Below are 115,343 nucleotides of genomic sequence, written 5' to 3' on the forward strand. Positions count from 1 at the left end.
CTTTTAGCTTAAAAATAAATTCAAATTTCGCCTTCACATATTCAGAAGCATTTCTTGTCATTTTAGATTTACTCTCTAAAAAAACAACATTAGTAATATTTCCTCTTTTATAGTTTTCTTGAACAATATTAAAAGCCTCTTTTTGTGTTAAATAAGCAATTTCTGAAGCTTTTAAGCTTGCTTTAGCTGTATTTAAATCATTTAATGCAATTATAATTTTGTTTCTTAATAAAAACTTGTTGTTTTTCAATTCTATTTCTGCAATCTTTAATTCTTCTTTACTTTTTTTATAATTTTCTCTTGTAGAAAATCTATTGAAAATTGGAATAGAGGCAGAAAATCCTAAATAATGAGTTCTATTACTATTTAATTGTGTCCAAAAACCATTATCTATCAACTGATTTGTTTGTTGATTTAATACCTCGTCTTTTCTTCCTTGAATATGATAATAATTACTCCCATATGAATAATTAAAATTGATACTTGGATAGAAATTAGACTTAGCCAATTGAATGTCTTTCTTTTTAAGTTCTAAAGAAAATTGTGCGGTTTTTATTGTTGGGTTATTTTCAATTATCAAGTTCGTAATATCATAAAACTCATTACTCTTTTGCTCAAAATTATCATCAATTAATTCATCTATATCAAAGTTCTCTATTTCATTAATTCCTAATAGTTCTTTTAATTCTATTAAACTTGTGTTTACTTTATTTTTTATAACAATTACTTCTTTTCTATCCGAAGCTAATGTTGCTTCAATTTCCAGTAAATCTCGCTTACTAATTAAGATTTCCTCATACAACAGTTTCAACCTATCGAAATTATTTTTACTTATTACAACTTGATCTTCTGCAATTTTTAGCAATTCTTTTTGAAATAATACTTGTAAAAATTTATTTGTTACATTAAGCCTTAAATCAAATCGAATTTTATCAATCTCTGAAGCAGCTTTTAGCTTATTCAATTTAGATTTTTGTAACGTGTATTTATTTGAAAACCCTTTGAAAATAAGAGTTGAAGATGACAAACTAAAACTATTAGATCTACTTTCACTTTTACCAACTCCAGTAGATACATCGAAGGAATTTCCAAGTGAAAAATTCTGAGAAGCATTAAAACTTGCGTTTGGTAAATAATTCCCCTTCGCAATAACAACATCGCTATTTGAAATTTCAGATTGAATCTTTTGCTTTAACACATTTATATTATGTTCTTTAGCGTAAAGAATACAATCTTTTAATGACCATTTTTTTTGGGCAGAAACAGACAATACACTAAAAAAAACAACTGCTATACTTATACTATTTATAAATTTTTTCATTACCTACTTTTTACTAAATATATAATACATCAGTGGAATAAAATACAAACTAATAAAAGTACCAATAAGCAGACCTCCTATAACTGTTAATGCCAAGGGTTTTTGTAATTCCGCTCCTAAACCATCCATAAATAAAAAGGGCATTAATGCTAAAATAGTTGTTAGAGACGTCATTAAAATTGGTTTTAGACGCAATTTCCCACCTAACTTAATTGCTTCTTTAACCTTATGTCCTTTTTTCCTCAATAAATTGATTGTGTGGAGTTTTAAAATACTATCGTTAATTACTACTCCACTCATTACGACTATTCCAATAGCAGCCATTACGTTAATTGTCCCTCCGAAGAGCCAAAGAAGCAATAAAGCTCCACCTATATCAATTGGTATTTCTAATAAAATAATAATTGGTTGCCACAAAGATTCAAACTGAGCAGCCATTATCAAATACAATAACAAAACTGCGACTAAAACAACAATAAGTAACTCATTTCCTAGTGCTTTAAGTTCTAGAAAACTTCCATTAAAACTAATATTAAATTTTTCTTGATTACTAAAAGCATTTTGGATTTCATTTATTTTATCTTCCGTATTGCTATTTCCTAAAACAATAGGAAATGACAAATATTCTCCTTTTCTATCTGATTTAATCGTTTTATATTGGTTAACAGGATGAATTTTTATTAAATTTTTAATCGCGATTAACTGCCTGTCTTTGTTCTTAACAAACAAATGATTGATCATTTTTTCAAATGACAATCTATCATATTGCAATTTAATTGGAATAAATTTTTGAGAGGTCTTTAAATTATCTACAAAGTTCTGATTAAATGTAGTTTTTAACTCATTAATAACATCAGTATAAATCACATTATATAACAACACTTTTTCATTAAGTATTTCTATAAAGGCTGTTTTCTTCAAAGAAATAGAAATAATTGAGTGTCCATTTAATAGATTTTGTATTTCTCCCAAATCATTTTCTTTTGGCAACTCTAACGAGTTCTTTCTAGTAGTAATTTGAGCAATCAGTTTTTCTTTTTTACCTCCAAATAAGTATTCAAAAATATTTTTGGGTGGATTGATTTCAATTTTAGCTTTTGGAAATTTTTCAGATAAAGAATCCTTTATCTGTAATTCGATACTTTTCAGTTTTTCAATCGTGTTTGTTTGAATATAGATTGTTGCTTCTGAAAAACTTTTAGCATTTTCTTTCTGTAATAAATATTGTTGCTCTCCTGCTTGTGAAAAAACAGTTTTTACATCTTGATTTTCTGAAAATAATTGATTAATTCTTCGTTGATTCTCATGTACATGAATATTTTCGTTCCAATCTATTTGTACAATCGCTTCATTTTGATTTATGATTGGTAATTGTGAATAAGGCATCGATTTAAACAAAATAACAGCAATTGCTATACTTACAAATGCAATACAAAAAACCAACCACTTTCTTTCAAAGAAAAAATGGTATCCTTTTTCATACCATGAATCTATATGTTGAGTTTTAACATTGAGTTTTAACCATTTTTCAATCTTAAAATTTTTATTCTTCAATTGTTTATAAACAACCGGTATTAACACTATAGAAACCACCAATGAAGAACCCAAACCTATTGTTATGGCTATTGCTTGATCATAAAATAAAGCACCCGTAATTCCACTTAAAAACAATAATGGTAAAAACACCGAACACGTTGTCAGTACAGAACTTATTAATGGAGAAATAATCTCGTTTGTTCCTTCAATACAGGCTTTTGAAAGTGATAATCCAGATTCAATTTTTTGAGTAATATTATCTATTACTATAATAGCATTGTCAATCATCATTCCAACGCCTAAAATTAATCCAGATAAAGAAATTATATTAATTGACAAACCAAACAAGAACATCAATAACATGCTTATTATTAAAGATACGGGTATGCTTATCGCAATAATTAATGGCGATTTTATATCTTTTAAAAAGAAAAACATAATTAAAATTGCCAACAAACTTCCTATCCACAAACTAGATTTTAAATTATCTATAGAAAGTTTTAACAACTTTGTTTGATCTTGATTTGATGTAAATTTTAAATTAGGGTAATCTGTAACAAAAGAAGTGGTTAATTGATCTAACGCTTCTTTTAACTCATAAACTCTTGCATCTGCTTGCTTTATAATAGACAAGACAATTGCTCTTTTACCATTTGAATATACTAAGCCCCTATCTTCTTCTGCAGATAATTTTACTGAAGCCAAATCTTTAAGTTGAAATAATTTATCATGAATTTTAAGATAAATCTCTTCTAAATCTTCTTTACTTTTTAAAGGGTTTGCAAACTTAAAATTGTATTGATAAATTCCGTTTTGAACCAATAAATTACCAAGCTCAAAGTTGTTTTGTTTTATGGCGTTAATTAATTCATTATTAGAAATCCCTAAACTCTGTAGAATTTCTTTTTTAGGGCTAACTAAAATTTCTGGCTTACTTAAACCGCTAATATCTGCCAATGCAATATCTGGTAATTGCTCTATTCGCTTTTTTAATACAGTCTCTGTAAACTCACTTAATTCTAAAAAGCCTTCATCTGTAAAATCTTCTTTTAAAGCTACGGTTAAATTTAAAATAGGAATGTCTGTAGCCGATGCTTTAATTACTTTAGGTCTATCAAGATCTCTTGGCAAATAATTTAAAGATGCATCTACTTTTTCATTGGTTTCTATAAAAGCATAATTGGTATTGGTTCCATATTCAAATTGTAAACGCAAAGTTGCAAAACCATCTCTAGTTTCAGAAGTAATTTCTTTTAGATTTCCTACTTGTAATAATTGATTCCTCAATGAGCGAACTACATTGGTTTCTAACTCTCTTGCTGTATTATTAGGATAACTTAATTGAACCGTTATTTCTGGAATAGGAATATCGGGCATTAAAGAAGTAGGTATTTTACCAGATGCAACAATGCCTAGCAAAATAAAAGCTAAGGTTGCCATAAAAACAGCAACCGGTCTATTGATTAGAAACTTAACCATTTTTACTTGTTTTGCTTCTTATTAATAAAAGCTGCATTCACCTTTGCATCATGAGAAAGGTTCATATTCCCTGATACAATAATGGTGTCTGTCTTTTTTAAGTTTTCTCCTTTTTTAATGGCATAATGTGTACTGTTTTCATACAGTTCTGTTACGTAATTCCATTTTGCCAAGCCGTTTTCGAGTGTAAAAACTACTTTTCTATTTGATCGTAATACTAATGCTTCTTTCGGAACAACAATAACATCTTTAATTGGTTTATTTATCAGTACTTTTACATGCATTCCATCAAATAAACTTAGATCTTTTGTATTGATACTCGCTTTAATTTCTATCAGCCCATTTTCATCTACTAAAGGATTTATCTGAGAAATAATTCCTTTAAAAGTTTTCTCTACATTAGAAAATGACTGCAATGTTATTTTTTGCCCTTTTTTCACAAAAGAATATTCACTTTCTAGTATAGAAAAAACAACTTCTAATTTAGTTGGGTTTATAATAGTACAGAAGACCTCAGATGCTGAAACATAAAAACCTTCTTTTACTTTTACATTGGCAATTACTCCATCAAAAGGTGCTTTTAAAATAGTTTGCTTGTATAAAAGTTGCGCATTAGCTAATGCATTTTCGGCCTCAAAATAGCCGCTTTTAATTTTTAAAGATTTTAAAACAGCTGGCTTCATATCCTTTTCTGAGACATTTGCCAAACCATAATTAATTTTCTCTTCTATAAATTTATTTTTTGCTTTTGCTACATCTATTGTAGCTTTTTCTAAATTGTTCGCTAATAAACTATTTTCTAAACTAGCAATTTCTTGACCTTTAGTCACCAAATCTCCATTAGATACATTAAGCCTTACCAATTGCTCATTGGTTTTAAAACGCAACTCACTTTTTTGTACAGCTTCTACTATACCATTGGCAATTAACTGTATTTGAAAAGGTTGGTTTTGTATTGTAATAGTGCTAACATTAACACCATTACTAATTGATGTAGCGGTAAGAATATCATCTTCTGCTTGCTTCTTCTTTTCTTTTTGACAAGAAAATAGCAATACAACTATGAAAATATAAAGGGAGATTTTTTTCATAAGCTTTTTTCAAATATAAAAAAATTTATTCAACCACAGTACCTCTCATAATTAATAAAGGAACAATATCTGTATCTTTTATATATATAGAAACAGTTTGCTCAAAAAAACCCAATTTATGATTATCATATGTTACGTTCAGAACATAAGTTTCACCTTGCAATATTGGCTCAGAAGACCAATCAGGAATTGTACAATGACAATCACTTAATACATTTTTTATTATAATGTCTTTTTTTCCTGTGTTTTTAATTCGAAAAACAGCTTCTGATTTATCATTTTTCTTCACCTTACCTATATTAATCATATCTTTTTCTACAGTAAAGGTGATTTTACTATTATTTTCTAAGATAATAAAAAGTCCTAAAGAAAAAATTCCTAATGCAATAATTAAGATTAATAACCTATTTCTCATCTAAATTCAATTTATAAATTAACAAATATTGATTTGATTCATCTTTCTTTTCTGATAATATTTTGTGAAATTCTTTATTTAATTTCTTTATTTCACTTTCAAATCCTTTAAAATATTTCTTTATAGGATTATAATATTGAGGGTTAAAAACTGAATAAAATAAATTTCTTTCAGATAAACCGACAACATTATCAAAAACCCTTAAAATTCCATCATTATTAAATGAATCACTTGTATATAATAATTCATTCTTTATATTGTAAAACCCCTTTTTCTCTTTATTCTTATCTGTAAAATCAAAAAGAAAAATATTTTCATTTTCAAAATATGAATTTCCTAAATATGAAAGATTCATTTTTTTTGTTTCCCTACTAAATTTGAATAATTCAAATTTTTTATCTTCACTCCATGTTTTGTTTACGAATTCCACCTGGTATTTAACGTAAGCTTTTAAATTAACATCAAGTTCATAAATTTTTGAAGATGCTACTTGTGTATAAAAAGTTTTATCATTAATACTTTTTATGCCTCCAGAGAAATTAAATGCCATTTGATCAATACCTTCTGGATAGTCAAATTTTTTATCAACAATCTTTCCGTTTAAATTTGTAAAAATCAAATCTTTATTATAATTACTAGCATAACTTGTATACATTACATAAGTATCATCATTTATTAACCCAATTCTCTTTGGATAAAAATTTGAGAATCTTGCTTTTTTTATGTATTCTCCTTTTGTATTAAATATAAAGTACCCTATATTATTGCTTGACAATAACGTTACAGTCTTTTTCTTTTTATTGATAACAAAATCACTAATATTCTTATATTCTCCAGGTCCATTCCCTCTTTTTCCAATTTTTCTTACATAATTTCCCTTTAAATCGAAAACTAAAAGATTTGACTTACTTTTATCTAAAACAAAATATTCACTATCAAGATATTCTATTTTATCTACTTTATTTATAAAATCAATAGAATTCATTCCTTTAAGTTCTATAAACCTAAAACTTGAAACATATTTCCTAAACGAATCTTTAGTTCGTTTTTGTTTACTTATATCAAGAATTTTAGAAGGTTTATTTAATAAAACATCTTTTTCTTTACAACTAATAATCAAAATAAAGAATAAACAAAAAATTATTTTTTTCATTTTTTTTAAATTTTAAAAATAGAGGAACTGAATCAGTTCCTCTAAATGTTAATTAACAGAAATTAATATTACAGCCTGTACCACCAGTGTCACATTTAGTTGCCTGACCTGTGTATTCACCTGCTTCATTGTAACATTTTTCTGCAGTTGGAAGGTTTTCCTCTCTTTCGATTGCTTCTGAACTATCTATTGTTAAAACAATAGAAAACATAAAAAGCAATGCGCCAAATCCTAAAATTAATTTTCTTTTTTTCATTATTATACGTTTTAAAATTATTATATCACTATCTTAACAGAACCTGTCAATACATGCTCCTTCACCAGGACCACAATCATTAGCATAGCCAACAACTTGACCTGTAGCTTTAATTACACATTTAGTATCAACAACTACGCCGAAATCCTCATTTACATTTGCTTCAGCTGTAGTAGGATTAAAACTTAATAACCCAACTAACATAAACGTAGCGCCTAATAATGCGCCAAAAATCTTTTTTCTCATTTTAATAGATTTTACAATCTACATTTTTATGTAGATCTAGTTAAACATTAACACACTCAAAACTATTTTGATTATGCTTTTAATAATTGTAAAAAAGAATGTGCGCAATTTTTAAAACATTCTTTTTCTTTTTTTTGCTAGCAATTTTTAAATATAAGTGATCTGCTTCTATTTAAAAATAGTGTAAACCTAGAAAATTATTTCTACTTTTTAGCATTAATTACGTTAAGTAAGTCGACATTTATAAATATCGTGTGTTAAATAAATGCTTACTTTACCTAATGAATCCTTTAATCTAAAATCTATTAGTTTTCAATCACTAATAATATATATTAAGAATTAACTGTTCTCCAAAAAGTTGATTTTGCTTTATAGTTGTGGTAACATTAAGACCTTTACTAACAGATGTAGAAGTAAGAGTACTGTCTTCTATTTGCTCCTTTTTTTCTTGTTGACAAGAAAAGAGCAATACAGATGTGAAAATATAAAGGGAGATCTTTTTCATTAGCTTTTTTCAAATATACAGATTAACTGTTGTGTTACAAAATTTACTCTAAAACCATTCCTTCAATTCGTAAAACATCTAGTTTAATTTGACTATTTGAAGTGACATATATGCTTTTAATGAACTTTCCTGTTTCTTTTGAATCATAAGTTACTAAAATACTATCTTTCATGCTTGGAGCCAATTCTTTCCTTGACCAAACAGGAATTGTACAACCGCAAGTACTAACTATATTTTTTATTTTTAGAGGGTGTTGACCTGTGTTCTTATAGACAAAATAGATAGAAGCTTCAATGTTTTTTCTTATTTTAAAAAAATTATGTTTTTTAAAATCATACGATATACTAGTCTTTTTCATATTTTCTTTTTCCTTTCCTTTCCTGAAATAATTTGAAATAAGAAAGGATATAATAAATATTATTATTAAATAACTAATTTTTTTAAATTTCATTTTCTTAAATTTTAATATAATCATGAAATACTATACTCATTCTTTACTTTTCGCTTTTCTAATGTTAAAAATTATATTGTCCAAAAACTAGCACATCTAGATTTTTAGCTTTAGCTTTTTTTAACTCAACATTTAATTTACTATCATCTTCAATTTCAGATAATAATTCGAAAGGAAGAAGATAAACAAAACTATTTTCATCAAGTAAATCTCCAAAAAAGAAAAGACCATCTAAGGATAAATTGGTAAAAACATCATCTTTGATTTCTTGATAACTTATAACATCTCCTGTCTTAAAATTAAATAATGTACTAATAAAAAAACCTTCTTTTTCAAATATAAAACTCAAATAATTTGTATTTGATTTAAAGTCAAAATGCCTAAAAGCATAAGATTTTTTTCTTGTTTTACTCAAAAAATCAAATGCATTTTTAAAAGTAGAGGTTTCATAAAAATCATTCGGAAGTCCTGAGTTTGCATAATTAATATAAAATTTATTTTTGATTCCATTCTTTAACGAATACTCATAAATATAATTCTTAGTACTGTCCCATAAATAAAAATAATCTAATGAGCTTGTTTTCAATATATGGTTAGATGTTAAAAAATTAAAATAGCCAGTTGTATTTTTATCAATTGGTAATAAGTCATCTATTATTTCATTATTTTTACTATTGTAGACAACAAATAAACCTTTATTATTTTCAGCAATAGTATGCCCCATATATAAAATAAAAGTGTTATGATTAATTATCTCAAAAGATTGGCAATAAAAATTTAAATTAATCGAAGACTTTAAGTTTAAGTTTCCATCTAGTATATATATTTTAAAAACTTCTCTATCTAATACATAAATCACTCCATCAAACACCTTCATTTCATTCATCCCTTTGAGGGGGCTAATAACTTCTTCGCTTTCAACACTTAATTGTTTAATTATATTACCGTTAGAATCTATTACAGAAATCATTGATGGGGATTGAACAATCAAATTATTATTTAATTTTTGAACTCTTTTTACTTTACCTATCATTTGAAAATCATGGTTTTTTATAACCATAATCCTTTGATTTTCTGAAATCTGTGAAAGATTTATTGTTTTTTTAACGCCTTTAAGAACTTCTATAGTTGGTGTTATAGAGTTGTCTTTTTTACAATTAGTAAAAACAGACATTATTAATATAAGAATAAATATATTTTTCATTTTTTTAGATAAGAGGTTATAACTTGATAGTTTATGTTAGTATAAGGGTATACTTTACATGTGTTAATAAGTTTTGGCAAAGATGATTCTAAACTTGAATTTATATAGAATATCTTGTTAACAAAGATTATTTGGATATTGGATTTGTAAAAAAATCATAGCAAATACAAAACCTACTACCCAAATAATCTTAATAATAATAATAATTAAAATGGACAAGTAGCAGCCCCACAATCAGAAGCAAAATCGCCTTTACAGCAATATTTTGTGCCTTCAGCATTTCCATACAATTCTCCCTTACCTGGATCAATTTCTGAAGCTCTAGCATTTTGAGGAACAAAACTGAATCCAACACCTAACATCATAGAGAATGCTAACCCTATAGTAAACAAATTTTTCTTTAAGTTTTTCATTTTAATAAATTTTACAATCTACATTTTTGTGTAGATCTAGTTAAACAATACAAACTCAAAACTATTTTGAGTATGTTTTTAATAAATTGTAAAAAAGAATGTGCGCAATTTTTAAAACATTCTTTCTTTTTTTGCTAGCAATTCTTAAATACAAGTGATCTGCTTCTATTTAAAAACAGCGTAAACCTAAAAAATTATTTCTCAGTATTTAGTATAAATTCTTCTAAGTAAGTCGATATTTATAAATATCATGTGTTAAATTGATTATTCACTTTAATAATATTTATTTATAATATTATAATATTTTTGGTAGTCACCACTTGATTCAATCTCATGTATTGTTATCTTTTTTTCAATCTCTATAAAAAGAGGCTTATAATAGTTATCGCTTTTAACTAATAAACCAGTTTTAATAAAGTCATCAAGTTCTTTATTTTTTACTTTTATTTTTGCTTTTAACTCCTCTAGTGTATCTTTATCTAACATTGTAAGTACTTTTGATTCTAAAAAAAGTAAAATGATTTTTTCTGTTGTATTTTTTTCATTTAAATAACCAATAATTCTATTCACGCAAAATGAACAGGAATTATTTGGCAATATAATTACCAATGAAGGTTTAGTTACTGTTATCTCATTCTCTTTCAGAAAATTAAGTACAGTTTCTTCCTTGTTTGATGTAACACTACACGAAAACATAAGTAAAGAGAGTAATATTACTATATATCTTTTAATCATAACTTACTTGTATAAATTTCAGCATATCCTCATTTTCCTTAACATCTATATACTGAGACTTGAGAGACAAAAACAATCCCTTTTCTGTAATAAAACAGAAATAACCACTTACTTCTTTTGGTAAATCTACCTCTCCAATATATTTGAAATCATAATCTAAAACTATCATTGACATTTTCATGTCAGACATTTTAATCTTATCATATTCAGCTGTTAAAGGAAGGTGATATGCGAACCTATAATATCTTTTATTATAGGTGTCATCTAACAAATAAGTATAATAACCATTCTTATAATAGTTTAACTTTGCTCTTACTGAGTTTTCAGTACCTGGTTTTAAACTTGGAATTTCATTTAAATATTTACTTTTTGCTAAATACTTATTATTATAATTTCCATTTATATCACTAGAATAAATATATTGTGACTTATTAAAGCTAGAGTAGATTGAGTCGTTTTTAACTATAAAAGACACATTTAATAATTCTTTTTTCCATGATTTATTTAAATATTCTTCAGGGTAATTTAAAATTTTCTGAAATTTTTCAGTAACTAAATCTAACTTTAATAATAATCTAGCATTTGAAGTAAAATCATTATTACTTTTTAAAAACTCTGTTCCAGGAAAAAACACACTCTTTTTATAAGAAACCGCTTTGCGAGTAGTAAACAGATTTAAATTATAATCTTCTGGTGTGTTATATTTTTTAATTAAATTCTCTTTATTAAACAGAAATAATTTGTGTTTATAACTACTTGCTATAAATAATGAGTCTTGGTTATAAAAATGAAACCCTGTTCCAATACCGATTCCTTTAGGACCTACTCTTTCAAACTTTAACTTAGCTCTCCAAGTATTATCAACTGTATTATATTGGTAAATTTCTGACAACGGAAAATCAGAATTATTAAAAAAATCATCAACATTATTATATGACCAATAAACTTCTTGAATACTTGTACCAACTGGTATTTTAATGTTTAAAGTATCAATTATTTTAAAGTTTAATTCTTTATGATTAAAATGTTTCTCTTTTTTACAAGAAGAGAGTATAAAGGCTAATAAACATAATATTGATAAAATTCTATATTTCTTCATCTTATAAAAAATTAAAAGCGGTAGAAAAAATTAATAACTCTACCGCTGAATTATATTACTTAAAATCTCAATTTACGAATGAGAGATTTATAATTATTTAGAAATCATAAGAGTCCTAGGCCCATCTCCTTCCATACAATCTGTACCAGAACCATCACAAACCCAGATTGTATGAGATTGTGTTTCAAATTCAGAAAACACATAAATTGGTTCTCCTTGTGATACATTTGCATTAGCTATATTTGGAATAAAGCTAAACGCTGCTACGATTAAAAGCGGTGCGCCTAATAAAGCGCCAAAAATCTTTTTTTTCATTTTAATAAATTTTACAATCTACCTTTTTGTGTAGATCTAGTTAAACAATAGCATACTCAAAACTATTTTGAGGATGCTTTTCATTAATTGTAAAAAAGAATGGCATGCAATTTTTAAAACATTCTTTTTTTTGCTAGCAATTTTTAAATACAAGTGATCTGCTTATTTTTAAAAACATGGTAAACCTAAAAAATTATTTCTCAGTTTTAGCATAAATTTATCTGAGTAAGTCGATATTTATAAATATCGAGTACTAAAGCACTTGTTTATATTGATAATAGAACAAAGCTGTTTTTTTTCTGAAAAGGAAGTAGTAAGTTCGTGTATTATTAAATTGGCTGTAAAAAAATGAAATTCTCCCCTTTTAAGGTTTTTATCCTATTTATTGTACTTAGTTTTTTAGGGCTTAGTATTGTTTCTAAGCTATCTGTTCGTTTAAACCCCAGTGCTACGCTGCCAAGTATTACAGTGAGTTACAGCTGGTCAAGTGCATCTCCATATAGTTTAGAAAAAGAAATTACTGCAAAATTAGAAGGTAGTTTTGGTATTATTAAAGGGGTTACCAATATCAACTCCAAGTCTTCTAAAGGAAATGGATACATTACGTTAGAATTTGATAAGTTTACGAACATTAGTGCCGCACGATTTGAAGTTGCTACTAAAATTCGTCAATTATATAAAAAATTACCAGAAAAGGCGAGTTATCCAACAATTAGTGTAAACTCTCCTGAAGATAGTGAGAATGAGCGTGCGTTCTTGTCGTATAGTATTAACGCTCCTTATACTTCATTTGCAATTCAAGAGACCGTAAAAAACAGTATTGAGCCTCAAATTAGCACATTGGTTGGAGTTGATAAGATTAACACATATGGAGCTAAGCCAAAAGAATATGTTATTTCGTACGAAAATTCACAATTGCAGAAATTATTTATTAGCAAGAATGAAATTATTACTGCCATACAACAACAATTCTCTAAAGAAAGTTTAGGCGAAATTAATTATCAAAGTGCTTTTATCACATTGTCATTAAGTGCTGCTACAAAACTAAGCTGGCATATCCCTATAAAAAAAGTTAAGAATAGAATTGTGTATTTAGATGACATTGCCACCATTGAAATTACAGAGCAAGAAGCTTCAAATTACTACAGAGTTAATGGAAAAAATGCCATTACTTTTTCTGTATATGCAACTAAAAATGCCAATACTATTGTTTTAGCAAAACAAGTAGCAAAAAAGCTACAGGAAATTAAATTACTAATACCTAAAGACTATACAATAACAGAAACTTATAATGCTACTGAGTATTTAGAAAAAGAACTGAGTAAAATTTACGAACGTGCTAGTTATACCGTAATAATTCTTTTACTTTTTATTTTATTAGTAAGTAAGAGTATTCGTTATTTAACCATTACTGTGCTTAGTTTAATTGCCAATTTAAGTATTGCTTTCTTATGCTATTACCTTTTAGAGGTAGAGATTCAGTTATACTCTTTAGCTGGTATTACAATTTCTTTAGGGTTGATTATTGATAATAGTATTGTTATGATTGACCACATAAAAAAATTAGGAAATACAAATGTAATTATTCCTATTCTAGCTTCTACATTGACTACTGTTGGTGCGCTGTCAATTATTTATTTTTTAGATGACAAATACAAAGTAAATTTGATTGATTTTGCATTGGTAATTATTATCAATCTTTCAGTTTCTTTACTAGTTGCGTTGTTTTTAATCCCTGCATTGTTAAAGAAAATTCCTTTAAAAGAAACAAAGCCTAAAAAATGGGGAATCGTTTTACAAGAAAAATTCTATACAACTTACTCAAGCATTCTTTCCTTTTTAATTCGTTTTAAAAAATCATCGATCACAATTATTATTTTAGGTTTTGGAATTCCTTTTTTTCTACTTCCACAAAAAATGGAGAAAAACAACACCTTTTTTGAAAAAACATACAATACAACCTTAGGAAATGAGTGGTATCGAGAAAATGTAAGACCATATTTAGACACCTATTTAGGTGGAAGTTTTAGATTGTTTAATGCTTATGTTTTTGGCGATGCATATTATGGCAGAAATGAAGAGACTAAATTATATGTAACTGCATCTATGGAAAAAGGTGCAACAGTGCATCAAATGAATGAAGCATTTTTAGTAATAGAAAATTATTTGAATCAATTTTCTGAAATAAAACAATTTATAAGTTCTATAAATAGTGGTAATTATGCACGAATGGAAATTGCATTTAAAGAGGAATTCAAAGAATCTTCTTTTCCATTTGTTTTAAAAGCTAGATTGGTTAGAAAGGCATTAGATTTAGGAGGAATTGATTGGCGTGTGTATGGTGTTGGAAACGGTTTTAGTAATGGAGGAGGTTCAAATGATCCTATTAATTTTTCTGTAGAAGCCAAAGGTTATAATTATAATAATTTAAACGCTTGGGCAGATACTTTAAAAGTAGCTTTAGAGAAACATCCAAGGATTCAAAATGTTTTAGTAAAAGAGAATACCTATTACACGAGAAAGCCTTCCTATGAATATCAATTCACATTAGATAAAGAAAAATTAGCAATGGCTAATAGCAATCCATCAAAAGTTTTTAATGAGTTAAAAGAGTTAACGCTTTCAAAAAGCGCTAGTATTTCATTAAATATTGATGGAACATATATGCCAATTCGTTTTGTTTCTAACAATTCTAACAACTATGATATTTGGGCAATCAAGCAGACACCTATTGACAGCATAAACAACCCAATCATATTAAATGATATTGCTGAAGTAACACAACTAAGAGAAGAAGAAAATATTTACAAAGAAAATCAAGAGTATATACGATTGGTACAATTTCAATATACAGGATCTGCAAAATTTGGTGCAAAATTTTTAGATGAAAAATTAAAAGAATTACACGTTAAGTTACCTTTAGGCTATCAGTTTGAAAAAGCAGGTAATAGATGGTTTTTAAGCGACGATAAAAACAATAATTATTTATTTTTATTAACTCTAGTCTTAGTAATCATTTACTTTATTTGTGCGATTTTATTTGAAAGTTTTAAACAACCATTTATTATATTAAGTGTAATTCCGATTTCGTTTATAGGTGTCTTTTTAACATTTTATTTGTTTGATTTTAATTTCGACCAAGGAGGTTTAGCCAGTTTTGTATTGTTAAGTGGAATTACGGTAAATGCTTCAATCTTTATTATAAATGGATTTAATAAACTAAAAAAAGAACATCCAAATCAAAATTATTCAGCACTTTATTTAGAAGCTTTTAAGCAAAAGATATTTCCAATTATCTTAACCATAGTTTCTACAATTTTAGGTTTTATCCCTTTTGTAAAAGACGGACAGAATGAAGTGTTTTGGTTTGCATTAGGTGCAGGAACTATTGGCGGGTTGCTATTTTCTTTATTAGGGATTTTATTTTATTTACCCATTTTTACTTTAAAAAAGAATTTATTTGGGATTACCCTAATTGCTGTAATAGCGATTGGGTCTTCATTTGGTTTTAGCATCCAAAATGCTAACGCTAACGCTTCAGAAACTGACACATATTGTTATTCAGAACAAGTAGTTAAAATTGGTGCGGGATACTGGAAATGTCAACCTTCCGCTCCTTGTGTTTGGATAGAAAACAGGAAAGGTAAAGGCACACAGTCTTTATGTACTTCTTAAAAGTAATTTTACCCAATGGATATTAACTTCTCCATTGGGTTTTTATATAATATAGCTTTATGAAAAAAATTTTAAAAATTTCTATTATACTACTTCTTTTTTCTTGTAAAGAAAGAGTTAATAATCAACAACAGACTAAAGTTACATCTTTTGAAAAAGTTGTTGATTTAAAAGGCGAAACCATTCTTAAAGGTAATTTTTCAGATTTGATTGGGATCAATGTTATTGATACCCTATTAATGTTTAAAAAAATTTCAAAAGAAACAGTTTATGAAATCTACAATATAAACTCTTTAAAATATTTAGGAGATTTAGGAGTGAGAGGAGACAAACCAAATGCTTGGTTACATCCTGTTTATTCTGGACAATATAGTAAGTCCGAAAAAGATATTAGTTTGTGGGTAAATGATGGTATTAAAGGTCAAATGTCATTAGTTAATATTACAGAAGTATTAAAGAAAAAGGATCCAACTCCTATTTTAAAGAAAATAATAAATGTACATCCAAAAGCATATCTTCAACAGCATGCTTTGTTTATTAATGACTCTGTTTTAATAGGTGATTCAGGCTATACAGACCCAAAAAGAACAAGAGTTAAATCATTTAACTTTAATTCAAATGAAATTATAAATAGCTCAGGTCTTTTTCCTGAAGTAAAAAACAGAAACAAGCTAAATTCTACAGATTTATTTTATCTATACCTCAATAATATCAAATTAAAAAATAATTACATCGTAAGTGCAATGAGCTCATTAGATAGGATAGACATTTTTGATTTGGATTTAAATTTAACTAAAACTATTATTGGAAAAGATTCTCCAGAATTTCTTGACGAGAAAACCCTAATCAAAGACGATGATAATACAGGCGGTACATTTATCTACAACAAAGAATTTTTCTTAAGTGAAAAATATATTTTTACATTATATATAAATTCTCTTGAAAGTGATTTCTATGAAAAATCTAGCCCTGTAGAAATTAGAGTATACGATTGGAATGGAAACGGAAAATTTAAGCTAAAAATACCTGATCATCTTTCTTCATTTTCTATTGACTTAAAAAATAAATGGATTTATGGCTTGGACAAGTTAAATGAAAAAATATTAAGATACAACATAAATAATTTTTTAAATGAGTAGGAATAAAATTACCATATTAGTAATCATCTTTTTAGCTACAATAATTTTTGGCTATTATTTTTCAAAAATGAATAATAATACCTCTCAAATTTTTACGTTTAAAACCAACATAAGTTTTAATTCAGATCTTAATAATTTTGGAGAGATAAAACAAGATTCAAAAGCTAATTATTATTTTGTATATGAAAATATTGGAGCAAAAAACTTTATAATCAATGATGTAAAAAGCAGTTGTGGGTGTACAATTCCAATATGGTCAAAAAAAGAATTGCTCCCAGGTAATAAAGATAGTATTCTTGTCAGTTATAACACTTCAAAACCTGGTTATTTCTCAAAAGAAGTTTTAATATTTTCTAACAGTGTAAATAGCCCAAGTACACTTTATGTTAAAGGAACTGTTATCCCGAAAAAAAACTAGTTGAAAGCTCTTTTTTTAGAAAACACTTTAATCATTTTACCTTGAATGTATGATTCTGGAACAAAACCAAAACTTCTAGAGTCTAAAGAATTGTGTCTGTTATCTCCAAGCATAAAATAATAGTTATTCTTAAAGTGGTATGTAATTGTTTCGTTATTTTTTAAATTAATTGTATCTCCTTCAAACTTATAGATAAGTACTTTATAAAAAAAGATGTTTTCTATGGATAACTGAATTGACATTCCTTTTTTAGGAATCACAATTTCTCCATAATTATCTCTAGTCCAAACTTCTTGTTTTTCTATTGGAAATAATGGGTAATTGAAGTTAGGTTTTTCATAAATATTTCTTTGATACTTGCTTTTTTCTAATGAAGATAGCTCTAAAAATTCTTGATTAGAAAACTCCTTAAAAACACGAACTCTATTTTTGTTTTTCCAAACATATTTGTGTGTGTATGTTTTCTTCTCTTGTAATACCTTTCCATTAATAAAAACTTTTGAGTCTATTATTTTAAAAGTATCTCCTGGCATTCCAATAATACGTTTTATTAAAAGTTTATCAGAATCACCTACAGCCTTAAAAACTACAATATCTTCCCTTATAAATTTCTTAAAAGAAGGTAATTCTTTATACAAATTATATTCTTTTTGAGGTTGCTTAAATAAAGATCCAATAACAGGAGTATTTCTAAAATGGTTGGGCACTTTAACACCATAGCTAATTTTATTAACTAATACATAATTACTAGGAAACAGCGTTCTTTCCATCGAACTTGATGGAACAAAATAAATATCGAATAAAAACGTACGTAATAATATTGCTATTAGAATAGGAAGAGAAATTATATAAAAATATTTTATAATTATAAATACCCTTTTTCTAAGTTTATTCTTAAGAGTTATAGCAATAGAGTTCGTAGAAAAACTATCTAGAATGATAAACAATAATACAGAAAAAAAAAATAATTTTGACCAAATAAAAAATAGCACGACAAATATGCTATTTATAACAAAAAAACTATTTTTTATTTTTCTTTTCATAAGGACAAATGTACCTCTCTATTGTGTAAAATAAGTAAAAAAATCAATTTAGATAATTTACACTCTTTATTGATTCGCAATTTTTTCTGCCATTAATAATGCATTAAATGCATTTACGATGCTCCCTGATTTTGACAAACTCGAAAAAGGAACTAACTTCTTCTCCCGACCAACCCGAATCTCAACATCAACATCATATTTCACTCCTGAGTTTATAATAATATTTTTTATTTGAGAAACTGTTAAATTTGGATAATACGAATATAATAAAGCGGCTACACCAGCTACTGTTGCAGAGGATAGTGATGTGCCAGAATCATACTCGTACTTGTTATTCGGAAATGCTACGTATAAATTTTCTCCAGGAGCAAAAATATCAACATGTTTATTGCCATAATTTGAGTAATAATAGACTAAGTTTTTAGTTAACTTTTGTGAAGTTCCTCCAATCAATAAAAAATTATCTGAAACTTCTTTCCCATTTTTACCAATATCAGTAGGATAATTTTTTGATATCTCATTTAAATTCAAGTACTCATTCCCTGCTGAAGACATCAGTAATACATTATGCTTTTCTGCGTATTTAAAAGCTTCCTGTACCCAATCTTCATGTAACGATAAACTCTTGCCAAAACTCATATTAATTACCTTGGCTCCATTATCAACTGCATACCTTATTGCCAATGCCAAATCTTTGTCGGTAACTTCTCCGTTGGTAAAAACAGTAATTGGCATAATTTTAATATTATCTAATTTAAAGCTCGTAATTACACTTGATACTTCTGTTGCATGAACAAACAAATCTAAATAATCATTTACAATATTATTTCCATAGTTTGTATCATTAATATCTTCTAAATCATCACCAATTAATTTTCTTTCATTATATGATAAGCTTAACAGCTTATCAATTCTTTCTTGAGCTTTTAACTTTCCTAACTCCATGCTTTTTTGACTGTACTTAGATTGCATGAAATTTGTGTAAATTAAAGTATACCTATGCAACTCTTTATCATTTGGATAAATTTTCTGTAAGCTGTCTAAATCTTTTTTAGTATAATTATTGTTTGGAAAGTACTTTAATAAGCCTTTTTCAAGGTTTTTCCTATTTTTCAAAAGCATATTTGCATATCGCAATTGCGATTTTGCATATTTCATCCTTTTATCATATGTGTTTTTAGCTCTAGTGTATAAATTAAACAATAGTGAATCTTTAGGTGCGATATCTACCTCTTCTTTATCCTTAAATAAGTGAGCGTATTTTTTTAATATTCTAGTATACTCATAGCTAGTGTAATTGGTGTTTTCTCCTTTTTTATTTCCTAAAAAATTCCATCCATTTACATCATCTATATAACTATTCTTATCATCGTCTATTCCATTATTAGGGGTTTCTTTTGAATTTTTCCAGATATAGTCTTTTAAACGCTCATGATTGGTGTCGATTTTAGAATCTAAAACAGCAATAATGACTTTCTGACCTTTCTTATCTATTAACAAACTGTCTTTAGCTCTTCGGAGGCTTATTCCTGGTATAGTATCTATTACAATATCTTTTAAATACCAAGCCTGCTTCTCTTCAACAGATAAATTCGTTTTCTTTTTTTGACTAAATGATTGTTTGGAAATAGAAATAAAATCTTGCTTTTTTTCACAACTAATATTTAACAAAAAACATATTGAAATAAGTGTTATGAAAGACTTATCTTGCATAAAAAATTATTTATTAAAAATAAATACTAAAAAATCTTTAGACACACTGTGTTGTAGGGTAATTTACTGTTTGTTCAGCTGGAACATCTCTTGCACTACCACTTACACATTTCATAGCATCATCTGTTACTGTTTCTCCACCATCAGTTTCATAACCTCCTTTAATTTTTGAAAGGCTATTTAAATTCATAATTCTAAATTTGTTTAAAGATAGTTTTTTCATAATTCTAAAATTTAAGTTATTAATGAAAACAAACATAACTATCTCATTGATTTAAATGCATAAATAATTAAGCATAGTAGTCGATATTTATAAATATCGACTACTTTCTATGTGTATTTTAGCTATTTTTCTTTCTTTTCTCCAGTTCTTTTATAAAATACGACGGTTGAATTCCATTTATTTTATAAAAAGCTTTCGAAAAAGATTCCGAATTATTAAAACCAACTTCTTCAGCAATTGCTTTTATTGTGTATTTCCTAAAAATATCGTTGGTTTTTAACTGATTTGTTGCAAACTCTATCCTTAAATTATTGATATATTTTGCAAATGACATCTTTTTATATTCATTAACAACTTTTGAAAGATAACTTGTATTAGAGTCAAACTCCTTAGCTAAATTTTGCAAGGTTATTTTTGTAGAAATATATTTACTCTCTTTCTCAAACTCATTTAATTGAAACAAAATCTTTTCAACAATCTCACCAGGGATATTTATCTTTTTAAGATTTACGTTAACATTCAATAATGGGTTCCTATTTCCTACGGGCTTTACACTCTCATTTATCAAATTATTAAATCTCTTTTTATATAATATTCTTTTTTTATTTTGATAAAAGAGAGAAATTAAGCTTAATAATAAAACTATTAATAAAGCATAAAAATAATTCCAATACTTTTTTTCGTTAACTGTAAGATTTTTAATTATTTCCTCTTTTTCTTTCATTAATCTAGGAATTTCAAATTCTTTGATTATATTTTTATTCAAATACAACTCATTCAAATGCAATATACTATCTAACTTCATTAATTGGTTTATATAAATCAGTTGATTTTTTAAATCTTTTTTTTCTTTGTAATAATTAATTAAATATTCATAACTATCACGCATTACAGGTAGAAGATCTCTTTTTTTTATAAAAATAGTATCAACGATTTTAAAACTAGATATTGCCTGATTTTCTAAATTGATTTTAGCATACGATTTTCCTAAATAGTAATTTGCTTCTGCATAATTAACTTTATCATTAACTGACTTAAATAATTTTGATGCTAATTTCAAACTATCAATTGCATGTTGATATTCTCTAGCTAAATAATGGGTAGTCCCTTGATTTAACACAAAAAAAATATATTTTCTTTTTTCATTAAATAATAAGGACTCTTTAGTTCCTAATTTATTATAAAAACTAGCAGAATCTAACTGTTCCAAATAATTAAATGTATTTGCTAAAGCATAAATTGAATTCAAATAATACTTATTTGAACGACCTCTATGATATTTTTTTGAAAAATAGAAATTTTCTTTATTTATTTTCAATGCTCCATAATGATCTCCCGTTCTATCTTTTAAGACACCAATGCTGTAATTTGCTTTGTACTTTAGAAACTTATTTTCTGTATGCTTCAATACCAATAAATAATTATCTAATGATCTTTTAAAATCTCTTAATGAATAGAGCAAACCTCCCTTCTCTAAATAAACGGATGCAGTAAAAAAATCATATTCCTTTTTATCTTTACTAATACGAATTATACTATCCAAGTATTTAATTTTTGTTTCCTTACTTGACTTAAACAAGGTTGAAATAAGCTGATAACCTACAATTAACTCCTTTAAATTATTTTCTTTTCTTGCCTTTTCTATCAACTTATTTGCATAAAAATATTTTTTACTCTGCTCTTTACTCTTTCTAAATAATTGATGAAATTCATTATACGTTTTAACAAGCATAGTATCTTTTTGTTGCTGCCCAGAAACACTTAATGAAAAAACAGAGAATACCGTTAATGTAAATAAGAGTGTTTTAGTTTTTAGCATAACGAGATCTATTGTTCTTATATAAAAAGTCGTAAATAATCATTTCTTGTAATCTTTGTTGAGATTTAAAACTTCGATTAATTGTCATATGAATAAAACTTCCAAGCACATCTTCAATATTAACCTCTTTGTGGTTTTGCTTCTGTAATGACATATATTTATAAAAGCAGTTAAATTTTTCTTTACTGTTTAAAATTTTTTTTTCTTCAACTTTATAGTTTTCAATATCATCTAAAAATTTTCTATATTTTTGACCTAATATTTTTTTGTTAGCTCCATCTATTCTAAACTCATTTTTAAATGCTAATTGCCTCTCATTTAAAAAATTTAACCTTTTAACATCTTCAAATTCAATTGAATTTATTAAATCTGTTAACAAATTAAATACTTTTATAAACAATTGTTTGTTGTTCCCTTTTGATTGTTCAATTATTTTTAACACATCTTGACTATCATAGAAAAAATATGATTCTGCGATTTGAATAGTACTTGAACCATATCTACTCAATTCTCTTTTATAAGTAGCAATTTGAAAATCCCAAATTTGATTACTATTAAGTAACGGTAATAATTCCTCTTTTACTTTTAATATTAAATCCCCTAAGTATTTTTGTTCAGTTAAATGAAATCGAATACGCAAATGTGATTCTGGGTCTGAATATCGAATAAAAAACCATTTATCTATAATATCACCTTCTAATAACTTAATAACTAAAGGATTAATTATGTTTAATAAAATATCATCCGCCGTTTTTTCTCCGCAATATAACTTATAGTACAACCATTCACTTCCTGGTATAAATGTTCTTTCAATTTTCTTTCCAACCACTTTTATTCGCTTTTAATTTTGCTTCATTATAGAATGAAATCACAAATTGATTACAAAATGACTCTTGATTGTTACAGTTAACTATTTCTTTTTCACCAAACAAAAATTCCTCAAGTACAAACCTCTTTTTCTTTTTAACGCTCTCCTTTAGCATACGTAAAGAAGACTGGTTATTTAAATTTATCAAAAGCTTATTATCCCCTTCAACTAACTCAACAAATTGAGGAATTTTATTTTCACCTCTCCATCGCACAACTTCTGACATTGTTATTGTAGGCTCAAAAATTATTCCAATATCAGAAACCTTAATATTCCATCGAGCTTTAGAAAATATTAAATCTTCATATTCAACTCTAGGTAAAAAGGTGTTATTTAAAAAAATAGAATTCCAACGAAACCCTATACTTCCTCTTTTATTATCCGTTTGTAATTCACACAAAAAATGATATAAAGGCAATGAATTCCCTTTATAATTATGAGCATTCCCTAACCTAGGAAGTATCTCTTTTTTGAAACTTTTAGATTTCAAAATAATTTGATTCCCTCTCATAGAGATAAGAATATCCTCTATTGAAATTTGACAATCTTTATGAACACTTGAGTTTCCTAAATATGGAATTTCATGTTTTCTTATTGTAGGTCTTTGCAAAACATTGCCCGTTCTAGCCTCTGGTAAATGTATAATTTCTGCAAGAATTTTATTCGGATTTAGTTCTTCTTCTACTTGAACAATTTCATTTAAATGATTACGCAATTCCTTATTACCATGACCAAACCTACCTAATAAATTTGTAGCAGTACTTCCTGAAACTCCATTAATAAAAATTTTATTGCATTCTTGATTTGAATAAATTTCTGCTATTCCAGAAAAAGTATCAGGTAAATCGTTCCAATTTTCAGGAAAACCTTTAAAATCATCATCTATTAATAAAACAGAGTAATCATCATTTTTTATCGCTTCAGTATATTTATCAAAAAGTAAAATATCAATACTAGACCATGTAATGTCTTTACTATTTTTTCTTGCTTCTTCTGTATTTAAATCATCAATCAAATAACCACCTATAGTTTGTTTTTTTCCAAATCCAATACCGATTTCAGCATCTAAAACAAAATTTAAAGACATCTCGTTTTCCTCATACCTACTTCTAAAATTTCTTTTAAATTCATCTAAATTTGAATTTGTGGGAGAGTTCGTAATTTTATTAAAAATTGTAAACGCTTTTTTTAACTGTTTTTTAATCTTAAAACCTAAAGTGTTCTCTTTAAAAGAACTAAAACTATCTGTTTGCAAAAGATGTTTACTCTTTAATTCTGGGATTTTGTTTTTTGCTTTTTCAATTATTTCTTTATAATGATCAATTGAATTCCCAAATTTGTCATCCAATCTATTTAAATGTAATTGTAAGTCTAATAATTCATTTTTTATCTTACTGTTTTTAGGCAATTTGTGCACCAAATCACTAAAAAAATCTTCTCCTGTTATTTTCAATCCTAACTCAGAAACTAAAATTTGATTTATTATTAATTCATTTATAAAAGAATTCGCTTCTTTAATTGTAATTTCCTTTTTAGAAAGAAACATTGTAAGCTCAAGAATTGTTTTTCCGTCTGCTACCTTTTTTAGAACTTCTTCTAAATATGTAGTTAGAACAATACCTTCAACTGTATAACTCCTTTTATTATCTTTTAGGGTATACTCAATATATCTATAATGATCTCCTACTTTATATAAACTTGTATTGGGGTAAAATTTTAATCGTTCTTTAACTTGGTTATCTTTTAGTAATTCATTCACTAAAAGTGATAAAAAACTCATGTCAAATCGAGTTATTCTTTGATAATCTTGAATAGGATTTAATTCAATTTTTATTTCTTTTGAAAATTCACCAACACTACAGGTTGCAAATAGACCAAAAGGTGTACAACGAGTTGAAATTCTAGTTGCATATTTTAAAATAGATATTTTGAGTTTTTCTGTTTTTTTAAAATCTTTTAATGCTCCTGTTTTCCATTTTTTTATTTGAAAATATAAATCAGGTGAAGCAAGAAAAATGGCTTCAACAAATAGTTTGTTTTTTAATAATTCAAAATAGTCTTCATCTTCAATACTATTTTTTTTATAAATATTTTGAATAAAAGAAATTGAAAACAACGGAGTTCTCAAACAATAACTATTAAATATATTATAGGGGATTAACATTTAATTAAGCATATTTTTTACCTCAAATATACTTTTTTTAGTAGAATGGGATATTTTAACTATTATTTAATCGACATTTATAAATATCGACTACCATTGTTTGTCTAAAACTAATAATAACAGTTGATTTGTATAAATTCTATGAAAAAGGAAAATTCTATTAAAAAAATTTGCTGTGAAAATAGAATAAAACTATTCCTCTCTATAGTTACAGCAATGTATATAGAGAGGAACTTTTATTTAACCCTTTTTTATTAAACAAATTTTGAAAAAATTTCCTAACTATAAACAACCAGAATCTAAAGATTGCGGCTCCACGTGTATTAAAATGATTGCCAAATATTATGGTAAAATTATAAATACACAGCAATTACGTTCTTTAAGTGAAACCACAAGAGAAGGAAGTAGTTTAATGGGGTTAAGTGATGCTGTAGAATCTTTAGGACTTAAATCATTAGGTGTAAAACTGACTTATGAAAAATTACTAGAAGTTCCATTACCATGTATTGTTCATTGGAATAAAAACCACTTTGTAGTTGTTTATAAAATAAAAAAAAACAGTTTATGTTTCTGACCCAGCACATGGATTAATTACTTATACAAAAGATGAGTTTATAATTCGTTGGATTGGAAATAACGCAACAGATAAAACAGAAGAAGGAATTGTATTGTTGGTTGAACCAACACCATTATTTTATCAATCAGATTTTGATAATGATGAAAAATTTGGTTTTCGCTTTATTTTTAAATACCTATTTAAGTACAAAAGGTTTATTGTTCAACTAATAATCGGTTTACTTGCTGGTAGTTTATTACAATTAATTCTTCCATTTTTAACTCAAAGCATTGTTGATGTTGGTATAAAAAATCAGGATTTAAACTTTGTGTATTTAGTACTTTTTGCGCAATTATTTTTATTTGTAGGAAAAGCTTCTTTAGAGATTATAGGAAGTTTCCAACATGCATTTTAGCTTCTTTAAACTTATGGAATGTAGACTTTGTATATTCCTTATCAATAAGCTTTTCCATCTTATTATTATGCAGTATAAAGACCTCTAAGAGGCTTTTGTTATCTTTAGTACTTTCACCTTTAAACTGCAAATACACACCCCCTACATCAAAGCTTTCACTGTTGACTTGTAGACATAAAAAAGCCTGATTAATTTCTTGTTTAATCAGGCTTAGTTGGTTGTTTATAAAATTTTTATCATCTGGAATAAAAGCTTTTTGTTTCTTACTACTCCAGTAATCTGGGTTAATAAATAACCCAGTAGAAAATTGCTTTCTCTTTTCATTAAATGTTAATCTACAATAAATCGGAGAAAGATTTTTTTTGTTCTTCCTACTTATTGCTATTACGAATAGTAATTTCATTATTTTGTTCATTGTCTTTTTTTTGTCTTTTAAATTCAGGGATAAGTTCAGAAACATTATACTTTTTTAAGGAGTCTTGGGTGTTTTCAAAACCTAAATTTTCTAGCAATGTTTTTTCTTTGTTAATATTATAAGAATTCTCTATTGAAAATATTATTCTTTTCAGAAAACGATTATTTATGCCTAAGCTAATAAACTTAACTTTCCTTTCCATTTCTTTTTCTATTACGAGTCTAAATTCTCTTTCATGTTTGTAAGATGAATCTTTTAAAAACATATACTCATCGGATAACTTTTCAGAATAGTCGACAAATCCTGCTTTAAAATCAATATTAGAATGTATTAATGCTTCTTTTAGTTCAACCCATTTAACTGACACCTTCATTCCTAATTCTCCATCTATGTGAGAATAATTATTCCACATAAACCTACTTTCTTCTGTTTCATTTGTAGAAGCAAACCAGCAGGATACAAAATGTCTTCTCCTTTCTTTTATGTTTTCCTCCACTAAATTTTTATCAAATTCTGAATCTGAATAACCTTTAATAATAGATGATCTTGCACAATCATTTTCAACTATTTCTCCTCCAGAATCTATAACCCTATTATTATACTGAGCCATTAAATTTACAGCTTGTTTTAAGTTTTCAATTTTGTAATTCCATCCTTCTAAACCATCAGAAAAAGTATCTACTCTACTGAACCTAATAATCATTTCTTCCTCGCTAATAGTGTTTACTAAAAACTTTGAAGAAAAATACCTGTGCAACCAAATTGATTCTTCTTTTTCAATTTTACCATTAATAATTTTTACTGACATATATTTATTTCTAAAATAGTTTATTATCTGCAACCTAAATATAAAAAATGCAACCCTAATTGTAGCCCTTTTTTACCAAAAAAGTTGGCAAGTTGACTATTAGTAATTTGAAGAATTGAAGTATCGCTGGATTTACTGCATAAAAAAAGAGCAATCATTTCTGATTACTCTTGTTTTGTAGCGGGAATTGGACTCGAACCAATGACCTTCGGGTTATGAGCCCGACGAGCTACCTACTGCTCTATCCCGCGATTTGGACTGCAAAGATACAACCATTTTCTATTTCTTTCAAAAAAAATCATCTTTTATTTTAAAAAAATCTTAATATACTCAACGACAATATCCTATCTTTTAAAGGCTAAAAATTAAAAAACAAACTATCTTTGCCGCATGATACATAAAGCAGGTTTTGTAAATATAATTGGAAATCCTAATGTTGGTAAATCAACATTAATGAATGCCTTGGTTGGAGAAAAATTATCGATAATCACTTCTAAAGCACAAACAACAAGACATCGTATTTTAGGAATTGTAAACAGTGATGATTACCAAATTATTTTTTCTGATACGCCAGGAATTATTCAGCCTGCATATCAATTACAAGAATCTATGATGGATTTTGTAAAATCTGCTTTTGATGATGCCGATGTGTTAATTTATATGGTAGAAATGGGCGAAAAAGAGCTAAAAAACGAAGCTTTTTTTAACAAAATTATCCATAGTAAAATTCCTGTTATTTTATTGTTGAATAAAATAGACACTTCTAATCAAGATGAAGTTGAAGAAAAACTTTCGTATTGGACAGAAAAAGTTCCGAATGCTTCTGTTTTTATCATTTCTGCTTTAGAAAAATTTAATATTGATGTTGTTCTAAATAAAATTATTGAATGCTTACCAGAAAGTCCAGCTTTTTATCCAAAAGATCAATTAACAGACAAGCCTGAACGCTTTTTTGTCAATGAAGAAATTAGAGAAAAAATTCTAATGCATTACAAAAAGGAAATTCCGTATTCTGTAGAAGTAGAAACCGAAGAATTTGTTGAAGAAGAAAAAATTATCAGAATTAGATCTGTAATTATGGTTGAGCGTGATACTCAAAAAGGAATTATTATTGGGCACAAAGGAGCTGCAATAAAGCGCGTTGGTACTGAGGCCCGAAAAGATTTAGAGCTCTTTTTTGAGAAAAAAGTTTTTATGGAACTGTATGTAAAAGTCAATAAAAACTGGCGAAACGACAAAAGTCAGTTGAAACGCTTTGGGTATAAAGACTAATTCTTCTTTTTAATCTGCCTTATACGTTAGCTTCATAGTAATAGAAGCTGTTTTTAATTTTGATGCAGTGTTAAAAGTTCCACCCCAAGAATAATCTTCTTTAGAATTTTGACCTGTAATTTGAAAGATTCCCATTTTTGCAGAGATTAAGTTCCCTAATTTTCCACCAGAATTGGTTGCAATATTATCGGCTCTTAATTTTGCGTCAGATGTTGCTTTAGAAATCATTTCTAATTTTAAATCTGCTAATTTGGTATAATAATACCTTGGTGGTTGCGAGTAAAATTCGATTCCTTTATTTAACAATTCCGTAATTTCTCTAGAAATTTTTTCTACTTTTTCTACATCATTAGAATCAACTTGTAGCGATTGTGTTAAAATATACCCCAAAAACTGTTCGCCAATATATTTTCCTTCGTTGTTATATTTTGCTTTGGTGTTTTTTCTGCTTGTTACCGCTTTAAAAACCAATTCATTTGGCTTAATTCCTTTAGAAAACAAATAATCAGAAATTATTTTCTTTGCTTTCTCTAAATTGTTATACGCTAATTTCAAATTTGTACTTTCGTTAGAAAAAGAACCTTCCCAAACGATTAAATCTGATGTAAAATCAGCTTTTCCTAATCCAGTAACAGAAATAATTCCGTCTGTATTATTTCTATTTATAATAGAATTTCCTAATAAAAATGCCGCAATTACAATCGCAATTGAAAAAATAATGGCTGTAAAGTTGTTTTTCATCATTGTAAAATTTATAACTCTCTAAATTTAAACAAAAATCATTCCCTAATTAGTATCTTTGCAAAAATATTTTTTTTGATGAATAATAGTATTGTTGCCATTGTAGGAAGACCAAATGTAGGGAAATCGACTTTATTTAATCGATTGGTTCAACGTAGAGAAGCAATTGTAGATTCTGTGAGTGGTGTAACTAGAGATAGACACTACGGAAAATCTGATTGGAACGGAAAAGAATTTTCTGTAATTGATACTGGTGGATATGTGGTGGGTTCTGATGATATTTTTGAAGATGAAATCCGTAAGCAAGTTCAATTAGCTTTAGACGAAGCAGATATTATTGTTTTTGTGGTTGATGTTGAGCAAGGAATTACGCCGATGGATTCTGAAGTTGCAAAATTATTGAGAAAAGTAAAAAAACCTATTTTTACTGCAGTTAATAAAGTTGATAACGCAATGCGTGATGCAGATGCCGTTGAATTTTACAATTTAGGGTTGGGAGATTATCATACCATTTCATCCATTAACGGAAGTGGAACTGGAGAATTATTAGACGCTTTGGTCGAGGAAATGCCAGAACCAGAAGAAGTAGACTTAGAAAAAGAAGAATTACCAAGATTTGCTGTTGTTGGACGACCAAATGCAGGGAAATCATCATTTATAAATGCTTTAATTGGAGAAGAAAGAAATATTGTAACCGATATTGCAGGAACGACAAGAGATTCTATCGACACAAAATACAATCGTTTTGGATTTGATTTTAATTTGGTTGATACAGCCGGAATTAGAAAAAAATCAAAAGTAAAAGAAGATTTAGAATTTTATTCTGTAATGAGAGCCGTTAGAACTATTGAATATTCTGACGTTATTATTTTAATGATTGATGCAACTCGAGGTTTTGAAGGTCAAGATCAAAACATCTTTTGGTTGGCAGAAAAAAACAAAAAAGGAGTTGTCATCTTAGTCAATAAATGGGATTTAGTTGATAAAGAAACAAACACGGTAAGAGATTATGAAGCTGCCATTAGAAAAGAAATTGCGCCGTTTACAGATGTGCCAATCATCTTTGTTTCTGTACTTACAAAACAACGTATTTTTAAAGCGATAGAAACTGCGGTGCAAGTATTTCAGAATAGAAAAAACAGAATTCCTACTAGCAAACTAAATGAAACAATGCTAGAAGTTATTAAAAGTTACGGGCCACCAGCAATAAAAGGAAAGTTTGTAAAAATAAAATACTGTATGCAATTGCCAACTCCAACGCCGCAATTTGCCTTTTTTGCAAATTTACCTCAGTATGTAAAGGACCCGTATAAAAGGTTTTTAGAAAATAAAATGAGAGAGATTTACGATTTCTCTGGCGTTCCAATTATTATTTACTTTAGACAGAAATAAAATTCTAATTCAAAAAACGTGTTTCTCTAATTATAAAAATAATTAAAGAAATAAATATTCCTACCGTAAAAACTATATAAGAATATCGTAGTATTTTACTTTTAAAACTTATCTTTTGATTTAAAAAATCTTGTTTTATCTCTTTTTTTAAATCAAAAGGTAAAGCTACAAATAGTGATGATAGAGCAGTGACTCCATTAAAAAACAAAAGAATAATTACAGGAAATAATGCTTTATAACTTCTTACATTTCCATTGACAAAATAATAGACAACTAACGATGAAAAAATTATCAGCCCATTTACTGCTAGTAAAATAGTTGCTTTTAATGTTAAAGATTGATGAATTTTTAAAGCAACTTCTAACTTATTTTCAGATGATTTATCTTTTAGTAGTTTTTTTTTAATTTTAACCAGCTTTGCCAAGTTTTTATCTTTTCCTTGCTGCCAAGTTTCTTGAGCATATTTTGTGTAAAATCGGTGTTCTTTTACAAATGCTTTGATATTTTTCTGATTCCATTCTAATTCAGTAAGCTTTTTGTTAAAAAGTAAATTTATTTCTTCCTTTAGCAACTTACTTTTATCAATAAAACTATTTTCTGCATAATAAGATGAAACTGCATCTTTCAGTATTTTACCAAGAAAATCATTTGCTTCGACATCTGGTTTTGTAACTCTAATTAACCGAACAACTGCATCAATAATACTATTGTCAATATTATACTCCTCTAAAAATGTAGTAGCAATATTTACACTAGCCTCAATATGATTTTCTTTTCTGTTGATATAACCAATATCATGAAACCAAGATGCAAACAACAAAATATTTGCATCAACTTCAGAAATTTTTTCACCGTCAATTAACTCTTTAATAGAATTTACAACACGCTGAGTATTGCTCACATTATGAAACAAATACTCTTTATACAACTTTTTAGTTAATAAAGACAGCACATAATTTTCAGCGCTCAGCAAAAATTTCTTCATAAAAGAATTATTTCCACTAATATAAAAAATTTGAAATGAAATCTTAACCGTAAAACTATTACAATTAAAAAAAAGATTTAGAATTTAACTTACCAACCTCCCGAAGAACCTCCGCCTCCAAATCCGCCACCGCCAAATCCGCCGCCAAAACCACCACCACCAAAACTTCCGCCTGATGATCCTCCAAAACTTCCTCCGCCGCCAAAACCTCTTCCGGCACTGCTTAAAATGATCGCATCTAAAATAGAAAAACCACTTCTGCGCTTTCCTCCTTTTCCGCCACGATTATTTTTATTAGAAAGGATGATGAATAAAATAATAAAAAAGATAATTGGGATGATTCTAAAAAAACTTGAATTGGTTTTCTTTTTCAATTTTTTGCCTCCTTTAAACTCTCCTTTTAAAACTTTAAAGATTGCATCAGATCCTTTGTCTAAACCAGTATAATAATCACCTTTTTTAAACTCTGGAGTGATAATGTTAACGCGAATGTCTGTAGTTGTATAATCTGTCAACAAATGTTCAACACCGTAACCAGTTTGAATACTTAACCTTCTATCGTCTTTGGCTACTAAAATAAAAACTCCATTGTCTTTACCTTTTTGTCCAATTCCCCATTTATGAGCCCAATTTGTTGCTAAAAAACCTACATCTTCTCCTTCGGTTCTAGAAATAATGGCAACAACAATTTGTGTTGAAGTTGAATCTGAATAGCGAATTAATTTTTGTTCAAGAGCACTTTTTTGACTCGGAGAAAGTAAATTTACGTAATCGTAAACACTGGTTTGTAATTTAGGTTTCTCCGGAATTGTATATTGTCCAAACACAGACTGGATCAATAAAAATCCAATAAAAAACAATAGAAGCTTACTTCTTTTTAACAACCAACTTCTATGTTTACTTCTTACTGAAAACTGAAAACTGACAACTGATAACTGTTGATCTATCATCCTTTAGAAATTTCGTTAGACAATTCGTTTTCATCATCAGTTTGCCAAGGAAAAAACTGTTTTAATTGTATTCCAGCACTTAAAATCCCGGCGACAATTCCGTTTTTAAAATTTCCCTTTTTAAAATGTTCTGCAATTACATCTCTTGTAGAATCCCAGAAATCATCAGCAACCACATTATTAATCCCTTCATCACCACAAATTACAAATTTTTGATCTTCTGTTGCCACATAAATCAACACACCATTTCTTTGTTCTGTTTGATGCATTTTTAATTCATTAAAAACATCTAAAGCTCTTTCGTAAGGGTCTTTATTCGCTTTTTCTTCTATGTGGATTCTAATCTCACCAGAAGTATTCAACTCCGCTTTTTGAATCGCGTTAATGATTTCTTTCTCGTCAGATTCAGATAAAAATACGTGTGCTTTTGGCATTATTCTTTTTTGTTAAAATCAAAATTTACATCTGGGGCATTTTCTGCTCCTTTATCTGAAGCGTATAAACTCATTCCTTCAAAACCTGCAATGCTAGCAATAAAATTACGAGGAATTTTTTTGATGTAGATATTATAAGCTCCCGCAGAAGTATTAAATCTATTTCTTTCTACATTTATTCTGTTTTCAGTTCCTTCTAATTGATTTTGCAATTGCAAAAAGTTCTGATTTGCTTTTAAATCTGGATACCGTTCTACAACAACCATCAATTTAGACAATGCGCTACTTAAACCAGCTTGTGCTTGTTGAAAAGCTGCCATTTTCTGAGGCGTTAAATTCCCTGCATCAATAGTTGTAGAAGTTGCTTTTGCTCTTGCATTGATTACTTCTGTTAGCGTACTTTTTTCAAAATCTGCTGCACCTTGAACTGTTTTAACTAAATTCCCGATTAAATCATTTCTACGTTGATACGAACTCTCTACATTTGCCCAAGAAATCTCAGCTTTTCCTTTCATATCAATCATTGTATTGTTCATTCCAATTCCCCATCTTACTAATGCAAAAATTAAAACTCCAATAATTATAAGTGGTAACCATTTTTTCATAATTGTATTTTTTAAAATTTATAATTGATTTTTTATCTTATTTAATTCCGCCTTTACTGACTCTAATCTACTAATTATTTCGTGATTATTAATGGTGCTTTCCGGGTTATTTTTTAGTTTTTGTTTTGCACCATCCAATGTAAAACCACGCTCTTTTACTAAGTTAAATATAAGTTTAAAATTAGCAATATCTTCTTGTGTAAAAAGCCGATTTCCTTTGGCGTTTTTTTTAGGTTTGATAACATCAAACTCTTTTTCCCAAAAACGAACTAATGACGTATTTACATCAAAAGCTTTGGCAACTTCGCCAATTTTATAATACCTTTTTTCTGGTAAATTAATGTGCATTAATCTAATGATTGATTTTCTCTTGACGCTAATTCTAACATTCTATTGTATTCTTCTGGCGTTAAATCGTTAAAATAATAATACACAGGATTCATTTTTTTATTCCCTTTATGAACTTCGTAATGCAAATGTGGCGCTGTAGAAATTCCTGATGTACCAACATACCCTATTAAATCGCCTCTTTTTACTTTTTGATTTTTACGAACAACATATCTTTCCATATGTCCATAAACGGTTACATATCCAAATCCATGGTTTATCTTAACATAATTTCCCAATCCATTTCTAGTTCTAATTGCTTTGATAACAGTTCCGTTTCCGGTTGCATAAACAGGCGTTCCTTTTGGAGCAGAAAAATCCATACCCCAATGATATTTTCTCGTCTTATAAATTGGATGTACTCGATAACCATAGCCAGAAGCCATTCTTTTTAAGTCTTTATTTGCAACGGGTTGTATTGCCGGAATTGACGCCAACATTTCTTCTTTATTTTTAGCCAATCTTACAATTTCATCCAACGATTTAGATTGCACAACTAGTTGTTTGGATAAAATATCGATGTCTTTTGTTGCTTTTTGTATCATCAAAGAATTATCAAATCCTTCTAAATATTGATATCTATTTACACCTCCAAAACCAGCTTTTCGTTGTTCTTCAGGAATTGGATTTGCCTCAAAATAGACTCTATAAATCGCGTTATCTCTTTCTTGTAATTCTGTCAATACCTTACTACTTTCTTCAATTCGTTTACTAAGTAGTTCGTAATGTAATTTTAAGTTGTCGAATTCTCTTTTTTGAGCTCTTTCGTTTGGAGACATTAAAAATTGACTAAATCCAATAAAACCAAAAAACGCTACCAAAACAACAGCCAACGAAATAAAACTAACCTTTTTATAAATGCTGCTTTTATCTCGCTCAATCTTTCTGTACGATAAAGTATCTGCGTCGTAATAATATTTTACCTTTGCCATAATCTTAAATGTACTATTTTTGTGTTCTCTTATTGTAAAATTAACAGTTAGAAAACATACAAATTTACAAAATGTTTTACAACTGCCTTTTTTATAGTAAATATTTAAAGGTAAATTAACTTTTAAGAGCAAAACATGATGCATTGTTATCTATAAGTAGATAGATTTTACAAAATGTTACATATTTATTATTGATTGAAATTATTATAGATGAAATCGCAAGACGTTAGAGCTACTTTTTTAAATTTTTTTAAAGACAAACAACACAGCATTGTGCCTTCTGCGCCAATGGTTTTAAAGAACGATCCAACATTGATGTTTACCAATTCTGGAATGGCACCATTTAAAGAATATTTCTTAGGAAATAGTGTTCCAAAAAACAATCGTATTTCTGATACTCAAAAATGTTTGCGTGTTTCTGGAAAACACAACGATTTAGAAGAAGTTGGTTACGACACCTATCATCATACCATGTTTGAAATGTTAGGAAACTGGTCTTTTGGTGATTACTTTAAAAAAGAAGCAATTGCTTGGGCTTGGGAATTGTTGACCGAAGTATATAAGATTGATAAAAACATTTTATATGTAACTGTTTTTGAGGGAAGTGACGATGCAGACAACTTAAGTTTAGATCAAGAAGCATACGATTATTGGAAACAAATTATTCCAGAAGATCGTATTTTGATGGGAAATAAAAAAGATAACTTTTGGGAAATGGGAGAACAAGGTCCGTGTGGTCCGTGTTCAGAAATTCACGTAGATATTAGAACTCCAGAAGAAAAAGCCAAAGTTGACGGAAAAACCTTGATCAATATGGATCATCCGCAGGTTGTAGAAATCTGGAATTTGGTTTTTATGCAATACAACCGAAGAGCTTCAGGCAATTTGGTAGAATTACCATCAAAACATATTGATACCGGAATGGGTTTTGAGCGTTTGTGTATGGTTTTACAAGATGTAAAATCGAATTACGACACCGATGTTTTTACACCATTAATTAGAGAAGTAGAAGCAACTACAAATGCCGATTACGGTAAAGATGAAAAAACAGACATTGCAATTCGTGTTATTATAGATCACGTAAGAGCTGTTGCTTTTTCTATCGCAGACGGACAATTACCAAGTAATACTGGGGCTGGTTATGTGATTCGAAGAATTTTAAGAAGAGCTGTTCGTTACGGATTTACTTTTTTAGACAAAAAGGAGCCTTTTATTTATAGATTGGTTGATGTTTTAAGTAAAAGAATGGGAACTGCTTTTCCTGAATTAAAATCTCAAAAACAACTAATCGAAAACGTAATTAAAGAAGAAGAAGGTTCTTTTTTAAGAACTTTAGATCAAGGTTTAGTGTTGTTAGACGGAATTATATCAGCATCAAAATCAACAAAAATTTCTGGAGAGAAAGCTTTTGAATTGTACGACACTTTTGGGTTTCCTGTAGATTTAACTGCATTAATTTTATCTGAAAAAGGATTTACTTTAGACGAAAAAGGATTTAACGAAGAATTACAAAAACAAAAAACCCGTTCTAGAGCAGCTAGTGAAACTTCTACCGAAGATTGGTCAATTATTTTAGACAATTCCAATGAAGAATTTATTGGTTACGATACTTTAGATGCATTCGTAAAAATAACGAGATACAGAAAAGTAGTTTCTAAAAAAGACGGAGAAATGTATCAATTGGTTTTTGATAAAACTCCTTTTTATCCAGAAGGCGGCGGACAAGTTGGTGATAAAGGTTATTTAGAAGATATTCATGGTGATGTGGTTTATATTTTAGACACTAAAAAAGAAAATAATGTAATCATCCATTTCACAAAAAACCTTCCCAATCACTTAAACGAAAATTTTAAAGCTGTTGTAGATAAAATACAACGTTACAGAACAGAATGCAATCATACCGCAACACATTTGTTGCATCAAGCATTAAGAGAAATTTTAGGAACACATGTAGAACAAAAAGGTTCTGCGGTTCACTCAAAATATTTACGTTTCGATTTTTCTCATTTTTCTAAAATGACTCCAGAGCAAATACAAGATGTAGAAAGCTTTGTAAACAGAAGAATTGCTGGTAAATTACCTTTAGAAGAAAAGAGAAACATTCCAATGCAACAAGCGATTGACGAAGGCGCAATGGCATTGTTTGGCGAAAAATATGGCGATGAAGTTAGAGCAATAAAATTTGGTCAATCTATAGAATTGTGTGGTGGAACACACGTAAAAAACACGTCAGATATTTGGCATTTTAAAATTAAATCTGAAGGTGCTGTTGCAGCCGGAATCAGAAGAATTGAAGCGATTACAAATGATGCTGTTAAAGATTTTTACTCAGAAAACAGTCAAACTTTATCGCAAATAAAAGAGGTGTTAAACAACGCAAAAGAGCCTGTAAAAGCAGTTCGAAAATTGCAAGAGGAAAACACCCTTTTGCAAAAACAAATTGAACAACTATTAAAAGACAAAGCGAAAAATTTAATGGGTGATTTAGAAAATCATTTAGAAGAAATAAACGGTGTTCAGTTTTTAGCTACAGAAGTTGATTTAGATGCAAACGGAATTAAAAATTTAGCCTTTGATTTAGGGAAAAAACACCAAAACTTATTTTTAGTTTTTGGTTCTAAAAACAATGGAAAAGCGATTTTAACCTGTTATGTTTCTAAAGAAATTGTAGAAAGTAAAAATTTAAATGCAGGCACAATTGTTCGAGAATTAGGAAAATACATTCAAGGTGGCGGTGGCGGACAACCTTTCTTTGCTACTGCTGGGGGGAAAAACCCTAACGGAATTGCAGAAGCTATTGAAAAAGCGAAAGACTATCTTGCTTAAAAAGCAATTAAAAAATTATAAATGAAGGTTCAGAGTTTTACTTTGAGCCTTTTGTTTTTATATTTATCCTTTGAAATAGAAATTTATGATTTTACAAACTCAAATTCCGGTTGCCAAAGAAAAGTACCATCCGATAACTTACGATTCAAAAATCTTGTTATTAGGTTCTTGTTTTTCAGAAAATATCGGCAACAAGTTAGCCTATTTTAAGTTTCAATCAACTCAAAATCCGTTCGGAATTTTATTTCATCCAAAAGCGATTGAAAACTTAATTACAAATGCCATCAACGAAAAAGAATATACAGAAAATGATATTTTCTTTGCAAATGAACGCTGGCATTCTTTTGATGTGCATTCTAATTTAAGTTCTTCTGATAAAAATGAATTGCTTACCAATTTAAATCAACAAATAACAGCAACAAATCAGCACTTAAAAAATGCTTCACACATTATAATTACCTTAGGAACTTCGTGGATTTACAGATTCATAGAAGCCGATACAATTGTTGCAAATTGTCATAAAATTCCGCAAAAAAAATTCTTAAAGAAACTGCTTTCTGTCAATGAAATTACAGAAAGTTTAGATGCAATTATTGCACTTATTAAGTCGATCAATCAGAAAATAACTATTCTTTTTACCGTTTCTCCCGTTCGTCATTTAAAAGACGGATTTACACAAAATCAGCAAAGCAAATCACATTTAATTTCGGCAATTCATCAAGTTGTTGAACCAAAAAAGCACACACATTATTTTCCGAGTTATGAAATTATGATGGACGAATTACGCGATTATCGTTTTTATGCAGAAGACATGATTCATCCAAATAAAACAGCAATTAATTATATCTGGAAAAAGTTTACAGATTCATGGATTTCAAATGATTCCAAAGGAACCATGAAAGAAGTTTCTACAATTCAAAACGGAATACATCATAGACCTTTTAATCCGAATTCTGAGGAACATCAGCAGTTTCTAGAAGACTTACAAGTAAAAGTTAAAAGCTTACAAGAAAAATATCCTTTTATAGATTTGTGAAAGATTTACTCTTTTTTTAATCCTGTTTACATTCTTTTTTTTCACCTTCTAGAAACAACAGTAATTAATTTAAAGAAATTAAAAAATAATCACTAAATTTATCAAGTATTAATTTCCCCGATTAAAAAATGATTAAAAAAATAATAATAGGCATTGTATTAGGAACCTTAATAGGATTGTTTACAACTTCGTTCTTTAAGTCTCAAAAGGCAGAATTATTAGAGCTCTTTTTAACAAAAATCACTGCAACTTCAATTGTTACCGGGTTTTTTTGCGGAATTTACGCCCACTTATCTAAATCAAAACTTCAAATTTTCTTAGTTTCTATACTTATTGGAATGGCAGTTTTTTTTCTAAAATACCTTATTACTGGCCATAATTTTGACCCTTTAACAATGGGCGCTTTTACAGGAGCTTTAATTGGTGCTGCTTTTTCAATCATCAAAAAAATAGAAATATCGCTAAAAATCATGGCGCGTTTAAAAAGACGTCGCCAATCTGGTTTTAATATAGGAGACTATTAAAGATGTTGATCTACATTTTGCCAAGGCCCTCCATTAATAACGTCGACTCCATTCTTTTTTAAAAATTGAGCTGCTTGTCCACTTCTTCCTCCACTTAAACAAACTGCAATTACAGGTTTATTCCAAGATTTAATTTCTTCTATTTGTAACGGAATTAAATTAAGAACAATATGTTTAGCACTGTTAGAATGTCCTTGATCCCATTCCATTTTTGTTCTAACATCTAAAACAACTGCGCCCTTTTCTAAATATTCTTTAATTTCTAATCCCATATCTTTTCTTTTAAACATGTCAAAAAAACCCATGTAAATTTATTTTATTTGTTAATTTTTACACAAAACTATGCCTTTTTCTATAAGTGTTCTGTAGCTTTTGTTACATTTCAATTCTTCTAACTTCTTTAATATTCTTTTTTGAATAGAAAAATCATTTTTCACAGAAAGTTCGTAAAGCTCTAGCACTAGCAACCAATCGTTTGGGAACTTATTTGTTAATTCGCCAAACACCTCTTCTATATATTCTTCTGAAATGTTATTTTGTTCTCTAAAATCTCTCACTTTTTGATATAAAGCATATAACTCTTTATCAGAATTTGAGTAGTTAATTTTATGTGTTTTTATTTCTGAAACCTTATTTACATCTAAAAAAGAAAGGACTGAAGCTGGCCCTGCGTATGCAGACACAATTTCTTTTCCAACTGCCATGTCATAAATTCCCCAAGAAGGATCAAACAACACAGTGTTTTGATATGTAACTGTACAATCTTTAAAGGAAATTAATTGAATTTTTCCGCGTAAATCTCTCGTTCCTGTAATTACTTTTCCAACTACTTTTATACCTCCTTCAAATTCTAAAGTTGTTTGTTTTCCTTCGTAAATTCCGTATGCTTCTAAATCTCTCGGGCTCATGTTTTCAATCGGAATATTAATCCCTTTTAGTTTCCCTATCGGACTTCCAAATCCTTCGGCGTGATATTCAATTCCGTGCCCAATTAATTCTTTATCTCTATTAGACAAAGCGGTTTTTCCAATTGTTTGAATATAAATTGGCTTGTTCTCAAATGCTATCACATTAGAAAAACGACCAGAAATTTGCAATCCTGTACTCAATTCAACAGTTCCTAAATTTTTAGAATTTATCAGTTTATTTACACCACTTAATCCGCCTTTTCTTAATGCCATTGTATTTGCAAATTGCTCTAACACTAAACTTAGTTTGGCAAAATTTGGAGTTACAAATAATTGCGGTTGTGGTTTGGTAATATCAAAACTAACATTGGCTGCTTCTAAAGAATACGGAATCTTTTTTACCTCATCTGTTAAACACCAAGCACTTTCTCCTATTGATGACAACAAACCTGCCCCATAAATTTTTGGTTCGTCAAGTGTTCCAATCAAACCATATTCAACGGTCCACCAATGTAAATTTCTAATTTGTGCCATTTCAGACAATTCCCCCATTGTATTCTGTAATTCTTCTACAGCATTTTGAGCTGCTTCAATTTCTTCTTTATAACTACTTGGATTTTCTTTTAATATTGATAACAACCGAATCGCTTCATACATTTCATAATCTTTTGATGATGAAATTGCTTTGCTTCCAATTTCTCCAAATCGCCTTAAATATTCTGCATATTCGGGATTTGCAATGATGGGTGCATGACCAGCAGCTTCGTGAATAATATCTGGCGCTGGTGTATACTCAATATGATTTATAGTCCTCATATCTGATGCAATAACTAACACATTATAGGCTTGAAATTCCATAAAAGCATTGGGCGGAATAAAACCATCAACAGAAACAGCAGCCCAACCAATCTCCTTTAAAATCCTGTTCATTCCTTCCATATACGGAATTGAATCAACAGAAATTCCTGTTTTTTTTAAGCCTTTACTATACGATTTATGTGCAACACGTTTTAAATAATCTACATTCAATCGCATTACATAACGCCAAACTGCTTGGTTTTGCGAGGTGTATTCTTCGTACGGCTGTTTTACCATAAACTTATGTAAATGCTTTGGTAGTTTTTTGGTGACTTCATTCAATTCTAAATGATTTTCCATTGTGACTATTTATATGAGTAATAAAGACTCTTTTTTGTGATTTTTACAGATGTAAAGTTACATATTTTGTGATTGATTTACATAATATTATTATTTAAAAGCACCTATTTATTATCTTAGCTGCTATCAAAATAAAACTCAACTTGAAAAATCATTTTTCTAAATATATCTGTACCCTTTTTTTAGCATTTTTAATTTCTAATTGTAATACACAAAAAACGATTGCAATTAATTTAGATGCTGATATTGTAAATCCAAAAACATATGTTGTTTACAAAACAACTAAAGCATTAATTATTGATGGAAAAGCAGATGAACAAGATTGGAAACAGGCAAAATTTACATCAAATTTTATTGATATTAAAGGCGTTAAAATTCCTAATCAACAAACAAATGTAAAAATGCTTTGGGATGAAAATTTTTTATATGTCTATGCAAAGTTGCACGAAAAACATATTTGGGGAGACATCACAAAAAGAGATCAAGTCATTTTTTACAACAACGATTTTGAGGTTTTTATCAGTCCGTCTAACGACACACATAATTATGGAGAAATTGAAATCAATGCGTTAAACACTGTTTGGGATTTGGTTTTAAACAAACCGTATAATGTGGGCGGAAAACCAAAAAACAACTGGAATTTAAACACCTTAAAAACGGCTGTTTTTATCAAAGGAACAGTAAACAATGCTGATGATATTGATGCCTTTTGGTCTGTAGAAATGGCTATTCCGTTAAGTGCTTTTGCTGAGTTAAAAAACAGACCAAAAATAAAACCAAAAGATAGTGAGCAGTGGCGAATTAATTTTTCTAGAGTTCAATGGAGTCATGATATTACAAACGGGAAATACTCAAGAAAAAAAGTAAATAATAAATTCTTACCAGAATACAATTGGGTTTGGTCTAATCAAGGAGCCATTAATATGCATTTGCCAGAAAACTGGGGATATATTCATTTTTCTGATAATAATCCCACAAAACAAATAGAATTCAAACATCAAACAGATGTGTTAACAGAACAAGTAACGTATGCGTTGTTTAGAAACATTTCTTTTAAAAAATTAACCTATTTGAAAAAAGAAAAAACTGGATTTCAAATTCAGTTTGAACCTATAAAAATCGACAAAGAAATTATCAATGCCTCCTTTTTAAAAACCCACACAGGTTTTACAATTCAAACTCAAAATACACAAAAAAACATCCTATATTCAATCAGTGAGAACGGATTAATTCATCGTAAAAAAATCAATAACACTAAAAAATAATCAATTGAAGAAAATCGTTTTATTAGCAATACTAACTCTTGTCATTTCTTGTCATCAAAAAGAAAAAAAACAAGAAAAATCAGCCAAATTTATTTTTAGCTCTTGGGTGCATGCTGGAAAAGAATTTAAAAAAGAAACCTGGATCAAAAAACTCGATTTTTATGATTCATTAGGAATTAGCGAAATTTTAATTGGAGGATCACCTAAAATTTTAGAAAAAATTATTCCACTTGCAAACAAAAAAAACATCAAAATTCATGGTTGGATGTGGACCTTAAACAGACCTGGAGACACTATCGCTCAAAAACATCCAGAATGGTATGCAGTAAATAGAAATGGACAAAATTCTTTAGAATACAACGCTTATGTAAATTATTATCAATGGTTAAGTCCGTTTCATCCAGACGCAAGAAAATACATCATTAACAATGCTAAAAAAATGATGGCTGTTAAAGGATTGGCTTCTGTTCATTTAGATTATGTTCGGTATCCAGACGTGATTTTAGGAGCAAATTTACAGCCGAAATACAATTTGGTACAAGAAACCGAAATGCCAGAATACGATTACGATTACCATCCAATTGCAAGAGCTGGATTTAAAAAGATTTTTGATAAAGACCCAATGGGTTTTAAACATCCAGAATTATCTACAGAATGGCGTCAATACAGATTAAATGCCATTACAAGTTTGGTCAATGAAATTATTGAAATTGCACATTCTAAAGACAAAAAAGTTACTGCAGCCGTTTTTCCTTTTCCAGAAATGTCTCGACAAATGGTTCGACAAGCTTGGAACGATTGGAGTTTAGATGCGGCATACCCGATGTTGTATCAGAATTTTTACAGAGAAAACATCAATTGGATTGGTTTTGCTACCAAACAAGGGGTTTCTGATGTAGCTTTTCCTATTATTTCTGGATTGTATGCTCCGGCTTTAAAAGATCCAAAAGATTTAGAAAAAGCAATAAAGATAGCTAAAGAAAATGGCGCAAAAGGAATTTCTATTTTTACTGCTGATGGATTGACAAAAAAGCAACAAGCTGTCTTTGTGAAGCTAAAAAAATGGATTCAAAATAACTAACCGAATTCTATTTGTTTTGTACCTTTGCTCTTTAAATGTCTTATGAATAAAAAAGTAATTTTACTTATTTTAGATGGCTGGGGAATTACACAAGACCCTAAAGTTTCTGCAATTTACAACGCAAAAACACCTTTTATCAATTCGTTATACAACGATTTTCCGCATGCAAGTTTACGTACTGATGGGGAGCATGTTGGTTTACCTGAAGGACAAATGGGAAACTCAGAAGTTGGTCATATGAATTTAGGCGCTGGAAGAATTGTCTATCAAAATTTAGCGCGAATTAATAAAGCTGTAAAAGAAGATACTTTATCACAAGAAAAAACATTGGTAGACGCTCTTAATTACGCGAAGAAAAACAATAAAAATGTTCATTTTTTAGGATTGGTTTCTAATGGTGGAATTCATTCTCACATCAATCATTTAAAAGGATTGCTAAAAGCAGCAAAAGAAAATAATGTAGAAAATGTGTTTTTACATGCTTTTACAGATGGGCGAGATTGCGATCCAAAATCTGGAAAATTCTTTATCGATGACATTCAAAAAACCATGAAAGAAACTACTGGAACTTTGGCGTCAATTACGGGTAGATATTATGCAATGGACAGAGATAATCGTTGGGAAAGAGTACAATTAGCCTACGATGGATTGGTAAACGGAAATGGAGAGAAGTCCAACAACGCACTAGAAAGTATTCAAAAAAATTATGATAATGGCGTAACGGATGAGTTTATCAAGCCAATTATTATGGCTGATAAAGACAACAATCTAACAGCAACAATTCAAAAAGACGATGTAGTTATTTTCTTTAATTACAGAACCGACAGAGGAAGGCAATTAACCAATGCGTTAACTCAAAAAGATTTTGTTGAATACGGCATGAAAAAGTTACCGTTGTATTTTGTAACCATGACAAGTTATGACGATACCTTTAAAAATGTACACATCATTTATCACAATAGCAACCTTAAAAACACCTTAGGCGAAGTTTTAGAGACTGCCAACAAAAAACAAATTAGAATTGCAGAAACTGAGAAATATCCGCATGTAACATTTTTCTTTTCTGGTGGAAGAGAAAAAGAATTTAATGGAGAAAAACGATTGTTATGTCAGTCTCCAAAAGTAGCAACTTACGACTTAAAACCAGAAATGAGTGCCTACGAAATTAGAGATACCATCGTTCCTGAATTAGAAAAAGGCGATGTAGATTTTGTGTGTTTAAACTTTGCAAACGGAGATATGGTTGGTCATACTGGCGTTTTTGAAGCTGCAATTAAAGCATGTGAAACTGTTGATGTTTGCACAAAAGATGTGGTAACGGCTGCTTTAAATAATGATTATACAACAATCTTAATTGCAGATCACGGAAATTGTGAAACGATGATGAATCCGGACGGAAGCCCACATACATCACATACTACAAATCCAGTACCCATTATCTTAATAGACAAAGAAATGAAATCAATAAAAAATGGTATCTTAGGCGATATTTCTCCCACCATTTTAAAGTTAATGGGCATAGATCAGCCCAAGGAAATGACTCAAAAACCTTTAATTTAGTTTTTAAATGAAAAAAATACTCTTTTTATTTATAGTAACATATACAATTACTAGTTACGCACAAGAAAAGGCAACAGCAACCAAGAATATTTCTGGGGATTTAGTTGGCATTGCTCATAAAAAAGATTTTAAACAACAACCCTATTCTAACTGGTTTATTAAAAATTACGACACATACAAACCTGATAAAAAAAGTATTTCTAAACTTAAAAGAAAACTTAAAAATGTAAAAATAAAAGCATTTGTAGCTACTTGGTGTAAACTAAGCAAAAAAGACATCCCTCATTCATATAAAATTTTAGAACAAGCTGATTTTGACTTTAATAATATTGAGTTTATCACCTTAAATAGGGGAAAAAAAACACCTGATAATTTGCAAAAAAATTTTAATATTAAAAGTGTTCCAACATTCATCTTTTATAAAAAAGGCAAAGAAATTGGCAGGTACATTGAATTCCCTCATCAGAACTTAGAAAAAGATTTTTTAACAATTGTGAGTGGTAAAAAACACAAGCAAAATAAAAAAAAATAAAAAAATGGTGCAAAAAAATCATTTAATTTTAGCTATCGATTTTGACGGAACCATCGTAGAAGATGCGTTTCCAAAAATTGGTAAACCTTTAATTTTTGCTTTTGAAACATTACATAAATTACAATCCGAAGGACATCGTCTAATTTTATGGACTTACAGAAGTGGCAAACCACTACAAGAGGCTGTTACTTTTTGTAAAGAAAATGGTATCGAATTTTATGCGATAAATAAAAGTTATCCTGAAGAAAAATTTGATAAAAAAATAAGTCGAAAAATTCACGCAGATTTATTTATTGACGATAGAAATGTTGGTGGTTTTGCTGGCTGGACAGAGATTTACAAAAAGATATTTAACTCAGAACCAATAATTAATAAAAAAAGCTGGCCTTTATCTATATTTTCAAAATAATAGATCCGTTGAATTAGTTAAAATCGCAATAATCTCCCACTATATTTTCTTTAAAACAAGAATGGGTAATCACTACCGAATCAACCTAGTAACCACTCTGTTTTTCAACTACTTATACCTTACAGACATCGTACGGGTTAATATAGCGTAATTACAAAACAGACTGAATATAAGGTTCTTTGTCTGACTTTATTTGTTTTTTAAACCTTCTACAATGCAGATTTACACATTTTGTATATTTACTGTTAAGCTGTCAAAAGGCATTTTTTATTAGTTGTTTTTTAAAGTATCTTTGCGGATAATTTTACCTTAATGATTCAAATAAAAACCTTAGAAGAAATTGAAATCATGCGAGAAAGTGCATTGATTGTTTCTAAAACTTTAGGAATTCTTGCCAAAGAAGTAAAACCTGGTGTTACGACGCTTCAATTAGATAAATTGGCAGAAGATTTTATACGCTCAGAAGGTGCAATTCCTGGTTTTTTAGGATTGTATGATTTTCCGAATACATTATGTATGAGTCCGAATGCACAAGTTGTACATGGCTTCCCTACCAATGACCCTTTGATAGAAGGTGATATTATTTCTATTGATTGTGGCGCTTTAAAAAATGGTTTTTATGGCGATCATGCATATACTTTTGAGGTTGGAGAAGTTGCTCCAGAAACCAAAAAATTACTAGAAGTAACTAAACAAAGTTTATACGAAGGAATTCGTGAATTAAAAGCTGGAAATAGAGTTGGAGATGTCGGATTTGCAATTCAGCATTATGCAGAAAAACATGGTTATGGAGTTGTTAGAGAATTGGTTGGACATGGTTTAGGAAGAAAAATGCACGAAGATCCAGAAATGCCAAATTACGGAAAACGAGGAAGAGGAAAAAAGTTTGTAAACGGAATGGTAGTTGCGATTGAGCCGATGATAAACATGGGAACGCATCAAATAAATCAATTAAAAGATGGTTGGACCATTTTAACTAGAGATGGAAAACCTTCTGCGCATTTTGAACACGATGTTGCCATTGTAAACGGAAAACCAGAATTGCTTTCTACTTTTCAATATATTTATGATGCATTAGGAATTACTTCTGATGAAGAAAAAGAGTTTAGAGCTTAAAGCTATCGTATGAAATTAAAATATATCATTTTCATTTTTATTACAGGTGTTATTTTAATATGTGCTGGAGCTTTATTTAAAATACTTCATTGGATGTTAGGACCAGAATTACTTATCAGTGGAATAATGCTACAAATAATTGCCTTCCTTTTATTTATTATAAAACTGTTTACTAATAAAAAATTTAAAGCCATTTTAAATCAGTAATTGAAAATCTTTAAAACCATATTAAACACTTTTCCAAGACCAATGCTTATTAAACTAAGTTATTTGGCTAAACCATTTATTACCTTATGGTTAAAAGGAAACAACTTTACAGATCCAATTGATGGAAAAAGTTTTCGTAAATTTTTACCGTACGGATATGAAAATCAACGAGAAAATGCTTTATCTCCAAGTACACTTTCTTTAGAAAGACATCGTTTACTTTGGCTGTATTTACAAAATGAAACAGATTTTTTTACGGCACAAAAATCTGTACTTCACATGGCACCAGAACAGTGTTTTTTATCCATTTTTAAAAAACAAAAAAACTTAGATTATACTACTGCAGATTTGTATTCTCCGATTGCAGATATAAAAGCAGATATTCTTAACTTACCTTTTGATGACAATTCGTTTGATGTTGTTTTTTGCAACCATGTATTAGAACATATTTCTGACGATACAAAAGCAATGCAAGAATTGTATCGCGTTTTAAAACCAAACGGAATGGGAATTTTTCAAATTCCGCAAGACTTATCAAGAGACAAAACTTTTGAAGACGACTCTATTACTGATCAAAAGGAACGCACAAAAATTTTCGGACAATACGATCATGTACGCGTTTATGGGAAAGATTATTTTGACAAGCTACGCTCTATTGGCTTTAAAGTTGACGAAGTAGATTACACAAAAAAAATCGCTCCAGAAATGGTAGATCGATTTTGTTTGTCTAAAGGCGAAATTTTGCCTATTTGTTTTAAATAACTATGGATATTTCCTTAAAAAATCTTCTAATGGAGCTAATTTCTCATCCCCTAAAACAATAAGTTTACCGCCATCAATTTCTTGATAAATTTGAAAGCCACCACTCTCTAATCGTGTTAATTTAGATTTTCCTGAATAAACCCTTGCTTCATTAAAAGCTACAGTTACTTTTTTTCGATTTTGATTTACAACTAGTGCTTTATTGTTGTAAAAAGGACCTAAATTATTAATAAAAAAAATATAGCAAAAAATTAAAAAAGTAGCTCTCTTAAAAAAAAGATATTAAAAATTTCTAAATTCTTTTATCGAAGCGTCTTTCTTTAAATGAATCAAAATAACTTTAATGTTGTTGTGTTTTTTTAAGAATGTTTTTGTTTTTTCGAATCCCATTGCCATAAAAGCAGTTGCATACGCATCTACATCAGCACAATCTGAGTTTGCAATTACAGAAGCACTTAACAAATTACTTTCTTTTGCAAAACCTGTTTTTGGATTTACCGTATGGACATATTTTTTGCCTTCTTTGGTAATTCTAAATTTTCTGTAATTTCCAGAAGTTGCCATGGAAGCATTTTCTAGCCGAATTGTAGTTTGAAATGATTGTGTCCCGTCTGTATTTGGTTTTTCTATCGCTACATTCCAAAAGTTTCCTTTTTTGTTTTTTCCTCTAGCCCTAATTTCTCCGCCAATTTCTACCAAATAATCATGAACGTTCTTACTTTCTAAAAAACGACCAACTACATCAATTCCAAAACCTTTGGCAATCGAATTAAAATCTAAATAGGTTTCTTGAAATTTTTTTTCGATTTTATTTTTTTTCAATTGCACTTTGTCTAAACCAACAAATTGCATCATTTTATGAATAGACAAACTATCTATTTCTTTTTTAGATTTGTTAGGTCCAAAACCCCAAGCATTTACCAAGTTACCAACTGTTGGATCAAAATAACCATCGGTTTCTTTAAAAATTCGTTTAGATTTTCGGAAAACCTCAGTAAATAATGCATCAACAATTACGGTAGAATCGCCAGAATTAATTTTAGAAAGATCTGAAGTTGAAATGTAGGTTGAAAGTGATCTATTTACCAAAAAAAACAAACTATCAATAGCCTTTTGATACTTGACATTCTCTTTATGTAAAATTGTAATATGATAAGTTGTCCCGAAAACAAATCCCTCAAAATTAATTATTTGCATTTCTTTTTTTGAAGTACACGAAAATAAAATTGCTAAAAAAAACAGTAAAAAAAACTTTTTCATTCCTAAAAATTAAATAAAAACAAAGATACATTATAAAATACTCATAAAGTCATCATAAAATATCATTAATAGTCCTGTTATTAGAATCTATTTTATAAATTTGCTTAACAAATAATTTTTAAGAAAAAAATGAAAAAAATACTACTTTCCCTAGCCGTTGTTTTTCTACTTGGTTCTTGTGTCTCTAAAAAAGATTATGTAACCTTAGAAGCAACACATCAAAAAACAAAAGACGAATTACTTGCTGTAAAAACCAATTTAACAAAATGTTTAATTGAAACAGAAAAAAATCAAGCGACAGCTTCTTCATATAAATCTAAAATTACAGATTTAGAAACTACTGTTAAAGACTTGCAAAAAGACAAAAGAAAAACATTAGAGTTTGTTGATAACTTAACGGTACTTACTAAAGGAGCAAATGATAACATTAAAGAAACATTGATCCAATTAAGTAAAAAAGACCAGTACATTAAGTATATTAGAAAAGCAATGACAAAGAAAGATTCTTTGAATTTAGCAGTTGCTTTTAACTTAAAGAAAGAATTAAAAGAAGGTTTAGACGATCAAGATATTAAAATTAACGTTGAAAAAACGGTTGTTTTCATTTCTATTTCTGATAAGTTATTATTTAAAAGCGGAAGTTACAATGTAACTGATAAAGCGTATAAAGTATTAGAAAAAGTTGCAACTGTTATCAACGGACAACCTAATATGGATGTTATGGTTGAAGGTCATACAGATTCTAAAACTATTAAAACAGAATTCTTAGAAGACAACTGGGATTTATCTGCAAAAAGAGCAACTTCTATCGTTAGAATTTTACAAAATAAATTTAAAGTTACTCCAGGTAGATTAATTGCTGCTGGTAGATCTAGTTACGTGCCTTTAGCACCAAACGATACTGAAGCAAATATGGCTAAAAACAGAAGAACAAAAATTATTATCATGCCAAGATTAGATCAATTCTTTGATTTATTAGAAGAAAAAGCTGAGTAATTTTTTACCACATATTTTAAAAAACCTGTTTCGTTGAAACAGGTTTTTTTTGTTTGTAAAATAATTAGGTTTGTTTTTAAACTCCTTTTTATATAACTTCGCTACATATGCTGAACTTGTTTCAGCTACACTGAATATAGTTCATTACAACGAATCCATATTCGTTAATTAGAAAACATACAAAACCAACCTTTATGAAAAAACGTGATTTCCTAAAAAACATATCACTGGCTGTATTAGGCGCTCCATTTTATGGTAGCACTTTAGCTTCTTGTGCAGACGAAGCTGCTAAAACACCAGTAAATAAATTAGCTTCTAGTGAAGATTTCTGGTTAAAAGTCCGAGAAGATTACAAACTCAAACCAGAATATATCAATTTAGAAAGTGGATATTATAATATCATTCCTAATCCAACTCTAAATGCGCTTCACAAAAACATCGACATGGTTAATTATGAAGGTTCATATTATATGCGAACAGTGCAATGGGATAACAAAAAACGTATGTCAGAAAAATTAGCAAATATTGTTGGGGCCAAAGCAAAAAATATAATCATTACTCGAAACACAACCGAATCTTTAAATATGATTATTAAAGGGATGGATTGGAAAGCGGGAGATGAAGCAGTATATGCAATTCAAGATTATGGTGCTATGAAACTAATGTTTGAGCAAGTTGCAAAACGATTTGGAGTGGTTAATAAAGAAATTTCAGTACCTAATCACCCAAAATCCGATGAAGAAATTGTGAGTGTATACGAAAAAGCAATTACAGCAAAAACCAAATTGCTTATGGTTTGTCATATGATTAATGTTACTGGACAAATCTTACCAGTTAAAAAGATCTGCCAAATGGCACATAGCAAAGGTGTAAAAGTGATGGTAGATGGAGCACATTGCGTTGGTCATTTTGAATTTGAAATTAATGACCTAGAATGTGATTTTTACGGCTCTAGTTTACACAAATGGTTAGCTGTTCCTTTGGGTACAGGTCTTTTGTATGTTGCTGATGAACATATAGATGAACTTTGGCCAATTTTTGCAGAAAATAAAAGAAAACCAGGCGATATATCTAGGTTAAATCATACCGGAACAATTCCCGTATATCATGACTTAACTATAGAAAACGCCATAGATTATTATACATTACTTGGCGGTGCAAGAAAAGAAGCCAGACTGCGCTATCTACAAGAATACTGGACTAAAAAAGTAAGAAATGTTCCTGGAATTAAAGTAAATACACCTAAAGAGTCTCATAGAGCCTGTGGAATTGCCAATGTTGGAATTGAAGGTATAGAACCTGCAGATTTAGCAAAAAAATTACTGGATGATTATAACGTTTTTACAGTTGCTATAAAATATGCAAATGTACATGGATGTAGAATTACACCAAATGTATTTACCACGACTAAAGAGTTGGATATCTTTGTAAAATCCTTAAAAGAAATGGTGGTATAAATTATGAGTTATTGATTAAAATATGTAACAAAACCTATTCCAAAATCTTAATAAAATCTTCAAAAGCTACATAATATGGTTGGTCTTTAAAAACCGGATTTTCTGTACTTTCTGCATTGGCAATTCCTACGCCAGCAAACCAAACTTTAGCATTTTGCTTTTTTGCGTGTTCTTTAAAAGTCTCCATCCAAAGCACATCATATTCTTCTGGAGTTTGAATATTATTGGTGGTTTTTACCAATACAAAAATGGTGGGTTCTCCTTTTTTAAACAATACAAATTGCGGATGTTTTTTTAATTCACTATTTACTGCAACAAACTCATAACCCATTTCTTGGAGTTTTTTTCCAATGATGTTCATTCCTAAATTATGCAATTCTTGAGCTGATAAAACTTGCATTCTTATTTCTTTTTATTGTGCTTGTTGTAGTTTTTGTCGCCACGAGTTTTTGGCTTTTTGTATTTCTTTGCAATTTCTCTTCGGTAAGAACCACCTTGGTTGGTTTTACTGTTCTTTTCGCTTTTTTCATGAAATGCTTCACCAGGAACATATTCTTTCTTTGTTCTATTCTTAGAGCGTTCTATGTCTTCTCTTGGCCGTTCATCTTCTGTTAACAATTCAGAAATTGCAACTTCGGCAGGAAATGCTACTTTCGGAATTTTATAATTCATTAATTCCTCTAAGGCAGTTTTATCTTCTTGTTCTTTTGGCGTAGAAAATAAAATGGTTTTTCCTTCGTGTTCTGCTCTACCAGTTCTCCCAATTCTGTGCATGTAATTTTCAGGAAAATTAGGCGTATCAAAATTGATCACATGACTAATTTCTTCTAAATCTAATCCACGCGCCATAACATCTGTAGCCACCATAATTCTGTTCATTCCGTCATCAAACTGACGAATAGAACGAATTCTGTAATTCTGAGTTTTGTTAGAATGTATCACACAAATTTCATCAGCAAACGATTCGTCTAAAGATTCAAACAATCTATCTGCTCCTCTTTTATTTGCAACAAAAACCAACACTTTGGTAAAGGTCTTTGTATCTTTTAATAAGTGATTTAATAAATTTACTTTGGTGTAAAAGTTAGGAACATCATAACATTCTTGTGCAATATTATCTAACGGCGTTCCGCTTACTGCAATAGAAACCTTTTCTGGCGATTTAAAAAAGTCTGTAATCAATCCGTCAACATCTTCTGTCATTGTTGCAGAAAACATAATGTTTTGTCTGCGTTCTGGTAAAATATCAAAAATGTTTAAGAGTTGAAAACGAAAACCCAAATCTAACATTACATCCACTTCATCAATCACCAATTTTTGGATAGACTTCATGTTTAATGTTTTGCTCAAGGCTAAATCGTACAATCTTCCTGGAGTTGCAACAATAATATCTTGACCTTGTAAAATGGCTCTTTTTTGCACGTTGATATTTGCGCCACCATAAACTCCCAACACACGTAACGTAATATATTTTGCTAGTTTTTCTATTTCTTCTACAACTTGCAACACCAATTCTCTTGTTGGAACCAACACTAAAATCCGTGGATGCTTTTGTTCTGTAAATTTTAAATCTCTTAAAAGAGGCATCATGTACGCAAAAGTTTTCCCGGTACCTGTTTGCGCAATTCCAACTACATCTTTACCTGATCTTACTACAGAAAATGCTTGTTCTTGAACTGGAGTTGGATGTGTAAATCCTAAGTCTTCAACAGCGTTTAGAAGTTGTGTAGATAAATTTAAATCTTGAAAAGTAGTTTGCATAAAAAAATTAATTATGCGGCAAAGATACCATTTCTAAAAATGTTAATTCTCTAAAATTGTTTTTAAAGTAGCTGTATATTTTTCAAACCTTCTTACGTTGTGATGCGTTCCATTTTTAAGCGGAATAAACTCTTTCTTAGATGTAGAAATGAGCTTAAATAATTGTTTACTTCCTTCCATCGGAGTAGTTTTATCTTCTGTGCCATGAAAAATGGTAATCGGGCTTTTAATTTTTGAAATGTATTTGTTGGATGTAAATTTAAAGTTCAATAAAAACTTCGGAATTACTTTGTATTTAAAGTTTGCCGCGTGATGCAAATCATAAAATGGGGCCTCTAAAACAACGTGCTTTGGATTGTTTTCTGATGCAACTTTTGTGGCAAATGTGGTTCCTAAAGAACGTCCATACACAATAATTTTGTCTTCAGGAAATTGCTTTTTTACATACTCATAACTAAGTAAAGCATCGTTATACATTTGGGTTTCATTAAAAACTCCTGTACTTTTTCCGTAACCTCGATAATCGATCACAAAAACATCATACTTAAATTGTGTGAAATACGAAGTAATTTCTCCCCAACGAATTAAATTTCCTTGATTTCCATGAAAATATAAGATAATTCCTTTCGGATTTTCTGCCTTAATATGCAATGCATTTATGGTTTGGTTGTCTTTTGTTTTTAGGTTTACTTCTTCAAAATCAAAAGGAAATTGATACACATATTCTGCATCAATTGCTTCTGGTAAAAAAATAATTTTTTCTTGAAAAACATGTAATAAACCCATAATCAATATATAAATTGATACTAACGAAATTAGTGTCTTTTTTAATCGTTTCATTTCTTAGATGTGCGTTTAGTTCTTATAAAATCGATGCTTGTTTTTTCTCGATCAACTTTAGAAACATGCTCACTATTTAAAATTTCATCCAAAGCGCTGTGATAGCTTTCAAAATTATGCAAATTTTTATGTCCGCCACCAATAATTGGGTACAAACGCGTTAAACTTGGTTTCATTTTAGACAATTTTAAGCTTGATTTAAACGGAATCATCTTATCATTTGTACCATGAATAATTTTAATCGGGCAATCTACATATTTTATCCATTTGTAGGTTGGTATTTGATAACGCATTACCAAACCTAACGGAATAAAAGGCAAATAACGTTTTACATTTTTAGACATGCTAAAATACGGACACGCCAAAACCAACATTTTTGGATTATTTACAGAAGCAACTTTGGTTGCCAAACCAGTTCCTAAAGAACGTCCGTAGACAATAATTTTATCTTCGTTAATGATTTCTTTTAGTTTGTCATACACCAACAACGCATCATCTTTCATGGATTGTTGACTCATTTTTCCGGTACTTTTTCCGAAACCACGATAATCCATCATGATAACATCGTATCCGTGAATGGTAAAATCGATGGCAAATTTCCCCCAACCTTTGATGCTTTTAGAATTGCCTTTTAAATAATACACAACACCTTTAGAGTTTTCTGCCTGAAAATGCAATCCGTTAATAACAACGCCTTTTTTTATTTCGAGATTGTATTCTTTTACTTTTTGATTTTCGTACTGAAATATAAAATCTTCTGGCAATTTTTCTGGATGAAATAAAAAGCGTTCTTGAAAAAAATACAAGACAATACTTACAAAAGCAATGACTGCAAAAATGATTAAAATGATACTTGTATAATTCATCTAGAATTTTATTTGCACTAAACTACTGATTTTAAATTCAATAAAAAACAGTAAATTTATCAACCTCTTAATTACAACAACCAAATTAATATGATAAAATTCTTAAGCAGCATCAGTAAAGACAAGATTGTCATTGTTTTTTTACTGCTCTTTCTAATTTCTTGTAAACCACAAACAACACTTCCAGATCCTTATGAAGCTGGCTGGAAAGGCAAAAAAGTTTGTGAAGTATTACAAGACAACACTAAATTAAGAGTGCTAAAATGTACGTTTCCCCCTGGAGTTGGTCACGAGAAACATTATCACAATACACATTTTGGCTACACAATTACTGGAAGTAAATTTAGAATTACAACTACAGATGGAATCAAAGAAGTTGATGTACCGACCGGAAGTAATTTTTCAAATGAAGGAATTACCACGCATGAAGTTTTAAACATTGGAGATAAAACAGCTGTATTTTTGATTATTGAACCTAAATAAGCTTAAAACGATGATAAAAAATTATGTGCAAATATGCTTGCAGAAATCAAAAAAATGTTGAATTCCTAAATCAAAAAACCGACACATTTCTGTATCGGTTTTGTAAATCATTACTAGCCCCTAATCAAGTAATAATCTTTCTTTTAAAATTATGATTTATTCCTCTTTACGTTTCTATGCAATTAAAAATTAATCACATGCAACAAACGAAATCAAATATTAAATTTAAAAATAGCATTTCCACTAACTTATGAAGAAACAGTGTTTTCTTGTGAAGTTGAAGTTGATTTCTTTGTTATCCCCTACATTTAGAGCACGTTTTCTAATCCCTTTTTATATTTAGTAGAAAGAGGTATCTTTTCGTTTTCTAATTGAATAAAATCTTTACCTAAAGTATTAATTTTGGTAATATTTACGAGATATCTTCTGTGGCTTTGATAAAAAAGAGCCTCTGGCAATAAGTTATTAAACTCTGACAACTTACCTCTTATAACGTGTTTTTTCTTTTCTAACATCACCTCTAAATAATTTCCATCAGATTTTACAAAATAAATATGTTCAAAATACAATTTCACTTTTAGATTTCTATCTTTTATATACAAAAAATCATTACTTGTTTGCTTTAATTCATTCGAATTTTTCTGAGTTGATGAAAAATTATTTAATGCAATACTAATGGTTGTTAGTAATGTAGATTCTTGATAAGGTTTCATTAAATACCCATTAGGATTGGCCCCTAACACTTCTTTTAAAGTGTTTTGATCTCCATATGCGGTTAAAAATATTATTGGAATATTTAAATGTTTCCGAACTTGTTGTGCTAACCAAACACCATTTTTTGCTCCGGCTAAATTAACATCTAACAAAATTAAATCTGTTTCATTTTTTTTCAATTCTTCCCATGCCGTTTCTGCTTTTGCTGCCGATCCAGAAAGCTTAAAATTATTTTGCAACAACATTGTTTCAAGAGAAATTCTTGAAATTGCCATATCTTCAACTACATAAACACTAATTGTTTTCATCTTTTATTTTATAGGAATTTTTAAAAGTTAAAATATATGTTAGCCCATTATCATTTAGAATCTCTAATCTAGCACCAATTTCTTCCACAAACATTTTAATTAATTTTTGCCCCATTGTTTTACGTGTGATTGATGCATTTACATCAAAACCTTTTCCGTTATCAGAATACATAAATCGATATTCATTTAATGCTACCTCTTCTAAAGAAACAGATATGACTCCTTTTTTATTTGTGTTAAAAGCATACTTAAAAGAGTTTGTAACCAATTCATTAAAGATAAGTCCTAATGTTGTAGCATAATCTAACGTTAAAGAAATATCTGCTACATTAATTTTATAATCTATATTTTTTATGGATGATATTTGCAAAAGTTTGGCGCCAAGTTCTTTTAAATATTTTTTCATTGAAACTAAAGACACTGTTTTTTCTTGATAAAGCATTTCGTGAACCATAGCAATAGAATTGATGTGCTTTTGAGATTCATTTACCATTGCTGTAATTTCTGCATTTTCATGCTTTACCGACTGTAGATACAATAAGCCCGAAATTAATTGTAAGTTGTTTTTTACTCGATGATGTATTTCTTTTAATAAAACTGTTTTTTGTATTACAATTTCCTCAATTTCTTTCTTTTGATTTTGGATACTAATTCTATCTTTTCTTGATTTTACAATAAAAATAATAATACTAATTAAAAATATTAATAGAAAAATAATTGCGTAGGTAACAATTAATAATAAATCATCTTTTTTATTCATTTTCTAAACCGTGCTTATTTATATAGTTCCATTCTGTATAAATTAATACTTGATAAATTATATAAAAGACCGTATTAAAAATCCAAATATCTATGTATGGATCTTCAATAAAAACAAGTTCATAATTTCCAAATAAAAATATTAAAGAGCTGCATAAAACATACAAAACCATTCCAGTGTTCAAGAAAAAAAATTGTTTCTTTTCTCCTAAAGTATTGTAAAAGTGAATAAAAGCGTACACTATTAATAGCAAGGAAGTCGATGCTATTTCAAACAAGTTAAATTGCCAAAAAGAATCTTTATTAAACACATACATTCCTATAATAATTAAAGTTACAATGATGTAGTTGGTAACAATAATTTTTTTTAATTTTTGATTTGTAAATAAGCGGTAAAAAACGGCACTTAATAATACAAATTGCGCATTAAAATAAAAGTGTGATAAGAAAAAATTTGCTCCTGGGTTTATATATCCAATGATATTACAAAACAACTCAACAATAAATAATACAATTAAATAAATGGTTACATACTTATAAACTTGATTGTTGAATTTCTTAACCTTAAACGAAAATAAAATTGCGTTGATTAACAATAAAAAAAGGCTAAAAACACTTAATGCAAAACCGAAAAAGTAAGGATCCATATACTTATATTTTTTATAAAAATACTATATTAAAATTAATTCCAATATTTTATAACATCTAATAAAAAGGAACTTCATTCTTTACCCTTAAATATAACCATAAAAAAACCGATACATTTCTGCATCGGTTTTTGTTTTATTTTTTTGAAGCTTACCCTCCAAAGTCATCAAATCGGATGTGCTCATCTGGAATACCAAAATCTTCTCCCATTTTTTGTACTGCTTGATTCATTAATGGAGGCCCACAGAAATACAATTCTAAGTCTTCTGGAGTTTCGTGATGATTCAAGTAATTTTCTATTACACAGTTATGAATAAACCCTACAAAACCATCTCCTTCTGTATCATTAATATCTTTTTTCTTTGTCCAATTATCCGATTCTGTAGGATCAGATAAAGCGATATAGAATTTAAAATTCGGAAAATCTTTTTCTAAAGCTCTAAAGTGTTCTATATAAAATAATTCTGCTTTAGAACGTCCTCCGTACCAATACGTAACTTTTCTACCTGTTTTTAAAGTTCTAAATAAGTGATATAAATGCGAACGCATTGGCGCCATTCCAGCTCCACCACCAACATATAACATTTCAGAATCAGATTCGTTGATGAAAAATTCTCCGTAAGGTCCAGAAATAGTACACTTGTCACCTTTTTTTAAGTTAAAAATATACGAAGAAGCAATTCCTGGGTTTACATCCATCCATCCACCTTTTGCTCTATCAAAAGGAGGTGTTGCAATACGTACATTTAACATAATTTCTCTTCCTTCCGCAGGAAATGAAGCCATTGAATATGCTCTTTCTACAGTCTCTGTGTTTTTCATCACCAAAGGCCATAATTTAAACTTATCCCATTCTGGTTTAAATTTATCTGGAGTGTCATGCTCTTCTGGATGCGCAGTAATATCCATGTCAGAGAAATTCACTTCACATTCTGGAATTTCAATTTGAATATATCCTCCTGCTTTGTAACCCATGTCTTGTGGAATTTCCACAACAAATTCTTTAATAAAAGTGGCTACATTATAATTTCTAACAACCACTGCATCCCATTTCTTAATTCCAAAAATTTCTTCTGGAATAGAAATATCCATGTCTTGTTTTACTTTTACTTGACAAGATAAACGCACTCCTTGCGCTAATTCTTTACGTGTAAAATGAGGCGTTTCTGTTGGCAATGCTTCACCTCCACCAGAATTTACGTGACATTCACATTGAATACACGTTCCACCACCACCACAAGCTGAGGGTAAAAATATTTTTTCTGCTCCTAAAGTTGATAATAAAGTTCCTCCAGACCCAACTTCAATCGTTCTTTCTCCATTGATCGTAATTTTAACTGGACCAGACGGAGATAGTTTTTGTTTTACAAATAACAACACTGCAACCAATAACAAAGTTATTACTAAGAATGCAGCTACTGTAGCTGTAATTGTTCCTAATGTACTTGCCGCTAATATCATTATTCTTTTATTTCTTTAGAGTTATTCGCTAATTCTTTTTTCTTCACCTCTTTAGCTTTTGCATCTTCTTTGATTATTTTAACAGCTTTTTCAGTTTTTGGAGCTTCTTTTACTTCTTCATCGCCACCTGTTAACATTCCTCCAAAACTCATAAATCCAATTGCCATTAAACCTGTTACAATAAACGTAATTCCTAATCCTCTTAAAGGAGCAGGAACGTTAGAGTATCTAATTTTCTCACGAATTGCTGCAATCGCTAAAATTGCTAAAAACCATCCGATTCCAGATCCAACACCATACGTTAAGGCCAAACCTAAAGTTTGAATTTCACGAGATTGCATAAATAATGATCCTCCTAAAATTGCGCAGTTTACTGCAATTAATGGTAAGAAAATACCTAATGAATTGTATAAAGAAGGTGAAAATTTTTCTACAATAATTTCTACCAATTGTACCATGGTTGCAATAGTTGCAATAAACATGATGAATGATAAGAAACTTAAATCGTACTCTGCATATTCTGGCCCTAACCAAACCAATGCGCCTTCTTTTAAAATGTATTGATCTAACAACCAGTTTAACGGAACGGTAACGGCTAATACAAAGATTACCGCAGCTCCTAAACCAACAGCTGTAGATACTTTTTTAGAGACAGCAAGGTACGAACACATTCCTAAGAATGTTGCAAAAACCATGTTGTCTATAAATATCGATTTGAAAAATAATTCTATATGTTCCATTTATTTTAAGTTTTCAGTTTCAGTACTCAGTGTTCAGTTAGCTTTTTACTGCAAACTGTAACTGCTTACTGACAACTAATTTAGTCTTCTATTAATGCTTTATTTCTACTACGTTGCACCCAAATAATAATTCCTAGTACAATTAATGCCATTGGTGCCAATAACATAAATCCGTTATTTTCATATCCGTAAGCATAAACGCCTGTTTTTTCGATAGGATCTCCTAATATTTTAAATCCTAATAAAGTACCAGAACCTAATAGTTCTCTAAAGAAACCTACAAGAATTAAAATTAAACCATAACCAGCAGCATTTCCAATTCCGTCTAAGAAAGATTTCCACGGTCCATTTGCCAACGCAAAAGCTTCAAAACGCCCCATAATAATACAGTTTGTAATAATCAATCCTACAAAAACAGATAAGGTTTTACTTAATTCGTATGCAAACGCTTTTAGAATTAAATCAACAATAATTACTAAAGCTGCTACAACAACTAGTTGTACAATAATTCTAATTTTTGAAGGAATGATATTTCTCATTAAAGAAATAACTACGTTCCCTAACCCCAACACAAACAGTACCGCTACAGCCATTACAATTGACGCTTTTAATTCCGCTGTAATTGCCAATGCAGAACAAATACCCAATACTTGTATTGTAATTGGATTGTTATCCGTTAGTGGATCTTTGATTAATGCTGCGTCTTTTTTTGATAAAAGTCCCATATTAATTTAATTTTAAAGTGTTAAAGAATGGTACGTATTTTTTCAACTCTGATTTAATCATAGCTGAAACTCCATCACCAGTAATCGTTGCTCCTGCAATAGCATCAACTTCATTATCCGTTTTATCTATATTTTTTGGATCGTTATTTCCTTTTGCAACTTGAATTCCTTTAAATGCGTCGTTGTGCATCATTTGTTCTCCAGTAAAATCATCCATAAAGAAACGTTGTTTAATGTTTGCTCCCAAACCTGGAGTTTCTCCTTTATGGTCAAAATAAACACCTTGTACAACCATGTTTTTGTCCATAGCTATATATCCCCAAATAGCATCCCAAAGTCCTTTTCCTCTAATTGGAACGATGTAAAATGTGTTTCCATCTTTTTCTCCAACAAATAAAGGAAGTTTTCTTTGTTTGCCTTCTTTCTCTAATGATTGTTGCTTCTTAACATCAATCAAATAGGGTTCTTGTTTATTGTTTTCAGCCATATATTCTTCACGATTTTGTTGCTTAACAACTTTTCCGTTTTCAGTAACTAAAACCAATTGCTCCTTAATATATTTAGAAAATACATCTGCTACTTTATTTTTAGAAACAAAGATTGCACTAGTTTCATCATTTTCATTTACGCCCATTGCGTATAAAATATTTTGCTGCTTTTCGATTCGTTTATTTTCATCGATTGCTGGTTTCAATGACGATGAGAAAAACGCTAATAACGTTCCTACTACTAGCACCATTCCTACTGCGAATAGTATTGTATATAAATTACTATCTGTTCTCTTACTCATATCTAGGCAGTTTTAACTTTAGCACGTTTTAATCTTCTTTTTACATTTCCTTGAACCACATAATGATCAATTGTTGGAGCAAATACATTCATTAATAGAATTGCTAACATAACTCCTTCTGGATATGCTGGATTGAATACACGAATCATAATTGATAAAAAACCAATTAAGAAACCATAAATCCATTTTCCTTTATTTGTTTGTGATGCTGTTACCGGATCAGTTGCCATATACACAGCACCAAAAGCGAAACCTCCAATTAATAAATGATGCCAGAATTCTGTGCTCATTAAATCGTAGAATTTACTGCTTTCTCCAATCCATCCTTGGTCTACAACTCCGTTGAATATTAATCCCATTGCCAACGCTCCTAAAGAAGCACTTAACATAATTCTCCAACTTCCTATTTTTGTAAATATTAAGAACAACGCTCCGATTAAGATAAGCAAGGTTGATGTTTCTCCAACCGAACCTGGAATAAATCCTGCAAACATGTCCCAAGTAGAATACACCATTTCTTTTCCTTGCGCTAAAGTTCCTAAAATAGTTTCTCCAGAAATTGCATCAGCAGCTCCTATTTTTTCAACCGCTCCGGTTACCCAAACTTTATCTCCACTCATCCAAGTTGGATATGCAAAAAATAAAAATGCTCTAATGGTTAAAGCCGGATTTAAAATATTCATTCCTGTTCCACCAAAAACTTCTTTTCCGATGATAACACCGAAAATTACAGCTACCGCTAACATCCAAAGTGGAATATCAACAGGAACAATTAAAGGAACTAACATTCCTGTTACCAAATAGCCTTCTTCAACTTCGTGATTATTAATTACTGCAAAAATAAATTCAATCAATAAGCCAACTCCGTAAGAAACGACTACTAATGGTAAAATTTTAATTGCACCGATAAGGAAGTTATCTAAATTCCAGAATTGCCCACTAAAGAATGACATTCCTGAAGTAAAGTTTCCGTTTACTGCAACATTGTGTTGAAAACCTGCATTAAACATACCGAAAATTAAACATGGCACTAAAGCCATAATTACAATATTCATGGTACGTTTTAAATCGTCTGCCGCTTTGATATGAGTTCCTCCGTGAGTAGTCTCATTCGGCAAATATAAAAAGGTATGGATTGCGTTAAACGCAGGCGCCATTTTTGTCCCTTTATATTTTTCTTTTAAATTATGTAAATTTTGTTTTAAGCCCATAATCTTATCCTAATTCTTCTCTCATTAAGTCCAATCCTTCTCTAAGAATTTTCTGATGAGGTTGTTTTGATACACAAATAAATTCTGTTAAAGCAAAATCTTCCGGTGCAACTTCATACGCACCTAAAGCTTCCATTTCGTCTAAATCTTTATACATACATGCTTTTAATAATTGCATTGGATATATATCTAACGGAAAAACTTCTTCATAAGAACCCGTAACTACAAATGCTCTGTGCTCTCCGTTTGTGTTGGTATTTAAATCGTATTTTTTCTTTGGATTTAGCCAAGAAAAAGTAAATGCTCTCGTTGTAGAAATTTTATTAAAAACGGGTTTGTTCCAACCAAATAATTCATAATCGTCTCCTTCTGGAATTGCCGTGATTTGATTGTCATAATATCCTAAATTTCCATCCAAAGAAACTTGGAAACCAGACAATACATTGCCACTAATTATTCTTGCTTTTTCTTCTTTCAGATTCCCTTTTACAACAGTAGAAATTGTTGCTCCTGGATATGCTGTAACATATTTTGGTTTAGAAAACTGAGATCCTGTTAATGCAATAGTTCTTTTTGCATTGAATTTTCCTGTCAACAACAATTCTCCAATTACAACCAGATCTTGTGCAGAAACAACCCAAACAACTTCTCCTTTATTAATCGGATTTACTTGCGCAATTTGTGTGCTTACATTTCCAATAGGATGTGGACCAACCAAACCGTGTAATTCTGCTCCTTTTACTCCATTAAATGGCGATAAATTAGCCCCTTTAGAAATAGAAACATGTACTTTTCCTTCGGTTAATTTTCCTAAGGCAGTAATAGCTTCTTGAATTTCCGCTTCTTTTCCTTTGAGTGCATAATCTAAATCTGCCGCTAAAGGTGCGCTATTGTATCCAGAGATAAAAATAGCTTTCGGAGCCTGATTTGGATTTGCAACAACATCATACGGTCGTTGTTTTACAAAAGGCCAACAACCTGAAGAAAGTAAATGTGTTTTTACTTCTTCTCCAGACATTTTAGCTGCCTCTTTTTTACCAAAATCTGCAAACTGCTGTGAAGCATCTGCTAAGATTTTAATTTCTAATACTTTTCTTCTTTCTCCTCGAATAATATCTGTTACTTTTCCGCTGACTGGCGAAGGAAATAAAATGCGCTCATCACTTTTTGAAAAAAATAGTGAATCACCTGCTTTTAATTCTGCTCCAATTTTAACGGTAAGTTTAGGTGTTATTCCGTGAAAGTTTTCTGGCTTTATTGCATACACCCCACTAACATTAATAATTGCTGTGGTTTGTTCTGCTTCGCCAACAAGTTTGATATCCAAACCTTTTTTTATACGGATGTCTTTTGACATAGTAAATATGACTTTTAATTATCTTAAAAAAACATGCAAATTTATAAATTTTACGAATGTTCCGCAGCCTATTTAAGGTTTATCTTATCTAAATCACCTTATTTATATTAATTCTAAATAATGTTTGTTTCTACTAATTTAATATTTAGTACGTTTGTATAAATACGGGCAATATTATCTTTTAAATCCCCAAAAATAGTACGATGAGAAAAAAGAATTTTTTAGCAATCTTATTTCTTTCTGTGTGGATGTTTTCTTACGCTCAAAACAATATCAAAAGCGTTCAGCTTAAACCTTTTGGCGCAACTAATTTTGCTGCAATTGTTCCTTTAGGAAAAACACTATTGCTTTCTTTTGATGATTTAGATGCAGATCAAAAAGCATATTCTTACAAAATACAACACATGGACTCTGATTGGAAACCAAGCAGCATTTCTACCAATCAATATATTGTTGGATTTAACCAAAACAGCATTTTAGAATACGAAAATTCTTTTAACACCTTACAAAATTACACACATTATAAAGTTGAAATTCCGAATGAAAACACCAAAATAACTAAAAGCGGAAATTATCTTATTTCAGTTTTAGACGATGCTCAAAATAGTATTTTCTCGAGAAGATTTACCTTGTACGAAAGCAAGGTTTTAGTTGGTGCTACTGTAGAAAGGAAAAGAAATACACAAATCACAAATCAGCAACAAATAGTGCATTTTACAATTAATTATAACGCGAACGAAATCAAAAATCCTTCGCAAGAAATTAAAACTGTTGTCTTACAAAACAACATCTGGGAAACAGCGATTTCAAATTTAAAACCGCAGTTTTTCAGAAACAATCAATTGGTGTATCAATACTATAATAAGACTAGCTTTTATAGCGGAAATGAATATCTGAATTTTGATAATAAACAAATAAGAAATAGCACAGTTCAAATTGCACGTGTAGAAAAAAAAGACATTTATAACGCATATTTATATCCGCAAGAACCCAGAAAACTAAACCCTTATACGTATTTCCCAGACATAAACGGACAGTTTGTCGTCAGAACTACAGAAGGAAACAATCCGTTTACAGAGGCAGATTATGCAATAGTTCATTTTTCGTTAGATGCTGATGAAATTCCAACAAAAGAAGTTTATGTGTACGGCGCTTTTAACGATTTTAAAACAACTCAAGAAAACAAAATGACCTTTAATTCTGAAACAAAAAAGTATGAAGTTTCTATCTTGTTAAAACAAGGGTTTTATAATTACACATTTGCTACAAAAGGTAAAAACAACACTATAAATACCCACGAAATTAACGGCTCTTTTTATCAAACAGAAAACGAATATACGGTGCTTGTATATTACAAAGCTTTCGGCGAAAATTACCAGCGCGTTATTGGAGTTGGTAGTGCAACAACACATCAACAATAATAAAATGCAGTAATTTTTCTCTATTTCTCTAAAGTTCTTATATTTGGTACGCTAACTTTTCTGAAAATTGTATGGTACAACAAATTACAAATGGCATAAAAATATCTGTTAAAACAGCATTTAATGGCGTTATTAATAAAGGACTAAACTCTTTTAATGCGTTTAGTTATGTTATTAATATCGAAAATGAATCGAGTGATATTGTACAATTACTAGAACGTTTCTGGGAAATATCTGATGCTTTAAATGACAAAGAATTTGTTGTTGGCGAAGGCGTTGTAGGGCAACAACCAATCTTAAATCCAAACGAACAATACACCTACCAATCTAATTGTTTTTTACTTGGCGATTCGGGCTCTATGAAAGGCACTTTTAAAATGATCAATAAAAAAACAAATACCTTTTTTCAAGTAATCATCCCTACTTTTCAACTATCAACCTCTTCATTACTTAACTAATGAAAGTACGAATTAGGAAAAAAAGCAATAAACCAGCAAAGATTTTAGACGCTGAGTGTTTTAATTGCGGACATCCTTTTTCTGGTCATGAAAAATTTTGTCCTGAATGTGGACAAGCAAACAAAGACAAACGCATTACATTTGGTAGTTTTTTACACGAATTTTTTAACGGATTTATTTCTTGGGATTCCAAATTCTGGACCACTATTGTTCCGCTTTTAACTAAACCAGGCAAAGTTTCTAGAGATTATATTGATGGAAAAAGACAACGTTATGCAAATCCGTTTCGTTTTTATTTATCAGTTTCTGTACTTTTCTTTTTAATGCTTGGAGCCACAGAAAGTTATGATACATTTAAAGAACTTAGAACAGGAAAAACGACAAAAAACAAAAGCTTAAATGATCGGTTTAATGATACTTCAAAAACGTTAGACTCTCTAGATTTAAAATCAAATTTAAAGGATGCTTTAAAAGATGTTGACTCCATAAAAAGAGAAGAAATTTTAAACGCCATTTCTAAAGCAAACTTAGATTCTCTTAAAAATAAATCAACAAGTTCAGGGCATCTCCGAATAGGGACTTTCCCAGATGCGAGTAACTACTTTTTCTTTCAAAAAAAACATCCAGAATTAGACATAGAAACCGCATTGGATAGCTTAAAAGCAGAACATACTTTTGTGAATCGTTTTATGTATAGTAGGTTTCAAGCTGTTGATAAAATATGGAAAAATGATGAAAATAGAAAGCAATTTACAAAACAAGTAATCTCTTACGTTTCAATTTCTTTATTTGTTTTATTGCCTTTATTTACGCTCTTTTTAAAACTCTTTTATGCGAGAAGAAAATTTACCTATGTAGAGCATTTAATCTTTGTTTTTCATACTCAAACTGTTTTCTTCTTATTGCTATCGCTTTTTTATCTTATCAATTATATAAAATACAATGAGTATATAACAACCATCTTTTTGTTGCTCTTTATAATCTACTTGTTTTTGGCAATGAAACATTTTTACAAACAAGGTTATTTTAAAACCTTTCTAAAATTTATACTCATAAATATAAGCTTTTTCTTTGCTTCTTTATTCGGATTTGTATTTATAGCGCTAATTGCGTTTGCTTTTTATTAACTGATTTTTTCGTAATTCAAGGCGATGTTTTGATCACTTTTTTTAACAGAAGTAATACTAACTGTTTCAACATAACTACGTTTCATTTTTGGTGAATTTTCTGGAGTTCCGAATTCAGAATTGTGATGAAATTTTAAAATTTCTTCTTGTGTAATTCCCTTTTGATTTGCCAACCAATCAGCAAACCACCCTTTTCGCAATTCTTTTTCTTGCTGCGTATATAACGTTGATGAAGACCAAATTTTGGGTTCGTTTTTTAATTTAGAAAAATGTTGTTGTGTTCCGTCCCAAACCAATTCGTATGCTTTTAATTTGGTGTTCCAATCTAACAATACAATTGTAAATGGTTCTATTCCTATAAAATCGAAAGTGGTAATATAGTTTTCAAAATCGTCCGATTTTAAAATAGCTTTCACAATAATTCCTCTGCTCATTTTATACAATGCTTCACGTTCGTGAATTTCAAATCCGCCATTTAACAAACAAACCAATCTGTTTTTATCACTTAAACCAATCCAAGTTCCACCAGCCAATTCATCTTTTGGATAGGTTAGTTTTACACCATCTTCAAAATACTCTTTAGGCTCCAAGGTTTTTCTTGATGGTTGCTCATCTCTATTAGAAGTCAATATAAAATCAGATTCACCAATTGGCAAATACGTAACTGTACACATAAATAGTATTTGTTTTTGTTAATTTACAACTGGCTGTCGAGTTCATAAAACTAAAAATAAGTTGTAACTTTGCACTTCAAAATTAGTCGATTAAAACTTAAAATCACACAAAATGGCAAGAGGATTTTTTAAAGTTCCAACAGCAGTAAACGAGCCCGTAAAAGGATATGCTCCAGGATCTCCAGAAAGAACAGAATTATTAGCAATGTACAAAACAATGTTCAACAGCAATATTGATGTACCAATGCATATTAATGGTGAAGAAGTAAGAACAGGAAACACTAAAAATATTACTCCGCCACACGATCATAAACATGTAGTTGGTCAATATCATACTGCAGATAAATCGCATGTAGATACGGCAATTTCTACTGCTTTAGCTGCAAGAGAAGCTTGGTCTTCTGTAAGTTGGATGGAACGCGCTTCTATCTTTTTAAAAGCAGCTGAATTATTAGCAGGACCCTATAGAGCAAAAATGAATGCTGCAACCATGATTGCACAATCTAAAAATGTACATCAAGCAGAAATTGATGCAGCTTGTGAAATGATTGATTTTTTCCGTTTTAATGTTCAATACATGACGGATATTTTTAAAGATCAACCAGATTCTGCACCAGGAATATGGAACAGAGTTGAGTACAGACCTTTAGAAGGATTTGTTTATGCAATTACTCCGTTTAACTTTACTTCTATTGCTGCAAACTTACCAGCAGCAGCAGCTTTAATGGGAAATGTGGTGGTTTGGAAACCTTCTGATCATCAAGCATATTCTGCACAAGTAATTGTAGATTTATTTAAAGAAGCTGGTTTACCAGACGGCGTAATTAACGTTGTTTATGGAGATCCTGTGATGATTACGGACACTGTTTTAGCTTCTCCAGATTTTGCTGGATTACACTTTACAGGATCTACACATGTTTTCAAAAATTTATGGAAACAAATCGGAAACAACATCAATATTTACAAAACATATCCAAGAATTGTTGGAGAAACTGGTGGAAAAGATTTTATCTGGGCACACAATTCTTCAAATCCGTTACAAGTTGCAACTGCAATTACAAGAGGTTCTTTTGAATATCAAGGACAAAAATGTTCTGCTGCTTCAAGAGCGTATATTCCTGCTTCCATGTGGGCAGAAGTAAAAGGGCATTTAATTGCACAAGCAAGTGAAATAAAAATGGGTTCTCCAGAAGATCCATCAAATTACGTTAACGCAGTAATTCACGAAGGTTCTTTTGATAAAATTGCAAGTTTCTTAGACGCTGCAAAAAAGGATGCGGATGCAGAAATCATTATTGGTGGTGGTCACGATAAATCTGTTGGATACTTTATTGAGCCAACTGTTATTGTAGCAAAATCGCCAACGTATAAAACAATGTGTACGGAGTTATTCGGTCCTGTAATGACAATCTACGTTTATGAAGATGCAGCATGGGAATCTTCTTTAAAATTAGTGGATGAATCTACAGAATATGCATTAACTGGAGCCATTTTTTCTACAGATAGATATATTGTTGAAAAAGCTTCTAAAGCGTTAGAAAACGCTGCTGGAAACTTTTACATCAATGACAAACCAACTGGTGCTGTTGTTGGTCAACAACCATTTGGTGGAGCAAGAGCTTCCGGAACAAATGACAAAGCTGGTTCTGCACAAAACTTATTACGTTGGACATCTGTTCGCTTAATCAAAGAAACATTTGTAACTCCACAAGATTATAAATATTCGTATTTAGGATAAGAATAAAATAAAAATTCTATTTAAAACCTCATCAAATATTTGATGAGGTTTTTTTTACCATAAAATCCAATCATCTCTTTAACATTATTGAATCTCAATATTTTGTATATTTATCGACATCGAAAAATAATATATACAAACAACCAAAATAATGATTAAAAAAATTCTATTTGTTGCTTTTGCAATTATACTAGTCGCCTGTAACACAAATAAAAAAGAAAAAGAAACTTCCTTAAATGTTCCTTTTCAAAAATTTGAATTAAAAAATGGATTACAAGTTGTAATGCATATCGACAAGTCTGACCCTGTTGTTGCCGTTGAATTAATGGCACATGTAGGTTCGGCAAGAGAAATTGCAGGAAGAACAGGTTTTGCACATTTATTTGAACATTTATTATTCTTAGAATCAGAAAATTTAGGAAAAGGCGGATTGGATAAAATGACTGCTAGAATTGGTGGTTCTGGAGCAAATGGATCAACATCAAGAGACCGAACAAATTACCTGCAAACGGTTCCAAACGATGCTTTAGAAAAAATGATTTGGGCAGAAGCAGACAAATTAGGTTGGTTTATCAATACGGTAACAGACCCTGTGCTGGCAAAAGAAAAGCAAGTTGTAAAAAACGAAAAAAGACAGAGTTACGACAACAGACCTTATGGGCACAATCAAGTAATTATTGACCGTAATTTATATCCAAAAAATCATCCATATAATTGGCAAGTAATTGGTTCTTTAGAAGATTTACAAAACGCAAAATTAGAAGATGTAAAAACGTTCTTTAAAAAATGGTATGTTCCTAATAATGCTACATTGGTGTTGTCTGGTGATTTTGATCCTGTGCAAGCAAAAAAATGGGTTGAAAAATATTTTGATGAAATTCCGAGAGGAGACGAAATTACTCCGTTAGAAAAAAGACCTGGAGTTGTTAAAGAAACGAAATTATTATATTACGAAGATAATTTTGCAAGATTACCAATGTTAACATTCGCTTGGCCAACAGTAGAATTATACAACAAAGATTCATATGCTTTAAATATTTTAACGCAATATTTATCACAAGGAAAAAAAGCTCCCTTAAACCAAGTGTTGGTTGATGATTTAAAATTAACGTCATCAACTTCTATGTATAACAGGAGTTCAGAATTGGCAGGGCAAACTCAATTGGGAGTTCGTGGTTTTGCAAATGTAGATTTGAATGAAATCAATAACGGGATACAAAAAGCTTTTGAAAAATTTGAAAAAGAAGGCATTTCAGACAAAGATTTAAACAGAATAAAAGCAGGTTTAGAAACTCGTTTTTACAGCAGCTTATCGAGTGTTTTAGGAAAAGGAACTAGTTTAGCTTCTTTTAATACGTATGCAAACGATCCTGGTTTTATCAATAAAGAAATCAATTATACGTTAGGTGTTACTAAAGAGGATGTAATGCGTGTTTACAATACATACATTAAAAACAAAAACTTTATCGCAACTAGTTTTGTACCAAAGGGAATGGAAAAATTAGCCCTCAAAAATTCTAAAGAAGCCATTATAAAAGAGGAAAAAATTGTTCAAGGAGCTGAAGAAAATTTCGATCCAAAAATTGCTGCGAAATACAAAAAAACACCTTCAACTTTTGATAGATCTATAGAACCTCCTTATGGTAAATCTCCAGAATTATCAGTTCCTACCGTTTGGAAAAATGAATTATCAAACGGAATTAAAGTCTTCGGAATTGAAAACAGCGAAGTTCCTTTAGTGCAATTTAATTTGGTAATTGACGGTGGTCAGTTATTAGAAAAAATGGACAAATTAGGTGTTGCAAACTTAACGGCTAGTTTAATGAATAGAGGAACAAAAAACAAAACAGTTGCTCAATTAGAGGAAGCAATTCAAGAGTTAGGAGCTTTTATTAGAGTTTCTTCATCTACCGAAAATATTACAATTAGCGGAACAACGTTGGCTAAAAACTATTCAAAAACAGTTGCGCTTATTGAAGAAATGTTGTTAGAACCTCGTTGGGATGAAACTGAGTTTGAATTGCTAAAAAAATCTGTAGTTGGTAATTTACGTCAGCAAAAAGCAAGTCCAACAACAATTGCAAACAATGTGTATAACGAATTGATTTACGGTAAAGACAATATCCGTTCTAAAAATACTTTAGGAACTATAGAATCTGTTGACAATAGTACGTTAGACGATTTAAAATCATTTTACACAAATTACATTTCTCCATCAGTTGCTAAAATGCATATTGTTGGTGATATTAAAAGAGACGATGTTTTGGCGTCTTTATCTAATTTAAATGCAAAATGGGAATCAAAAAATGTTGAAATCCCTATTTACAAAACTCCAGAAGCACCCAATAAACCAACCGTTTATTTTTATGATGTTCCGAATGCAAAACAATCTGTAATTAATTTTGGAGCGCCTGCTTTGGCTGCAACGGATAAAGATTTTTATCCTGCAACGGTAATGAATTATATTCTTGGTGGCGGTGGATTTGCTTCTCAATTAACACAAGAATTAAGAGAAGGAAAAGGATATACATACGGAATATATTCAGGTTTCTCTGGAACAAAAGCTGTTGGTCCATTTACAATTTCTAGTAGAGTTAGAACCAATGTCACCTTAGAATCTGCTCAGTTGGTTAAGAAAATCATCACTGATTATCCTAAAAATTATTCTGAAAAAGATTTGGCAACAACCAAAGGTTTTTTAATTAAAAGTAATGCACGTAGATTTGAAACAATGTATGCAAAATTAAACATGCTTCAAAACATGAGTGCTTATGGTTTTAGCTCTGATTACATAAAAGACAGAGAAAAAATTGTAACCGAAATGACGATTGAAAAAATTCAGGAATTGTCTAGAAAATATGTAAATCCAAATAAAATGATTTGGCTTTTTGTAGGTGATGCAGAAACGCAATTAGACAGATTAAACGAATTAGGTTTCGGACAACCAGTGCTATTAAATAAGACTAAAGAAAAAATCAAACATTAAAAAATATGAAATTATTCAACAAAACTCTCATCGCTTTTGCATTGTTGTTTTCAACAATTGTTTTAGCACAAGAAACAAGGCTACTTCGTCAACCAACCATACATGCAAATCAAGTTGCATTTGCCTATGGTGGAGATATTTGGACAACCAATTTATCAACCAATATTACAACCAGATTAACAAGTACTGCTGCTATGGAGAGTACTCCACATTTTTCTCCTGACGGAAAATGGATTGCGTTTACATCAAACAGATCTGGTTCTCAATCAGTATATATTGTTTCTGTAAATGGTGGTGATGCGAAAAGATTGACTTGGCACACTAGCTCTTCAGTTGCAAGAGGCTTTACAAACGATGGAAAAAATGTGCTTTTTGCATCTACTAGAGATACTGCTCCATCTTCTTTTGATCGCTTATATACCGTTTCTGTAAATGGCGGACCAGCAACAAAATTGATGGAACAATGGGCAACTTCAGGTTCATATGCTCCAAATGGAAAGCAAATGATTATCGATAGAGTAAGACGTTGGGATGTTGAATGGAGAGATTATCGTGGGGGGCAAAATACGCCACTTATCATTGTTGATTTAAAAACCTTGAACGAAACCTTATTGCCAAATAACAAAACCACAGACAGACATCCTATTTGGTTAAATGATGTTGTCTATTTCCTTTCGGATAGAACGCATACATCAAATGTTTGGTCTTACAACACCAAAACAAAAGCAGTAAATCAAATCACAAAATTTAAAGGAACTGCGGTAAAATCGTTAAGCGGATCTAAAAACACATTGATTTTTGAGCAAGATGGTTATTTACATACATTAGATTTAAAAAACAATCGTTCAAAACGATTAAAAATTTCTGTAAAAGGAGATTTTCCTTGGACAGCAACGAAATGGGAAAACGTAAATGATCGTGTAGATTTTGCGAGCATTTCTCCAAACGGAAAAAGAGTTGTGATGGCTTCTCGCGGTGATATTTTTACAACTCCTGTTGAATTTGGAGATTCTAGAAATATTACACAAACTTCTGGGGTTGCAGATAGAGCGCCAATTTGGTCTCCAAAAGGAGATGAAATAGCGTGGTTTTCTGATGCAAACGGAAAAAATTACGCATTACATATTACCAATCAAGACGGAACAGCAAAAACAGAAACTATTTCTATAGGGATTTCTAAAATGGCTTGGGAACCAACGTGGTCTCCAGACGGAAAACACATTGCTTTTGTAGATGATGACACGCGTATTAGAGTCATCAACTTAGAAAAAAAATCGATCAAAACCATTGACAATGCTGGCAACAATTTAGAACGTGGAAGGATGGGAATTACCTGGTCTCCAGATTCAAATTGGTTAGCTTATTCAAAATCTGGCGATAATGGCATGAAACAAATTAAAGTTTGGTCATTAGAAACCAATGATGTTACTGCAATTACAGATCCTTTTGCTGATTCATTTTCTCCTGCTTGGGATTTAGATCACAAACATTTATACTTTTTAGCAAGTACAAGTGTTGCTTTAGGTTCTGGATGGGCAAATACAAGCTCTATGACTGCTAAACCAAATTATGCGGCGTATGTTATCAATCTTGCAAAAAAAGACGATTCTCCTTTTAAACCAAAAAGTGATGAAGAAAAGGTGAAAGAAGAAAAATCAGACGATAAAAAAGAAGACAAATCAAAAAGTAAAAAAACTGCAGACAAAAAAGATAAAAAAATTGTGATAGATTTTGATGGAATTGCCCGTAGAATTATGGCACTTCCTTTACGTGGAAATTACAACAGCATTATTGCGGGTCCAAGTGGATTTGCTTTTATCAGCGAGGGTGCAACTGTACATAAATTTGATTTAAAAAAGTTAAAAGCGAAAGAATTCGGAAAAGGTTTAAGAATTTATGCAATTTCTACGGATGGTAAACACATGGTTGCCAGAGTTGGAAGAAATTGGAAAGTAACAAGTACTTCTGCTCCAAATGCCAAAGCTGCAAAAACTTTAAAGCTAGATTTAAACATGAAGCTAAACAGAATTAGCGAATGGAAACAAATGTTTGAAGAAGCTTGGCGTTACGAACGTGATTATTTTTATGATCCAGGAATGCACGGTAGAGACTGGACTAAAGTCTACAAGCGTTATGCTCCGTTAGTTCCGTTTGTAAAACACAGAGCAGATTTAAACTATATTTTAGACCAAGTAAACGGAGAATTATCTGTTGGACATAGTTTTGTTGGTGGTGGAGATTTTCCATCAATTGATCGCGCAAAAGGTGGATTATTAGGTGCAGATTTTACAGCGAGACAAGGAAAATGGCAAATCAAAAGGGTTTACACTTCAGAAAGCTGGAATCCTGGATTGAATGGTCCTTTAGATCAACCTGGAATGAACATTAAAGCGGGTTATTACTTAGTTGGAATCAACAATCAAGAAATTACAGACAAAGACAATATCTACAAATATTTAGATGGAACTTCTGGAAAACAAACTACGTTACACATCAACACAAAACCATCTTTTGAAGACTCTTGGAAAGAAATTGTAAAGCCAATTAGAAGCGAAAACTCTTTACGCCAAAGAACTTGGGTTGAAGACAACAGAAGAATGGTTGATAAATTATCTGGCGGAAGATTAGGATATATTTGGGTACCAAATACTGGCGGACCAGGATTTGTATCGTTCAATAGGTATTATTTTGCACAACAAGATAAAGAAGGCGCTGTAATTGACGAGCGTTTTAATGGCGGTGGATTGTTAGACGATTATATGGTAGATTTAATGACTCGCAAGCCAAGAGCAGCGCTTACAAATGAAGTTCCGAACGGAAAAGCAATGCGTTTGCCAGCGGGAATTATGGGGCCAAAAGTATTATTGATAAATGAACTTGCTGGTTCTGGTGGAGATTTTTTCCCTTGGGTTTTTAGACAACAAAAAGCAGGATTGCTAATTGGCGCTACAACTTGGGGCGGATTGGTAAAATCATCAACACATTATCGTTTAATTGATGGCGGTTCGTTGACTGCACCAGACAATGCCGTTTTTGATCCAGCAACAAATACTTGGGTTGCAGAAAACAAAGGAGTTGCTCCAGATATTGCTGTTCGACAAGACGCAAAATCGTTAGAACAAGGAATAGATCCTCAATTAGAAAGAGCCGTGAAAGAATTAATATCCCAACTAAAAGGAAAAAAGGAAATAACACCCCCAACATTTCCGAGACCAACAAAAGGAAACTAAAAAATATAAATCCTCGAAACAATTAAGTTTCGAGGATTTTTTTAGTATAAATAATGTTACACTTTACTTACTACAAATAGTTGAATTTGTTTCTAAACTCCTTTTTCGGTAACTTCGCTAACTACTGATATAAAACGCTTGTGCTGAACCTGATTCAGTATTGAAACGTTCGATATCATATAAGTAGGCAGTAATTACGAATAAACAATGCTATGAATAAAATTATCACAACAATAAGGGAAAACTGGAAAGACCCAGTTTGGAGCAAAGTAATTGCTGCAGCAATAATTGGAATATCAGGATTTTTATTGACTACAATAGTTGCAGTAATTAGAGTTATTTTTAATAAGATTCCTTTTTCAGAGACATTTAACAATATTTGGGAATATTTGAATAATTCAATTTCTATAAGTATATTATATGTGATAGTAATTGTAGTTTTATACTTAATTCTTACCCTCAAGCATTTTATTACTTTTATAAATGATTTAATTAAAAAAATACAAAATATAAGTCCTGAAAAGACAAAAAAAAAAGAGCCTCAACTACAAACTATACATGAACATTCAACTGTTTTATTTTCAGATAGAATGGCAGCAGCATTCCCTGGAATTAGAGATATTACCTGGTTTAACAATCCAGTAAAAGCTGTTGACAGACTTGATATTTTACTAAAACAACCATTAAGGTTTAAATCACAATCATCAGAATCCGATTCAGATCCTATTTGGTGGTGGAGAGGTGGAAGTGCTCTATTCATAGAAAAATTTAAAAGAATAGGAAAGAAAAGAGTTCTTATGGGAATAAAGCAACTAAAAATAAAAAGAATTGCAGCCTATCATGGAGATTCATATTATAAAGATTTTGTTTATGTTGAAGTTGAAGGAGAAAAATCAACTGGGTTATACAATTATACCAAAGAAGATATTCAAAGACATGTAGAAAGTATTGGATTTAGCTGTGAAGAATATGGGGTAATTAAAAATTGGTTTGGTTGGAGCACACCAATTACAAGAGAAGAATACGATGATGGTGCTGCTGTAATTAGGGGGAGAGTTAAGGATATGATGGAGGCTAAATTGAGATTAAGGTATTTAACTAAGTTTAATTTTATTATTGCAGCTAAAGGTTCTCCATACAATTCTAGAAAGTTTTGCTTACATTCAAAAAGGTATTTTGATGGTATTTTAAAAAATGATATTGAACCTAATGAATTTTTCGCTTTTTTAAAAGATTTTAATAAAAATGAACGATAAAACTACTGGAAACACCGTATCAAATTAATTGCTAGTACTAGCTTGCTTACAAAACACTAATTCTACCCTTTAAATTTCATTGCCAAATGCACTACTTTTTTGGTTTCAAAAAAGTCTTCTTCAAAGTAGTTTGGTAATTCGTAAATAGTTGCAGACGTGTATTTTGCTAATTCTTCAGATAAATCGCCACCTTTTAAATACAAGATTCCATTTTTGATATCGTGGTTTTGTTTTTTAAGCGTTTTTCCTTTTGTCCAACCCACAAAAGTTTCCATTTGTGCCACCGCTCTACTGACAATAAAATCGTATTGTTCTTTTACTTCTTCTACTCTTCCGTGTGTCGTTTTTACATTTTCTAAACCCAAACCTGCAACAACTTCATCAACTACTTTTATCTTTTTACCAATAGAATCTACCAAATGAAACTGTGTTTCTGGAAACAAAATTGCCAACGGAATTCCAGGGAATCCACCGCCAGTCCCAACATCCAATACTTTAGAACCCGGTTTAAAAGAAATTACTTTTGCGATTCCTAATGAATGCAATACATGACGCAAGTACAACTCGTCGATGTCTTTACGAGAAACCACATTGATTTTTAAATTCCAATCTTTGTATAATTCCTGTAATTTTGTAAATTGCTCTAGTTGAATTTCAGTTAAATCTGTAAAATATTTTTGTATAATTTCCATAAAAAAGTAATAAAAGTGCAAAAATAGGGATTTGTTAACAAACAATTAGTAACAATAACTGACGTTTATCATATATAGCAAATTCAAAAAGCATATTTTTGTAACTTAATTTTAAACCAATTAATGAAAACAATAAATTTTTCGAGAGTAGATAAAGCCAAATTCTTTAGAACTCTAAACAAAAGAGTAAATTCTTATTTTAAAGACAACGATATAAAACGTACTGGAAATTGGAAATTATATTCGAAAGCTGTGATTATGTTTTCGTTATTTTTGGTTCCGTTTATTTTAATCTTAACGGTTTCTATGCCGCAATGGGTAATGGCTTTATTAATGGTTGTTACTGGAGTTGGAATGGCTGGCGTTGGAATGAATGTAATGCACGATAGCAATCACGAATCTTTTTCAAGTAAAAAATGGGTAAACAAATTGATGGGAAGTAGTATTTATATACTTGCCGGAAATGTATATAATTGGAAAGTACAACACAATGTGTTACATCATACATTTACCAACGTAAAAGATCATGATGAAGATATTGATGCAGGTAGAATTATTCGTTTTTCTCAACATGCAAAATGGTTTCCAATTCATAAATTACAAAAATATTATTCAATTTTTTTATACGGATTGTTAACTATCAATTGGGCAATAACAACGGATATCAAACAAATGCATAATTACTTAAAACGCAAATTATCGTACGGTAAGTTTCCGAACCCAAAAGTAGAATGGACAAAACTAATCATCTCTAAAGTAGTGTATTACGCCCTTTGGATTGTATTACCGCTTTTAGTTTTAGATGTTGCTTGGTGGAAAGTTTTAATCGGATTTTTTGTGATGCATTATACTGCAGGAATGATTTTAAGTTTGGTATTTCAACTAGCACATATTGTTCCAAATACAACAATGCCAATTCCTGATAAAGAAGGAAATTTAGAGCATACTTGGGCGGTGCATCAACTATACACAACGTCTAATTTTGCGCCTAGCAATTGGGTTGTTAATTTTTATACTGGTGGATTAAATCATCAAGTAGAACATCATATTTTTCCACATATTTCTCATGTACATTATCAGAAATTAGCAAAAATCGTAAAAGACACGGCAAAAGAATTTAATTTACCGTACAACGAATATAAAACTACTAGAAGAGCTATTATTGAGCACTTTAAACATTTAGGTAGTTTAGGAAAACAACCAGAACTAGCATAAACTACAACTATCAACTAAAATGTCGTACCCTTTATCGGACAGAATCAATAGCTTGCCAATTTCTCAGACATTGGCAATGGCTGCTAAAGCAAGAGAATTAAAAACTGCTGGAAAAGATATTATCAGTTTAAGTTTGGGGGAACCAGATTTTAACACGCCAGATTTCATCAAAGACGCTGCAATTGAAGCAATCAATCAGAATTACAATACGTATACTCCGGTTGATGGTTATGTAGAATTAAAAGAAGCAATTTGTGTAAAATTTAACCGCGATAATGAGTTGGTTTACGCCCCAAATCAAATTGTAGTTTCTACAGGCGCCAAACAATCTATTGCAAATGTTGCGCAAGTATTGTTAAATCCTGGTGATGAAGTTTTATTACCTGCGCCGTATTGGGTTAGTTATTCTGCCATTGCAATTTTATGCGAAGCTACTTTTGTAGAAATTCCGTCTACAATTGACACTGATTTTAAAATTACTCCAGCGCAATTAGAGGCAGCAATTACGCCAAAAACTAAAATGATCTTCTTTAACTCGCCAAATAATCCTAGCGGAACAATTTATACTGAGGAAGAATATAGAGCGTTGGCAAAAGTGCTGGAAAAACATCCACAGATATTTATTTTATCGGATGAGATTTATGAGCACATCAATTACGGAACAAAACCTTTTAGTTTTGCTGCAATTGAAAACATGTATGACAGAACAATTACCGTAAACGGATTGGCAAAAGCATTTGCGATGACAGGTTGGAGAATTGGATATATTGGCGCTCCAGAGTGGATTGCGAAAGCTTGTACAAAAATGCAAGGGCAAATTACTTCTGGCGCAAATTGTATTGCACAAAGAGCTGCAATTACTGCTGTATTAGCTCCAGTTTCTAAAGTTCAATTTATGGTAGATGAGTTTAAGAATCGTAGAGATATGGTGCTTGAATTACTTGGGGAAATAGACGGATTCAAATTAAATATTCCTGATGGAGCATTTTATGTTTTCCCGGATGTTTCTGCTTTCTTCGGAAAAAAAATCAAAGGAAAAGCTATTAAAAATGCGAATGATTTTTCTATGTTATTATTAGAAGAAGCAAACGTTGCAACGGTAACTGGCGAAGCTTTTGGCGCACCAAATTGCGTGCGTTTATCCTATGCTGCATCTGTAGCACAATTACAAGAAGCAATTAAAAGAATTAAAGAAGTTTTAAGTTAAAAAAAACTTTTTTCAAAATTCCCTATTCTTTTTACTTAAAAACGAATGTCATTCCTGTGGAAACAGGAACCTATTAAAATAGTTGTTTATGGATTCCTGCCTTCGCAGGAATGAAAATAAAAATCTCATTTGATGCTAAGTTCAGTTAGATACTGAAATAAATTTAGCATAAAATGAGATTTTTTCTCTATAAAAGGATAATTACCAAGACAATGGCAAAAAGTGATACTTGTAAAACAGTTCCGGTTTGACTTTGAAGTTTGTCGTGGCTGTTTAAAATTGAAGTCTTTATGCGAGATAAAGATTTCCTCTTCATTTCACTAATATTTTCTCTTATTTCTTGTTTATAAGCAGACGTTAAAATTCCTCTTTCAATGACTCGTGGATGTGATGCTAATTTCATGATTTTAAGTTTTAATGTTATACTCTAAAGACGAGAATAAATTAAAATTGTAACAGTCATCATAAATTTCACAGCTAAAAACCAAAAGATTTTACACACTTAACTATCAGTAAAATAAGGTGTTTCAAATCTGTTTTAGTTCTAAAAAGAATTAAAAAGGAAGATCAATTTCATCCTCTTTAAACATCTTTTTATTTTTAAAAAGGGGTTCTTTTTTTAAGTATAAAACCAAGGTTTTATAATCAATTATTGCGTTACCCATTTCTAAAATATCAGCACCAATTATTCCGTGAACTTCTTTTGCGTGATGCTGCGTTAAAGCAGTATTCACATGAGTCATATCAAACAATACCAAATGGCTTTCGTAGGTTTTCCATTTTCCAATTTGCAAGGTGTTATCCGTAGATTTTTGAGTTTCCATATCTGTTGCTCCAGCGCCAGCAGCTTTTGTCTCAGATGCTTCTGCATGCAATTTAAAATGCTCAATTAAATCTACACCAACACAAGAATTTGAAGCGCCAGTATCTAAGATAAATCGCCCTTTAACTCCGTTTATCTTGGCTTTTAACTCCAAGTGATTAGTCGCAATTCTTGTCAACTTGATTTTTATATATTTCTTTTTTTGCAATACTTTTTTAAGACTTGGCATTTAACAGTACTTTTGTTTTTGCTAAAATACAGTTCAATTATCAATTATCAATGAACAATAAATAGTTAAATTGATAATTGATCACTGTTTATTGTTAACTGAACACTGAAAAAATGATTACAGACACACATACGCATTTATATTCTGAACAATTTGATGGCGATAGAGCAGAAATGATTCAGCGTGCAAAAGACGCTGGAGTTTCTCGGTTTTTTATTCCTGCAATTGATTCTTCTTATACAGAAAGTATGTTTGAGTTAGAATCAAATTTCAAAAATGATGTTTTTTTGATGATGGGATTGCATCCAACTTCTGTAAAAGAAAATTACAAAGAAGAATTAGCGCACGTAAAAAAATGGATTGATCAACGTTCATTCTACGCCATTGGAGAAATCGGAATTGATTTGTATTGGGACAAGAGTTTTTTAGCACAACAACAAGAAGCTTTTAGAACTCAAATTCAGTGGGCCAAAGAAAAAAAATTACCAATTGTAATTCATTGTAGAGATGCTTTTGATGAAATTTTTGAAGTCTTAGAAACTGAAAAAAGTGATGATTTATTCGGGATTTTTCATTGTTTTACGGGAACTTTAGAACAAGCAAAAAAAGCAATTTCGTACAATATGAAATTAGGAATTGGCGGTGTTGCTACTTTTAAAAACGGAAAAATAGATCAGTTTTTACATCAAATTGATGTTAAAAATATTGTGCTAGAAACTGATTCGCCATATTTAGCACCAACACCTTTTAGAGGAAAACGAAATGAAAGTAGTTACATTACACAAGTTGTAGAAAAATTAGCGGCTATTTATGAAATCTCTTTTCAAGAAATTGCCGAAATTACCACTCAAAATTCAAAAGATATTTTTGGAATCTAACAGCGTTATATATTACAAAACACCCATCGGAACTGCAAAAATTGTTGGAGATGAAAACGGAATTCAATCTATTTCTGTTTTAGATGATATTATAGAAACATCTAAAAATATTCCATTATTTTTAAAAGATTGTATTGCTCAACTAGAAGAATATTTTGCAGGAACAAGAACCGAGTTCAAGTTGAAATTAAATCCGCAAGGAACCAAATTTCAGCAAAAAGTTTGGAAAGAGCTTTTAAATATTCCTTTTAATAAAACCAGAACGTATCTAGAACAAACCAAAGCAATTGGCGATGTAAAAGCCATTAGAGCAGTCGCATCAGCAAACGGTAAAAATCCAATTTGGATTGTAATTCCGTGTCACCGGGTGCTTGGTTCTGACGGATCTTTAACTGGTTATGCGGGCGGAATCTGGCGTAAAAAATGGTTGTTAGATCACGAAAATCCAGTAAAGCAACAGTCGTTGTTTTAAACTATTTTTACATTTAGAGCGTTAATCTATTATGATTAAAAAAATCTTTTTTATCATTTTTGTGTGTATAGGTTTTTCAATCTATGCGCAAACTGGTTCTACAGATTTTAGGTCTAAGAATTTTACGTTGTTAAAAGACACGATTCAGATAGATTCTGTAAGTATCAATTCACAATTATTTAAAGTATTTACTCAAGACAAAACGCTAATTCCGTCCTCAGAATATCAAGTAGATTTTGTAAAAGCATTACTTATAATTGATGCTCAGAAATATGAATTCATAACGATAGAATATTTTCGGTTTCCTGATTTCATCACCAAAGTATATCAAAAATATGATGATAAAATAATTGTTCCAAACACCAACAATACACAGCAATTATACAGTTTAACAACCAATAAAAATCAACAACAAAAAGAACTCTTTAACAACTTAGAAACTTCTGGAAATATTACAAGAGGATTAACAATTGGAAACAATCAAAACTCGGTTGTAAACTCTTCTTTAGATTTAACAATTAAAGGAAATTTATCTAAAGACGTTACCATAAAAGCCAATATTTTTGACACCAATATTCCGTTACAAGACAACGGATATTCTCAAAATATTACCGATTTCGATCGTATTTTTATTGAATTTGAACATAAAAAATGGCGCGTAAAAGCAGGGGATATAGATCTTGCAAATTCTGAGAGTTATTTTATGCCTTTTACCAAAAAGGTTTCAGGTTTAGAAGTGGAGGCAAAACTAAATGACAATCTAAATGTGCTTGCGTCTGGAGCCGTTGTAAGAGGAAAATTTACAAGCTTTAACTTTGTTGGTAAAGAAGGAAATCAGGGTCCGTATAAAATTATTGGACCAAACAACGAAGCTTTTATAATTATCGTTGCCGGTAGCGATGCTTTGTACGCAAACGGCGTTTTGTTAAAACGCGGAGAAAACAAAGATTACACGATAGATTATAACAATTCAGAAATTCGGTTTAACACTACTTTTCCGATCACAAATGATATTCGTTTTCAGTTAGATTATCAATATTCGAACAGAAATTACACCCGTTTTGTTACCTATGAAAAAGCAAGTTACAAGAGCGAAAAGCACATTATTAATGGATTTTTCTACAACGAAAACGATGCTAAAAATCAGCCAATACAACAAAATTTAACCGATGCTCAAAAACAAATTTTAGCAAATGCAGGTAATGATGAGTCTAAAATGTATGCAAATAGTGCTTATAAAGATGTGTATTCTGAAAACAGAATTTTGTACAAAAAAGTAACTAACGGAATTTCTGAAGACTTTGAATATTCTACAAATGCTACGGACGAATTGTACAATGTTACGTTTACATTTATTGGCGCCAATAAAGGCGATTACAATATAGATAAGTCTATAGCAATTGGAACTATTTACAAATATGTAGGAACCAATTTAGGAAATTATCAACCAATAATCAGATTAGTTGCTCCGTCAAAATTGCAAGTTGCAGTTATAAACACAACGTATAATCCATCGAAAAAAACGAGTCTTTTTGGAGAACTAGCATTGAGCAATACTGATGCAAATTTATTTTCTACAATTGATGATACTGAAAATAAAGGTCTGGCTGCAAAACTAAAATGGAAACAACTCTTTGTTGACAAAAAATGGAAATTCTCAACAGCTTTTGATTACAGTTTTATTCATCAAAATTTTGCTACCCAACAACGTTTTGATGCTGTTGAGTTTAAACGTGATTGGAACATTGTAAGTCCGATAGGAAATAGAAATCAAATTAGCACCCAATTTATTTTAGACAACACACAAAATTCTAAATATGTCTATGGTTTTAACTTAATTAATTATTCTAATAATTACAACGGAATTAAACATGATTTTAATAGCCAAACGAACATAAAAAATACAAAATTCAGCTCGTTTATCAGCTTGTTAAATAGCGAATCAACTTTAGAGAAAAATAGTTTTTTAAGAGCAAAAGGAAAGATAGAACATTCTTTTTCTAAAGCTTGGATTGGTGGTTTTATCAATTTAGAAACCAATAAAATCGAATCCAAATCAACGCAACAAAAAAGTGCATTAAGTCATCAATTTAAAGAATACGAAACTTATATTGGGTTAGGAGATTCTACTAAAGTATACACCAAAATTGGTTTTAATTTTAGGCAAAATGACAGTATTAGAAACAATGCTTTTACAGAAGTAAATTCACGAAAAACCTATTATATCAATAGTAGAATTCTACAAAACACCTCTAGTAATTTATCGATTTTTGCAAATTACAGAAGTACAAAAAATACTTTTACAGCTGATGAAAAGGCGTTGAACTCTAAAATAGTTTATAGCCAAAAACTCTTTCGTAATTTTATCAATTTTAATACTGTTTACGAAACATCTTCTGGAAATATTCCACAGCAAGAATATGTCTATATTAAAACCGAGCCTGGACAAGGATATTATACGTGGATTGATTACAACAACAACGGAATTAAAGAATTTAACGAATTTGAAATTGCCGTTTATAAGGATCAGGCAGAATATCTGCGTGTTGCCTTGCCAAACTTGACTTTTATCAATACGCAACGTGCAAAATGGCAACAAGTTTTTACGATAAATCCATCTCAATGGGCAACTAAAAATGGAGTCAAAAAAATACTTTCACATTTTTACAATCAAACAAATTTTGTAGTTGATAACGAGCAAAAAAGAAACAACAATTCTTTTAATTTGAATCCGTTTGATATCGATAAAACCAAATTATTAGGCTTAAATTTTAGTTTGAGAAACAGTTTGTATTTAAACAAAAACCTACAGAAATATAGCTTTATTTTTACCTATGCAACTTCTAAAAATAAACATTTATACAACATTGGGAGTCAAGAAAACAACACCAAATTACATCAATTAGAATTTACACAAAAATTAACGCCTTTTTGGCTTTTTGAATTGAAAACAAACACAACTAAAGACGAAATTATTACTGAAAACTTCAACAATCAAAATTATAAAATTGACGCCTACGAAATTGCACCGAAATTTATTTTTGAATACAATAAAAATCATCAATTTTCTTTCTTTTATCAGTATAAAAACAAAGAAAATAACGTTGGTAGTTTAGAAACTTTACAACAACAAAAACTAGGAAGTTCTTATTATCACAAATCAACAAAAAACACGTTAATACGAACAGAAATCAATTTGTTTTACAATAATTTTAACGGTAATCAAAATAGCCCAGTTGCATACCAAATGTTAGAAGGCTTGCAAGCTGGCAGAAATTATACGTGGTCTTTAATTTATCAGCAAAAAATAAATTCTTTTATCAATTTAAACTTTAATTATTTAGGCAGAAAAGGAGAGAATTCTACTACAATTCATACTGGTTCAGTTCAATTAAGAGCAGATTTTTAAGCTTTAGAAGTTTATAATTATTAAAAAATAACACTAGATTTGTAGTAGCATATAATTGAAACAACTTATTTGCGTTATACTACAAACAATACTAATATTAAACACAAAAAATGAAAAAGCTATTTATCGTTATTGCAATTTTAACAGCTTCTTTTACACAAGCACAACAAGAAGTTAAATTAGACATTTTTGATGCCTTAGTTTTAAAAACTATTGAAGTTTCTTATGAAAAATATATAGACGAGACCTCTTCGTTTGGTATTTCTGGATTTATAAATTTTGAAAAAAATAGTGCAGATTTCAAATACAACGAAAAACGTGTTATTACACCTTATTTTCGTCATTACTTTACTTTTGATAACAATTGGAACTTCTTTGGTGAAGGTTTTTTTGCTTTTAATTTTGGAGAAAAAGAAATTCCAATGCTTGGCGGACCAAGTACTTATGAAGATTACACAGATGGCGCCTTAGGTATTGCAGTTGGATTGAAGTATGTTTCTGAAGGTGGTTTTACAGTTGATGTTTATGGTGGTGCTGGACGTAATTTATTTAGCATAAACTCACCTATAGTTGTACCTAGACTTGGTGTAAATATTGGTTGGAGACTTTAAAAACCACTAACATTAAAATATAAAAAAACCTCAAGGCAATACTTTGAGGTTTTTTTTATTCTTTAAAACACCATGTGTTTACATTTTTTGCAACCAAGTTTTTATAGCAACTTCTGCGTTGATAATCTCTTTTAAATCAGTAATTGCAACACGTTTTTGTTCCATGGTGTCTCTGTGTCTAATGGTTACGCAATTATCTTCTAAGGTATCGTGATCTACGGTAATACAAAACGGTGTTCCGTTTGCATCTTGTCTTCTATAACGCTTACCAACCGCATCTTTTTCATCATAGAAAACATTGAAATCCCATTTTAAATCGTTTAAAATTTTACGAGCAACTTCTGGCAAACCATCTTTTTTAACCAATGGTAAAACTGCCGCTTTAAAAGGTGCTAAAACTGCTGGTAATTTTAGAACTGTTCTGGTAGTTCCGTTTTCTAATTCTTCTTCTTGTAAGGCGTTAGAAAACACTGCTAAAAACATTCTGTCTAATCCAATAGAAGTTTCTACAACATAAGGCGTATAACTTTTATTTTCTTCATGATCAAAGTATTGTAATTTCTTTCCAGAAAACTCTTCGTGTGCTTTTAAATCGAAATCTGTTCTTGAGTGAATTCCTTCTAATTCTTTAAATCCGAACGGAAACTTAAACTCAATATCAGAAGCCGCATCTGCATAATGTGCTAATTTATCATGATCGTGAAAACGATAATTTTCTGCACCCATTCCTAAAGATAAATGCCATTTCATTCTGGTTTCTTTCCAGTTTTCGTACCATTCTTTTTGAGTTCCTGGTTTTACAAAAAATTGCATTTCCATTTGTTCAAATTCTCGCATTCTAAAAATAAACTGTCTTGCAACAATTTCGTTTCTAAACGCCTTACCAGTTTGTGCAATTCCAAACGGAATTTTCATTCGACCCGTTTTTTGCACATTTAAGAAGTTTACAAAAATTCCTTGAGCCGTTTCTGGACGTAAATACACTTTCGTAGAATTTTCTGCTGAAGCACCAATTTGTGTTCCGAACATCAAATTAAATTGCTTTACTTCTGTCCAATTTTTAGAACCAGAAGCAGGACAAGCAATTCCTAAATCTATAATAAGCTGTCTAAAACCAACTAAATCACTTTCTTCTTGAACACGAGTCAATTCAACCGTAATTTCATCCATTTTTTTTTGACGGCGCAACACATTTGCATTTGTTGCTCTAAACTCAGCTTCATCAAAAGCATCTCCAAAACGTTTTTTTTGCTTTGGTGATCTCTTTTTCAATTTTCTCGTTAATTTTTTCTCTAAAATCTTCTACCAAAACATCAGCTCTGTAACGTTTTTTAGAATCTTTATTGTCAATTAATGGATCGTTAAAAGCATCCACATGACCAGAAGCTTTCCAAGTTGTTGGATGCATTAAAATAGCGGCATCAATACCCACAATATTTTCGTGCATTTGCACCATTGCTTTCCACCAATAATCTCTAATATTTTTCTTCAACTCAACGCCATTTTGAGCATAATCATACACCGCACTTAATCCGTCATAAATTTCAGAGGATTGAAATACATAACCGTATTCTTTAGCGTGCGATAACACTTTCTTAAATTGATCTTCTTGTTTTGCCATAATGAGTGCAAAGATACAGTAATCTAAAAAGTTAACAAGAAAAAATTAATGCTCTTTTTTGCATCGATAAACAAATGCTGGCGGGAAATTTAATAGTTCAAAATCTAAAGATATTTTTTCTTTAAAAACAGCTTTTAGCTTTTTGTAATAGGTTAAACTATATTGATATTGAATAAAAGTTCCGTCTTTATGCAACGAGTTTAAAGAGTTTTTTAAAATGGCACTAGAAATTGTATTTGGAAGAATTGTTAATGGTAAACTTGAAACAATATGACAGGCTTTTGAAAAACCTAACTTTTCCATTTCTGGTTGTATTTCTTCTGCGGATGCTTTTAAAACCGTTAACTGCGGATGCTTTATCTTTTTTAAATTTTCGTAAAATACATCATTCACTTCAAAGCAAATTAAATGAGAGTCTGGTTGTAGTTTTTTTAATATTTGATGTGTAATTACACCATTTCCTGGACCTAATTCTACCAACACTTTACAAGAAGAAAAATCGATTTCTTTTAACATTTTTTGAGCTAAAAACCGAGAACTTGGTGTCACGGTCCCAGAAGTTTTTATGTTCTTGACAGCTACTTTAAAAAAGTCAATTTTTTTACCCACTAATTTGTTTTTTAGTATCTTAACTTTAAAAAGCTAAGAAAATGAATTATTTACAAGATCTCGTGCATCTTTTTTTTCCGAAGATATGCATTACTTGCGAATCCAAGTTATTACAATCCGAAAAAATCATCTGCACACTTTGTAGACATGATTTACCTATAATTTGTTACAAAGATTATAAAGATAATAAAATTACGAAGGCTTTTTACGGTAGAATTCCGATCGAAAAAGCAAGTTCCTTTTTGTTTTATAGAAAAGAAGGAAAAACGAAAGACTTAATTCATGCTTTAAAGTACAAAGGAAATCAAGAAGTCGGTGTTTTTATTGGCGATTGGCTTGGTAACATCTTAAAAGACTCTAATGAGTTTGCTGATATCGATTGTATTATTCCTGTTCCGTTACATCCAAAAAAACTTAAAAAACGCGGCTATAATCAATTGACAACTTTCGGCTTAAGTTTGTCAAAACATCTAGAAAAACCATATTTAGAAGATGTTTTAATTAGAACCTCTGCCTCAAAAACACAAACTTTTAAGCAGCGTTTCGAAAGGTTTAGCAACAACGACACAAAATTTAGTGTACCAAATTCATCCACCTTAAAAAACAAACACATCTTATTAATTGACGACGTAATTACAACTGGAGCAACACTAGAATCTTGTTGTAAAGAATTATTAATTGCAGAAAACAGTAAAATCAGTATTGTAACAATGGCGTATACAGAATAATTTAACTAAAAAATGAGGCTTTTAACAGTAAAAAAATTGTTATTTTGCGATAAAATTAGACCCATTGAAATCCTTTTTAAAACACATCATTTTTGTTTTTGCAGTAATTCTTTTAACAAGTAATTGCGCAAGAAAAGGAAGACCTAATGGTGGACTAAAAGACAGTTTAGCTCCTGTTATAGTAACTGCAAATCCGCCTTATAAAAGCATCCATTTTAATAGCAAAAAAATTAAACTTTCGTTTGATGAATATATTACGTTGAAAAACACCAATCAACAATTGGTGATTTCTCCGCCGTTAAAATATTTTCCAACTATTAGTCCACAAGGATCTCCAAGCAAAGAAATTACGATTAAATTAACTGATACTTTAAAAGCAAACACCACCTATATTTTTAATTTCGGAAATAGTATTGAAGACAATAATGAAGGAAATGTTTTAAAGAGTTTTAACTACGTTTTTTCTACCGGTAATTATGTAGATTCTTTAAAAACAAAAGGATTTATTAAAGATGCTTTTAATAATAAATTTGACAAAGACATTAGCGTTTTACTATATAAAGTAGACTCTGCATATTCAGATTCTATTATCTACAAACAAAAACCAAATTACATTACAAACGCAATAGATTCTTTGTATAAAATTACAAATATTAAAGAAGGGAAATATCTTTTGATTGCCTTAAAAGATGTTTCTAACAACTACACTTTTAATCCGAAAGAAGACAAAATAGGTTTTTACGACCGGTTGATAGAATTGCCAAAAGATAGCACTATAAATGAGCCTCTATCGCTTTTTAAAGAAACTCCGCCATTTAAAATAATCTCTGCAAAAGAAACATCAAAAGGAAAAATTCTCTTTTCTTTTGAAGGTGACAGAGAAAATATTAATCTTAAAGTAGTATCTGATGTTTTGCCAAATTTTAAAAGCCAATCTAGGTTAGACAATGCAAAAGACAGTCTTTATTTTTGGCATTCAAAAATCAATAAAGATTCTTTAGTTTTTAAAGTTAAAAAAGATACTTATGTGGATACTTTAACTGTTTTTCTTAGAAGCAAAGTAGTAGATTCTTTAAAAATAAACTCGAATATTACCCAAATATTAGATTTAAAAGATACGTTAACGTTAACGAGTAACAATCCTATAATTAAAATTGACACCACAAAAATTCACTTTTTTGATAAAGATTCGATGGCTGTTTCTTATCGATCTCTTTTAAGAAAATCAACAAATAAAATTCTGTTTTTATTTGATAAAAAATACAATACTACTTATAAATTAAGGCTCTTACCAAAAGCTTTGACAGACATTTTTGAAACACAAAACGACACTTTAAATTACAGTTTTAACACAAAAGAGCCTGAAGATTATGGAAGTATCACATTAACAATTAACAAAAAACCCTCATCGCCAGTAATTGTAGAACTTATCTCTGAAAACAATAAAAAAGTTGTTCAAAAAATTAACGTTACAAGCACTAAAAATATTCAATTCAATTTACTTCCTCCAGGAGAATATATTGTTAGAGCAATTCTAGATAAAAACAACAATAACAAATGGGACACAGGTCGTTATTTGAAAAAAAATCAACCGGAAAAAATGATTTACTTACCAGTAACGTTTCACATAAAAGCAAATTGGAATTTTTCTGAAGTATTTACAATAAATTAATCATATCTGAGTTATTGTTTATGCCCTTGTTTTAATATATTTGTGCACTTATAAAACTCTTTTTTGAGGAAACCCTTGAAAATATTATTCTTTCTCGTAATAACTTTATCTGTAAATTCCCAACATCTCACACATGATGTTGGCTTCTTTGCTGGTACAGCTACAGTACAAACAGACTATGGACAAAGAGGAAACTTTTTAAGTAGTTATGGTAATAGTGCCATGTCTTTTAGTTTAGTATATTATTTACATTTTTTTAATCTAGATACACGTTGGAATGCCGGAGATGATGTTGCCAACCATTTAATGTTAAAAACAGAATTTAATATCATGACAAAAGCTAATTTTCAGCATTATGGTGCCTATACAAGTGGAAACTCTAACTTAGCTATACAATTAAGGGCTATGAAAGGAACAATTTCTATGCTTAACTTTGGAGTTCAAGCAGAATATTATTTTAAAGATTTAAGAGAGTTTATGTTTCCATATTCTGAAATGAAATGGAATCCTTATGTAAGTCTTGGCTTTAAATATTCTACCTATAAAAACACGTTAACTTCAGACTTAGGTGATTGGAGAACTGACATTACCGTTCTACCTACAAAATATAGAGTTCCTGGTAATTTAGCAGTTGGAAATGGAGGTGCTTTTTCCTTTATTTTAGGCGCTGGAACGCGTTACAAATTATCTGAAAAATTTGATTTAGCTGCCAATTTTAATTGGCAATTCTTTTTCTCTGATGCCGTTGATGGTTTACAAGCAGATGTTTTAGAAAACAAAAATAATGAATGGTTAATTCATTTACAAGTTGGTATTATTTATCACCTAAATTTTGCTGGAGGAATTTTCTTTAAAAAATAAAACTCGATGAAATTTCTTCGTTTTTTTATTACTTCCCTAACGCTTGTTCTAAATCTTTTAACAAATCTTCAATAGCTTCAATTCCTACACTTAAACGAATTAACGAATCTGTAATTCCCGTTTTTAAACGTTCTTGCTCAGGAATGCTTGCGTGTGTCATAGTCGCTGGATGATTTACCAAACTTTCTACTCCGCCTAAAGATTCTGCCAACGTAAATATTTTTGTATTTTCTAAAAATGTAAATGTAGCTTTCTGACTTTCATCTTTTAATTTAAAAGAAACCATTCCTCCAAAATCTTTCATTTGTTTTTTAGCTACTTCATAACTCGGATGATTTTCTAAACCAGGATAATACACTTCTTTTACCTTCGGATGCTTTACTAAATACGCAGCAACTGCTCTGCCGTTTTCACAATGACGTTGCATTCTTAAATGCAATGTTTTAATTCCACGAAGTGCTAAAAAAGAATCCATTGGCCCTGCAATTGCTCCTGCCGCAAACTGAATAAAATGTAATTCTTCTGCTAATTTTACGTCTTTTACCATTAACGCTCCCATTACTAAATCCGAATGTCCGCCTAAATATTTTGTTGCAGAATGCATTACAATATCTACGCCTAAAGCTAAAGGTTGCTGTAAATATGGAGTTGCAAAAGTATTGTCTACACCGATTAAGATAACTGAATTCACCTTTTTAACTGCTTTTGTAATTGCTTCTATATCTGCAATTTTCATCAACGGGTTTGTAGGTGTTTCTATCCAAATCAGTTTTGTTTTTTCTGTAATTGCATTTGTAACATTTTCAACAGAATTCATATCAACAAAAGAAAATTTTAATCCCTTTTTTTGAAACATTCTTGTAAATATTCTATACGTTCCACCGTACAAATCATCTCCAGCAATTACTTCATCCCCCGGGTTTAACATTCTTAAAACACAATCAATTGCAGCCAATCCTGATGAAAAAGCCAAACCGTGCGTTCCGTTTTCTATGGCTGCAAAACTATTTTCTAACGCAGTTCTTGTTGGATTTTCTGTTCTAGAATACGCATACCCTTTGTGCTTTCCAGGACTCGATTGCGCGTATGTTGATGTTTGATAAATTGGCGGCATTACTGCCCCTGTAGAAGGATCGTTCTGTTGCCCACCATGTATTGTTTTTGTGTTAAATTTCAACTTTAAAATCTTACTTATTTTACACTAACTTTTTTATTGATCTGATAATTCCCAAATGCATTCCTTCGTGAAAATTGTTAAACGCTATCGCTGTTTCTAAAGAATCTAACACAAATCCTGTACTTGTTTCGTATGCTTCATAATCTTGAAAAATACCCGCTTCGTAATCTTCTATCAAAGTTTCTGGCAAAGCAATTAATAATTCTTTGATTTCGTCAAATTCTTCGTTATTAAACTCTCTTTTCGGAAAAGTTCCTTTTCTAAAATCTGCAATTAAATCATCCGGAACTAAACAGTTAGCACCTGACATTTTATATTGTAATAATTGTTGTGTAACAACCAAATGTGCCACGTTCCAGACAATATTATTTTTAAATCCTTTTGGGATTACATGAAGTTGCTCTATACTTAAGTCATCGATTACCTGTAAAACAAGTTCTCTAGATTTGATTAATATTTCGAATTGTGTTTTCATTTTTTATCCTATTTTAGCATCAAAGATACTGTATAAAATGAAAAAAGTCTACTTTTTACAAACTTGTGATACTTGCCGAAGAATTTTAAAGGAAGTGAATCTTACCGGATTTATAAAACAAGAAATAAAAACCAATCCAATTACGGTAAAACAACTTGAAGAAATGCGTCAATTTTCTGATAGTTACGAAGCATTGTTTAACAAACGTGCTAAGCTATACAAAGCAATGAATTTGAAAAATCAAACCATTTCTGAAGCTGATTACAGACAGTATATTTTAGATGAATACACCTTTTTAAAACGTCCTGTTTTTATTATTGATGACCAAATTTTTATCGGAAATAGTAAAAAAGTAATAGAAAAATTAAAAGAGAAGATTGGCTAAATCTTCTCTTTTATATTGTTTATTTTGATGAAAATTTTATCTTGGAAGAAGAAATTATTGAGGCTAACTCTTCTTTAGTAAGATTAGTTTTAAGTCCTACTAAAACAGCTTCTTTGTTCTTACTGTAAACATTTACTATAATTTCCTTGATGCGGTTACCGTCTTTTCTAAAATGAATATTCACTCGATCTTTTCCGTCTTTTATTCTTATAATTGTTTTAAGTTTATTTTGCTTCACAAATTTTTTAAAATCATTTAAAACAGTATCAGAATTACCATCATAAATTAAAACTTTATAATTGCTTGATTTATCTAATAAAGCTTCAAGCTCGTCATCATTTTGATTATCCATAAAAAAACGACCAACAAAGCCAGGTATATTTAAAGATAAATCAGCTTGTTTTTTATGAGATTTATAAAATTGCTTAAACGTTTTTTCTTGTGCAGAAATGCTTAAAATAAATAAGCAAAATAGTGTAGTTAAAAATTGTTTCATCTTTCTTGGTTTTGTTTTTAAGACGACCCCAAAAAGGGTTTGTTACAATTACTTATTTTTTACTAACCATGTTTTTGTTCTTAACTCAACATTTTCTTTAATATCTTGCCAAAACAAGTTGATGTCCCCAACGTGATAGTTTTTCATAAACGACATAAAAAAACGCATCGGAAATTTCGGATTTGTAGCCCAAACCATTCCGTCTGTGATTTCAATTTTCAATGCTTTTGTGTATAATTTTCCGTTTGAATATAAAAATCCTTTGTGCTGATTTAAAGTTGTTGTTTTAGAAGCATCCCAAGTAATTGGATTTGTAGTAACAGCGCCTTTATACACATTTTTGTTCTTCGGATAACTTCCTTTTTTGCGTGTATTCCAAGAAACAAAACCGCCAGTTTCAGTTGGTTTTGTCATTGGTTTAATGGTTTTAAATTCGTTTGGTTTAATTCCCATTCCAACTAAATATGCGGCAATTAATTGCTTTTGCAATGGTTTCGCATCAAAAAAATCTTTTAATAATTGTGTGGTGTGATTGGTTCCTTGACTGTGACTTACCAAAATAATTGGTCTGCCGTTATTGTAGTTTTTTAAATAATACTCAAAGGCGTTTTTTACATCAGCATAGGCAATTTCAAAAGCTTCTTTTCCGCCTTTTTTATACAAACTGTACGATTTTATATGCGCTTGTCTGTAAATTGGAGCATATATTTTACCTGATGTTGCAAAAGGTGATGCTTGGTTTTTTACCGCAGTATTTATAATTTTATCATTCTGAATTTCATCATCAATTGGGGCGTTCCAACGAAGGTCTTTTTTATCCATTAACAAAGTTGGATACACATAAAAAACATCTGCTTTTAAAGAATCAATATTTGAAACAGAATATTTTTTTAAACTTTCAGGATATTTTGTCGGTAAAACTGCCCAAGAATTTTCGTTGGCATAATTTGGAACAGCTGGAATGTTTTGTTTTTTAAAACTAATGCTTTGATACGAGCTTTTACATCCAACCAAAAAAATCAATAAAAGTAGAACAGATAATTGCTTTTTCATTCAAAAATTTTATTCTGACTTATACTCTTCGTACGATTTTTCTTCAACCAAATCTGAGCCAGTAAAAATGTTGATTTCTTTTTTAACATCAGATCTGTCATCATTTACATAATACACAGCGCGCGCTAAATCTATAAATGTTTGTCCGAAATCCTTTGCACGCTCGCATTCTCTAATATCGTCTTCTATTTTCCACAATTTTTTGTTGACTTCTAGCAAATCGTTTTGCAATTTTTTAAGATGCGATTCCTCTTTTGCATCCGCATACATATTTTTTACATCTGGTGTTAACGTATTGTATTCGTTTTGAATATTTACTAACTTTTTTGCGTCTTTAATTTTAGAAAGTTTAATTTCTAAAATAGTGTATTTGTCTAAAATTTCTCCGTTTGATACTTCTATTTTCATCCTGTATATTTTATGCGAATTTACGTTCTATAATTGCAAAAAAGCGCTCTTCATATTCCTCTTGACTAGACCAATCGTAGTCTGGTTTTACCATTTTATTGATAAACTTTTTTGCTTCTTTTGCTGTTTTTAAAGTATTTAACTGAGAAACAACTCTATTAAATTCTTCTTGACTTCCGTTAAAAAGATTTTTAACAAAAGCAATTCTATCATTTAAACCAATATGTATATTTTGTTGTAATTGATCGTTTAAGGATTTTTTAATTGCTGGCTTTTCAAACAAATCTGCAGCAACTTCTATAGAAATTGTATCGTGTAGTTCTTCCTCTAAAGTGATGGTTTTTTTGTCTTTAATTTCGGTTTTTTCTTCAACACTTTCAGCAGAAAATAACGTTTGTTCTAACTCGTCAAATGGTTGTTCTATAATTTCTTCAACAATTTCTTGTTCTTCAACAAGCTCCTCCTCAATAACACCCTCTACTTCCACAGCTACCTTTTCTTCTTCAATCTCATCAATAAGAACTTCTTTTTCAGTTTGTTCTTCTTCAACTTTATTTTCAATAACAACTTCTTCTTCGGATGTCACCTCTTCAATAACAACCGTTTTTTTAGCGCTTTTTTCTATCTTTTCTAAAAGCGCTTCTTTTGTTTCTGTTGCATTTGGAGTATCCTTTAAATATTCATCAACATACGCCAATACGGTTAGTTTCTCGTAAACTTCGTACGCTTTTTCTTTTAACACTAAAACATCTTCTTTGTTTTTTAATTGCAAAATACTATGTGCAATACTTGTTAAGTCGGCTGCTAATTTTTTGTGCATAAGTTGATCAATTAATTGATGCTTGGCATCTTTATTTTTATAAATTTGTAAGACTTGAAGTAAAATACAATTTTAATCATATTTCAAGCATAAAATTACAAAATGTTTCTCGAAAATACGGTAAATCATACAGAACAATTTGGTTGGATTGAAGTAATTTGTGGCTCAATGTTTTCTGGCAAAACAGAAGAATTGATTCGCAGATTAAAACGAGCGCAATTTGCAAAACAACGTGTAGAAATTTTTAAACCTTCTGTTGACACGCGTTATGACGATGAAGAAGTGGTTTCTCATAACGACAACCGCATTCGTTCTACTCCGGTGCCTTCATCAGCAAATATTAGACTTTTAGCAAATGATGTTGATGTTGTTGGCATTGATGAAGCGCAGTTTTTTGATGAAGAAATTGTTGCGGTTTGTAATGATTTAGCAAACAGAGGAATTCGTGTAATTGTTGCTGGTTTAGACATGGATTTTAAAGGAAATCCGTTTGGACCGATGCCCGCTTTAATGGCAACTGCAGAATATGTTACCAAAGTACACGCCGTTTGTACACACACTGGGAATTTAGCGCATTATAGTTTTAGAAAAGCACAAAATGATAATTTAGTTTTATTGGGTGAAGTAAACGAATACGAACCTTTAAGTAGAGCTGCATATTACAAAGCATTGCAATTGCAGAAAGCCGAAAAACTAGTTTTAGAAAAATTGGAATCTAATTTAAAAGATCCTGAAACAAAGGAATGAGATACTGAAACAAGTTCAGTATAAACAAGTTCAGAATAAATGAATAATCATGTAACCGTTTTAGAAATTGATGGAAATGCAGCACTGCATAATCTTCAGTATTTTAAAAATAAACTAGAAAAAAAAACCAAAATATTATTGGTTGTAAAAGCTTTTGGTTACGGAAGTGATGCTGCAAAAGTTGCTAAATTCTTAGAAAACAACGTAGCTTATTTTGCAGTTGCATATACGGATGAAGGAATTGCTTTGCGAAACGCAGGAATTGAAAAACCAATTCTGGTGTTGCATCCACAAATACCAAATTTAGAGTTGCTTATTGAACATCAACTAGAACCAAATTTATACAATTTTAAAATTTTTAATGCTTTTTTAGAATTGGCAGATGTCAATGTTTTATTGAATTATCCAATTCATTTAAAATTTAATACAGGTTTAAATAGAATTGGTTTTTGGCACACAGATGTTCCGTTAATTTTATCAAGAATTGCAGCGACAAGTCATGTGAAAATTGCTTCACTTTTTTCGCATTTAGCGGCAAGTGAAGATGCAAATGAAAAAGAATTCACCACCAATCAAATCAACGATTTCGAACTGATTGTAAAGCAATTTTATCAGCATTTAAATTACAAACCGATTGTACATTTGTTAAATACTTCTGGAATTATCAACTATCCGCAAGCACAATTTGACATGGTTCGTTTGGGAATCGGATTGTATGGTTTTGGGAATGACGAAAACGAAACAAAACAACTTAAAAATGTACTTTCATTAAAATCAATTATTTCTCAGATTCATACTATTGAACCTGGAGAATCAATTGGATACAACAGAGCTTTTACCGCAAACAAATCCATGAAAACTGCCACAATTCCTGTGGGTCATGCAGACGGAATTTCGAGAAAATTAGGAAATAAAAAATATTCGATTTTAATCAACAATCAAAAAGTACCAATTATTGGAAATGTTTGTATGGACATGATCATGGTAGATGTTTCTAATATTGACTGTACAGAAGGAGACGAAGTTATCGTTTTTAATTCTCAAGAAATGGTAAATAAAATGGCTCAAAAATCTGAAACTATTTCCTACGAAATACTCACAGCAATTTCTCAACGGGTAAAAAGATTTTTGAAATGTTAAAATTTTCTTAAATTAGCAACTCACTAACTATTAAAACGAATAATATGGGAATGCTTAAAGAATTTAAAGAATTTGCAGTAAAAGGTAATTTGGTTGACATTGCAATTGGTTTTGTAATGGGTGCCGCTTTTAAACAAGTGGTTACTTCTTTTACAGCAGGAATTGTTTCTCCGTTAATTGGCTTGGTATTTAAAGCTGATTTTAGAGATTTAAAATATGTTGTGACAGAAGGCGTTGCTGATGCCACCGGAAAAGTAAGCGGAGAAGTGGCTATTTTGTATGGAGATTTTTTAACCAATGTCATCGATTTTATTATTGTAGCATTTGTTATGTTTATGGTTATCAAAGGAATTAACGCAACTAAGAAAAAAGAAGAAGCTGCGGCTCCTGCTCCACCAGCTGGACCAAGCCAAGAAGATTTATTAGCTGAAATAAGAGATTTATTAGCAAAAAAATAAAATTCTTTTTTTATATAAAATTTAAACCGAAGCATTTATGCTGAATTTATTTCAGTATCGCTTCGGTTTTTTTATATCTTTATAAAACACAATAAAGGTTTTGTTATCCCGAAAAATTTAACCAAAAATCAATATATTTGATTTGATATAACCAGTTCGTGTTTAATATCGACAGACTTTTGGAATTTTCAATACACTTTGTCGAATATTCAAGCCTTTTTATTGAGAAGTTTTTTGGTTTGACTTTGGAGTATTTTAAGTGCTCAAACTGTACGTTTGAAGATAGTTAAAAAAAATGACAAAGTCAAGTAGTGTTATTACTTCTGTTTAATTTAACTTGACTATTCTTTCCCTCTAAGACGTTCCATATAAAACGCATATATAACATATTAGAGTGAAAAACTGCATTGAAAAGCATTCTATGTAGCGTCTTCGAGACTACGTATTTTTGAGATAGTACTATTTATTTAAGTCAGTAATAATTTATCACAGTATGCTAACCCTGGAAGTAATAGCTTGGATTTAAAAATACTAAACACAACAACCCATATAAAAAATAGCTACTTCAGTAATTATTTATAAAATTTAAGTATTTTTAAGAATTAATAGAATATCTATGAAGAACAGAGCATCAATAAACGCTACTTTTCATATAGGTACTCGTTAGCGGTAATGCCGAATCAGAATCACAATGACAAAAACTGAATCATTAATTCAATTACTAGATAATATTGATAAAAAGTCAAAAGCAATTCCTAGATTAGGCTTACAGATTAACGCAATTACTCCAAAAATTCAAATTTTTGATTTATTAATATTTTCTGTACTAAACCGAACTGTGAATCTTAACAAAGCATTTGTTAACTCAATGAAAGATAATAATTTTATTGCAGCACCACCACTAGTTAGAATAAATCTTGATTCCTTGTTAAGAATGTATGCAGCAAGGATTTCTGAATATAGTATGAATGATTTTGCACAAAAAGTATTAAACGGAGAACATATTCGAAGAATGAAATATTACGATTCTAAAGAGAAATTAAACGACACCTTTTTGGTTTCAAAATTATCAGGAATCAAAAATATGGATTGGGTTAAAAAAGTTTATGAATCAGGAAACTCTTATATTCATTTTTGTGATAAAATAGTGTTTTCGTCTCAACAAATTGAAAACAAAATAAACAGAACTATAAATTTTACAATTGGGGAACACGACAGTTTTATTTCAATTGATGAGAAAATTGGAGCAGCAATTTGGATGAATAAAATAATCGATTCAATAATTGAGCAAACACAAATCTGGGTTCTTGAAAAGTGCAATTCTGTTGGACTTAATATTGAGAAATTAAATGATGAAAATTTTATAAATGAAAGAACAAAGAGAACAAGCACATACCGCTAACAAAGAACTGAGCTAAATAAAACTCTTTCCTTTATTAATTTTTCACATTCCTTTTGCAACTCTTTTCGCTTCATAAACCTCTGCAATTGTTTGGTTTTCTGGATACGATTTTAGTTGTTCAAAAATATCACCCACTTTTACAAAACCTGTTTGCAATACTTTAAAATAAACACCGCACATATTTGTGTTCCAAAATTGTTGTATAATGTTGCTGTCATTAAAACGGATTCCTAATTTATAACACGGAGTTCTTATCGTGGTTACTTCTAACACCGTTTCGCCAACGTTAAAAGTATCACCAATATAAATCTTGGTTTCGTCTAAATCATCCACCGTTAAGTTTTCACCAAACATGCCTAACTGCCAATCTAAATTTGGATGCAATTTTTTAAAATAATCGTAATGTTTTAATGAATATCCGTAAACTGCTTGATCAATTCCACCATGATATTTTCTATCAGATACTTCATCATTTAAAACATTTTCTGTTCCTAAAAAAATAGGTTCATTTATTGGATACTTAAAAACTCCTGTAGTAATGGTTTTTCCTTTCCAATCAATTGCTGTTTTCTCTCCGATGTTTGTTGAAATGATTTTCATGATATTGTTTTTTTGTCAGGTTGAGCGGAGTCGAAACCTAAAAAGACCTCTCGACTCCGCTCGAGGAGACATTAGTCTAATATAAAGTCTTCTAAAACATCTGCAATTTTACGATTGTCAGATAATTGCGGAATCTTATTTTGTCCGCCAAACTTACCAATCGATTTCATATATTCATGAAAACCGCCTTTTTTTATTTTTCTAATCACCAGCGTTCGCAGTACTTTACCAGCAATTAAATCTTGATAATACATATTTTGTTCTTGCATAGAAGCATCTACTTTTGCAGTAAAATCTTCTACATTTCTGGGTTCGTTTTCAAATTCTATAAACCACTCGTGATACGGCAAACCGCTATCTGGATTTACTTGCGGAGCAACCGTAAACTCACTAATATTTATTTCAGTTCCTTTGATAGCATCGTTCAACGCTTTTTCTACTTCTTTGCCAATAACGTGTTCTCCAAAAGCAGAAATAAAATGTTTGATTCTTCCTGTCACTTTAATTCTGTAGGGTTTTGTTGATGTAAACTCAACGGTGTCGCCAATATTATACCCCCAAAGTCCGGCGTTTGTATTTAAAATAATGACATAATTCACACCCTTTTTCACCTCTTTTAGTGAAATTCTTGTCGGATGTTCATCATAAAATTCTGTTGCAGGAATAAATTCATAAAAGATTCCTGAGTTTAATTGCAACAACATTCCGGGTTCGGTTTGCGAGTCTTGATAGGCGATAAATCCTTCAGAAGCAGGATACAATTCTACATAATCAATCTTTTTACCAATCAAGCTTTCGAACTTATTTTTATACGGTTCAAAATTTACACCGCCATACACAAAGAAGTTAAAATTTGGGAAAATCTCTGCAATTGGTTTTCCTGTTTTTTCGATGAGTTTTTCAAAATACATTTGCACCCAAGATGGAATTCCGCTAATAACCGTCATGTTTTCATCAACCGTTTCTTCTACGATTGCATTTACTTTGGTGTCCCAATCTTCAATACAATTGGTTTCCCAACTTGGCAATCTGTTTTTTAATAAATATTGCGGAATATAATGCGCTACAATTCCACTTAATCTACCTAACTGAATTCCGTTTTTGGTTTCTAGAACCGGACTTCCTTGTAAGAAAATCATTTTTCCATTTACAAAACTTGCATCCTTTTTTTCTGCGATATAAAACAGCAACGCATTTTTTGCCGCTTTGATATGTGTTGGCATCGATTCTTTGGTAATCGGAATGTATTTTGCGCCAGAAGTTGTGCCCGAAGTTTTGGCAAAATAAATAGGTTTCCCTTTCCAAAGCACATCTTTTTCTCCGGCTACAATTCTATCCACATATTTTCTTAAACCTTCGTAATCTTGAACTTGAACTCGATTTTTAAAATCCTCATAATTCTTAATGGAAGAAAAATCATGATCTTTTCCAAAAGCGGTATTTTTTGCTGATGAAATTAATTTTTTAAATACTTTTTCTTGTGTTTCAATCGGGTTTTTTGCCCATTTATAAACTTGTTTGGTGGCTCGTTTGGCAAACGGAATCGCAAAAATAGATTTGAGGCTCATTTATTTAAAATCTATATAATTCAACGGATTTACTGGATACCCATTATACCATAATTCGAAATGCAAATGCGGCCCTGTTGTTAATTCTCCTGTAGATCCAACCGTTGCAATTGCTTCTCCAGATTTCACAAAATCTCCTTGTTGTTTTAACAATGTTCCGTTGTGTTTGTATACAGAAATAAACCCTGTTCCGTGTTCAATGATTATTACATAACCCGTTTCTGCAGTCCATTCAGAAAAAATAACTCTACCATTTTCAACCGCTTTTACTGGAGTTCCGGTTGCGGCAACAATATCAATTGCAAAATGTTTGTCGGTTATATTAAAACCTTGTGTAATACTTCCGTTTAAAGGAGAAAAAAACACCATATCAATTTTGTTTTCTGCTTTATCAAACAGCGGAAAACGGTCTTTACTTTCAATTTTTTCTCTAAACAAAGAATCTCTTTTAGAAGCGTCTAATTTTTTTTCATCAATTGTAATGACACTTGCTTTTTTTAATGAATCAAAATCTACTTCTGAGATGGGATCATCGCCTGATAAAATTGGGAGTAAAATTTTGGTGTAATTTTCTATTAATTCCAGTCTCGTTTTTAAAGAATCTGTTTCGTATAACAATCTTGAAGCGTCTTTTTTTAATTGTGTAGAAGCGTACCCTGGAATGTATTCTCTTATTGGCGTGTATGCAATTAACACGGTTGTTAACGCAATTAAAACAATAGAAAAAACACCGCTTAACACAAAAATATTTAAAATGGTAAGTTTAAAAGACAACCGTTCTTCAAAAGTGTCTTCATTTAAAACAACCAACCTGAATTTGTCGGTTATTTTTTGTCTGAACTTGCTTTTTTTTTGCTTCTTTTTTGCCACAGATATTTTTCTTTAATTTACAAATATACAACGAAAAAATAGGGAACCTATTTTCTATAAAAATTCATCTCATCAACATACTTCCAAACGGCTTCTGTTAACATGGGTTGGATGTTTTTTTTCTCTTTAATTCCGTTTCTAATATAAGTTGATGAAATTTCTATAATTGGAGAATCAATGTGGTGAATTTTGGGATGATTATCAAACTGTGTTTCTGCTTTTCCATCAGAAATTCTTGGATACACATAGATATGATGATGTTCTAAAATCGTTTCATAATTTTTCCATTTATGAAAACTTTTTAAGTTGTCTTCACCCATAATCAAACTAAAAGAATGTTGCGGATAGGTGTCTGAAATATGTGCTAAAGTATGAACTGTATAATTGGGTTGCGGTAAATTAAACTCAATGTCTGACGGTTTAATTTTATCGTAGTTTTCGGTTGCCAAATGCACCAATTCTAATCGATGGTGATTGTCTAACAACGTGCTTTTTTTCTTAAAAGGATTGTGTGGCGTAACCACCAACCAAATTTCGTCTAAATCAGAATTTTCTACCAAATGGTTGGCAATGATTAAATGCCCAACATGAATTGGATTAAAGGTACCGAAATATAAACCTATATTCATTTTTAAAATGATTTATCACCTTGATCGGAGTCGAAAGGTCTCGACTCCGCTCGACCAGACATTAAATTTTATTTTATTCTTGTATCCCTAAATACTCACTCATTAAATCTTCTGCTTCTTTAAAAGCAACATCTAAATCGTAGTTTTTAATAATTTTATCAAACTGTGGTGCTGTTGCCAATTCTATAGAAGCTTTGGCAATTCTCATATTGATTTTATCATCGCTTTCTGTTTTACGTTTTTTTAAACGTATTTTCAACTCATCAATACTTGGTGGTTTTACAAAAACAGCCAATGTTTTATCCGGAAATTTCTTTTTAATTCGCAATCCGCCAGCAACATCAATATCAAAAATCACGTGTTTCCCTTTTGCCCAAATTCGTTCTACTTCGCTTTTTAAGGTTCCGTAAAAATTATCTCTATACACTTCTTCCCACTCTAAAAAATCTTCGTTTTTTATATGTTGTTTAAAGTCTTTTAGAGAGATAAAATAATAATCCTTTTCGTGAACTTCTTCTCCTCTAGGTTCTCTTGAAGTTGCCGAAATAGAAAATTCTAAATTGAATTTTTCTTGTGCTAATAAATGACGAACAATGGTTGTTTTACCAGAACCTGATGGTGCAGAAAAAACAAATAATTTACCTTCAAATTTGTCCATAAAACTATAATACGTTTAAGATTTGCTCTTTAATTTTTTCCAATTCGTTTTTCATTTGAATCACCGATTTTTGCATCGAAGCAAAATTTGCTTTTGACCCTGTGGTATTAATTTCTCTTCCAATTTCTTGAATGATAAACCCTAATTTTTTTCCGTTAGAATCTTCGCTATCTAATTCTTGTAAAAAATATTCTAAATGATTTCCTAAACGAACTTTTTCTTCGTTAATATCTAACTTTTCTAGATAATAAATCAATTCTTGTTCAAAACGATTTTCGTCAATTTCTACTTTTAAATCTGCAATCGATTTTTTAAGTTTTTCTCTTACATTTTTGATGCGTTCTTCGTCTAAAGCATGTACTTCCTCTAAATATTTTTTAATATTTAAAATTCGTAATTTAAAATCGTCTTCTAAAGAAGCTGCTTCATCAATTCTGTATTGAACCGTTTCTTTTAAAGCTTCATCAATACTGGTGTTGATGAATTCCCACTCATTTTCGTCCAATTCTTCTCGTTCTGTTTTTAATGCGTCTGGCATTCTTACTGCCATTTTTAACAATTCAACATCATTTTCATCATTTGTAAACAGCACGTTTTTTAATTGCTGCATATAATCTGAAACTACATTTTTGTTGATGGTTGTTGTGGTTTCATCCGCAGTCATTTCTACATAAATAGAAAAATCTATTTTACCTCTTACCAAACCAGAAGCTAATTTTTTTCGAACTGCTAATTCTTTTTCTTTATAGTACGATGGAACCCTAACATTTAAATCTAAATTTTTACTGTTTAACGTTTTAATTTCTATCGTAACTTTTTTTGTTGGCAATTGTAATACGGATTTCCCGTAACCAGTCATAGATTGAATCATTCAATGCTTTTTTAAAATATAGCAGCAAAGGTACATAATTATTTGAGGAATCTTTCTTGCTAAAAATGTAAATAAAACATACAAATTCATACTTTTATCTTGTGCCACGAATTCACGAAATTTTAGAATTATTTGTGAATTCGTGACTAAAACATCAGAACTTATTTTGTTTTAACTATTTTTACACTTTAGAATTTATAGCAAGAAAATTTGCAAACAAACACACATATTTTAGTTATCAGATTATCTGCTATGGGCGATGTTGCTATGACAATTCCTGTAATTAGAGCGTTGGTTGCGCAACATCCAGAAATTAAAATTACGTTTTTATCTAAAGCTTTTTTAAAACCATTGTTTGATGACATTCCGAATGTACATTTTTACGCTGCTGATGTAACAAATACGCACAAAGGCGTTTTTGGTTTGCATAAATTATCTAAAGAATTAAAGCAACTAAATATTACACATATTGCGGACTTACACAATGTGTTGCGTTCTAAAATTTTGCGTAGTTTTTTTAAATTTTCTACAAAAAATAGTGCAGTAATAGATAAAGGAAGAAGCGAAAAAAAAGCATTGACAAGAACTACAAATAAAGTTTTTAAACAGTTAAGAACTTCGCACGAACGTTATGCCGATGTTTTTAGAAAACTCAATTTTTCGGTTGATATTTCGAATCCAACCAAACCAGAAAAACCGAATTTAAAAAGTTCAGTTCTCAATTTAATTGGAGAAAAGAAAAATAAATGGATTGGAATTGCGCCTTTTGCAGCGTATGATTCTAAAATGTATCCGCCAGATTTAATGGAAAAAGTGATTGCTACTTTGGCTGAAAATAATACTATTTTGCTTTTTGGTGGCGGAGAAAAAGAAATTGCTTTTTTATCAAAAATTGAACAAAAAAACGAACACACTATTTCTGTTGCTGGCAAATTAAATTTAACAGAAGAATTAAATGTAATTGGGCATTTAGATTGCATGTTGGCAATGGATTCTGGAAATGCACATTTTGCCGCAATGTTACAAGTTCCAACGATTACACTTTGGGGAGTAACACATCCGTTTGCTGGTTTTGCGCCTTTTAATCAACCAACAGAAAATTGTATGTTGCCCGATTTAGAAAAGTATCCAAACATTCCGTGTTCTATTTATGGAAATAAAATTTGTGACGGATATGAAGATGTAATGAGAACCATTTTACCCGAAAATGTAATTAAAAAAGTTGAAACAATATTAAACTCAAATTCTTAAAACAACACGTATGATACTTCATAACTTAGAAGAAACCAATTCTATTTTAAATAAATTTATTGCAGAAATTAGAGATGTTACTATTCAAAAAGATTCGCTTCGTTTTAGAAGAAATATTGAAAGAATTGGAGAAATATTAGGCTATGAATTAAGTAAGAACTTAAAGTACTCATCAAAAAACATTACCACTCCGTTAGGTGTAAAAGAAAGTTTTTTACCTACAAATAATATTGTTTTAGGTTCTATTTTACGAGCAGGCTTACCGTTGCATCAAGGGTTGTTAAATTATTTTGACGATGCAGAAAATGCGTTTATATCGGCTTATAGAAATCACCCAAATAACGATGCAGAATTTGAAATTGTTGTAGAATATTTTGCAGCTCCATCAATTGATGATAAAACCTTAATTTTAGCAGATCCGATGTTGGCAACTGGACAATCTTTAGTGGCTGTTTATGACGCTATTCAAAAATATGGAAGTCCAAAAGAATTGCATATCGTTTGTGTAATTGGTGCTACAGAAGGAATTGAATTTATCAAAAATCATTTTCCAGAAAATACGCACTTATGGATTGCTGCAATTGATGACAAATTAAATGATAAAGGGTATATTATTCCTGGTTTAGGCGATGCGGGTGATTTAGCTTTTGGTGCTAAACTATAAATCGTATTGCAAAAGAAAGCAGTAAAAACAACGCCAAAATAATACTTATTATTGATTTCTTTTGTATTGATTGCACCCAGTTTGCAATGATAATTGTAGACGGAATTAAAAAGGCAATGATCTCTGTTCCGTTCTTATTTTCTACCAAATAAATAAATACAATAGCAATTACTAAATGCAATAATAACAATACCCAACTTCTTTTAAATTTGTTACTTACAGAAAGTATTTTTCCTGTTTTCAATAGTATTGAAATGGTTGTAAAAACTACAAATGTTATTAAAAACAACTCGTAATAACTGGTTTGATAAAAACTAAAATCAAGCGTAAAAACAACATCAAATAGTTGATAGAACGTTGCTAAATCATCCGTCCAAAAAAGATAGGTAAAATATAAAAAGAGTGGTGTAATTAATCCTAAAACAGGAATTAAAATAGTTCTAATCGTAATTTTAGTAAAAAATAAAATCGCTGCATAAAGCAATATCAAATAGACAAGATATAAAGGTGAAATTAGAAATAAAACGCCTAACCATAATCCGCAATCAAACAATTTTTGATACACAAACTTCAACGTTCTTAAACTATACACTCTTCTAAAGAACAAAAACAGCAGTACATAAACAATAACAGTAGCATAATTTAAAATAATCGATTCTAAAAAACCCAAACCAATTATAAAAAACAAAAAAGCATAGGAGTTGTCTTTTGTTAATTTATTTTTAGAAACAACAAAATTAAATAAGAAGAACAACACCAAAAACAAAGGGAAAGTTATCAAAAAATTGAAAAAATCATTTAAATTTAATTCAACGTTTTTAATCAAAAGGAAATCTAAAATATAGTAGATTAAAAAAAGAACTATAATTAAGATGAAATTTACTGGTTTTGATTTGCCGAAAAAATTGGCTAACATAATTAGTTTTTATATTTTTGCAATGTAAAGATACTTAAGTTATGATAGCAAGCAATATTTTTAGATTAATTGGTGATTTTTTTAATTGGGCTTTTACTCCTCTTGAATGGATGCGTTTATCTCTTGCAAAAGCAGATTACGGTTGGTGGATATCTAACAGTGTAAGCTGGATGTTTATTATTGTGCTCCTTTTTTTATTTAGATATTGGATGAAAGAATCTGCTCGTTTTAAAAGAGAAGGAATCGAGGATTCTTCAAAATAGTTTTTTACTTTGGGAAGCAAAAACAAACTGAAACGTTTTCATGAAAACGAAACGTTCTCTAATGTTGTTCAGCCAAAAAGAGAAGAAATCTTAAAAGGTTTTTCTTTAAAAGGAAAATGGAATACTTTTTTTAAAAACGATAATCCTATTGTTTTAGAGTTGGGCTGTGGTAAAGGAGAATATACCATTGCGTTAGCTCAAAAAGATTCAACTAAAAATTTTATTGGAATTGATATTAAAGGTGCACGATTTTGGCGTGGCGCAAAAACTGCTTTAGAAGAAAATTTAACCAATGTTGGGTTTATTAGAACGCAAATAGAGTTGATAAACGAATTGTTTGCAGAAAATGAGGTGGATGAAATTTGGATTACTTTTCCAGATCCTCAGATTAAATACAAACGCACAAAACACCGATTAACAAACTCAGACTTTTTAAAGAAATACCATCATATTTTAAAAGAAAATGGCGTGGTTAATTTAAAAACAGATAGTGAGTTTATGCATGGTTACACTTTAGGTTTATTGCATGGCGAAGGACATGAAATTTTACATGCAAATCACGATGTGTATAAAAACACTTATTCTCCTGAAGAAGTAATTGGCACACAAACCTTTTACGAAAAACAATATTTAGAAAAAGGAAAACCAATAACTTTTATTCAATTTAGAATTAATTACTAATAATTCTACCTTTTCTAGCTAAAGGAGAACCAGTTTATTTTAGCAAACTTCTTATCTTCACAACGTGAAAGAATCAGATAATTTTTTTGAAAAAGTATATAAAACCGCTCGCTTAATTCCGTACGGAAGAGTAACTAGTTACGGTGCAATTGCAACCTATCTAGGCGCTGCAAGATCTGCAAGAATGGTTGGTTGGGCAATGAATAATGCACACAGTCAAAAAGAAGAAGTTCCTGCACATAGAGTTGTAAATAGAAAAGGATTGTTGACCGGAAAACATCATTTTGATGGCACCAATTTAATGCAGCAATTATTAGAAAACGAAGGAATTGTTGTTGTTGATAATCAAATTCAAGATTTTACAAAAGTGTTTTGGAATCCGAATGAGGAGTTAACCACTATTTCCTAATTTTTTAAAAATTAGGAAACACTTACAAATAAATTTCTTTGATTCTTCCATCAATAAACACATTACAACTTCTTTATTATCTGAACTCTAAACACTATATTTGTAGTTTAGAATTAATCCTAATTAAAATTTCAAAATGAGCTTTAAAAAGCAAGATATATACAAGGCATTAGAAACCATAACTGCTCCTGGAGAAGGAAAAAGTTTGGTTGAAAATGACAACATTACAAACGTTGTAACTTTTGGCAACGAAGTACTTATTGATGTAACGATTAGCAATCCTTCTTTACAAGCTAAAAAGAGAGTAGAAAGCGAAATTATAAACGCATTACGCTCAAAAGTTAGCGAAGACATTGTTGTAAAAGTTACTGTAAAAGCGGTTGTTCCGAAGAAAGAAAACCCGAATCAAATCAAAGGAAAAGAAATTCCGAATATTAAAAATATTATTGCAGTTGCGTCTGGAAAAGGTGGCGTTGGAAAATCGACAATTACAGCAAATACTGCAATTACATTGGCAAAAATGGGATTTAGCGTGGGGGTTTTAGACGCAGATGTTTACGGTCCATCAATGCATTTAATGTTTGATGTTGAAAAAGAAAAGCCTCTTTCAGTAAATGTAAATGGTCGTTCTAAAATGAAACCGGTAGAAAATTATGGCGTTAAATTATTGTCGCTAGGGTTTTTTACAAATCCAGATCAAGCAGTAATTTGGCGTGGACCAATGGCTTCAAAAGCCTTAAATCAATTAATTTTTGATGCAGATTGGGGAGAATTAGATTTCTTATTAATTGATTTACCTCCAGGAACTGGAGATGTACATTTATCAATCGTGCAAGCATTGCCAATAAATGGCGCAATGATTGTAAGTACACCCCAAAATATCGCTTTAGCTGATGCTAAAAAAGGAGTGGCAATGTTTCAACAAGAAAGCATCAATGTTCCTGTATTAGGAATCATAGAAAACATGGCGTATTTTACTCCAGATGAATTGCCAAATAATAAATATTATATTTTTGGAAATGGCGGAGCAAAAAACTTGGCTGAAGATATTAACACACAATTTTTAGGAGAAATTCCTTTGGTGCAAAGTATTCGAGAATCTGGTGATGTTGGTCATCCAGTTGCATTGCAAACAAACACTCCGTTAGAAAAAGCTTTTTCTGACACTACTAAAGAAATGCTATCTCAATTAGTAAAACGAAATGAAAATTTACCACCAACAGAAGTTGTAAGAATTACAACGATGAGTGGTTGTAGCACAAAATAAAAAATTATGACAGCACAAGAAACGCTTACAAATGTGGAGAAAGCTCTAGAGGAAATTCGCCCTTTTTTATTAAGTGATGGCGGAAATATAAAGTTATTATCTATCGAAAATGCAATTGTAAAAGTGCAATTAGAAGGCGCTTGTAATGGCTGCTCTGTCAATCAAATGACATTAAAGAATGGTGTTGAAGCAACCATAAAAAAATACGCTCCACAAATACTAGAAGTAGTGAATGTAAGTTAACTGATAAAAATCAGCTTTTAGAACTTTTACAAGCATTATTTTTACACGATTTTTTAAAGAAATGATTACAACAGATATATTAATTATTGGTGCTGGACCAACTGGATTGTTTACAGTTTTTGAAGCTGGATTGTTAAAACTAAGATGTCATTTAATTGATGCTTTGCCTCAAGCTGGCGGACAATGTTCAGAAATTTATCCTAAAAAACCCATTTATGACATTCCTGGTTTTTCAGAAATTTTAGCAGGTGATTTAACTGCAAGTTTACTAGAACAATGCAAGCAATTTCAACCAGGTTTTACACTTGGAGAACGTGCAGAAACTATTGAAAAACAAGAAGACGGTTCTTTTATTGTTACTACAAACAAAGGAACAAAACACAAAGCGCCAATTATAGCGATTGCAGGTGGTTTAGGAAGTTTTGAACCCAGAAAACCACCGATTCCACAAATTGCAAATTTTGAAGATAAAGGTGTCGAATACATGATTCGTGAACCAGAATTATACAGAGATAAAAATGTGGTAATTGCTGGTGGTGGAGATTCTGCATTGGATTGGAGTATCTTTTTAACAGAGGTTGCTAAATCTGTAACTCTTGTACACCGAAGGAATGAGTTTAGAGGTGCTTTAGATTCTGTAGATAAACTACAAGAATTAAAAGATGCCGGTAAAATTAATCTAATTACTCCAGCAGAAATAACAGGAATTGTAGGAGAAAATCATGTAACGGGAGTTGTTATTTCTAAAAAAGAGGAAGAAGACACCATTTTAGAAGTCGATCATTTTATTCCACTTTTTGGATTAGCACCAAAGCTTGGCCCTATTGCAAATTGGGGATTAGAAATTGAAAAAAACGCCATTAAAGTAAACAACGCTTTAGATTATCAAACCAACATTCCGGGTATTTATGCGATTGGAGATGTAAATACATATCCTGGGAAATTAAAATTGATTTTATGCGGATTTCACGAGGCAACCTTAATGTGCCAAAGTGCTTTTCAACGCATTTTTCCTGATAAAAAATACGTGATGAAATATACAACTGTTGGCGGTGTTGATGGTTTTGATGGAACTCGAAAAGAAGCTCCGAAAGCGGTTGTAAAAAAGATTGAATAATGGAACAAGACGTTACCATAAAAATTACTGACAGAGAAGGAATCCTTCACGAAATTATTGCTCCAACCGACATGGCAATGAATTTAATGGAAGTGGTTCGTTCTTATGAATTAGCTCCAGAAGGAACCATTGGGATTTGTGGCGGAATGGCAATGTGTGCATCATGTCAGTGTTATGTGAACTCAGATCATGCATTGCCAGAAATGGGAATCGACGAAGATATGATGTTGGCAGAAGCATTTCATGTTCAAGAAAACAGCCGATTGGGTTGTCAAATTCAAATCACTCCAGAAATGGATGGACTAGAAGTAGAATTAGCTCCAGAAAGTTAAAACCTCAAAGACTTTCTGTATATTTGTAGAGCAAGCAACTTAAAAGCTCTAAAAAAATGTATTTAGACTTATTATCACACTTAAAATATTTGATAAAACGCAATCCAGAATGATTGATTAAAACGTTTTTAATCATTTAATTTTTTAATCATTTAATAATAAAAATATGCCGTTTTATCATAAATTAGGAAAAATTCCACCAAAAAGACATACGCAGTTTCGTAAAAAAGACGGAAGTTTATATTACGAGCAGCTATTTGGTACAATTGGTTTCGACGGAATGTCTACCAACAGTTATCATGAACACAGACCAACAATGGTCAAAGAAATTCGCAAACAATATTCTATTGCTCCAAAAATTGCAAAAGCAAATAACATTCAATCATACAGGTTTAGAGGTTTTCAAGTAAAACCAGAAAACGATTATCTAGAAAGCAGAAAAATTGTGTTAACAAATGCTGATTGTAACATTATTTTATCCGCTCCAAAAAAATCTACCAAAGAGTATTTTTATAAAAACACAGATGCAGACGAGGTGATTTTCATCCATAAAGGAACTGGAAAATTAAGAACACATCTTGGAAACATCAATTTTAAATACGGAGATTATTTAGTAATTCCACGTGGAATTATTTACAAACTAGATTTTGATGATGAAAACAATAGACTTTTTATTGTAGAATCTTATCATCCTGTATATACACCAAAACGCTATAGAAATTGGTTTGGGCAGTTGTTAGAACATTCGCCTTTTTGCGAACGCGATTTAAGACGTCCAGAAGAATTAGAAACCTATAATGAGTTAGGCGATTTTTTAATCAAAGTAAAAAAACAAGGAGAAATTATAGAAATGGTTTATGCCTCACATCCTTTTGATGTGGTTGGTTACGATGGCTATAATTTTCCGTATGCATTTTCAATTCACGATTTTGAACCAATTACTGGAAGAATTCATCAACCGCCACCAGTACATCAAACATTTGAAACCAGTGCCTTTGTAATTTGCAGTTTTGTACCCCGTTTGTATGATTATCATCCAGACTCAATTCCTGCTCCATACAATCACAGCAATATAGATTCTGATGAAGTTCTCTATTATGTAGATGGCGATTTTATGAGTAGAAATGATATTGATCAAGGTCATATTTCTTTGCATCCAGCCGGAATTCCACACGGTCCGCACCCAGGAGCAACAGAAAGAAGTATTGGCCATACAAAAACGGAAGAATTAGCAGTTATGGTAGATACTTTTAAACCATTACAAGTTACCGAAGAAGCAATGAAAATTGCGGATGAAGAGTATTTTAAATCTTGGCTCGAATAGACGAAGATAGAGAGAAAAAAGAATCAAGAAAAGAGATTATGAGCGTTAGAAAAAGACATAATTACAAGAATCTTAAAATTTGGGACTTAGGGATTGAGATTGTAGATGATGTTTTTAAAATTACGAGGATTTCCCAAAGGAAGAAAAATTTGGATTAATTTCTCAAATTAATAGATGCTCTATTTCGATTCCGAGTAATATTGCAGAAGGTTCATCAAGAACAGATAAATCTTTCTCTCATTTTATTGACATTGCTTTAGGTTCTTCAT

115 protein-coding genes, 1 tRNA gene and 1 pseudogene (2 of these 117 only partly in view) are annotated in these 115,343 nt (G+C 30.3%); 52 read left to right on the forward strand and 65 right to left on the reverse strand.

The window, feature by feature from the left end; genetic code table 11:
- The 13 genes from KCTC32516_RS01935 to KCTC32516_RS01995 form a co-directional block, all read right to left on the reverse strand.
- On the reverse strand, positions 1 to 1,321 hold the 5' portion of the coding sequence (locus KCTC32516_RS01935; RefSeq protein ID WP_301401659.1) for a TolC family protein. The gene continues 26 nt to the left of window position 1, outside the view; the window shows 1,321 of its 1,347 coding nt (coding positions 1–1,321); it begins with the start codon at positions 1,319 to 1,321; the stop codon falls past the left edge of the window.
- 3 nt (positions 1,322 to 1,324) lie between these two features.
- Entirely contained in the window at positions 1,325 to 4,336 is a 3,012-nt protein-coding gene (locus KCTC32516_RS01940; protein ID WP_301401660.1) for an efflux RND transporter permease subunit, read from the reverse strand.
- Between the two features lie 2 nt (positions 4,337 to 4,338).
- Entirely contained in the window at positions 4,339 to 5,427 is a 1,089-nt protein-coding gene (locus KCTC32516_RS01945) for an efflux RND transporter periplasmic adaptor subunit (RefSeq protein WP_301401661.1), read from the reverse strand.
- A 25-nt stretch (positions 5,428 to 5,452) separates the two neighbouring features.
- Entirely contained in the window at positions 5,453 to 5,842 is a 390-nt protein-coding gene (locus KCTC32516_RS01950; RefSeq protein WP_301401662.1) for a DUF1573 domain-containing protein, read from the reverse strand.
- Positions 5,832 to 6,995, reverse strand: a complete 1,164-nt coding sequence (locus KCTC32516_RS01955; protein WP_301401663.1) for a DUF4934 domain-containing protein — start codon at positions 6,993 to 6,995, stop codon at positions 5,832 to 5,834. Before KCTC32516_RS01955 ends, KCTC32516_RS01950 begins: the two co-directional genes overlap by 11 nt.
- Before the next feature lie 52 nt (positions 6,996 to 7,047).
- A complete protein-coding gene (locus KCTC32516_RS01960) occupies positions 7,048 to 7,251 on the reverse strand; it encodes a hypothetical protein (protein WP_301401664.1) in 204 nt (67 codons plus the stop codon).
- Positions 7,252 to 7,284: 33 nt separating this feature from the next.
- Positions 7,285 to 7,497, reverse strand: coding sequence for a hypothetical protein (locus tag KCTC32516_RS01965; RefSeq protein ID WP_301401665.1), 213 nt, complete (start codon positions 7,495 to 7,497; stop codon positions 7,285 to 7,287).
- A gap of 548 nt (positions 7,498 to 8,045) precedes the next feature.
- Positions 8,046 to 8,453, reverse strand: a complete 408-nt coding sequence (locus tag KCTC32516_RS01970) for a DUF1573 domain-containing protein (RefSeq protein WP_301401666.1) — start codon at positions 8,451 to 8,453, stop codon at positions 8,046 to 8,048.
- 64 nt (positions 8,454 to 8,517) lie between these two features.
- Positions 8,518 to 9,657: a hypothetical protein gene (locus tag KCTC32516_RS01975; protein WP_301401667.1), complete on the reverse strand. Its 1,140-nt coding sequence runs from the start codon at positions 9,655 to 9,657 to the stop codon at positions 8,518 to 8,520.
- 206 nt (positions 9,658 to 9,863) lie between these two features.
- Complete coding sequence (locus KCTC32516_RS01980) at positions 9,864 to 10,070, reverse strand: hypothetical protein (RefSeq protein ID WP_301401668.1); 207 nt, start codon at positions 10,068 to 10,070, stop codon at positions 9,864 to 9,866.
- 273 nt (positions 10,071 to 10,343) lie between these two features.
- On the reverse strand, positions 10,344 to 10,805 hold the full coding sequence (locus KCTC32516_RS01985; protein WP_301401669.1) for a hypothetical protein: 462 nt from the start codon (positions 10,803 to 10,805) through the stop codon (positions 10,344 to 10,346).
- A complete protein-coding gene (locus KCTC32516_RS01990; RefSeq protein ID WP_301401670.1) occupies positions 10,798 to 11,904 on the reverse strand; it encodes a DUF4221 family protein in 1,107 nt (368 codons plus the stop codon). Before KCTC32516_RS01990 ends, KCTC32516_RS01985 begins: the two co-directional genes overlap by 8 nt.
- A 93-nt stretch (positions 11,905 to 11,997) precedes the next feature.
- Positions 11,998 to 12,219: a hypothetical protein gene (locus KCTC32516_RS01995; protein WP_301401671.1), complete on the reverse strand. Its 222-nt coding sequence runs from the start codon at positions 12,217 to 12,219 to the stop codon at positions 11,998 to 12,000.
- 348 nt (positions 12,220 to 12,567) lie between these two features.
- Here KCTC32516_RS01995 and KCTC32516_RS02000 point away from each other — a divergent pair, with 348 nt between their 5' ends.
- The 3 genes from KCTC32516_RS02000 to KCTC32516_RS02010 all read left to right on the forward strand — a co-directional run bounded on the left by KCTC32516_RS02000 (position 12,568) and on the right by KCTC32516_RS02010 (position 17,451).
- The gene (locus tag KCTC32516_RS02000) at positions 12,568 to 15,894 is read left to right on the forward strand and encodes an efflux RND transporter permease subunit (RefSeq protein ID WP_301401672.1); all 3,327 of its coding nucleotides are present in this window, start codon (positions 12,568 to 12,570) and stop codon (positions 15,892 to 15,894) included.
- 59 nt (positions 15,895 to 15,953) lie between these two features.
- A complete protein-coding gene (locus KCTC32516_RS02005) occupies positions 15,954 to 17,033 on the forward strand; it encodes a BF3164 family lipoprotein (RefSeq protein WP_301401673.1) in 1,080 nt (359 codons plus the stop codon).
- Between the two features lie 67 nt (positions 17,034 to 17,100).
- Positions 17,101 to 17,451 carry a DUF1573 domain-containing protein gene (locus tag KCTC32516_RS02010; RefSeq protein WP_301401674.1) on the forward strand — a complete coding sequence of 117 codons (351 nt, stop codon included), beginning with the start codon at positions 17,101 to 17,103 and terminating at the stop codon, positions 17,449 to 17,451.
- Here the strand turns inward: KCTC32516_RS02010 and lepB are convergent.
- The 6 genes from lepB to KCTC32516_RS02040 form a co-directional block, all read right to left on the reverse strand.
- Positions 17,448 to 18,494: a signal peptidase I gene (lepB, locus tag KCTC32516_RS02015; protein ID WP_301401675.1), complete on the reverse strand. Its 1,047-nt coding sequence runs from the start codon at positions 18,492 to 18,494 to the stop codon at positions 17,448 to 17,450. The genes KCTC32516_RS02010 and lepB overlap by 4 nt on opposite strands.
- Positions 18,495 to 18,560: 66 nt before the next feature.
- Positions 18,561 to 20,165, reverse strand: a complete 1,605-nt coding sequence (locus tag KCTC32516_RS02020; protein WP_301401676.1) for a S8 family serine peptidase — start codon at positions 20,163 to 20,165, stop codon at positions 18,561 to 18,563.
- Between the two features lie 79 nt (positions 20,166 to 20,244).
- Positions 20,245 to 20,430, reverse strand: a complete 186-nt coding sequence (locus tag KCTC32516_RS02025) for a hypothetical protein (protein ID WP_301401677.1) — start codon at positions 20,428 to 20,430, stop codon at positions 20,245 to 20,247.
- A 118-nt stretch (positions 20,431 to 20,548) separates the two neighbouring features.
- Positions 20,549 to 22,249 carry a helix-turn-helix domain-containing protein gene (locus KCTC32516_RS02030; protein WP_301401678.1) on the reverse strand — a complete coding sequence of 567 codons (1,701 nt, stop codon included), beginning with the start codon at positions 22,247 to 22,249 and terminating at the stop codon, positions 20,549 to 20,551.
- Complete coding sequence (locus tag KCTC32516_RS02035) at positions 22,236 to 23,078, reverse strand: thiopeptide-type bacteriocin biosynthesis protein (RefSeq protein WP_301401679.1); 843 nt, start codon at positions 23,076 to 23,078, stop codon at positions 22,236 to 22,238. The genes KCTC32516_RS02030 and KCTC32516_RS02035 overlap by 14 nt, the downstream gene beginning before the upstream one ends.
- A complete protein-coding gene (locus tag KCTC32516_RS02040; RefSeq protein WP_301401680.1) occupies positions 23,059 to 25,281 on the reverse strand; it encodes a lantibiotic dehydratase family protein in 2,223 nt (740 codons plus the stop codon). The genes KCTC32516_RS02035 and KCTC32516_RS02040 overlap by 20 nt, the downstream gene beginning before the upstream one ends.
- 265 nt (positions 25,282 to 25,546) lie before the next feature.
- Here KCTC32516_RS02040 and KCTC32516_RS02045 point away from each other — a divergent pair.
- Positions 25,547 to 26,237, forward strand: a pseudogene (locus KCTC32516_RS02045) (cysteine peptidase family C39 domain-containing protein); the annotation flags it as partial.
- Here KCTC32516_RS02045 and KCTC32516_RS02050 read toward each other — a convergent pair.
- The 3 genes from KCTC32516_RS02050 to KCTC32516_RS02060 all read right to left on the reverse strand — a co-directional run bounded on the left by KCTC32516_RS02050 (position 26,224) and on the right by KCTC32516_RS02060 (position 27,726).
- Entirely contained in the window at positions 26,224 to 26,655 is a 432-nt protein-coding gene (locus KCTC32516_RS02050) for an Arm DNA-binding domain-containing protein (RefSeq protein WP_301401681.1), read from the reverse strand. The pseudogene KCTC32516_RS02045 and the gene KCTC32516_RS02050 sit on opposite strands and share 14 nt — an antisense overlap.
- Positions 26,624 to 27,475 carry a hypothetical protein gene (locus tag KCTC32516_RS02055; protein ID WP_301401682.1) on the reverse strand — a complete coding sequence of 284 codons (852 nt, stop codon included), beginning with the start codon at positions 27,473 to 27,475 and terminating at the stop codon, positions 26,624 to 26,626. Before KCTC32516_RS02055 ends, KCTC32516_RS02050 begins: the two co-directional genes overlap by 32 nt.
- 178 nt (positions 27,476 to 27,653) lie before the next feature.
- A tRNA-Met gene (locus KCTC32516_RS02060) sits at positions 27,654 to 27,726 on the reverse strand.
- Between the two features lie 139 nt (positions 27,727 to 27,865).
- On the opposite strand from KCTC32516_RS02060, the gene era reads away from it, so the two are divergent.
- A complete protein-coding gene (era, locus tag KCTC32516_RS02065; protein WP_301401683.1) occupies positions 27,866 to 28,747 on the forward strand; it encodes a GTPase Era in 882 nt (293 codons plus the stop codon).
- A 9-nt stretch (positions 28,748 to 28,756) separates the two neighbouring features.
- Here the strand turns inward: era and KCTC32516_RS02070 are convergent, their stop codons facing one another.
- On the reverse strand, positions 28,757 to 29,488 hold the full coding sequence (locus KCTC32516_RS02070; RefSeq protein ID WP_301402714.1) for an SIMPL domain-containing protein: 732 nt from the start codon (positions 29,486 to 29,488) through the stop codon (positions 28,757 to 28,759).
- Between the two features lie 78 nt (positions 29,489 to 29,566).
- Here KCTC32516_RS02070 and der point away from each other — a divergent pair, with 78 nt between their 5' ends.
- Positions 29,567 to 30,880, forward strand: a complete 1,314-nt coding sequence (gene der, locus KCTC32516_RS02075; RefSeq protein ID WP_301401684.1) for a ribosome biogenesis GTPase Der — start codon at positions 29,567 to 29,569, stop codon at positions 30,878 to 30,880.
- Between the two features lie 4 nt (positions 30,881 to 30,884).
- Here der and KCTC32516_RS02080 read toward each other — a convergent pair whose 3' ends face one another.
- The 6 genes from KCTC32516_RS02080 to KCTC32516_RS02105 form a co-directional block, all read right to left on the reverse strand.
- Entirely contained in the window at positions 30,885 to 31,865 is a 981-nt protein-coding gene (locus tag KCTC32516_RS02080) for an HD domain-containing protein (protein WP_301401685.1), read from the reverse strand.
- Positions 31,866 to 31,954: 89 nt separating this feature from the next.
- The gene (locus KCTC32516_RS02085; RefSeq protein ID WP_301401686.1) at positions 31,955 to 32,815 is read right to left on the reverse strand and encodes a TPM domain-containing protein; all 861 of its coding nucleotides are present in this window, start codon (positions 32,813 to 32,815) and stop codon (positions 31,955 to 31,957) included.
- Entirely contained in the window at positions 32,812 to 33,249 is a 438-nt protein-coding gene (locus KCTC32516_RS02090; RefSeq protein WP_301401687.1) for a TPM domain-containing protein, read from the reverse strand. Before KCTC32516_RS02090 ends, KCTC32516_RS02085 begins: the two co-directional genes overlap by 4 nt.
- On the reverse strand, positions 33,249 to 33,854 hold the full coding sequence (locus tag KCTC32516_RS02095) for a LemA family protein (protein ID WP_301401688.1): 606 nt from the start codon (positions 33,852 to 33,854) through the stop codon (positions 33,249 to 33,251). The genes KCTC32516_RS02090 and KCTC32516_RS02095 overlap by 1 nt, the downstream gene beginning before the upstream one ends.
- An 18-nt stretch (positions 33,855 to 33,872) precedes the next feature.
- Positions 33,873 to 34,202 (reverse strand): MerR family transcriptional regulator, encoded by a 330-nt coding sequence (locus tag KCTC32516_RS02100; protein ID WP_301401689.1) that lies wholly within the window; start codon positions 34,200 to 34,202, stop codon positions 33,873 to 33,875.
- Positions 34,202 to 35,173 carry a M23 family metallopeptidase gene (locus KCTC32516_RS02105; protein WP_301401690.1) on the reverse strand — a complete coding sequence of 324 codons (972 nt, stop codon included), beginning with the start codon at positions 35,171 to 35,173 and terminating at the stop codon, positions 34,202 to 34,204. The genes KCTC32516_RS02100 and KCTC32516_RS02105 overlap by 1 nt, the downstream gene beginning before the upstream one ends.
- A gap of 210 nt (positions 35,174 to 35,383) precedes the next feature.
- Between KCTC32516_RS02105 and alaS the strand changes: the two genes are divergently transcribed.
- From alaS to KCTC32516_RS02120, 3 genes are all read left to right on the forward strand, one after another.
- Positions 35,384 to 37,999, forward strand: coding sequence for an alanine--tRNA ligase (gene alaS, locus KCTC32516_RS02110; protein WP_301401691.1), 2,616 nt, complete (start codon positions 35,384 to 35,386; stop codon positions 37,997 to 37,999).
- 85 nt (positions 38,000 to 38,084) lie between these two features.
- A complete protein-coding gene (locus KCTC32516_RS02115) occupies positions 38,085 to 39,035 on the forward strand; it encodes a GSCFA domain-containing protein (RefSeq protein ID WP_301401692.1) in 951 nt (316 codons plus the stop codon).
- 128 nt (positions 39,036 to 39,163) lie between these two features.
- Positions 39,164 to 39,559 carry a hypothetical protein gene (locus KCTC32516_RS02120; protein WP_301401693.1) on the forward strand — a complete coding sequence of 132 codons (396 nt, stop codon included), beginning with the start codon at positions 39,164 to 39,166 and terminating at the stop codon, positions 39,557 to 39,559.
- Here the strand turns inward: KCTC32516_RS02120 and KCTC32516_RS02125 are convergent.
- Positions 39,556 to 39,831, reverse strand: a complete 276-nt coding sequence (locus tag KCTC32516_RS02125; protein ID WP_301401694.1) for a rhodanese-like domain-containing protein — start codon at positions 39,829 to 39,831, stop codon at positions 39,556 to 39,558. The two genes, KCTC32516_RS02120 and KCTC32516_RS02125, sit on opposite strands and share 4 nt — an antisense overlap.
- A 51-nt stretch (positions 39,832 to 39,882) precedes the next feature.
- The gene (locus KCTC32516_RS02130) at positions 39,883 to 41,625 is read right to left on the reverse strand and encodes an aromatic amino acid hydroxylase (RefSeq protein WP_301401695.1); all 1,743 of its coding nucleotides are present in this window, start codon (positions 41,623 to 41,625) and stop codon (positions 39,883 to 39,885) included.
- Positions 41,626 to 41,768: 143 nt separating this feature from the next.
- On the opposite strand from KCTC32516_RS02130, the gene KCTC32516_RS02135 reads away from it, so the two are divergent.
- From KCTC32516_RS02135 to KCTC32516_RS02170, 8 genes are all read left to right on the forward strand, one after another.
- A complete protein-coding gene (locus KCTC32516_RS02135) occupies positions 41,769 to 42,890 on the forward strand; it encodes a carbohydrate-binding family 9-like protein (protein WP_301401696.1) in 1,122 nt (373 codons plus the stop codon).
- 4 nt (positions 42,891 to 42,894) lie between these two features.
- Positions 42,895 to 43,971, forward strand: a complete 1,077-nt coding sequence (locus KCTC32516_RS02140; protein ID WP_301401697.1) for a family 10 glycosylhydrolase — start codon at positions 42,895 to 42,897, stop codon at positions 43,969 to 43,971.
- A gap of 42 nt (positions 43,972 to 44,013) precedes the next feature.
- Entirely contained in the window at positions 44,014 to 45,531 is a 1,518-nt protein-coding gene (gpmI, locus tag KCTC32516_RS02145) for a 2,3-bisphosphoglycerate-independent phosphoglycerate mutase (protein ID WP_301401698.1), read from the forward strand.
- 7 nt (positions 45,532 to 45,538) lie between these two features.
- On the forward strand, positions 45,539 to 46,063 hold the full coding sequence (locus KCTC32516_RS02150; RefSeq protein WP_301401699.1) for a thioredoxin family protein: 525 nt from the start codon (positions 45,539 to 45,541) through the stop codon (positions 46,061 to 46,063).
- 4 nt (positions 46,064 to 46,067) lie between these two features.
- Positions 46,068 to 46,472, forward strand: coding sequence for a BT0820 family HAD-type phosphatase (locus KCTC32516_RS02155; RefSeq protein WP_301401700.1), 405 nt, complete (start codon positions 46,068 to 46,070; stop codon positions 46,470 to 46,472).
- 312 nt (positions 46,473 to 46,784) lie between these two features.
- The gene (map, locus tag KCTC32516_RS02160; RefSeq protein ID WP_301401701.1) at positions 46,785 to 47,588 is read left to right on the forward strand and encodes a type I methionyl aminopeptidase; all 804 of its coding nucleotides are present in this window, start codon (positions 46,785 to 46,787) and stop codon (positions 47,586 to 47,588) included.
- Between the two features lie 9 nt (positions 47,589 to 47,597).
- Positions 47,598 to 47,795 (forward strand): gliding motility protein GldL, encoded by a 198-nt coding sequence (locus tag KCTC32516_RS02165; RefSeq protein ID WP_301401702.1) that lies wholly within the window; start codon positions 47,598 to 47,600, stop codon positions 47,793 to 47,795.
- Positions 47,796 to 47,837: 42 nt separating this feature from the next.
- Positions 47,838 to 48,557, forward strand: a complete 720-nt coding sequence (locus KCTC32516_RS02170; RefSeq protein ID WP_301402715.1) for a class I SAM-dependent methyltransferase — start codon at positions 47,838 to 47,840, stop codon at positions 48,555 to 48,557.
- A gap of 282 nt (positions 48,558 to 48,839) precedes the next feature.
- Here the strand turns inward: KCTC32516_RS02170 and KCTC32516_RS02175 are convergent, their stop codons facing one another.
- Positions 48,840 to 49,817, reverse strand: coding sequence for an FAD:protein FMN transferase (locus KCTC32516_RS02175; RefSeq protein WP_301401703.1), 978 nt, complete (start codon positions 49,815 to 49,817; stop codon positions 48,840 to 48,842).
- A gap of 129 nt (positions 49,818 to 49,946) precedes the next feature.
- Between KCTC32516_RS02175 and KCTC32516_RS02180 the strand changes: the two genes are divergently transcribed.
- Both KCTC32516_RS02180 and KCTC32516_RS02185 read left to right on the forward strand, forming a co-directional pair.
- Positions 49,947 to 50,813 carry an OmpA/MotB family protein gene (locus KCTC32516_RS02180; RefSeq protein WP_301401704.1) on the forward strand — a complete coding sequence of 289 codons (867 nt, stop codon included), beginning with the start codon at positions 49,947 to 49,949 and terminating at the stop codon, positions 50,811 to 50,813.
- Between the two features lie 194 nt (positions 50,814 to 51,007).
- Positions 51,008 to 52,270: an aminotransferase class V-fold PLP-dependent enzyme gene (locus KCTC32516_RS02185; RefSeq protein WP_301401705.1), complete on the forward strand. Its 1,263-nt coding sequence runs from the start codon at positions 51,008 to 51,010 to the stop codon at positions 52,268 to 52,270.
- Positions 52,271 to 52,304: 34 nt separating this feature from the next.
- Here KCTC32516_RS02185 and KCTC32516_RS02190 read toward each other — a convergent pair whose 3' ends face one another.
- From KCTC32516_RS02190 to KCTC32516_RS02205, 4 genes are read right to left on the reverse strand one after another with little or no spacing between them, the layout of a single operon-like run.
- Entirely contained in the window at positions 52,305 to 52,670 is a 366-nt protein-coding gene (locus KCTC32516_RS02190) for a DUF8840 domain-containing protein (RefSeq protein WP_301401706.1), read from the reverse strand.
- Positions 52,671 to 52,672: 2 nt separating this feature from the next.
- The gene (locus tag KCTC32516_RS02195) at positions 52,673 to 54,031 is read right to left on the reverse strand and encodes a DEAD/DEAH box helicase (protein WP_301401707.1); all 1,359 of its coding nucleotides are present in this window, start codon (positions 54,029 to 54,031) and stop codon (positions 52,673 to 52,675) included.
- A gap of 42 nt (positions 54,032 to 54,073) precedes the next feature.
- Positions 54,074 to 54,817 carry an alpha/beta hydrolase gene (locus tag KCTC32516_RS02200; RefSeq protein WP_301401708.1) on the reverse strand — a complete coding sequence of 248 codons (744 nt, stop codon included), beginning with the start codon at positions 54,815 to 54,817 and terminating at the stop codon, positions 54,074 to 54,076.
- 50 nt (positions 54,818 to 54,867) lie between these two features.
- Positions 54,868 to 55,737, reverse strand: coding sequence for an alpha/beta hydrolase (locus KCTC32516_RS02205; protein WP_301401709.1), 870 nt, complete (start codon positions 55,735 to 55,737; stop codon positions 54,868 to 54,870).
- 90 nt (positions 55,738 to 55,827) lie between these two features.
- Here KCTC32516_RS02205 and KCTC32516_RS02210 point away from each other — a divergent pair, with 90 nt between their 5' ends.
- The gene (locus KCTC32516_RS02210) at positions 55,828 to 56,220 is read left to right on the forward strand and encodes a cupin domain-containing protein (protein ID WP_301401710.1); all 393 of its coding nucleotides are present in this window, start codon (positions 55,828 to 55,830) and stop codon (positions 56,218 to 56,220) included.
- 308 nt (positions 56,221 to 56,528) lie between these two features.
- Here KCTC32516_RS02210 and KCTC32516_RS02215 read toward each other — a convergent pair whose 3' ends face one another.
- The 9 genes from KCTC32516_RS02215 to KCTC32516_RS02255 all read right to left on the reverse strand — a co-directional run bounded on the left by KCTC32516_RS02215 (position 56,529) and on the right by KCTC32516_RS02255 (position 64,933).
- Positions 56,529 to 57,242 (reverse strand): LytR/AlgR family response regulator transcription factor, encoded by a 714-nt coding sequence (locus tag KCTC32516_RS02215; protein ID WP_301401711.1) that lies wholly within the window; start codon positions 57,240 to 57,242, stop codon positions 56,529 to 56,531.
- Positions 57,229 to 58,002, reverse strand: coding sequence for a sensor histidine kinase (locus KCTC32516_RS02220; RefSeq protein WP_301401712.1), 774 nt, complete (start codon positions 58,000 to 58,002; stop codon positions 57,229 to 57,231). Before KCTC32516_RS02220 ends, KCTC32516_RS02215 begins: the two co-directional genes overlap by 14 nt.
- Positions 57,995 to 58,648 (reverse strand): hypothetical protein, encoded by a 654-nt coding sequence (locus KCTC32516_RS02225; RefSeq protein ID WP_301401713.1) that lies wholly within the window; start codon positions 58,646 to 58,648, stop codon positions 57,995 to 57,997. The genes KCTC32516_RS02220 and KCTC32516_RS02225 overlap by 8 nt, the downstream gene beginning before the upstream one ends.
- 151 nt (positions 58,649 to 58,799) lie before the next feature.
- Positions 58,800 to 60,110 carry an NADH:ubiquinone reductase (Na(+)-transporting) subunit F gene (nqrF, locus tag KCTC32516_RS02230; protein ID WP_301401714.1) on the reverse strand — a complete coding sequence of 437 codons (1,311 nt, stop codon included), beginning with the start codon at positions 60,108 to 60,110 and terminating at the stop codon, positions 58,800 to 58,802.
- Entirely contained in the window at positions 60,110 to 60,850 is a 741-nt protein-coding gene (nqrE, locus tag KCTC32516_RS02235) for an NADH:ubiquinone reductase (Na(+)-transporting) subunit E (protein ID WP_301401715.1), read from the reverse strand. The genes nqrF and nqrE overlap by 1 nt, the downstream gene beginning before the upstream one ends.
- Positions 60,851 to 60,930: 80 nt before the next feature.
- Positions 60,931 to 61,575 carry an NADH:ubiquinone reductase (Na(+)-transporting) subunit D gene (locus KCTC32516_RS02240; RefSeq protein ID WP_301401716.1) on the reverse strand — a complete coding sequence of 215 codons (645 nt, stop codon included), beginning with the start codon at positions 61,573 to 61,575 and terminating at the stop codon, positions 60,931 to 60,933.
- 1 nt (position 61,576) lies between these two features.
- Entirely contained in the window at positions 61,577 to 62,365 is a 789-nt protein-coding gene (locus KCTC32516_RS02245) for a Na(+)-translocating NADH-quinone reductase subunit C (protein WP_301401717.1), read from the reverse strand.
- 2 nt (positions 62,366 to 62,367) lie between these two features.
- Positions 62,368 to 63,576 carry an NADH:ubiquinone reductase (Na(+)-transporting) subunit B gene (locus KCTC32516_RS02250; protein WP_301401718.1) on the reverse strand — a complete coding sequence of 403 codons (1,209 nt, stop codon included), beginning with the start codon at positions 63,574 to 63,576 and terminating at the stop codon, positions 62,368 to 62,370.
- A gap of 4 nt (positions 63,577 to 63,580) precedes the next feature.
- On the reverse strand, positions 63,581 to 64,933 hold the full coding sequence (locus tag KCTC32516_RS02255; RefSeq protein WP_301401719.1) for a Na(+)-translocating NADH-quinone reductase subunit A: 1,353 nt from the start codon (positions 64,931 to 64,933) through the stop codon (positions 63,581 to 63,583).
- Positions 64,934 to 65,136: 203 nt separating this feature from the next.
- On the opposite strand from KCTC32516_RS02255, the gene KCTC32516_RS02260 reads away from it, so the two are divergent.
- The 3 genes from KCTC32516_RS02260 (at position 65,137) to KCTC32516_RS02270 (ending at position 67,939) form a co-directional block, all read left to right on the forward strand.
- Positions 65,137 to 66,354, forward strand: a complete 1,218-nt coding sequence (locus tag KCTC32516_RS02260; protein WP_301401720.1) for a type IX secretion system plug protein — start codon at positions 65,137 to 65,139, stop codon at positions 66,352 to 66,354.
- A gap of 71 nt (positions 66,355 to 66,425) precedes the next feature.
- Positions 66,426 to 66,812 carry a Co2+/Mg2+ efflux facilitator ApaG/CorD gene (gene apaG / locus KCTC32516_RS02265; protein ID WP_301401721.1) on the forward strand — a complete coding sequence of 129 codons (387 nt, stop codon included), beginning with the start codon at positions 66,426 to 66,428 and terminating at the stop codon, positions 66,810 to 66,812.
- Positions 66,812 to 67,939 (forward strand): DUF3667 domain-containing protein, encoded by a 1,128-nt coding sequence (locus KCTC32516_RS02270; RefSeq protein WP_301401722.1) that lies wholly within the window; start codon positions 66,812 to 66,814, stop codon positions 67,937 to 67,939. Before apaG ends, KCTC32516_RS02270 begins: the two co-directional genes overlap by 1 nt.
- On the opposite strand, the gene KCTC32516_RS02275 is transcribed toward KCTC32516_RS02270, so the two are convergent.
- Positions 67,936 to 68,613, reverse strand: a complete 678-nt coding sequence (locus tag KCTC32516_RS02275) for an NRDE family protein (RefSeq protein WP_301401723.1) — start codon at positions 68,611 to 68,613, stop codon at positions 67,936 to 67,938. The two genes, KCTC32516_RS02270 and KCTC32516_RS02275, sit on opposite strands and share 4 nt — an antisense overlap.
- 112 nt (positions 68,614 to 68,725) lie before the next feature.
- On the opposite strand from KCTC32516_RS02275, the gene pruA reads away from it, so the two are divergent.
- From pruA to KCTC32516_RS02295, 4 genes are all read left to right on the forward strand, one after another.
- A complete protein-coding gene (gene pruA / locus KCTC32516_RS02280) occupies positions 68,726 to 70,351 on the forward strand; it encodes an L-glutamate gamma-semialdehyde dehydrogenase (RefSeq protein WP_301401724.1) in 1,626 nt (541 codons plus the stop codon).
- Between the two features lie 151 nt (positions 70,352 to 70,502).
- Positions 70,503 to 73,337 carry a M16 family metallopeptidase gene (locus KCTC32516_RS02285; protein WP_301401725.1) on the forward strand — a complete coding sequence of 945 codons (2,835 nt, stop codon included), beginning with the start codon at positions 70,503 to 70,505 and terminating at the stop codon, positions 73,335 to 73,337.
- A 5-nt stretch (positions 73,338 to 73,342) separates the two neighbouring features.
- On the forward strand, positions 73,343 to 76,567 hold the full coding sequence (locus KCTC32516_RS02290) for a S41 family peptidase (RefSeq protein ID WP_301401726.1): 3,225 nt from the start codon (positions 73,343 to 73,345) through the stop codon (positions 76,565 to 76,567).
- 212 nt (positions 76,568 to 76,779) lie between these two features.
- The gene (locus KCTC32516_RS02295; protein ID WP_301401727.1) at positions 76,780 to 77,823 is read left to right on the forward strand and encodes a hypothetical protein; all 1,044 of its coding nucleotides are present in this window, start codon (positions 76,780 to 76,782) and stop codon (positions 77,821 to 77,823) included.
- A 62-nt stretch (positions 77,824 to 77,885) separates the two neighbouring features.
- Here the strand turns inward: KCTC32516_RS02295 and rsmG are convergent, their stop codons facing one another.
- On the reverse strand, positions 77,886 to 78,515 hold the full coding sequence (gene rsmG, locus KCTC32516_RS02300; RefSeq protein WP_301401728.1) for a 16S rRNA (guanine(527)-N(7))-methyltransferase RsmG: 630 nt from the start codon (positions 78,513 to 78,515) through the stop codon (positions 77,886 to 77,888).
- 123 nt (positions 78,516 to 78,638) lie between these two features.
- Between rsmG and KCTC32516_RS02305 the strand changes: the two genes are divergently transcribed.
- The gene (locus KCTC32516_RS02305; RefSeq protein WP_301401729.1) at positions 78,639 to 79,730 is read left to right on the forward strand and encodes a fatty acid desaturase family protein; all 1,092 of its coding nucleotides are present in this window, start codon (positions 78,639 to 78,641) and stop codon (positions 79,728 to 79,730) included.
- Between the two features lie 19 nt (positions 79,731 to 79,749).
- Positions 79,750 to 80,937, forward strand: coding sequence for a pyridoxal phosphate-dependent aminotransferase (locus tag KCTC32516_RS02310; protein ID WP_301401730.1), 1,188 nt, complete (start codon positions 79,750 to 79,752; stop codon positions 80,935 to 80,937).
- A gap of 187 nt (positions 80,938 to 81,124) precedes the next feature.
- Here KCTC32516_RS02310 and KCTC32516_RS02315 read toward each other — a convergent pair whose 3' ends face one another.
- Both KCTC32516_RS02315 and KCTC32516_RS02320 read right to left on the reverse strand, forming a co-directional pair.
- Positions 81,125 to 81,340 carry a hypothetical protein gene (locus tag KCTC32516_RS02315; protein ID WP_301401731.1) on the reverse strand — a complete coding sequence of 72 codons (216 nt, stop codon included), beginning with the start codon at positions 81,338 to 81,340 and terminating at the stop codon, positions 81,125 to 81,127.
- A gap of 151 nt (positions 81,341 to 81,491) precedes the next feature.
- Positions 81,492 to 81,989 (reverse strand): retropepsin-like aspartic protease, encoded by a 498-nt coding sequence (locus KCTC32516_RS02320; protein WP_301401732.1) that lies wholly within the window; start codon positions 81,987 to 81,989, stop codon positions 81,492 to 81,494.
- Between the two features lie 113 nt (positions 81,990 to 82,102).
- On the opposite strand from KCTC32516_RS02320, the gene KCTC32516_RS02325 reads away from it, so the two are divergent.
- The 4 genes from KCTC32516_RS02325 (at position 82,103) to KCTC32516_RS02340 (ending at position 87,359) form a co-directional block, all read left to right on the forward strand.
- Positions 82,103 to 82,867, forward strand: a complete 765-nt coding sequence (locus KCTC32516_RS02325) for a TatD family hydrolase (protein ID WP_301401733.1) — start codon at positions 82,103 to 82,105, stop codon at positions 82,865 to 82,867.
- A complete protein-coding gene (locus tag KCTC32516_RS02330; RefSeq protein WP_301401734.1) occupies positions 82,857 to 83,339 on the forward strand; it encodes a methylated-DNA--[protein]-cysteine S-methyltransferase in 483 nt (160 codons plus the stop codon). Before KCTC32516_RS02325 ends, KCTC32516_RS02330 begins: the two co-directional genes overlap by 11 nt.
- Positions 83,340 to 83,370: 31 nt before the next feature.
- Positions 83,371 to 86,748 (forward strand): DUF8818 domain-containing protein, encoded by a 3,378-nt coding sequence (locus tag KCTC32516_RS02335; protein WP_301401735.1) that lies wholly within the window; start codon positions 83,371 to 83,373, stop codon positions 86,746 to 86,748.
- Between the two features lie 110 nt (positions 86,749 to 86,858).
- Complete coding sequence (locus KCTC32516_RS02340; RefSeq protein ID WP_301401736.1) at positions 86,859 to 87,359, forward strand: hypothetical protein; 501 nt, start codon at positions 86,859 to 86,861, stop codon at positions 87,357 to 87,359.
- Between the two features lie 78 nt (positions 87,360 to 87,437).
- On the opposite strand, the gene KCTC32516_RS02345 is transcribed toward KCTC32516_RS02340, so the two are convergent.
- The 3 genes from KCTC32516_RS02345 to KCTC32516_RS02350 are packed head-to-tail and all read right to left on the reverse strand — an operon-like array spanning position 87,438 to position 89,496.
- Positions 87,438 to 88,631: a glycine--tRNA ligase gene (locus tag KCTC32516_RS02345; RefSeq protein WP_436410104.1), complete on the reverse strand. Its 1,194-nt coding sequence runs from the start codon at positions 88,629 to 88,631 to the stop codon at positions 87,438 to 87,440.
- Positions 88,582 to 88,980, reverse strand: a complete 399-nt coding sequence (locus tag KCTC32516_RS12165) for a glycine--tRNA ligase (RefSeq protein ID WP_436410105.1) — start codon at positions 88,978 to 88,980, stop codon at positions 88,582 to 88,584. Before KCTC32516_RS12165 ends, KCTC32516_RS02345 begins: the two co-directional genes overlap by 50 nt.
- A 45-nt stretch (positions 88,981 to 89,025) precedes the next feature.
- The gene (locus KCTC32516_RS02350; RefSeq protein WP_301401737.1) at positions 89,026 to 89,496 is read right to left on the reverse strand and encodes a class I SAM-dependent methyltransferase; all 471 of its coding nucleotides are present in this window, start codon (positions 89,494 to 89,496) and stop codon (positions 89,026 to 89,028) included.
- A 134-nt stretch (positions 89,497 to 89,630) separates the two neighbouring features.
- On the opposite strand from KCTC32516_RS02350, the gene KCTC32516_RS02355 reads away from it, so the two are divergent.
- The 3 genes from KCTC32516_RS02355 to KCTC32516_RS02365 all read left to right on the forward strand — a co-directional run bounded on the left by KCTC32516_RS02355 (position 89,631) and on the right by KCTC32516_RS02365 (position 92,850).
- The gene (locus tag KCTC32516_RS02355) at positions 89,631 to 90,317 is read left to right on the forward strand and encodes a ComF family protein (RefSeq protein WP_301401738.1); all 687 of its coding nucleotides are present in this window, start codon (positions 89,631 to 89,633) and stop codon (positions 90,315 to 90,317) included.
- Between the two features lie 64 nt (positions 90,318 to 90,381).
- Positions 90,382 to 91,989: an Ig-like domain-containing protein gene (locus KCTC32516_RS02360; RefSeq protein ID WP_301401739.1), complete on the forward strand. Its 1,608-nt coding sequence runs from the start codon at positions 90,382 to 90,384 to the stop codon at positions 91,987 to 91,989.
- A 75-nt stretch (positions 91,990 to 92,064) separates the two neighbouring features.
- Entirely contained in the window at positions 92,065 to 92,850 is a 786-nt protein-coding gene (locus tag KCTC32516_RS02365) for a THC0290_0291 family protein (RefSeq protein ID WP_301401740.1), read from the forward strand.
- 28 nt (positions 92,851 to 92,878) lie between these two features.
- On the opposite strand, the gene KCTC32516_RS02370 is transcribed toward KCTC32516_RS02365, so the two are convergent.
- Both KCTC32516_RS02370 and KCTC32516_RS02375 read right to left on the reverse strand, forming a co-directional pair.
- Positions 92,879 to 94,027, reverse strand: a complete 1,149-nt coding sequence (locus tag KCTC32516_RS02370) for a cystathionine gamma-synthase (protein WP_301401741.1) — start codon at positions 94,025 to 94,027, stop codon at positions 92,879 to 92,881.
- Positions 94,028 to 94,046: 19 nt separating this feature from the next.
- On the reverse strand, positions 94,047 to 94,502 hold the full coding sequence (locus KCTC32516_RS02375) for a DinB family protein (protein WP_301401742.1): 456 nt from the start codon (positions 94,500 to 94,502) through the stop codon (positions 94,047 to 94,049).
- A gap of 37 nt (positions 94,503 to 94,539) precedes the next feature.
- Between KCTC32516_RS02375 and KCTC32516_RS02380 the strand changes: the two genes are divergently transcribed.
- Positions 94,540 to 94,887: an arsenate reductase family protein gene (locus KCTC32516_RS02380; RefSeq protein WP_301401743.1), complete on the forward strand. Its 348-nt coding sequence runs from the start codon at positions 94,540 to 94,542 to the stop codon at positions 94,885 to 94,887.
- Between the two features lie 19 nt (positions 94,888 to 94,906).
- Here the strand turns inward: KCTC32516_RS02380 and KCTC32516_RS02385 are convergent, their stop codons facing one another.
- Genes KCTC32516_RS02385 through KCTC32516_RS02400 form a run of 4 tightly spaced genes read right to left on the reverse strand, consistent with a single transcriptional unit; the run spans position 94,907 to position 97,664 of the window.
- The gene (locus KCTC32516_RS02385) at positions 94,907 to 95,383 is read right to left on the reverse strand and encodes a DUF4252 domain-containing protein (RefSeq protein ID WP_301401744.1); all 477 of its coding nucleotides are present in this window, start codon (positions 95,381 to 95,383) and stop codon (positions 94,907 to 94,909) included.
- A 48-nt stretch (positions 95,384 to 95,431) separates the two neighbouring features.
- Positions 95,432 to 96,436: a DUF3089 domain-containing protein gene (locus KCTC32516_RS02390; protein ID WP_301401745.1), complete on the reverse strand. Its 1,005-nt coding sequence runs from the start codon at positions 96,434 to 96,436 to the stop codon at positions 95,432 to 95,434.
- A gap of 9 nt (positions 96,437 to 96,445) precedes the next feature.
- On the reverse strand, positions 96,446 to 96,844 hold the full coding sequence (locus KCTC32516_RS02395; RefSeq protein ID WP_301401746.1) for a DUF6165 family protein: 399 nt from the start codon (positions 96,842 to 96,844) through the stop codon (positions 96,446 to 96,448).
- A 10-nt stretch (positions 96,845 to 96,854) separates the two neighbouring features.
- A complete protein-coding gene (locus KCTC32516_RS02400) occupies positions 96,855 to 97,664 on the reverse strand; it encodes a DUF8457 domain-containing protein (protein ID WP_301401747.1) in 810 nt (269 codons plus the stop codon).
- 102 nt (positions 97,665 to 97,766) lie between these two features.
- On the opposite strand from KCTC32516_RS02400, the gene KCTC32516_RS02405 reads away from it, so the two are divergent.
- The 4 genes from KCTC32516_RS02405 (at position 97,767) to KCTC32516_RS02420 (ending at position 101,411) form a co-directional block, all read left to right on the forward strand.
- Positions 97,767 to 98,411, forward strand: a complete 645-nt coding sequence (locus KCTC32516_RS02405) for a thymidine kinase (protein WP_301401748.1) — start codon at positions 97,767 to 97,769, stop codon at positions 98,409 to 98,411.
- Between the two features lie 39 nt (positions 98,412 to 98,450).
- Positions 98,451 to 99,551 (forward strand): alanine racemase, encoded by a 1,101-nt coding sequence (alr, locus tag KCTC32516_RS02410; protein ID WP_301401749.1) that lies wholly within the window; start codon positions 98,451 to 98,453, stop codon positions 99,549 to 99,551.
- A 44-nt stretch (positions 99,552 to 99,595) separates the two neighbouring features.
- Positions 99,596 to 100,009: a large-conductance mechanosensitive channel protein MscL gene (gene mscL / locus KCTC32516_RS02415; RefSeq protein ID WP_301401750.1), complete on the forward strand. Its 414-nt coding sequence runs from the start codon at positions 99,596 to 99,598 to the stop codon at positions 100,007 to 100,009.
- Between the two features lie 691 nt (positions 100,010 to 100,700).
- Positions 100,701 to 101,411, forward strand: coding sequence for a hypothetical protein (locus KCTC32516_RS02420; RefSeq protein ID WP_301401751.1), 711 nt, complete (start codon positions 100,701 to 100,703; stop codon positions 101,409 to 101,411).
- A 42-nt stretch (positions 101,412 to 101,453) separates the two neighbouring features.
- Here KCTC32516_RS02420 and KCTC32516_RS02425 read toward each other — a convergent pair whose 3' ends face one another.
- From KCTC32516_RS02425 to KCTC32516_RS02450, 6 genes are all read right to left on the reverse strand, one after another.
- A complete protein-coding gene (locus KCTC32516_RS02425; protein ID WP_301401752.1) occupies positions 101,454 to 102,011 on the reverse strand; it encodes an MOSC domain-containing protein in 558 nt (185 codons plus the stop codon).
- A gap of 71 nt (positions 102,012 to 102,082) precedes the next feature.
- Positions 102,083 to 103,579, reverse strand: coding sequence for a GH3 auxin-responsive promoter family protein (locus KCTC32516_RS02430; RefSeq protein WP_301401753.1), 1,497 nt, complete (start codon positions 103,577 to 103,579; stop codon positions 102,083 to 102,085).
- Complete coding sequence (locus tag KCTC32516_RS02435; protein WP_301401754.1) at positions 103,580 to 104,449, reverse strand: M23 family metallopeptidase; 870 nt, start codon at positions 104,447 to 104,449, stop codon at positions 103,580 to 103,582. It lies immediately after the preceding gene.
- A 47-nt stretch (positions 104,450 to 104,496) separates the two neighbouring features.
- Positions 104,497 to 105,078, reverse strand: coding sequence for a nicotinate (nicotinamide) nucleotide adenylyltransferase (nadD, locus tag KCTC32516_RS02440; protein WP_301401755.1), 582 nt, complete (start codon positions 105,076 to 105,078; stop codon positions 104,497 to 104,499).
- 73 nt (positions 105,079 to 105,151) lie between these two features.
- Complete coding sequence (gmk, locus tag KCTC32516_RS02445; protein ID WP_301401756.1) at positions 105,152 to 105,736, reverse strand: guanylate kinase; 585 nt, start codon at positions 105,734 to 105,736, stop codon at positions 105,152 to 105,154.
- A 4-nt stretch (positions 105,737 to 105,740) separates the two neighbouring features.
- Positions 105,741 to 106,607 (reverse strand): YicC/YloC family endoribonuclease, encoded by an 867-nt coding sequence (locus KCTC32516_RS02450; RefSeq protein ID WP_301401757.1) that lies wholly within the window; start codon positions 106,605 to 106,607, stop codon positions 105,741 to 105,743.
- A 210-nt stretch (positions 106,608 to 106,817) separates the two neighbouring features.
- Here KCTC32516_RS02450 and KCTC32516_RS02455 point away from each other — a divergent pair, with 210 nt between their 5' ends.
- Together KCTC32516_RS02455 and upp are read left to right on the forward strand one after the other, a co-directional pair.
- The gene (locus KCTC32516_RS02455; RefSeq protein WP_301401758.1) at positions 106,818 to 107,858 is read left to right on the forward strand and encodes a glycosyltransferase family 9 protein; all 1,041 of its coding nucleotides are present in this window, start codon (positions 106,818 to 106,820) and stop codon (positions 107,856 to 107,858) included.
- A 10-nt stretch (positions 107,859 to 107,868) separates the two neighbouring features.
- On the forward strand, positions 107,869 to 108,522 hold the full coding sequence (gene upp, locus KCTC32516_RS02460; protein WP_301401759.1) for a uracil phosphoribosyltransferase: 654 nt from the start codon (positions 107,869 to 107,871) through the stop codon (positions 108,520 to 108,522).
- Here upp and KCTC32516_RS02465 read toward each other — a convergent pair.
- A complete protein-coding gene (locus tag KCTC32516_RS02465; RefSeq protein ID WP_301401760.1) occupies positions 108,512 to 109,348 on the reverse strand; it encodes a hypothetical protein in 837 nt (278 codons plus the stop codon). The genes upp and KCTC32516_RS02465 overlap by 11 nt on opposite strands.
- 131 nt (positions 109,349 to 109,479) lie before the next feature.
- On the opposite strand from KCTC32516_RS02465, the gene KCTC32516_RS02470 reads away from it, so the two are divergent.
- The 9 genes from KCTC32516_RS02470 to KCTC32516_RS12135 form a co-directional block, all read left to right on the forward strand.
- Entirely contained in the window at positions 109,480 to 109,701 is a 222-nt protein-coding gene (locus tag KCTC32516_RS02470) for a DUF6341 family protein (RefSeq protein ID WP_301401761.1), read from the forward strand.
- Between the two features lie 9 nt (positions 109,702 to 109,710).
- Positions 109,711 to 110,382: a tRNA (guanosine(46)-N7)-methyltransferase TrmB gene (gene trmB, locus KCTC32516_RS02475; RefSeq protein ID WP_301401762.1), complete on the forward strand. Its 672-nt coding sequence runs from the start codon at positions 109,711 to 109,713 to the stop codon at positions 110,380 to 110,382.
- A 64-nt stretch (positions 110,383 to 110,446) separates the two neighbouring features.
- Positions 110,447 to 110,791, forward strand: a complete 345-nt coding sequence (locus tag KCTC32516_RS02480) for an MGMT family protein (RefSeq protein ID WP_301401763.1) — start codon at positions 110,447 to 110,449, stop codon at positions 110,789 to 110,791.
- 136 nt (positions 110,792 to 110,927) lie between these two features.
- Positions 110,928 to 112,058, forward strand: coding sequence for an Mrp/NBP35 family ATP-binding protein (locus tag KCTC32516_RS02485; protein WP_301401764.1), 1,131 nt, complete (start codon positions 110,928 to 110,930; stop codon positions 112,056 to 112,058).
- Between the two features lie 6 nt (positions 112,059 to 112,064).
- Positions 112,065 to 112,301, forward strand: a complete 237-nt coding sequence (locus tag KCTC32516_RS02490; RefSeq protein ID WP_301401765.1) for a NifU family protein — start codon at positions 112,065 to 112,067, stop codon at positions 112,299 to 112,301.
- A 61-nt stretch (positions 112,302 to 112,362) separates the two neighbouring features.
- Positions 112,363 to 113,418, forward strand: a complete 1,056-nt coding sequence (locus KCTC32516_RS02495) for an NAD(P)/FAD-dependent oxidoreductase (RefSeq protein ID WP_301401766.1) — start codon at positions 112,363 to 112,365, stop codon at positions 113,416 to 113,418.
- Positions 113,418 to 113,750 carry a 2Fe-2S iron-sulfur cluster-binding family protein gene (locus tag KCTC32516_RS02500; protein ID WP_301401767.1) on the forward strand — a complete coding sequence of 111 codons (333 nt, stop codon included), beginning with the start codon at positions 113,418 to 113,420 and terminating at the stop codon, positions 113,748 to 113,750. Before KCTC32516_RS02495 ends, KCTC32516_RS02500 begins: the two co-directional genes overlap by 1 nt.
- A 166-nt stretch (positions 113,751 to 113,916) precedes the next feature.
- The gene (locus KCTC32516_RS02505) at positions 113,917 to 115,074 is read left to right on the forward strand and encodes a homogentisate 1,2-dioxygenase (RefSeq protein WP_301401768.1); all 1,158 of its coding nucleotides are present in this window, start codon (positions 113,917 to 113,919) and stop codon (positions 115,072 to 115,074) included.
- Between the two features lie 181 nt (positions 115,075 to 115,255).
- Positions 115,256 to 115,343, forward strand: partial view of a four helix bundle protein gene (locus KCTC32516_RS12135; RefSeq protein ID WP_366911547.1) — the start only. It continues 128 nt past the right edge of the window; the window shows 88 of its 216 coding nt (coding positions 1–88); it begins with the start codon at positions 115,256 to 115,258; its stop codon lies beyond the right edge, outside the window.

This window comes from Polaribacter huanghezhanensis (genome assembly GCF_030444335.1).
Classification (GTDB): Bacteria; Bacteroidota; Bacteroidia; order Flavobacteriales; family Flavobacteriaceae; genus Polaribacter; species Polaribacter huanghezhanensis.

Coding starts and splice junctions, on each gene's coding strand:
- KCTC32516_RS02295 (WP_301401727.1), top strand. CDS start 76,780: ATGAATAAAATTATCACAACAATAAGGGAAAACTGGAAAGACCCAGTT.
- lepB (WP_301401675.1), bottom strand. CDS start 18,494: ATGAAAAGAAAAATAAAAAATAGTTTTTTTGTTATAAATAGCATATTT.
- gmk (WP_301401756.1), bottom strand. CDS start 105,736: ATGGACAAATTTGAAGGTAAATTATTTGTTTTTTCTGCACCATCAGGT.
- KCTC32516_RS01985 (WP_301401669.1), bottom strand. CDS start 10,805: ATGATTAAAAGATATATAGTAATATTACTCTCTTTACTTATGTTTTCG.
- KCTC32516_RS01970 (WP_301401666.1), bottom strand. CDS start 8,453: ATGAAATTTAAAAAAATTAGTTATTTAATAATAATATTTATTATATCC.
- KCTC32516_RS02085 (WP_301401686.1), bottom strand. CDS start 32,815: ATGATAGATCAACAGTTATCAGTTGTCAGTTTTCAGTTTTCAGTAAGA.
- KCTC32516_RS02255 (WP_301401719.1), bottom strand. CDS start 64,933: ATGTCAAAAGACATCCGTATAAAAAAAGGTTTGGATATCAAACTTGTT.
- KCTC32516_RS02315 (WP_301401731.1), bottom strand. CDS start 81,340: ATGAAATTAGCATCACATCCACGAGTCATTGAAAGAGGAATTTTAACG.
- KCTC32516_RS02335 (WP_301401735.1), top strand. CDS start 83,371: ATGATTAAAAAAATCTTTTTTATCATTTTTGTGTGTATAGGTTTTTCA.
- KCTC32516_RS02395 (WP_301401746.1), bottom strand. CDS start 96,844: ATGAAAATAGAAGTATCAAACGGAGAAATTTTAGACAAATACACTATT.
- der (WP_301401684.1), top strand. CDS start 29,567: ATGAATAATAGTATTGTTGCCATTGTAGGAAGACCAAATGTAGGGAAA.
- KCTC32516_RS02185 (WP_301401705.1), top strand. CDS start 51,008: ATGAAAAAACGTGATTTCCTAAAAAACATATCACTGGCTGTATTAGGC.
- KCTC32516_RS02420 (WP_301401751.1), top strand. CDS start 100,701: ATGACAAAAACTGAATCATTAATTCAATTACTAGATAATATTGATAAA.
- KCTC32516_RS02500 (WP_301401767.1), top strand. CDS start 113,418: ATGGAACAAGACGTTACCATAAAAATTACTGACAGAGAAGGAATCCTT.
- KCTC32516_RS01965 (WP_301401665.1), bottom strand. CDS start 7,497: ATGAGAAAAAAGATTTTTGGCGCATTATTAGGCGCTACGTTTATGTTA.
- KCTC32516_RS02155 (WP_301401700.1), top strand. CDS start 46,068: ATGGTGCAAAAAAATCATTTAATTTTAGCTATCGATTTTGACGGAACC.
- KCTC32516_RS02270 (WP_301401722.1), top strand. CDS start 66,812: ATGAAAGTACGAATTAGGAAAAAAAGCAATAAACCAGCAAAGATTTTA.
- KCTC32516_RS02380 (WP_301401743.1), top strand. CDS start 94,540: ATGAAAAAAGTCTACTTTTTACAAACTTGTGATACTTGCCGAAGAATT.
- KCTC32516_RS02095 (WP_301401688.1), bottom strand. CDS start 33,854: ATGAAAAAATGGTTACCACTTATAATTATTGGAGTTTTAATTTTTGCA.
- KCTC32516_RS02090 (WP_301401687.1), bottom strand. CDS start 33,249: ATGCCAAAAGCACACGTATTTTTATCTGAATCTGACGAGAAAGAAATC.
- KCTC32516_RS02125 (WP_301401694.1), bottom strand. CDS start 39,831: ATGGGATTAGAAATTAAAGAATATTTAGAAAAGGGCGCAGTTGTTTTA.
- KCTC32516_RS02205 (WP_301401709.1), bottom strand. CDS start 55,737: ATGAATTATACAAGTATCATTTTAATCATTTTTGCAGTCATTGCTTTT.
- KCTC32516_RS01975 (WP_301401667.1), bottom strand. CDS start 9,657: ATGAAAAATATATTTATTCTTATATTAATAATGTCTGTTTTTACTAAT.
- rsmG (WP_301401728.1), bottom strand. CDS start 78,515: ATGGAAATTATACAAAAATATTTTACAGATTTAACTGAAATTCAACTA.
- KCTC32516_RS02320 (WP_301401732.1), bottom strand. CDS start 81,989: ATGCCAAGTCTTAAAAAAGTATTGCAAAAAAAGAAATATATAAAAATC.
- KCTC32516_RS02050 (WP_301401681.1), bottom strand. CDS start 26,655: ATGAAATTACTATTCGTAATAGCAATAAGTAGGAAGAACAAAAAAAAT.
- KCTC32516_RS02115 (WP_301401692.1), top strand. CDS start 38,085: ATGATTTTACAAACTCAAATTCCGGTTGCCAAAGAAAAGTACCATCCG.
- map (WP_301401701.1), top strand. CDS start 46,785: ATGATTCAAATAAAAACCTTAGAAGAAATTGAAATCATGCGAGAAAGT.
- nqrF (WP_301401714.1), bottom strand. CDS start 60,110: ATGATATTAGCGGCAAGTACATTAGGAACAATTACAGCTACAGTAGCT.
- upp (WP_301401759.1), top strand. CDS start 107,869: ATGATACTTCATAACTTAGAAGAAACCAATTCTATTTTAAATAAATTT.
- KCTC32516_RS02030 (WP_301401678.1), bottom strand. CDS start 22,249: ATGCTAAAAACTAAAACACTCTTATTTACATTAACGGTATTCTCTGTT.
- KCTC32516_RS02485 (WP_301401764.1), top strand. CDS start 110,928: ATGAGCTTTAAAAAGCAAGATATATACAAGGCATTAGAAACCATAACT.
- KCTC32516_RS02310 (WP_301401730.1), top strand. CDS start 79,750: ATGTCGTACCCTTTATCGGACAGAATCAATAGCTTGCCAATTTCTCAG.
- KCTC32516_RS02000 (WP_301401672.1), top strand. CDS start 12,568: ATGAAATTCTCCCCTTTTAAGGTTTTTATCCTATTTATTGTACTTAGT.
- KCTC32516_RS02005 (WP_301401673.1), top strand. CDS start 15,954: ATGAAAAAAATTTTAAAAATTTCTATTATACTACTTCTTTTTTCTTGT.
- gpmI (WP_301401698.1), top strand. CDS start 44,014: ATGAATAAAAAAGTAATTTTACTTATTTTAGATGGCTGGGGAATTACA.
- KCTC32516_RS02055 (WP_301401682.1), bottom strand. CDS start 27,475: ATGTCAGTAAAAATTATTAATGGTAAAATTGAAAAAGAAGAATCAATT.
- KCTC32516_RS02375 (WP_301401742.1), bottom strand. CDS start 94,502: ATGAAAACACAATTCGAAATATTAATCAAATCTAGAGAACTTGTTTTA.
- KCTC32516_RS01950 (WP_301401662.1), bottom strand. CDS start 5,842: ATGAGAAATAGGTTATTAATCTTAATTATTGCATTAGGAATTTTTTCT.
- KCTC32516_RS02285 (WP_301401725.1), top strand. CDS start 70,503: ATGATTAAAAAAATTCTATTTGTTGCTTTTGCAATTATACTAGTCGCC.
- KCTC32516_RS02105 (WP_301401690.1), bottom strand. CDS start 35,173: ATGGCAAAGGTAAAATATTATTACGACGCAGATACTTTATCGTACAGA.
- era (WP_301401683.1), top strand. CDS start 27,866: ATGATACATAAAGCAGGTTTTGTAAATATAATTGGAAATCCTAATGTT.
- KCTC32516_RS01980 (WP_301401668.1), bottom strand. CDS start 10,070: ATGAAAAACTTAAAGAAAAATTTGTTTACTATAGGGTTAGCATTCTCT.
- alaS (WP_301401691.1), top strand. CDS start 35,384: ATGAAATCGCAAGACGTTAGAGCTACTTTTTTAAATTTTTTTAAAGAC.
- KCTC32516_RS02210 (WP_301401710.1), top strand. CDS start 55,828: ATGATAAAATTCTTAAGCAGCATCAGTAAAGACAAGATTGTCATTGTT.
- KCTC32516_RS02350 (WP_301401737.1), bottom strand. CDS start 89,496: ATGTTAAAAGAAATCGATTTTTCTTCTTGTAAAGTGTTGGTAGAATTA.
- KCTC32516_RS02275 (WP_301401723.1), bottom strand. CDS start 68,613: ATGTGTACAGTTACGTATTTGCCAATTGGTGAATCTGATTTTATATTG.
- KCTC32516_RS02165 (WP_301401702.1), top strand. CDS start 47,598: ATGAAATTAAAATATATCATTTTCATTTTTATTACAGGTGTTATTTTA.
- KCTC32516_RS02430 (WP_301401753.1), bottom strand. CDS start 103,579: ATGAGCCTCAAATCTATTTTTGCGATTCCGTTTGCCAAACGAGCCACC.
- KCTC32516_RS02245 (WP_301401717.1), bottom strand. CDS start 62,365: ATGAGTAAGAGAACAGATAGTAATTTATATACAATACTATTCGCAGTA.
- KCTC32516_RS02425 (WP_301401752.1), bottom strand. CDS start 102,011: ATGAAAATCATTTCAACAAACATCGGAGAGAAAACAGCAATTGATTGG.
- KCTC32516_RS01940 (WP_301401660.1), bottom strand. CDS start 4,336: ATGGTTAAGTTTCTAATCAATAGACCGGTTGCTGTTTTTATGGCAACC.
- KCTC32516_RS02385 (WP_301401744.1), bottom strand. CDS start 95,383: ATGAAACAATTTTTAACTACACTATTTTGCTTATTTATTTTAAGCATT.
- KCTC32516_RS02450 (WP_301401757.1), bottom strand. CDS start 106,607: ATGATTCAATCTATGACTGGTTACGGGAAATCCGTATTACAATTGCCA.
- pruA (WP_301401724.1), top strand. CDS start 68,726: ATGGCAAGAGGATTTTTTAAAGTTCCAACAGCAGTAAACGAGCCCGTA.
- KCTC32516_RS02180 (WP_301401704.1), top strand. CDS start 49,947: ATGAAAAAAATACTACTTTCCCTAGCCGTTGTTTTTCTACTTGGTTCT.
- KCTC32516_RS02215 (WP_301401711.1), bottom strand. CDS start 57,242: ATGAAAACAATTAGTGTTTATGTAGTTGAAGATATGGCAATTTCAAGA.
- KCTC32516_RS02100 (WP_301401689.1), bottom strand. CDS start 34,202: ATGCACATTAATTTACCAGAAAAAAGGTATTATAAAATTGGCGAAGTT.
- KCTC32516_RS01955 (WP_301401663.1), bottom strand. CDS start 6,995: ATGAAAAAAATAATTTTTTGTTTATTCTTTATTTTGATTATTAGTTGT.
- nadD (WP_301401755.1), bottom strand. CDS start 105,078: ATGAATATAGGTTTATATTTCGGTACCTTTAATCCAATTCATGTTGGG.
- KCTC32516_RS02405 (WP_301401748.1), top strand. CDS start 97,767: ATGTTTCTCGAAAATACGGTAAATCATACAGAACAATTTGGTTGGATT.
- KCTC32516_RS02070 (WP_301402714.1), bottom strand. CDS start 29,488: ATGAAAAACAACTTTACAGCCATTATTTTTTCAATTGCGATTGTAATT.
- KCTC32516_RS01995 (WP_301401671.1), bottom strand. CDS start 12,219: ATGAAAAAAAAGATTTTTGGCGCTTTATTAGGCGCACCGCTTTTAATC.
- KCTC32516_RS02150 (WP_301401699.1), top strand. CDS start 45,539: ATGAAAAAAATACTCTTTTTATTTATAGTAACATATACAATTACTAGT.
- KCTC32516_RS12165 (WP_436410105.1), bottom strand. CDS start 88,980: ATGGCAAAACAAGAAGATCAATTTAAGAAAGTGTTATCGCACGCTAAA.
- KCTC32516_RS02390 (WP_301401745.1), bottom strand. CDS start 96,436: ATGAAAAAGCAATTATCTGTTCTACTTTTATTGATTTTTTTGGTTGGA.
- KCTC32516_RS01960 (WP_301401664.1), bottom strand. CDS start 7,251: ATGAAAAAAAGAAAATTAATTTTAGGATTTGGCGCATTGCTTTTTATG.
- KCTC32516_RS02175 (WP_301401703.1), bottom strand. CDS start 49,817: ATGAAAAAGTTTTTTTTACTGTTTTTTTTAGCAATTTTATTTTCGTGT.
- KCTC32516_RS02025 (WP_301401677.1), bottom strand. CDS start 20,430: ATGAAAAAACTATCTTTAAACAAATTTAGAATTATGAATTTAAATAGC.
- KCTC32516_RS02505 (WP_301401768.1), top strand. CDS start 113,917: ATGCCGTTTTATCATAAATTAGGAAAAATTCCACCAAAAAGACATACG.
- KCTC32516_RS02190 (WP_301401706.1), bottom strand. CDS start 52,670: ATGCAAGTTTTATCAGCTCAAGAATTGCATAATTTAGGAATGAACATC.
- KCTC32516_RS02250 (WP_301401718.1), bottom strand. CDS start 63,576: ATGGGCTTAAAACAAAATTTACATAATTTAAAAGAAAAATATAAAGGG.
- KCTC32516_RS02355 (WP_301401738.1), top strand. CDS start 89,631: ATGAATTATTTACAAGATCTCGTGCATCTTTTTTTTCCGAAGATATGC.
- nqrE (WP_301401715.1), bottom strand. CDS start 60,850: ATGGAACATATAGAATTATTTTTCAAATCGATATTTATAGACAACATG.
- KCTC32516_RS01945 (WP_301401661.1), bottom strand. CDS start 5,427: ATGAAAAAAATCTCCCTTTATATTTTCATAGTTGTATTGCTATTTTCT.
- KCTC32516_RS02220 (WP_301401712.1), bottom strand. CDS start 58,002: ATGAATAAAAAAGATGATTTATTATTAATTGTTACCTACGCAATTATT.
- KCTC32516_RS02040 (WP_301401680.1), bottom strand. CDS start 25,281: ATGTTAATCCCCTATAATATATTTAATAGTTATTGTTTGAGAACTCCG.
- KCTC32516_RS02470 (WP_301401761.1), top strand. CDS start 109,480: ATGATAGCAAGCAATATTTTTAGATTAATTGGTGATTTTTTTAATTGG.
- KCTC32516_RS02495 (WP_301401766.1), top strand. CDS start 112,363: ATGATTACAACAGATATATTAATTATTGGTGCTGGACCAACTGGATTG.
- KCTC32516_RS02195 (WP_301401707.1), bottom strand. CDS start 54,031: ATGCAAACTACTTTTCAAGATTTAAATTTATCTACACAACTTCTAAAC.
- apaG (WP_301401721.1), top strand. CDS start 66,426: ATGGTACAACAAATTACAAATGGCATAAAAATATCTGTTAAAACAGCA.
- KCTC32516_RS02340 (WP_301401736.1), top strand. CDS start 86,859: ATGAAAAAGCTATTTATCGTTATTGCAATTTTAACAGCTTCTTTTACA.
- KCTC32516_RS02225 (WP_301401713.1), bottom strand. CDS start 58,648: ATGGATCCTTACTTTTTCGGTTTTGCATTAAGTGTTTTTAGCCTTTTT.
- KCTC32516_RS01990 (WP_301401670.1), bottom strand. CDS start 11,904: ATGAAGAAATATAGAATTTTATCAATATTATGTTTATTAGCCTTTATA.
- KCTC32516_RS02010 (WP_301401674.1), top strand. CDS start 17,101: ATGAATAATAATACCTCTCAAATTTTTACGTTTAAAACCAACATAAGT.
- KCTC32516_RS02400 (WP_301401747.1), bottom strand. CDS start 97,664: ATGCACAAAAAATTAGCAGCCGACTTAACAAGTATTGCACATAGTATT.
- KCTC32516_RS02305 (WP_301401729.1), top strand. CDS start 78,639: ATGAAAACAATAAATTTTTCGAGAGTAGATAAAGCCAAATTCTTTAGA.
- KCTC32516_RS02490 (WP_301401765.1), top strand. CDS start 112,065: ATGACAGCACAAGAAACGCTTACAAATGTGGAGAAAGCTCTAGAGGAA.
- KCTC32516_RS02080 (WP_301401685.1), bottom strand. CDS start 31,865: ATGAAGAAATTTTTGCTGAGCGCTGAAAATTATGTGCTGTCTTTATTA.
- KCTC32516_RS02120 (WP_301401693.1), top strand. CDS start 39,164: ATGATTAAAAAAATAATAATAGGCATTGTATTAGGAACCTTAATAGGA.
- KCTC32516_RS02200 (WP_301401708.1), bottom strand. CDS start 54,817: ATGGGTTTATTACATGTTTTTCAAGAAAAAATTATTTTTTTACCAGAA.
- KCTC32516_RS02325 (WP_301401733.1), top strand. CDS start 82,103: ATGATTACAGACACACATACGCATTTATATTCTGAACAATTTGATGGC.
- KCTC32516_RS02260 (WP_301401720.1), top strand. CDS start 65,137: ATGAGAAAAAAGAATTTTTTAGCAATCTTATTTCTTTCTGTGTGGATG.
- mscL (WP_301401750.1), top strand. CDS start 99,596: ATGGGAATGCTTAAAGAATTTAAAGAATTTGCAGTAAAAGGTAATTTG.
- alr (WP_301401749.1), top strand. CDS start 98,451: ATGAATAATCATGTAACCGTTTTAGAAATTGATGGAAATGCAGCACTG.
- KCTC32516_RS02170 (WP_301402715.1), top strand. CDS start 47,838: ATGCTTATTAAACTAAGTTATTTGGCTAAACCATTTATTACCTTATGG.
- KCTC32516_RS02290 (WP_301401726.1), top strand. CDS start 73,343: ATGAAATTATTCAACAAAACTCTCATCGCTTTTGCATTGTTGTTTTCA.
- KCTC32516_RS02130 (WP_301401695.1), bottom strand. CDS start 41,625: ATGGAAAATCATTTAGAATTGAATGAAGTCACCAAAAAACTACCAAAG.
- KCTC32516_RS02240 (WP_301401716.1), bottom strand. CDS start 61,575: ATGGGACTTTTATCAAAAAAAGACGCAGCATTAATCAAAGATCCACTA.